This is a genomic window from Psychrobacter sp. (genome assembly GCF_041554015.1).
In the GTDB taxonomy this organism is placed as follows: Bacteria; Pseudomonadota; Gammaproteobacteria; order Pseudomonadales; family Moraxellaceae; genus Psychrobacter.
Window position 1 is genome coordinate 1 of sequence record NZ_JBFFMS010000002.1, and the last position, 115,343, is coordinate 115,343.

The 115,343-nt window shown below is 43.9% G+C and carries 102 protein-coding genes, 2 tRNA genes and 1 riboswitch (1 of these 105 running past the window's edge); of the genes, 53 read left to right on the top strand and 51 right to left on the bottom strand.

The genetic code is table 11. From position 1 onward, the window contains the following. Positions 1–439 (bottom strand): LysE family translocator (locus ABYU67_RS00990; RefSeq protein WP_372843123.1); only part of this gene is annotated, 439 nt, incomplete at its 3' end. A 203-nt stretch (positions 440–642) separates the two neighbouring features. Here ABYU67_RS00990 and ABYU67_RS00995 point away from each other — a divergent pair. Then, entirely contained in the window at positions 643–1,470 is an 828-nt protein-coding gene (locus ABYU67_RS00995; protein WP_372843124.1) for a crotonase/enoyl-CoA hydratase family protein, read from the top strand. Positions 1,471–1,528: 58 nt separating this feature from the next. Continuing rightward, a complete protein-coding gene (locus tag ABYU67_RS01000) occupies positions 1,529–3,316 on the top strand; it encodes an NACHT domain-containing NTPase (RefSeq protein WP_201615116.1) in 1,788 nt (595 codons plus the stop codon). A gap of 509 nt (positions 3,317–3,825) precedes the next feature. Here ABYU67_RS01000 and ABYU67_RS01005 read toward each other — a convergent pair. Beyond that, a complete protein-coding gene (locus ABYU67_RS01005; RefSeq protein WP_372843126.1) occupies positions 3,826–4,434 on the bottom strand; it encodes a hypothetical protein in 609 nt (202 codons plus the stop codon). A 248-nt stretch (positions 4,435–4,682) separates the two neighbouring features. Between ABYU67_RS01005 and ABYU67_RS01010 the strand changes: the two genes are divergently transcribed. Then, positions 4,683–5,867, top strand: a complete 1,185-nt coding sequence (locus ABYU67_RS01010; protein WP_372843127.1) for a MalY/PatB family protein — start codon at positions 4,683–4,685, stop codon at positions 5,865–5,867. 128 nt (positions 5,868–5,995) lie between these two features. Here ABYU67_RS01010 and ABYU67_RS01015 read toward each other — a convergent pair whose 3' ends face one another. The 3 genes from ABYU67_RS01015 to ABYU67_RS01025 form a co-directional block, all read right to left on the bottom strand. Beyond that, positions 5,996–7,564 (bottom strand): FGGY-family carbohydrate kinase, encoded by a 1,569-nt coding sequence (locus ABYU67_RS01015; RefSeq protein ID WP_372843128.1) that lies wholly within the window; start codon positions 7,562–7,564, stop codon positions 5,996–5,998. Positions 7,565–7,744: 180 nt separating this feature from the next. Further along, a complete protein-coding gene (locus tag ABYU67_RS01020; protein WP_372843129.1) occupies positions 7,745–9,400 on the bottom strand; it encodes a glycerol-3-phosphate dehydrogenase/oxidase in 1,656 nt (551 codons plus the stop codon). Between the two features lie 230 nt (positions 9,401–9,630). Beyond that, positions 9,631–11,394, bottom strand: a complete 1,764-nt coding sequence (locus ABYU67_RS01025) for an FAD-binding oxidoreductase (RefSeq protein ID WP_372843131.1) — start codon at positions 11,392–11,394, stop codon at positions 9,631–9,633. Positions 11,395–11,651: 257 nt separating this feature from the next. Here ABYU67_RS01025 and guaA point away from each other — a divergent pair, with 257 nt between their 5' ends. Beyond that, positions 11,652–13,256: a glutamine-hydrolyzing GMP synthase gene (gene guaA / locus ABYU67_RS01030; protein WP_372843132.1), complete on the top strand. Its 1,605-nt coding sequence runs from the start codon at positions 11,652–11,654 to the stop codon at positions 13,254–13,256. 76 nt (positions 13,257–13,332) lie between these two features. Here guaA and ABYU67_RS01035 read toward each other — a convergent pair whose 3' ends face one another. The 3 genes from ABYU67_RS01035 to ABYU67_RS01045 all read right to left on the bottom strand — a co-directional run bounded on the left by ABYU67_RS01035 (position 13,333) and on the right by ABYU67_RS01045 (position 16,442). Next, positions 13,333–14,181: an HNH endonuclease gene (locus ABYU67_RS01035; protein WP_372843134.1), complete on the bottom strand. Its 849-nt coding sequence runs from the start codon at positions 14,179–14,181 to the stop codon at positions 13,333–13,335. Between the two features lie 192 nt (positions 14,182–14,373). After that, the gene (locus ABYU67_RS01040) at positions 14,374–15,378 is read right to left on the bottom strand and encodes a YhdH/YhfP family quinone oxidoreductase (RefSeq protein WP_372843136.1); all 1,005 of its coding nucleotides are present in this window, start codon (positions 15,376–15,378) and stop codon (positions 14,374–14,376) included. A gap of 86 nt (positions 15,379–15,464) precedes the next feature. After that, the gene (locus ABYU67_RS01045; RefSeq protein WP_372843137.1) at positions 15,465–16,442 is read right to left on the bottom strand and encodes a zinc-binding dehydrogenase; all 978 of its coding nucleotides are present in this window, start codon (positions 16,440–16,442) and stop codon (positions 15,465–15,467) included. A 578-nt stretch (positions 16,443–17,020) separates the two neighbouring features. On the opposite strand from ABYU67_RS01045, the gene ABYU67_RS01050 reads away from it, so the two are divergent. The 5 genes from ABYU67_RS01050 to oppF all read left to right on the top strand — a co-directional run bounded on the left by ABYU67_RS01050 (position 17,021) and on the right by oppF (position 22,981). Beyond that, the gene (locus ABYU67_RS01050) at positions 17,021–18,703 is read left to right on the top strand and encodes an ABC transporter substrate-binding protein (RefSeq protein ID WP_372843139.1); all 1,683 of its coding nucleotides are present in this window, start codon (positions 17,021–17,023) and stop codon (positions 18,701–18,703) included. Between the two features lie 159 nt (positions 18,704–18,862). Beyond that, positions 18,863–19,783, top strand: coding sequence for an oligopeptide ABC transporter permease OppB (gene oppB, locus ABYU67_RS01055; protein ID WP_372843141.1), 921 nt, complete (start codon positions 18,863–18,865; stop codon positions 19,781–19,783). A gap of 90 nt (positions 19,784–19,873) precedes the next feature. After that, a complete protein-coding gene (gene oppC / locus ABYU67_RS01060) occupies positions 19,874–20,779 on the top strand; it encodes an oligopeptide ABC transporter permease OppC (protein WP_372843142.1) in 906 nt (301 codons plus the stop codon). A 27-nt stretch (positions 20,780–20,806) separates the two neighbouring features. Then, complete coding sequence (oppD, locus tag ABYU67_RS01065) at positions 20,807–21,955, top strand: oligopeptide ABC transporter ATP-binding protein OppD (RefSeq protein WP_372843144.1); 1,149 nt, start codon at positions 20,807–20,809, stop codon at positions 21,953–21,955. A 3-nt stretch (positions 21,956–21,958) separates the two neighbouring features. Then, entirely contained in the window at positions 21,959–22,981 is a 1,023-nt protein-coding gene (gene oppF, locus ABYU67_RS01070; RefSeq protein ID WP_372843145.1) for a murein tripeptide/oligopeptide ABC transporter ATP binding protein OppF, read from the top strand. Here oppF and ABYU67_RS01075 read toward each other — a convergent pair. Further along, positions 22,978–23,232 (bottom strand): DUF2798 domain-containing protein, encoded by a 255-nt coding sequence (locus tag ABYU67_RS01075; protein ID WP_372843147.1) that lies wholly within the window; start codon positions 23,230–23,232, stop codon positions 22,978–22,980. The two genes, oppF and ABYU67_RS01075, sit on opposite strands and share 4 nt — an antisense overlap. A 257-nt stretch (positions 23,233–23,489) precedes the next feature. On the opposite strand from ABYU67_RS01075, the gene ABYU67_RS01080 reads away from it, so the two are divergent. Continuing rightward, the gene (locus ABYU67_RS01080) at positions 23,490–24,437 is read left to right on the top strand and encodes an alpha/beta hydrolase (RefSeq protein ID WP_372843148.1); all 948 of its coding nucleotides are present in this window, start codon (positions 23,490–23,492) and stop codon (positions 24,435–24,437) included. A 24-nt stretch (positions 24,438–24,461) separates the two neighbouring features. Here ABYU67_RS01080 and ABYU67_RS01085 read toward each other — a convergent pair whose 3' ends face one another. The 5 genes from ABYU67_RS01085 to ABYU67_RS01105 all read right to left on the bottom strand — a co-directional run bounded on the left by ABYU67_RS01085 (position 24,462) and on the right by ABYU67_RS01105 (position 28,706). Further along, positions 24,462–25,505, bottom strand: a complete 1,044-nt coding sequence (locus tag ABYU67_RS01085; RefSeq protein WP_372843149.1) for an NAD(P)H-dependent flavin oxidoreductase — start codon at positions 25,503–25,505, stop codon at positions 24,462–24,464. A 270-nt stretch (positions 25,506–25,775) separates the two neighbouring features. After that, the gene (locus tag ABYU67_RS01090; RefSeq protein WP_372843150.1) at positions 25,776–26,153 is read right to left on the bottom strand and encodes a DsrE family protein; all 378 of its coding nucleotides are present in this window, start codon (positions 26,151–26,153) and stop codon (positions 25,776–25,778) included. A gap of 176 nt (positions 26,154–26,329) precedes the next feature. Beyond that, positions 26,330–26,872, bottom strand: coding sequence for an acyl-CoA thioesterase (locus ABYU67_RS01095; protein WP_372843151.1), 543 nt, complete (start codon positions 26,870–26,872; stop codon positions 26,330–26,332). A 44-nt stretch (positions 26,873–26,916) separates the two neighbouring features. Then, positions 26,917–27,981: a YheT family hydrolase gene (locus tag ABYU67_RS01100; RefSeq protein WP_372843152.1), complete on the bottom strand. Its 1,065-nt coding sequence runs from the start codon at positions 27,979–27,981 to the stop codon at positions 26,917–26,919. 128 nt (positions 27,982–28,109) lie between these two features. After that, positions 28,110–28,706: a YigZ family protein gene (locus tag ABYU67_RS01105; protein WP_372843153.1), complete on the bottom strand. Its 597-nt coding sequence runs from the start codon at positions 28,704–28,706 to the stop codon at positions 28,110–28,112. 197 nt (positions 28,707–28,903) lie between these two features. Between ABYU67_RS01105 and ABYU67_RS01110 the strand changes: the two genes are divergently transcribed. Continuing rightward, a complete protein-coding gene (locus ABYU67_RS01110) occupies positions 28,904–29,608 on the top strand; it encodes a pseudouridine synthase (protein WP_372843155.1) in 705 nt (234 codons plus the stop codon). Positions 29,609–29,948: 340 nt separating this feature from the next. After that, a complete protein-coding gene (locus tag ABYU67_RS01115; protein ID WP_372843156.1) occupies positions 29,949–31,022 on the top strand; it encodes a disulfide isomerase DsbC N-terminal domain-containing protein in 1,074 nt (357 codons plus the stop codon). A 158-nt stretch (positions 31,023–31,180) separates the two neighbouring features. Here ABYU67_RS01115 and ABYU67_RS01120 read toward each other — a convergent pair whose 3' ends face one another. Then, positions 31,181–31,834 carry a DUF2939 domain-containing protein gene (locus tag ABYU67_RS01120; protein ID WP_372843158.1) on the bottom strand — a complete coding sequence of 218 codons (654 nt, stop codon included), beginning with the start codon at positions 31,832–31,834 and terminating at the stop codon, positions 31,181–31,183. A gap of 443 nt (positions 31,835–32,277) precedes the next feature. On the opposite strand from ABYU67_RS01120, the gene dnaJ reads away from it, so the two are divergent. The 3 genes from dnaJ to ABYU67_RS01135 all read left to right on the top strand — a co-directional run bounded on the left by dnaJ (position 32,278) and on the right by ABYU67_RS01135 (position 34,654). Then, the gene (gene dnaJ / locus ABYU67_RS01125; RefSeq protein WP_372843160.1) at positions 32,278–33,411 is read left to right on the top strand and encodes a molecular chaperone DnaJ; all 1,134 of its coding nucleotides are present in this window, start codon (positions 32,278–32,280) and stop codon (positions 33,409–33,411) included. 167 nt (positions 33,412–33,578) lie between these two features. Continuing rightward, positions 33,579–34,427 (top strand): 4-hydroxy-tetrahydrodipicolinate reductase, encoded by an 849-nt coding sequence (gene dapB, locus ABYU67_RS01130; protein ID WP_372843162.1) that lies wholly within the window; start codon positions 33,579–33,581, stop codon positions 34,425–34,427. A gap of 17 nt (positions 34,428–34,444) precedes the next feature. Further along, complete coding sequence (locus ABYU67_RS01135) at positions 34,445–34,654, top strand: hypothetical protein (RefSeq protein WP_372843164.1); 210 nt, start codon at positions 34,445–34,447, stop codon at positions 34,652–34,654. 95 nt (positions 34,655–34,749) lie between these two features. On the opposite strand, the gene ABYU67_RS01140 is transcribed toward ABYU67_RS01135, so the two are convergent. The 8 genes from ABYU67_RS01140 to erpA all read right to left on the bottom strand — a co-directional run bounded on the left by ABYU67_RS01140 (position 34,750) and on the right by erpA (position 43,221). Further along, complete coding sequence (locus ABYU67_RS01140) at positions 34,750–35,925, bottom strand: type III PLP-dependent enzyme (RefSeq protein WP_372843284.1); 1,176 nt, start codon at positions 35,923–35,925, stop codon at positions 34,750–34,752. Between the two features lie 188 nt (positions 35,926–36,113). Next, positions 36,114–36,668 carry a peptide deformylase gene (gene def, locus ABYU67_RS01145; protein ID WP_372843165.1) on the bottom strand — a complete coding sequence of 185 codons (555 nt, stop codon included), beginning with the start codon at positions 36,666–36,668 and terminating at the stop codon, positions 36,114–36,116. 291 nt (positions 36,669–36,959) lie between these two features. Then, a complete protein-coding gene (locus ABYU67_RS01150; protein WP_055125583.1) occupies positions 36,960–37,214 on the bottom strand; it encodes a GlsB/YeaQ/YmgE family stress response membrane protein in 255 nt (84 codons plus the stop codon). A gap of 378 nt (positions 37,215–37,592) precedes the next feature. Continuing rightward, positions 37,593–39,134 (bottom strand): Mur ligase domain-containing protein, encoded by a 1,542-nt coding sequence (locus ABYU67_RS01155; RefSeq protein ID WP_372843166.1) that lies wholly within the window; start codon positions 39,132–39,134, stop codon positions 37,593–37,595. A gap of 319 nt (positions 39,135–39,453) precedes the next feature. Continuing rightward, positions 39,454–40,077, bottom strand: a complete 624-nt coding sequence (locus ABYU67_RS01160; protein ID WP_372843167.1) for a copper resistance protein NlpE N-terminal domain-containing protein — start codon at positions 40,075–40,077, stop codon at positions 39,454–39,456. A gap of 194 nt (positions 40,078–40,271) precedes the next feature. Beyond that, complete coding sequence (locus ABYU67_RS01165) at positions 40,272–40,802, bottom strand: disulfide bond formation protein B (RefSeq protein ID WP_372843168.1); 531 nt, start codon at positions 40,800–40,802, stop codon at positions 40,272–40,274. A gap of 64 nt (positions 40,803–40,866) precedes the next feature. Continuing rightward, complete coding sequence (gene gshA / locus ABYU67_RS01170; RefSeq protein ID WP_372843169.1) at positions 40,867–42,441, bottom strand: glutamate--cysteine ligase; 1,575 nt, start codon at positions 42,439–42,441, stop codon at positions 40,867–40,869. Positions 42,442–42,840: 399 nt separating this feature from the next. Beyond that, the gene (gene erpA / locus ABYU67_RS01175; RefSeq protein WP_372843170.1) at positions 42,841–43,221 is read right to left on the bottom strand and encodes an iron-sulfur cluster insertion protein ErpA; all 381 of its coding nucleotides are present in this window, start codon (positions 43,219–43,221) and stop codon (positions 42,841–42,843) included. A gap of 504 nt (positions 43,222–43,725) precedes the next feature. Between erpA and ABYU67_RS01180 the strand changes: the two genes are divergently transcribed. Continuing rightward, entirely contained in the window at positions 43,726–45,732 is a 2,007-nt protein-coding gene (locus ABYU67_RS01180; RefSeq protein ID WP_372843171.1) for an ABC-F family ATP-binding cassette domain-containing protein, read from the top strand. Positions 45,733–45,834: 102 nt separating this feature from the next. On the opposite strand, the gene ABYU67_RS01185 is transcribed toward ABYU67_RS01180, so the two are convergent. Beyond that, entirely contained in the window at positions 45,835–46,197 is a 363-nt protein-coding gene (locus tag ABYU67_RS01185) for a septal ring lytic transglycosylase RlpA family protein (RefSeq protein WP_372843172.1), read from the bottom strand. A gap of 541 nt (positions 46,198–46,738) precedes the next feature. On the opposite strand from ABYU67_RS01185, the gene ABYU67_RS01190 reads away from it, so the two are divergent. After that, positions 46,739–47,749 carry a DnaJ C-terminal domain-containing protein gene (locus ABYU67_RS01190; RefSeq protein WP_372843173.1) on the top strand — a complete coding sequence of 337 codons (1,011 nt, stop codon included), beginning with the start codon at positions 46,739–46,741 and terminating at the stop codon, positions 47,747–47,749. Positions 47,750–47,834: 85 nt separating this feature from the next. Then, positions 47,835–48,158, top strand: a complete 324-nt coding sequence (locus ABYU67_RS01195; protein WP_372843174.1) for a chaperone modulator CbpM — start codon at positions 47,835–47,837, stop codon at positions 48,156–48,158. Positions 48,159–48,245: 87 nt separating this feature from the next. Here ABYU67_RS01195 and sstT read toward each other — a convergent pair whose 3' ends face one another. From sstT to ABYU67_RS01210, 3 genes are all read right to left on the bottom strand, one after another. After that, positions 48,246–49,448 carry a serine/threonine transporter SstT gene (gene sstT, locus ABYU67_RS01200; protein ID WP_372843175.1) on the bottom strand — a complete coding sequence of 401 codons (1,203 nt, stop codon included), beginning with the start codon at positions 49,446–49,448 and terminating at the stop codon, positions 48,246–48,248. Positions 49,449–49,643: 195 nt separating this feature from the next. Then, a complete protein-coding gene (locus ABYU67_RS01205; protein WP_372843176.1) occupies positions 49,644–50,099 on the bottom strand; it encodes a DNA polymerase III subunit chi in 456 nt (151 codons plus the stop codon). Between the two features lie 36 nt (positions 50,100–50,135). Beyond that, positions 50,136–51,809 (bottom strand): leucyl aminopeptidase, encoded by a 1,674-nt coding sequence (locus ABYU67_RS01210; protein WP_372843177.1) that lies wholly within the window; start codon positions 51,807–51,809, stop codon positions 50,136–50,138. Between the two features lie 406 nt (positions 51,810–52,215). On the opposite strand from ABYU67_RS01210, the gene lptF reads away from it, so the two are divergent. Further along, a complete protein-coding gene (lptF, locus tag ABYU67_RS01215) occupies positions 52,216–53,505 on the top strand; it encodes an LPS export ABC transporter permease LptF (RefSeq protein ID WP_372843178.1) in 1,290 nt (429 codons plus the stop codon). After that, positions 53,505–54,713, top strand: a complete 1,209-nt coding sequence (gene lptG / locus ABYU67_RS01220; RefSeq protein WP_372843179.1) for an LPS export ABC transporter permease LptG — start codon at positions 53,505–53,507, stop codon at positions 54,711–54,713. Before lptF ends, lptG begins: the two co-directional genes overlap by 1 nt. Before the next feature lie 77 nt (positions 54,714–54,790). Here the strand turns inward: lptG and ABYU67_RS01225 are convergent, their stop codons facing one another. Further along, on the bottom strand, positions 54,791–55,399 hold the full coding sequence (locus ABYU67_RS01225) for a class I SAM-dependent methyltransferase (RefSeq protein WP_372843180.1): 609 nt from the start codon (positions 55,397–55,399) through the stop codon (positions 54,791–54,793). A gap of 418 nt (positions 55,400–55,817) precedes the next feature. Here ABYU67_RS01225 and ABYU67_RS01230 point away from each other — a divergent pair, with 418 nt between their 5' ends. Then, complete coding sequence (locus ABYU67_RS01230; RefSeq protein WP_372843181.1) at positions 55,818–56,261, top strand: hypothetical protein; 444 nt, start codon at positions 55,818–55,820, stop codon at positions 56,259–56,261. Between the two features lie 118 nt (positions 56,262–56,379). On the opposite strand, the gene xerD is transcribed toward ABYU67_RS01230, so the two are convergent. From xerD to recN, 7 genes are all read right to left on the bottom strand, one after another. Beyond that, a complete protein-coding gene (xerD, locus tag ABYU67_RS01235) occupies positions 56,380–57,318 on the bottom strand; it encodes a site-specific tyrosine recombinase XerD (protein WP_372843182.1) in 939 nt (312 codons plus the stop codon). A gap of 110 nt (positions 57,319–57,428) precedes the next feature. Then, on the bottom strand, positions 57,429–58,643 hold the full coding sequence (locus ABYU67_RS01240; RefSeq protein ID WP_372843183.1) for a methyltransferase: 1,215 nt from the start codon (positions 58,641–58,643) through the stop codon (positions 57,429–57,431). A 70-nt stretch (positions 58,644–58,713) separates the two neighbouring features. After that, a complete protein-coding gene (tusA, locus tag ABYU67_RS01245) occupies positions 58,714–58,974 on the bottom strand; it encodes a sulfurtransferase TusA (protein WP_372843184.1) in 261 nt (86 codons plus the stop codon). Between the two features lie 63 nt (positions 58,975–59,037). Next, positions 59,038–59,562, bottom strand: coding sequence for a hypothetical protein (locus ABYU67_RS01250; protein ID WP_372843185.1), 525 nt, complete (start codon positions 59,560–59,562; stop codon positions 59,038–59,040). 56 nt (positions 59,563–59,618) lie between these two features. Next, the gene (gene ruvX, locus ABYU67_RS01255; RefSeq protein ID WP_372843186.1) at positions 59,619–60,140 is read right to left on the bottom strand and encodes a Holliday junction resolvase RuvX; all 522 of its coding nucleotides are present in this window, start codon (positions 60,138–60,140) and stop codon (positions 59,619–59,621) included. Between the two features lie 36 nt (positions 60,141–60,176). Continuing rightward, entirely contained in the window at positions 60,177–60,740 is a 564-nt protein-coding gene (locus ABYU67_RS01260; protein ID WP_372843187.1) for a YqgE/AlgH family protein, read from the bottom strand. Between the two features lie 118 nt (positions 60,741–60,858). Further along, entirely contained in the window at positions 60,859–62,538 is a 1,680-nt protein-coding gene (recN, locus tag ABYU67_RS01265; RefSeq protein ID WP_372843188.1) for a DNA repair protein RecN, read from the bottom strand. A gap of 388 nt (positions 62,539–62,926) precedes the next feature. Between recN and ABYU67_RS01270 the strand changes: the two genes are divergently transcribed. Continuing rightward, positions 62,927–63,262: a pyrimidine/purine nucleoside phosphorylase gene (locus ABYU67_RS01270; protein WP_325243084.1), complete on the top strand. Its 336-nt coding sequence runs from the start codon at positions 62,927–62,929 to the stop codon at positions 63,260–63,262. Between the two features lie 210 nt (positions 63,263–63,472). Next, positions 63,473–64,243 (top strand): 23S rRNA (guanosine(2251)-2'-O)-methyltransferase RlmB, encoded by a 771-nt coding sequence (rlmB, locus tag ABYU67_RS01275; RefSeq protein WP_372843189.1) that lies wholly within the window; start codon positions 63,473–63,475, stop codon positions 64,241–64,243. On the opposite strand, the gene coaE is transcribed toward rlmB, so the two are convergent. From coaE to pilB, 4 genes are all read right to left on the bottom strand, one after another. Continuing rightward, entirely contained in the window at positions 64,206–64,898 is a 693-nt protein-coding gene (gene coaE, locus ABYU67_RS01280; protein WP_372843190.1) for a dephospho-CoA kinase, read from the bottom strand. The two genes, rlmB and coaE, sit on opposite strands and share 38 nt — an antisense overlap. A gap of 82 nt (positions 64,899–64,980) precedes the next feature. Continuing rightward, entirely contained in the window at positions 64,981–65,880 is a 900-nt protein-coding gene (locus ABYU67_RS01285; protein ID WP_372843191.1) for an A24 family peptidase, read from the bottom strand. Between the two features lie 25 nt (positions 65,881–65,905). Continuing rightward, a complete protein-coding gene (locus tag ABYU67_RS01290; RefSeq protein WP_372843192.1) occupies positions 65,906–67,129 on the bottom strand; it encodes a type II secretion system F family protein in 1,224 nt (407 codons plus the stop codon). 222 nt (positions 67,130–67,351) lie between these two features. Continuing rightward, positions 67,352–69,064, bottom strand: coding sequence for a type IV-A pilus assembly ATPase PilB (pilB, locus tag ABYU67_RS01295; RefSeq protein WP_372843193.1), 1,713 nt, complete (start codon positions 69,062–69,064; stop codon positions 67,352–67,354). A gap of 398 nt (positions 69,065–69,462) precedes the next feature. Between pilB and tpiA the strand changes: the two genes are divergently transcribed. The 14 genes from tpiA (at position 69,463) to pnp (ending at position 83,200) form a co-directional block, all read left to right on the top strand. Continuing rightward, complete coding sequence (gene tpiA, locus ABYU67_RS01300; protein WP_372843194.1) at positions 69,463–70,263, top strand: triose-phosphate isomerase; 801 nt, start codon at positions 69,463–69,465, stop codon at positions 70,261–70,263. A gap of 237 nt (positions 70,264–70,500) precedes the next feature. Continuing rightward, entirely contained in the window at positions 70,501–70,809 is a 309-nt protein-coding gene (secG, locus tag ABYU67_RS01305; RefSeq protein WP_372843195.1) for a preprotein translocase subunit SecG, read from the top strand. 159 nt (positions 70,810–70,968) lie between these two features. Next, positions 70,969–71,053 (top strand) — tRNA-Leu (locus ABYU67_RS01310). A 123-nt stretch (positions 71,054–71,176) separates the two neighbouring features. After that, positions 71,177–71,253 (top strand) — tRNA-Met (locus ABYU67_RS01315). A gap of 459 nt (positions 71,254–71,712) precedes the next feature. Beyond that, a complete protein-coding gene (gene rimP / locus ABYU67_RS01320; RefSeq protein ID WP_372843197.1) occupies positions 71,713–72,213 on the top strand; it encodes a ribosome maturation factor RimP in 501 nt (166 codons plus the stop codon). 142 nt (positions 72,214–72,355) lie between these two features. After that, complete coding sequence (nusA, locus tag ABYU67_RS01325) at positions 72,356–73,840, top strand: transcription termination factor NusA (RefSeq protein ID WP_372843198.1); 1,485 nt, start codon at positions 72,356–72,358, stop codon at positions 73,838–73,840. Positions 73,841–73,989: 149 nt separating this feature from the next. Beyond that, positions 73,990–76,716, top strand: a complete 2,727-nt coding sequence (infB, locus tag ABYU67_RS01330) for a translation initiation factor IF-2 (RefSeq protein ID WP_372843199.1) — start codon at positions 73,990–73,992, stop codon at positions 76,714–76,716. Positions 76,717–76,962: 246 nt separating this feature from the next. Next, positions 76,963–77,367, top strand: coding sequence for a ribosome-binding factor A (locus ABYU67_RS01335; RefSeq protein WP_372843200.1), 405 nt, complete (start codon positions 76,963–76,965; stop codon positions 77,365–77,367). Positions 77,368–77,385: 18 nt separating this feature from the next. Continuing rightward, positions 77,386–78,477 (top strand): tRNA pseudouridine(55) synthase TruB, encoded by a 1,092-nt coding sequence (gene truB / locus ABYU67_RS01340; protein ID WP_372843201.1) that lies wholly within the window; start codon positions 77,386–77,388, stop codon positions 78,475–78,477. 430 nt (positions 78,478–78,907) lie between these two features. Beyond that, a complete protein-coding gene (locus ABYU67_RS01345) occupies positions 78,908–79,435 on the top strand; it encodes a type 1 glutamine amidotransferase domain-containing protein (RefSeq protein WP_372843202.1) in 528 nt (175 codons plus the stop codon). Between the two features lie 56 nt (positions 79,436–79,491). After that, positions 79,492–79,662, top strand: coding sequence for a hypothetical protein (locus ABYU67_RS01350; protein WP_372843203.1), 171 nt, complete (start codon positions 79,492–79,494; stop codon positions 79,660–79,662). 55 nt (positions 79,663–79,717) lie between these two features. Further along, complete coding sequence (locus ABYU67_RS01355) at positions 79,718–79,903, top strand: hypothetical protein (protein ID WP_372843204.1); 186 nt, start codon at positions 79,718–79,720, stop codon at positions 79,901–79,903. 318 nt (positions 79,904–80,221) lie between these two features. Next, positions 80,222–80,488, top strand: coding sequence for a 30S ribosomal protein S15 (gene rpsO, locus ABYU67_RS01360; RefSeq protein ID WP_045443035.1), 267 nt, complete (start codon positions 80,222–80,224; stop codon positions 80,486–80,488). Between the two features lie 609 nt (positions 80,489–81,097). Continuing rightward, complete coding sequence (gene pnp, locus ABYU67_RS01365) at positions 81,098–83,200, top strand: polyribonucleotide nucleotidyltransferase (RefSeq protein ID WP_372843205.1); 2,103 nt, start codon at positions 81,098–81,100, stop codon at positions 83,198–83,200. Positions 83,201–83,411: 211 nt separating this feature from the next. On the opposite strand, the gene ABYU67_RS01370 is transcribed toward pnp, so the two are convergent. The 3 genes from ABYU67_RS01370 to ABYU67_RS01380 all read right to left on the bottom strand — a co-directional run bounded on the left by ABYU67_RS01370 (position 83,412) and on the right by ABYU67_RS01380 (position 86,508). Then, positions 83,412–83,942 carry a hypothetical protein gene (locus ABYU67_RS01370; protein ID WP_372843206.1) on the bottom strand — a complete coding sequence of 177 codons (531 nt, stop codon included), beginning with the start codon at positions 83,940–83,942 and terminating at the stop codon, positions 83,412–83,414. Positions 83,943–84,054: 112 nt separating this feature from the next. Continuing rightward, positions 84,055–84,312 carry a YheV family putative metal-binding protein gene (locus ABYU67_RS01375; protein ID WP_372843207.1) on the bottom strand — a complete coding sequence of 86 codons (258 nt, stop codon included), beginning with the start codon at positions 84,310–84,312 and terminating at the stop codon, positions 84,055–84,057. Further along, complete coding sequence (locus ABYU67_RS01380) at positions 84,313–86,508, bottom strand: M3 family metallopeptidase (protein ID WP_372843208.1); 2,196 nt, start codon at positions 86,506–86,508, stop codon at positions 84,313–84,315. Between the two features lie 492 nt (positions 86,509–87,000). On the opposite strand from ABYU67_RS01380, the gene ABYU67_RS01385 reads away from it, so the two are divergent. The 3 genes from ABYU67_RS01385 (at position 87,001) to ABYU67_RS01395 (ending at position 90,140) form a co-directional block, all read left to right on the top strand. Continuing rightward, entirely contained in the window at positions 87,001–88,113 is a 1,113-nt protein-coding gene (locus ABYU67_RS01385; protein ID WP_372843209.1) for a hypothetical protein, read from the top strand. 211 nt (positions 88,114–88,324) lie between these two features. Then, positions 88,325–89,083 (top strand): endonuclease/exonuclease/phosphatase family protein, encoded by a 759-nt coding sequence (locus ABYU67_RS01390; protein WP_372843285.1) that lies wholly within the window; start codon positions 88,325–88,327, stop codon positions 89,081–89,083. Between the two features lie 61 nt (positions 89,084–89,144). Next, complete coding sequence (locus tag ABYU67_RS01395; RefSeq protein ID WP_372843211.1) at positions 89,145–90,140, top strand: NADP-dependent oxidoreductase; 996 nt, start codon at positions 89,145–89,147, stop codon at positions 90,138–90,140. Positions 90,141–90,151: 11 nt separating this feature from the next. On the opposite strand, the gene ABYU67_RS01400 is transcribed toward ABYU67_RS01395, so the two are convergent. From ABYU67_RS01400 to ABYU67_RS01410, 3 genes are read right to left on the bottom strand one after another with little or no spacing between them, the layout of a single operon-like run. Continuing rightward, on the bottom strand, positions 90,152–90,769 hold the full coding sequence (locus ABYU67_RS01400; protein ID WP_372843213.1) for an alpha-ketoglutarate-dependent dioxygenase AlkB: 618 nt from the start codon (positions 90,767–90,769) through the stop codon (positions 90,152–90,154). Positions 90,770–90,778: 9 nt separating this feature from the next. Then, positions 90,779–91,666: an alpha/beta fold hydrolase gene (locus ABYU67_RS01405; protein WP_372843214.1), complete on the bottom strand. Its 888-nt coding sequence runs from the start codon at positions 91,664–91,666 to the stop codon at positions 90,779–90,781. Positions 91,667–91,716: 50 nt separating this feature from the next. Next, on the bottom strand, positions 91,717–93,618 hold the full coding sequence (locus tag ABYU67_RS01410; protein WP_372843215.1) for an ABC transporter ATP-binding protein: 1,902 nt from the start codon (positions 93,616–93,618) through the stop codon (positions 91,717–91,719). A gap of 291 nt (positions 93,619–93,909) precedes the next feature. On the opposite strand from ABYU67_RS01410, the gene ABYU67_RS01415 reads away from it, so the two are divergent. Both ABYU67_RS01415 and ABYU67_RS01420 read left to right on the top strand, forming a co-directional pair. Beyond that, positions 93,910–94,758: an EamA/RhaT family transporter gene (locus ABYU67_RS01415; protein ID WP_372843216.1), complete on the top strand. Its 849-nt coding sequence runs from the start codon at positions 93,910–93,912 to the stop codon at positions 94,756–94,758. 190 nt (positions 94,759–94,948) lie between these two features. Further along, positions 94,949–95,851 (top strand): fructose bisphosphate aldolase, encoded by a 903-nt coding sequence (locus ABYU67_RS01420; protein WP_372843218.1) that lies wholly within the window; start codon positions 94,949–94,951, stop codon positions 95,849–95,851. Between the two features lie 118 nt (positions 95,852–95,969). On the opposite strand, the gene thiC is transcribed toward ABYU67_RS01420, so the two are convergent. From thiC to argH, 3 genes are all read right to left on the bottom strand, one after another. Beyond that, positions 95,970–97,862 (bottom strand): phosphomethylpyrimidine synthase ThiC, encoded by a 1,893-nt coding sequence (gene thiC, locus ABYU67_RS01425; RefSeq protein ID WP_372843219.1) that lies wholly within the window; start codon positions 97,860–97,862, stop codon positions 95,970–95,972. A 240-nt stretch (positions 97,863–98,102) separates the two neighbouring features. Continuing rightward, a riboswitch (TPP riboswitch) is annotated at positions 98,103–98,226 on the bottom strand. Between the two features lie 79 nt (positions 98,227–98,305). Next, on the bottom strand, positions 98,306–98,596 hold the full coding sequence (locus tag ABYU67_RS01430) for an oxidative damage protection protein (RefSeq protein WP_011512469.1): 291 nt from the start codon (positions 98,594–98,596) through the stop codon (positions 98,306–98,308). Between the two features lie 158 nt (positions 98,597–98,754). Then, positions 98,755–100,128, bottom strand: coding sequence for an argininosuccinate lyase (gene argH, locus ABYU67_RS01435; protein ID WP_372843286.1), 1,374 nt, complete (start codon positions 100,126–100,128; stop codon positions 98,755–98,757). A gap of 113 nt (positions 100,129–100,241) precedes the next feature. Between argH and ABYU67_RS01440 the strand changes: the two genes are divergently transcribed. The 6 genes from ABYU67_RS01440 to ABYU67_RS01465 all read left to right on the top strand — a co-directional run bounded on the left by ABYU67_RS01440 (position 100,242) and on the right by ABYU67_RS01465 (position 106,263). After that, on the top strand, positions 100,242–101,393 hold the full coding sequence (locus ABYU67_RS01440; protein ID WP_372843220.1) for a histidine kinase: 1,152 nt from the start codon (positions 100,242–100,244) through the stop codon (positions 101,391–101,393). Positions 101,394–101,586: 193 nt separating this feature from the next. Beyond that, complete coding sequence (locus ABYU67_RS01445) at positions 101,587–102,324, top strand: LytR/AlgR family response regulator transcription factor (RefSeq protein ID WP_372843221.1); 738 nt, start codon at positions 101,587–101,589, stop codon at positions 102,322–102,324. A gap of 182 nt (positions 102,325–102,506) precedes the next feature. Further along, the gene (hemC, locus tag ABYU67_RS01450) at positions 102,507–103,565 is read left to right on the top strand and encodes a hydroxymethylbilane synthase (RefSeq protein WP_372843223.1); all 1,059 of its coding nucleotides are present in this window, start codon (positions 102,507–102,509) and stop codon (positions 103,563–103,565) included. A gap of 109 nt (positions 103,566–103,674) precedes the next feature. Further along, the gene (locus ABYU67_RS01455; protein WP_372843224.1) at positions 103,675–104,661 is read left to right on the top strand and encodes a uroporphyrinogen-III synthase; all 987 of its coding nucleotides are present in this window, start codon (positions 103,675–103,677) and stop codon (positions 104,659–104,661) included. A gap of 51 nt (positions 104,662–104,712) precedes the next feature. After that, positions 104,713–105,687, top strand: a complete 975-nt coding sequence (locus ABYU67_RS01460) for a hypothetical protein (RefSeq protein WP_372843225.1) — start codon at positions 104,713–104,715, stop codon at positions 105,685–105,687. A 90-nt stretch (positions 105,688–105,777) separates the two neighbouring features. Further along, positions 105,778–106,263, top strand: a complete 486-nt coding sequence (locus ABYU67_RS01465) for an acyl-CoA thioesterase (protein WP_372843226.1) — start codon at positions 105,778–105,780, stop codon at positions 106,261–106,263. Between the two features lie 103 nt (positions 106,264–106,366). Here ABYU67_RS01465 and ribBA read toward each other — a convergent pair whose 3' ends face one another. Beyond that, entirely contained in the window at positions 106,367–107,479 is a 1,113-nt protein-coding gene (gene ribBA / locus ABYU67_RS01470; RefSeq protein WP_372843227.1) for a bifunctional 3,4-dihydroxy-2-butanone-4-phosphate synthase/GTP cyclohydrolase II, read from the bottom strand. Between the two features lie 308 nt (positions 107,480–107,787). Beyond that, positions 107,788–109,077, bottom strand: coding sequence for a replication-associated recombination protein A (locus ABYU67_RS01475; RefSeq protein WP_372843228.1), 1,290 nt, complete (start codon positions 109,075–109,077; stop codon positions 107,788–107,790). A gap of 293 nt (positions 109,078–109,370) precedes the next feature. Here ABYU67_RS01475 and ABYU67_RS01480 point away from each other — a divergent pair, with 293 nt between their 5' ends. Next, on the top strand, positions 109,371–109,886 hold the full coding sequence (locus ABYU67_RS01480; RefSeq protein ID WP_372843229.1) for a type IV secretion protein Rhs: 516 nt from the start codon (positions 109,371–109,373) through the stop codon (positions 109,884–109,886). Positions 109,887–109,993: 107 nt separating this feature from the next. Then, positions 109,994–110,956 (top strand): hypothetical protein, encoded by a 963-nt coding sequence (locus ABYU67_RS01485; protein WP_372843230.1) that lies wholly within the window; start codon positions 109,994–109,996, stop codon positions 110,954–110,956. Positions 110,957–111,034: 78 nt separating this feature from the next. Here the strand turns inward: ABYU67_RS01485 and gltA are convergent, their stop codons facing one another. Then, complete coding sequence (gltA, locus tag ABYU67_RS01490; RefSeq protein ID WP_372843231.1) at positions 111,035–112,315, bottom strand: citrate synthase; 1,281 nt, start codon at positions 112,313–112,315, stop codon at positions 111,035–111,037. Between the two features lie 1,072 nt (positions 112,316–113,387). Here gltA and sdhC point away from each other — a divergent pair. The 3 genes from sdhC to sdhA form a co-directional block, all read left to right on the top strand. Next, positions 113,388–113,774, top strand: coding sequence for a succinate dehydrogenase, cytochrome b556 subunit (gene sdhC, locus ABYU67_RS01495; protein WP_011512482.1), 387 nt, complete (start codon positions 113,388–113,390; stop codon positions 113,772–113,774). A 17-nt stretch (positions 113,775–113,791) separates the two neighbouring features. Beyond that, the gene (gene sdhD, locus ABYU67_RS01500; RefSeq protein ID WP_372843287.1) at positions 113,792–114,178 is read left to right on the top strand and encodes a succinate dehydrogenase, hydrophobic membrane anchor protein; all 387 of its coding nucleotides are present in this window, start codon (positions 113,792–113,794) and stop codon (positions 114,176–114,178) included. A gap of 168 nt (positions 114,179–114,346) precedes the next feature. Next, positions 114,347–115,343: the 5' portion of a succinate dehydrogenase flavoprotein subunit gene (sdhA, locus tag ABYU67_RS01505; protein ID WP_372843232.1), read on the top strand. The gene runs 854 nt beyond the window's last position; the window shows 997 of its 1,851 coding nt (coding positions 1–997); it begins with the start codon at positions 114,347–114,349; its stop codon lies off the right edge, out of view.

A 115,343-nucleotide genomic window follows, 5' to 3' on the forward strand; every position in this document is an offset into this window, starting at 1 on the left:
CTGTATCAGTAGGCGGTTTTTTGGTAGAAATAGCTTTATCAAAAAGCTCTGTGTGAGTGCTAAGCGTCATTTGCTTAGCAAGAGCACTTGGTGAAATGTGCGCACCTAAATCTGTTGGTTCTGCGGAAAAGGCTAAATTTACTGGCTTTTTAGCTTTGGCTTGAATACCTTGCCAGCCTAGATAAATAAGATAGCTACCGCCCAGCCATTTAATAGCAGTGAGTAGTGGCTGCGAATGGGCAATGACCGTTGCCAGTCCAAGTACCGAATAGATAATGTGTACGGCAAGACCCAAGGTAATACCAAGGCTACAAATCAAACCCGTGCGCCGACCTTTTGCCAAGGTTTGCTGCGAAACCAAAACAAAATCAGGACCAGGGGAGGCGGCAGCGAGTAGATGGACGCTGGTGATAAGCAAAAAACCGTGCCAAAATTCCATAAAATGCTCTGAGTCATGTCTTGAGTTGGATAATAGTTGCACTTATCGTAAATGAGGTCAACTGATATTGATATCGCCACTGATATGATGCTTGCGTTGCACCGAACGTATGTCTATATTGAAAGAAAGGTCTATAGGCTGTAGTAATATCAATTTAGTGTAATTTGTACTCTATAAATGAATGCTTTAAAAAGGATAAGACCATGACTAAGGAAAGCCACAATAGCAATAATGCTGGAAATAACATTGGCAATGACACTCGTATTACCTATGACGTCCAAGATTACATCTGTCTGATTGGACTCAATCGCGCCGATAAACGCAATGCCTTTGATAGCCATATGATTAAGCAGCTCTCTGACGCTCTCACTCAATACGAAAATGACGCCAATCTACGCTGCGCGTTAATATTCGCTCACGGTGAGCATTTTACCGCAGGGCTTGATTTGATGGAGCTACAAGATAAATGGGATAAAGGCGCGTTTGAATTCAATGACGATGAGATCGACCCATGGGGAATCGGTGGCAAACTGCGCACTAAACCAGTCGTCGTCGCGGTACAAGGCACGTGTTTCACCGCTGGGATTGAGCTGATGTTAAATAGTGATGTTGTTATAGCAAGTGATAACTGCAACTTTGCACAAATGGAAGTCCAGCGCGGCATCATGCCGTTTGGTGGCGCAACGGTACGTTTCGTCGCGGCAGCTGGTTGGCAAAAAGCCATGCCGTATCTATTAACGGGTAAAAACTTTGATGCACAAATGGCTGATAGGCTAAATCTCGTGAGTGAAGTGGTCAAAAATGGACAAGAATATGAGCGCGCACTAACTATCGCTAAAGAGATTTGCAACGCTGCACCGCTTGGCGTACAAGGATTACTATCTTCAGCACAAGATGCCAGTCGTAATGGTGCAAAAGCAGCACTTGCCAATATTCATGGCTATCTGCCGCACTTGTTTCATTCAGAAGATGCGAAAGAGGGCGCGATGGCGATGGTTGAGAGAAGGGCAGCTGAGTTTAAGGGGCGTTAGTAAGGTAAAATATAGCCAGCTTTTGGTAATAAAACTAAAATTGGATAAGTTGATTATTATGGGTATAGAAACTACAGGAAGCGTCAAAGAGATTAGAGATGTTGTAGTAGAAGTCGGTCAGTTTGTTACTAATTTTTTTGGTAAAGACTATCAAAAGTTTGCTACCAAATACAACTTTGCTTTGAGTGACTACTTAAAAGCTAAGTTGGTCAATCTCTCTAAAGTGAAAATGGCATTTTTCTCTTCGCAAGTTGTTGAGCTTAATGATATTTATGTTGCACAATATATTTCATTAGGCAATAAGTTGTACTCACAGGAAAGTTTCTTTGAATCACTTTTACAACATAAGAAAATGGTAGTTAGTGCCACAGCAGGTTCAGGAAAGTCCTGTCTTTTAAAGAGTATGTTTATAAGTGTAATAAAAGACAGAAGTGATCTACTACCTCTATTTCTAGAACTTAGAAAAGTGAATGAGACTAATGATTCTATTTTCGAAACACTTAGGACTGATATAGCGATATACAACGAAAAATTTGATAAAGTCAATTTAAATTACTTACTTGATAGAGAGGGAACGATAGTTTTCTTAGATGGTTTTGATGAAGTAAACCATGATTTAAAAGACAGGTTCACTAAAGAAATTAATAGTCTAGCAGATAAATATCCAAACCTTATTATCGTGGTTTCGTCAAGACCAGAATACAATTTATTCTCTGATTGGTCGCTGTATAACGTCGCTCGTATTCAACCTCTGATTTTATCTCAAGCAGTAGATGTAATAAAGAAATTAGATTACGATAGCGAGGTAAGAGCGAGGTTCATACTAGCATTAGAGACTACACTTTTTAGTAAGCATGAAAGTTTTTCTAGTAATCCTTTGCTACTCACAATTATGTTAGTGACATATGAGCAGTTTGGCGATATACCTGACAGAGTCTATATATTTTATGATCTTGCTTATCACGCACTATTTAATAAGCATGACGTCTCGAAGCAGGGTTTTCTAAGAAAAAGTTCAACCAATCTGGATATGTACGAGTTAAGAGATATATTTGCTCTGTTTAGTTTATTTACATACAGTAAACAGATGTTCGAGATGACAGAAGATGAAATCCACACATTTTTGAAAAAATGCTTAGTACATTCAAAATCTGAGGTTATAGACAAGGATCTAAAGTTAGAGCTATTAAATAATGTACCTTTATTAATGAGAGATGGCTTAAATTATTGCTTTACTCATCGTTCATTTCAAGAATATTTTACTGCATATTACATAGTAAATCATGCAGTTAAAGAACAAGTTTTTGAACGTGTATGTGGACGATATTATTCAGATAATGTTGTTGATATGGCATTTTCTATGAACAAGGAAGTAGTAGAGGACAAATGGATACTTCCAAAAATAAGTAAAATTCTAGATTTAAAACCAGTAGATAATTCAACTATAAATCGCAAAATAACGTTGATATCAGTGTTCTTTAATCGAATTGAAGAGATCAAAGAGAGAGGAGAAAGGGAAATAGGCTTCACACACAATGAAAATTCTAATTTTCTCTACTATTTAATCAAAAAATATGATTGTCATAGTCAAATTATTTATTTGAATAACAAATATCACTCTCATGATTTTACTTATGAAGAAACAGATTTTTTTGAGTTAGTTTTAAACGATAAGCAAACTATAATACTTGAAGAGTTGAACGATTTTGAGAAAAATTTAGTCTGTCGTATGGGTAGCTCACGTTATGGAGAGTGGAGTTTTGAGTTAATTGAATATATTAAGAACTTAATTCTGACTAATAGAAACAACTCTCTAGATGATATTGAAAATTTTATTTTTGATTAAATATAACCTTAGTTGTTCTGTAGAAGTTTTGCGAAGACAAGTTTTAGCCCTGACATGAGAGCCGTAAAAAAATTTCACTGCAATTTTAGGCTTGCAAGAGAAACCTTCTTAAATGAGGGTTTCTTAAGGCTATTTTACCTCAATAGGCATGTTGCAAAGGCTAGGTTTTGGGGCAGTATCGTGACCAAACAGGAATGACCCAAACCGTAGCCACAGAAAATCATAGATTTTCTCTTGCGTCAGGGCGAAGCAGTACTTCGCTTGATCCATCCTCACGCCTAGATAAGCAGATAATAACGGATGGCAGGATTGGCTCCCCTTATTACTGCAAAGATTTTGCCTTTTAATCCCCAGCTTCGAAACTATCTAAAGCCCCACACCAAACTACTAAAGCTAATACGGTAACCTCAAATAGCAAAAACCCCGCAATCGCGAGGTTTCGTTATCTTATCGAGTATGACCGGTTATAGCTAAGTAAATGTTAGCAGCTTGGCTCTGATTGACTACTATTATTTAGCTGATTTTTTATAGTAGTCAACCATCATCGTACCTAACGTGCCGTTGTCATCGATAGTGACGATTCTGACCGTACCTGACTGGGATGCAGTACTGGACTGTACTTGTCCAGCATTGCCTAAGACGACTTGGTTATTTTTCACCGCCATTGCTCCGTTACCGATAGCGATGCTATTCATGCCGCCAGCCATAGATTTATTGCCTAACGCTACCGAGTTTGCACCTTGTGCGGCAGCCGCTTCACCAACAGCGGTAGCACGCACGCCGCTTGCATTAGCGAGATGACCAAAAGCTTGCGCGCGCTCGGCAGTGGCTTTTGACTGCCAACCGATAGAGGTTGAGCCTAGCCCAGCAGCGTTGGCTTGACCGCCAACGGCAGTTGCTGAATTAAGTCCTGCATTGGCCATATTACCGATGGCAACGGTATCATTAGTGCCACTAGTCATGGCAGCGTTTCCAAGAGTGATGGCGGTACTATTAGTTGTATTTGTAATTTGATGGTCAGTTCCTGTTGCCATAGCCGCACATGAAGCAGTGGCAGCGACCGCTATAGTAAGGGTGCACATTTTGAGTGCTAAGTTTGATAGAGGGTCCATTTTCATCTGTTAAATCCTTTTAGGTAAGCCATCTGGCTTATAGTAGGTTTGGATACATACTGATAGATCACAATCCTTGCAATAGCAGCGCACTCTGGCATAAATAGTCTGGTTATATGTAGAGTCCGCAATATGAATGTAACACTAATTTTCAACCATTATTCAAATAATGCTGTTGTTATATCTTTAAATATCATTTAAGCCGACGAATGAGATGAATGCATAGTTATAATATAAAGCAATCGTAAAGGAGAATGCTGTTGCAATACAACTTTGATGAAATAATAGATAGACGAAATACAGGGTCGTTCAAATGGCATTATAGCGATGACACGATTCCATTATGGGTCGCGGATATGGACTTTAAGACCGCCCAGCCTATCCTAAATGCGATTGACCAAGTCACGCAGCATGGTATATTGGGTTACACCGTGCCGACCGAGCCGTTGTATCATGCGATTATCGACTGGCATGGCAGTCGTTATGACTTGTGGCTAAATCAGCAGGATATCCTGTTTTCTCCGGGTGTCGTGCCAAGTTTGGTGCTGATGATGAAAGTGTTTACCGAGATAGGGGATACGGTACTCATCAATGATCCTATCTATACGCCTTTTATGAGCAAGGTTTTGGACAATGATCGTAAGCTGGTGACTTCTGCATTAAAAGAAGTTGAAGGGAAGTATATTCTAGATTTAGAAGATATCGAAGCCAAAATTATTGAGCATAAAGTAAAGCTTTATTTGCTCTGTAATCCGCATAATCCGGGCGGACGCGTATGGACGGCGGATGAACTTGAAGCGCTACTTTTCATTTGCAAAAAGCACGATGTGGCCATTGTCAGTGATGAGATTCATCAAGACCTAACTTTGAGTGGGCATACATTTACGCCTTTTTTAACCTTAGCAACAGGCTATGAGCACAAAGTCGTCAGCCTGACCTCAATGACCAAAACCTTTAATATTGCTGGTATCAAAGGCTCGATGATATTTGCTAAAGACAGCGCATTACTGAGTAAGATTAACCAGCAGCAGCGCTTAAGTGACGAGCATGAGCTGAACTTATTTGCTTATACGGCGATGCGTAGTGCTTATGAGCAAGGGGGTGAGTGGTTGGCGCAGGCACTGACTTATATCGAAGCCAATATTGATTTAACGCTACAGCTTTTAGCAGAGCATTTACCTAACATTAAGGTGATGCGCCCAGAAGCTTCGTATTTGATTTGGCTAGATTGTTCGGCATATGCTGAGGACAATCAAATGCTTTATGACAAATTGCGAGCCACTAAGGTTGAGCTGAGCGCAGGGATTAAATATGGTAATGAAGGACATCTTAAAATGCGCCTAAATGTAGCGTGTCCTAAAGCGCTGCTGATAGAGGGGTTAAATCGTATGTGCATTGCCTTAAATGGAGATGGTTTTAATACAGTCGATTCAATTTAAAAAGAATACAGTGCTGCTAGGATAAATTTTTCGCAGCCTCTGGAGTACGAAGCACACAGCAAGCAAGGAAAATTTATCCCATAATGACGCTATTTGTAACGTACCTGTTTTATATTAAGCGGGCTATATCATTTAGCAGGATAACCCGTAATATCTTGAATACTTTGATATAAAGGTTTTAAACGCTCATACATCTTGAGATAAACCTCATTATAAAGACGTTTATAGAGCTGAACATTGGCGTCAATGGGCACAAACTCATCACCCAAATGGGTCATCGCTTCACTTGCCGCAGCATGGTCAGGATAAACGCCGAGCCCCACCGCACAGTTGATGGCAGCGCCTAAGCCGGAAGCTTCATAAGTATGCGGTCGATAAGCGGGCATACCAAAAATATCGGCGGTCAGCTGCATCGCTGAGTCACTTTGTGAGCCGCCACCAGACACACGCAAGTGTTTAATGGTTTTACTGGTGCGTTTTTCAATGGTATCGAAGCCAAGCTTTAGCTCATAAGCCAGCCCTTCCAAAATCGCGCGGTAGACATGCGCTCGCGTATGTACATCGCCAAAACCAATAAGCGCACCTTTGCCTTCAAGGCCCGGATGACGAACACCGGGCGACCAATATGGCTGCATCATCAAACCCATACAGCCCGCTGGGATGTCTTTGACTGCCTTGTCGAGGAGTTTTTCGGTATCCATCCCCTGAGTTTTTGCCAGCTGCTCTTCATACTGAGCAAATTGCTCCTTAAACCAGCTGACCATCCAAAAGCCACGATAAATCATATATTCATGATTGTAGTAATTTGGCGCGGCGGCGGTATAGGCGGGCATGTGCTTGAGTATCTCGACATAATTGCTCGAGGTAGTATTAATAGTCGCAGTAGTGCCAAAGCTTAAGCAGGCGGTGTCTGCTGCAAGACCCGCAGAGCCCAAGGCTTCACATGCTTTATCACTGGCAGCGGCGATCATTGGCGTCCCTGTTAAAATACCGGTAGCGGCAGCAGCTTGAGCGCTGATATGACCAAGTAGCTGCCCCGGCGCAATGAGTTTAGGCAGCTGCTCAGGTCGGCAACTAAACAGTCGCCATTTAAGGTTGTTTGGCTTAAACCAAGCTTGCGCTTTGTAATCATATGGCAGGTAGCCTAAAGCATGACCGGCGGAGTCGATAAGCTCGCCTGTCAGCTGGTAGGTGAGATAGGCGGACAAATTGACATAATGAGCAGTTTTTGCCCATATTGCTGGCTCATGATGGGCAAGCCAGTTACAGCGGGCTTTTTGCTGCGCTTCGTTTACCAGCTCACCCATACCGATGACCTTGGTCAGTGGACCTAAAAAGCCTATGTCATTGCTCTCGCCGCGACGTAAATCCATCCATACAATGGCTGGATGTAGCGGTTGTTTATCCTTGTCCAAACATATCATGGTATAGCGCTGGGTGGCGAGACTGACACCGGCAATTTGCGCTGGCGTGATATTGCAGGTTTGCCACAGCTGCTGACAAGCCTCGCTTAATTTTTGCCAATAATAGTCGGCATGTTGCTCAGCAAAACTCGGCTGCGTAGAAAAATACGGCTCGATAGTAACGCGAGCTTTGGCGATTTCAGTCCCAAATTGATCAAAGATAAGCGCTCTGACGCTTTGCGTGCCATTATCAATGGCCAAGAAATAAATAGGGATATCAAAGTTGTCGGTCATAGTCATCCTTAACTATGTGGGAATATAGGTTGAAGCTAACTTAGAGTATCAAGCGGAACTTGGATAAATTTTTTGAGCCTCTGTCGGCGTAGGCACAGCAAGTAAGAAAAATCTATCCAAGTTCCGCCATATCTTTTTAACAATGAGTTTAGTATAGATAAATTAGGATATAAAAAAGCGCTAAGCTGCAGGCAGATGATAGTAGCGCTGCCATAAGGCTTGATAGCGGTCAGCCTCTTGCTGCCATTTTTGCTCACTCCAGCCCAGCTCCTGCTGACATATTTTCTTGATGCGCTGACTGATCAGCGGTCTCATCGCGCCATCGGGCAATATCAGACCTAGGCGCGTACGGCGCAATAATAAATCATCCAAATGAATGACTTGCTCATAGCGAGCAGCAAAGCGAACCTCCGCCCAAATGGTATTGCTATCGGGCACATAAGCCAAGTCGTTCTCATGGGCCAGCTCTAGCAAAGTATCGAGCTGTAACCCATAAAAACCCTTTAAGCGCTTTTGTAATGGTAGCGGCAAGGCAATAAATTTAGGGTTGGTTGAAGTTTGGTTGCTAAAAACTTGGCTACTATATGCCCCATTATCTTGAGTAGCTGATACATCGAGCTCAAGCAACTTTTGACAAACCTTTAGCACATCAAGGGCGATGAGGCGAAAGGTGGTTAATTTGCCACCGCTGACCGTAACCAGATTATTATCTAGCCAGACGCTATGATCACGTTTTTCCTTACTGGGGCTGACGCGCTTACCATCATTGCCATCAGAGATCAGTGGGCGCACGCCTGCCCATGAGCTGATGACATCCTTGCGGCTAATATCTACATCATCAAACAGATCATTGGTCGCGGTCAACAGATAATCTACCTCGACATTGGTAATGCCGACCTCTGTATCATCTAAGGGTGGGTGGTCCAAGTCAGTGGTACCAAGGACGGTGCGATTCTCCCACGGAAAGACAAAAATGGCTCTTTTATCAACAGGATGTAAAAAGGTATAGGCTTGATTGAGCGGTAGGCGCTCTTGACTGACCACCAAATGACTGCCACGCGATGGACGGATCTGCTTATGAAAGCTCTGTTCGGTTTGCTTACTGGCTTGCATCCGTAACGTATCCGCCCAAGCGCCCGTGGCACTGACCACGACTTTGGCCTGAACGTCGTAAGTATCACCACTGTCTTCAGTAGACGTGTCTTTTAGAGTAGCACCCACCACCAAACCTTGCTCATTGGTTATGAGGGATTCGGCTTTAAGATAGTTAATTGCGTGTGCCCCATCATGAATGGCTTCGTCCAATACCCGCATTACGAGCCGTGAATCGTCGGTCACGGCATCACTAAACTGACTGGCACCCAAAAACTTATCTTGTTTAATATGAGGGTTTAGGCTAAGAAAAGCATCTTTTTTAACGTATTTAAAATAGTGCTTACCCGCGAGCTTATCATAGACCCTAAGAAGGTTATTAAATATCCATGGCGGCGGAAATTTGCCTTTGTAATGGGGCATGACATAGTGCATCTCGTTGACAAGACCACTTGCTTCATTGAGCATACGTTCTCGCTCGCGGACGCTATGCAGTGTCGTCTTAAAATCGCCCGAGGCTATGTAGCGTAGCCCGCCATGTACCATTTTGCTTGAGCGGCTGGAGGTGCCCCAAGCGAAGTCCTTTTGCTCAATAAGTAGTACTGCTAAGCCGCGCCTTGCGGCTTCGCGAGCAATACCAGCACCAGTGATCCCGCCACCGATGATGAGCATATCCCATGGCTCAGAACGAGATAGTGGCGCTAATGCTTGCTGACGTTGCTGATGTTGATTGGCTCGGTTCATAGACGACTCATTTTAATTGTTATTTAATTTCAACTATGTATGTTATCCAAATAATCTAATTCATAGTCGTTACTAAATAAAATAAATACACTATATTATAATGCGCGACTGGTATTAATTTTCCTTGCGTGCTGTGCCTACGCCGACAGAGGCTGCGAAAAATCAATGCCAGCCGCGCTGTAACGCTCTTAAACCAAACTAACTAGAAACAAGGTTTTTGAGTAAAGTTATTATTCGATCAAAACACCCGGATTCATACGCTGTTCAGGGTCCAAGCTTTTGAGCATATCGCGGGTGACCTGAATACCAAGCTTACCTTTTTCAGCGGCAAGGTAGGGGGCATGGTCACGGCCGACGCCATGCTGATGCGATATCGTCGCTGTACCATTGGACAGACTTGAGCTGGCAGCATGTTTGATTTTTTGCCAGCGCTTTAAGGTTATGGCGTGGTCTTTTCCCGCTTTAAAAAAGTAAGTGGTATAAAGGCTGGCACCTTGCTTATAAACGTGTGAGATATGGGTAAATGCCATGACGGCCTCATTGTCATCTACCAAAGCGTTTTGCACCGCTTCTTGCATCTGCTGCATCTGCTCGTCGATATGATTCCAGTTGGTTGCGGTCTCAAAGGTATCGACCATGATGCCTTTGTCCCATAAGGTGCCGCGCAAATAAGGGAACTTAAAGCGTCCATGCGCCCATACGCTACCCATGATATCGGTTATTTTGCCAGTGACACTGCCGTGCTGTTTTAATAGCTTATTAAACTGTGTCAGCGCCAATTTGTTCTGTGCTTTATCACCTGATACCCCGTAAGTAAGCATGACTTTTTGAGAGTCTAGCCCGCGGGCTTTTAGATAAGTGCTAATGGCTAAAAACTGGCTTGGTGAGGTGCCTAAATGTAAGTGCGCATCGGTCTCAACGGCATTGCTTAAACGTAACATAGACAGACGAATATTGCTTTGTACTGCTTGTCTGAGCACCGCTTTACCTGCTTCCCAATTAGGCAGAAATGCGACCTTAAATAACTCTTCCTCTGGCTGCGGTTGCACGCGCATTTTGACTGTCGTAAAAATACCGGCGCGACCTTCGCTACCCATCATCATCTCACGTAGATCAGGTCCTGCTGCTGACGCTGGAATATCGGCAATGTTGAGCACCCCTTGCGGCGTCACCAAGGTACCACCAGCGAACATCTGCTCGATACGCCCGTAGCCGAGCGACTGCTGACCACTAGAGCGCGCGGCAATCCAGCCACCAAGCGTTGATAGCTCCCATGACTGCGGATAATGCCCTAAGCGGTAGCCGTGTGCGTCCAATTGCGCTTCAACTGCGGGTCCTTGAGTACCAGCGCCAAAGGTAGCAATCTGACTCTCAGTATCTAAATCAATCAACTGATCCATCTTGCTCATAGCGATGGTCAATACGGGACGTGAACCCTTTTGCGGATTGATATGACCAGCGACTGAGGTACCACCGCCAAATGGGATAACAATAAGGTCGTGCTCACTTGCTAGCTTTAATAAAGTTTCGACATCAGCGGTAGATTGCGGATGCGCCACGCCATCTGGGAATACTTCAAAATCGCCGCCGTGCATCGCTATCCAGTCAGGAAAGCTCTGACCACGGGCGTGTCTGAGTCGAACTTCCTTATCGATAGAGACCATTTCAAGCTCAGTCATGGCAACAGGCAGGCGCGACGTTGGGACGGTTTTGAGTACCTGTTGCAAGCTAACGGAGGAGAGTTTTTTGGTTTTTCCGATATGCGATTTGATCAATTTTGCGCCGTGCGGTGAGACTTTTTTATTGATACTAACATTGCCCCAGCCATTCCAACGTGTCTGTTCTATAGGTGTGTTGGCAGATGTCGTAACGGCTGTCTTGATGACTGTATCGATTTTTGATAGCGACTCTAAACGGCTATTATCAATAGGAGATATCGCGGAGGTAGAGACAGTTTTAAACGTTTTGCGTACCAAGGATTTAATATTGCTCATAGTAAAGTTAACCTATCGATTTATCATAACGGTTTGAGGGTCGCTACTGTGGCTATCTATGGATCCATAATCAGGTAACGAGGGTATTTTTATTTGTCGAATTAGCATATCACAAACTCTCTGATTATTTGAAATATACTGAACATTAGTGGGATAAATTAAAAATAGTCACTAATAAACGCATATCTAACCGCCATTACATTAGCGAAACTTGTTAAAATAGCGTACCAATTTATTTATTGATGGACACTTTGTTTATGACCACTGACGCCGCCACCCCTGCAATACCTACTATCAAGCAAGATCGTATTTTAATCCTCGATTTTGGCTCACAGTACAGCCAGCTTATCGCCCGCCGTGTACGTGACTCAGGCGTATTCTGTGAGATGTTCCCTTATGATATCGACACTCAGCGTATCATCGATTTTGGCGCAAAAGGCGTCATTTTATCGGGTGGTCCTGAGAGCGTACATGCGGAAAACAGCCCACGTATCAATGATGCTGTATTTGACTTAGGCGTACCCGTGCTTGGTATCTGCTACGGTATGCAAGCGATGGCAGAGCGCTTCGGTGGCAAGGTCCATGCCAGTGATATCCATGAATTTGGCGCCGCAACCATTAACGTTAATGGTAAATCGGCTCTAACTGACGGTATCGAAGACGCCGCAGCGAAGCTGAATGTTTGGATGAGTCATGGCGATAAAGTGGTCGATGCGCCGCAAGGTTTTGATATCGTTGCTAGCACGCCAAGTTGCCCGATTGCTATTATGGCCAATGACGACAAGCAGTATTATGGTCTACAGTTCCATCCTGAAGTCACGCATACCGCTCAAGGTCAAGCATTGCTAGGACGTTTTGTTCATCAAATCTGTGACTGCGCCGGTAGCTGGACGCCTGATAACATCATCGATATGCGTATCGAGCAGCTGAAAAAGCAGATCGGTGATAAGCAAGTATTGCTCGGTTTATCAGGCGGCGTAGACAGCTCAGTCGTCGCAGCATTGTTGCATAAAGCCATTGGCGACCAATTAACCTGCGTATTTGTCGATACGGGTCTCTTGCGTCTGCATGAAGGCGACCAAGTGATGCAAATTTTTGCAGAAAACATGGGCGTAAAAGTCATCCGTGTCGATGCAGAAGAATTATTCTTAACCGCATTGGCTGGCGAGTCTGACCCTGAAGCCAAGCGTAAAATCATCGGTAAAACCTTTATCGACGTCTTTGCCAACAGTGCCCGTGAAGTCAGTGAGCAAAGCGATGGTAAGACGATTGAATTCTTAGCGCAAGGGACGATTTATCCTGACGTGATTGAATCAGCTAAGTCGCATCAAGGTAAAGCCCATGTCATTAAGAGCCATCATAATGTGGGCGGTTTGCCAGATGATTTGGCGTTTGAATTGGTTGAGCCGTTACGTGATTTGTTTAAAGATGAAGTGCGTAAATTGGGTATCACCCTTGGTCTACCAGCCAAAATGATCAACCGCCATCCGTTCCCAGGACCGGGTTTGGGCGTGCGAATCCTTGGCGAAGTGACCAAAGAGTATGCTGATATCTTGCGTTCTGCCGATGCTATCTTTATGGAAGAGCTTGAGCGTTCAGGTTGGTATGACAAGACTGCGCAAGCCTTTGCAGTATTCCAACCGATCAAATCGGTCGGCGTAGTCGGTGATGGTCGCCGTTATGCGTGGGTGATTGCGCTACGTGCGGTTGAAACCGTAGACTTTATGACGGCACGCTTTGCCCATCTGCCGTATGATTTGATTGAGACGGTATCGAACCGAATTATGAATGAAATCGCTGAAGTCTCACGCGTGACTTATGATGTGTCGAGCAAGCCACCTGCGACGATTGAGTGGGAATAATTTTTACTTAGTCTTTAGCTGAAATAAAAAAACACTCAACTTGGTTGGGTGTTTTTTTAGTTTAAAGTTAAGTGTTTCACTCATTAAGGTCTGCTTCGATAGCAGCAACTTTGTTTATTAACTGATTATTAAATTCTAAATGGTCTAAAGAGTAGTGAGCTTTTCGATGACAGGTAGGACATAACGCAATAATGTTTTGAGGTAAGTCCGCACCACCATCTGCCAACCTAGTTAGATGATGGACTTCGAGATAAGGTCCAGATTTAGTTTCAAATGGAGCGGTCTCATTACATCCCTCGCATATACCATTAGCTCTTTTTTTGGCATATAGCTTAATGGCTGTACTACGGTTTTGAATAGATTGAATTTTTTCTTTAGTGCTTGCGTGGGCTGGTGTTGAACTTAAGGCAATCTCTCGTAATTGCTGTAATGACTTACCTTTACTAGGCTTAGTGATATAAACGGCTTTAGGGGCTTCAACTACTTTAGGGGACAGAGTTTGAGCTGTATCAATATTTTTAGTATTAACTATATCTAGATGAAAAACGATAGCGTCACGAAACTCACCATTTCTATCTGGCCGTTCTTCAATATGATGAAAAACGTAATTACAATACCCTAAAAACCGTACAAAGCCTCGTGATGTTGATTCGAAAAGTAGAATTTCTTTATTGTTTTTTTGATGGTCATGAATTGCCAAATTACCTTTGGTCATTCTCATGTCGCCTTCTTGGCCTTCACCCGTATATTTAAAGGTGCCGTTAGGGTCAAAATCATCAATATAGCCATATTCGCCGCCAGCATCGCCGGTAAAAATAAATATATATGGATGCTCGGCAGGCGTTGCTATGCCACCATATTGTTGCCCTTTATATATACCATGTATATCAGAACGACGGTTATATATTTTTCCTATTTCAAACACTATGGCTTCCTTATTTTTTTATTAAGCTAATAGAGTTTACTATAGTTGATAAGTATTTTTATGGCTCTTCCATTAAATCGCAATTTTTGGAGTTTATAAAAGTCTATTATAAGATTTAAAAAAATAGCGGTGCTCTCCAAAGTGAAGAGCACCGCCACTGCTTATAAAATTTAGCTGTTAAAAACCTAAGCTTTAACCCCGCACATTCACCACATAACGACCAACCGTCTTGCTCGCCATAAAGCGATCTAAGTATTCGGGTGTTTGCTCAAGCGTAATCTCTTCGCAGTAATTCTCTAAATTAGGCAATTTCATATCAGTGGCGACACGCTGCCAAATAGCCTTTTTATCCGCCAGTGGAATATAGACCGAATCGATACCGAGTAGGGACACCGCACGGGTGATAAACGGTAATACCGTCATCGAAAACTTAGCACCGCCCGCCAAGCCGCAAGAGGTGACCGCGCCGCCTGCTTTGGTTTGTTTAAGCAAGTTTGCTAGATAATCACCACCGATGGTATCAATGGCATTTGTCCACAGCTCGCGACCGACAGGTTTATCGCCGATTTCATTGATGGTATCGCGATGACGGACTTCATTTGCACCGAGCTCTTTTAGATAGTCACTTTGCTCAGGTTTGCCAGAGAAGGCGATGACGTCATAACCGAGCTGACTTAATATGGCGATACTGATACTACCGACGCCGCCCGTTGCGCCAGTGACGGCGACAGGTCCGTCACTTGGTTTTGCACCCATTTTCTCAAGCTTTTGGATACTTAATGCTGCCGTTAAGCCGCCAGTACCATATATCATCGCTTCTTTTAGCGTCAATGACGATGGACATTCGACCGCCCAATCGGCTGGGATAGAGATCATTTGACTTAAGCCGCCGTCGGTATCCATGCCCAAATCATAACCAAAGACCACGACTTCTTGCCCTGCTTTAAAAGTGCCAGACTTGTCGCTGACCACCACGCCTGCTGCATCGATACCAGGCGTATGTGGGTATTGCTTAGTGATTCTTTTATTGCCCGATGCTGACATCGCATCTTTAAAGTTTAATGATGAGTAATGTACTTCGATTAACAAGTCATTGTCAGGTAAGTCACTGATATTGCGCTGTTGAATGCTTTTTTTGAATTCACCGTCGCTAGTTTCTTCGACGACTAAGGCTTTAAACGTTGTGTGGTCAGACATAAGAAGATTCCTAATAGGCTTTTTTAATATAGATAGGCATTGATGAATAGAGAAAATGTTCGAAAAACTAAGAGATTAAATAACCCTCAAGGCTTTAACAGCACCTTACCGCTTTTTTCTGACTGCATTTTTCCATCGACCGCTTTTAAGATATCAGCCAAGTCAAACGTCGCTTCCGTTGGCAGTTTCAACTGACCATTGACGGCGCGATCAATCAGCTCATCAACCAAACGCTGTTTATTCTCAACGCTCATCTCTTGGCTAAGTTTACTGCCCCAAAAGCCTTTTAGTACCGCTTGCTTAAAAATCATATCCGTCGGATTGAGCATCATTGGCTTACCTGACATTGCACCAAATACCGCAAATGTCCCGCCATGACCGAGTAATGATAATAAGGCACCACTGTCTTCACCGCCGACAGAATCAACCGCTGCGCTGATTTTTTCATCGCCAATGATAGCTTTTACCTGCTCTTTCCAGTCCTTATCGGCAGTATTGATATTATTTTTGACCCCGATAGCTTCTAGCTCTGCTACGGCATCGCTACTGCGTACCACGTTGATGGTGTTGATACCGCGCGCGGCCGCTAGCATAGCGAGTGATTTACCAACTGTGCCATTGGCAGCGTTTTGGATAACCCATTGACCAGTTTGTAATGCTAAGTACTCAAGCAACATCAAGGCGCTGAGTGGCATAGCAATCAATTGTGCTGCCATTTCATCGTCCAAGCTGTCCGGCATCGGGAATACCATATCCTCTACAGCGACGAAATACTCTGCCCACGTTGCTTGCACACTGGCTGCTGCCACGCGCTGACCGACTTTCAGATTTTTAACCTCACTACCGATAGCGTCGATGATACCGACCGCTTCACTACCGCCGATGGCAGGCATCGTGGGCTTAAAGCCATATTTGCCACGAATGGTCAGGAGGTCGTGATTATGAATAGAGGCAAGTATCGTTTTGACGCGGACCTCATTGGCTTTAGGCTCTGGAGTAGGGCGCTCACCGATGCTGAGTACTTCAGTAGGTTTGCCAAAATGATCATAAGTTGCGCTACGCATGATAAATCCTTTTTTTAATTGTTGAGTAAATAGTGAAAACACCAAGCAACAGTAACAAGCCGAATGTGTCTATCGCAATATCAATTTGGTAAAGCTAAGTTGTTAGAACTGAGTTGTTAGAGACACACAGTTATAAAGTAGTAGCATGATTTCGATTCACATAAGAGTTAGGGGAGCCAAGTAATAACTTATGATCATTTTGGAGTGATTAAATAAGCCTTGGATACAATTCATAACATCAGAGCAGTCTTTTAACGAGAGCTAGGTTTTAGATGATAAAAAAGGATAAATCTGCGAAAAAATTGAAAAATAGTAGGGTTTGAGAGGCTTTTCTCTACTGAATCTCATGATACTGAGATTTCTATGCTATACGATATATGTGTCAATGGCTCGAATGCTGTTGACATTCATAATTTTTTTTATTATTACTATTACCAATAGTTTTCTAACCTATGTCAGCTACAGGTGTGAGTCATTGCTGATTCACACCATAAACAGCATAGGTAGTAGAGAATAAATTTAAATGGACTTAATAAAAGACTCGGCAAATTGCTGTCTTTTTCTCACTAGGATGTGATATGACCCTCAACCCTACTTCCCTTCGTACGACCATATTTTTGCCCACTTCTCTTGCTGTTGCTATCTTGGCTATCTTTATGACAGGTTGTAGTGACAAGACGGCAACAGATAATAATGCCAGCTCTTCAGCCAACATCGATCCAAGTGTATTGGCAGATACTCAAGAGATGGTAATCAATAATGGTACTGAACCTGAGTCGCTTGATCCTCATAAGGTATCTGGTGTCCCTGAGTCTAATATTGGTCGTCAGTTATTTGAAGGCTTAACCAATACAGATGCAGATGGCAAAACCATTCCAGGAATCGCAACCGAATGGGAGAGTACTGATAATAAAGTATGGACCTTTAAACTGCGTGATGCCAAATGGTCAAATGGCGATCCGGTTACCGCGCAAGACTTCGTCTATAGCATGCGCCGCTTGGTCGATCCAAAGACTGCATCACCATACTCGAGCTACTTGGTTGATGCTAAGGTAGTCGGTGCCGATAAAATCGTTGAAGGCGCAGCTGGTATTGACACACTCGGCGTAAAAGCAATCAATGACAAAACACTGCAAGTGACACTATCAGAGCCAGTACCTTATTTCCCAGATATGCTGATTCACAACTCCGTCAAACCTGTACATCAAAAAACCATCGAAGCCTTTGGTGATAAATGGACAGACCCTGCCAATATCGTGGTCAATGGCCCTTATAAAGTCAGCAAATGGCAGATTAATGATGAACTGGTTTTGACGCGTAACCCTTCTTATTATGACGATGCCAATACGACCCTTGATACCATCACGATGCTGCCGATTCCTTCTAGCACGACCGATGTAGCGCGTTATCAGGCTGGCGAAGTGGATGTCACCTACAATGAGATTCCAACCGAGCAATTTGCCTCTTTAAAAGAGCAAAACGGTGATGAGCTGAGAATTTCCCCTTATCTTTGTACTTACTATTATGAGTTTAATACCGTCAAGCCGCCTTTTGATAATCCAAAGGTACGCCGTGCTTTAGCCTTGGCATTAGATCGCGATACCATCGTAGACAAGGTTATTGGCCAAGGCCAAACGGCAGCTTATCAGCTCACACCTCAGGCGACCAAGGGTCAGGTGGTCAATGCGCCAGAGTGGTCCACTTGGAACAAAGAAAAGCGTATTGCAGAGGCCAAAAAACTGCTCAATGAAGCGGGTTACAACGAGAGTAATCCACTTGCTTTTGAGCTGCTTTACAACACCAATGACAATCATAAAAAGGTAGCGGTTGCTGCCACTTCGTTATGGAAGCAAGCACTTGGTTTTGTCGATGTAACATTGACCAATAAGGAATGGAAAACTTACCTTGATACCCGCCGTAACGGTAACTACCAAATCGCTCGTGCTGGCTGGTGTGCAGATTATAACGAGCCTTCAGCCTTTCTAAATATTACCAAGTCAGACAACAGTGGAAACTATGGCAAGTACGCCAATGCCAATTTCGACAGTCTGATGGCACAGACGCTAAAAGCGGGCGTGACCGATGCGCAGCGTGCCAGCTTATATCAAAAAGCTGAAGCACAGCTAGATCAAGATATGGGGTTACTCAATATCTATCATTATGTTAGCCCTCGTTTAGTCAAGCCGTATGTGATCGGTTTTTCAGATGCAGATCCGTTAGGTAATTGGCAGGGTAAAGATATCTCTATTGCTAAGCACTAACCTATAAATCGCTATCACCCTAGTGGGCGCTATGAAGCAGAAGGATTCTGACTTATAGCGCCTGTTTGTTTGAGTGAAAAACGTAGTGACAGTTTCTTTGAAAACCAGCTCGTTAAAAATAGGCATCCTTACCACAGGAGCCTTATAAAAAGAGGCCTTATGCTAAAGCTCATCTTTCGGCGTATTTTAGAAGCCATTCCAACTATGTTTGTTTTGATAACCGTGTCTTTTTTTATGATGCGTTTAGCGCCGGGCAGTCCCTTTACGTCTGAGCGCAATTTATCACCCGCTGTATTGGCCAATATTGAAGCCAAATACAATCTTAACGATCCCATGTGGCTACAGTATGTCAATTATCTAAAACAATTGGCAATGGGTGATTTTGGGCCATCGTTTAAGTATAAAGACTATACCGTCAATGAGCTGCTGTCGCAGTCTTTTCCAGTTTCGATGGAGCTTGGGCTATATGCTTTTATATTGGCATTGGTCTTAGGTTTGATCCTTGGCATTGTCGCAGCGCTTAAGCAAAACTCATGGCTGGATTATGTATTGATGGCTTTTGCGATGACGGGTGTTGTGATTCCAAGCTTTGTTAAAGCGCCACTATTGGTACTTATCTTTGCGATTTTTTTGCAGTGGTTGCCGGCTGGTGGCTGGAATGATGGTGCCTTACAAAACCTGATACTGCCCGTCACTGCGCTCGCATTAGCCTATGTCGCGAGTATCGCACGGATCATGCGCGGCTCGATGATAGAGGTGATGAACAGCCAATATATCCGCACAGCCAAGTCTAAAGGTTTACCCATGCGTCAAATCGTTATGAAGCATGCACTTAGACCAGCGTTATTGCCAGTTATATCGTATTTAGGTCCTGCTTTTGTGGGAATTATTACCGGCTCTATCGTTATTGAAACGATCTTTGGGTTACCCGGCATCGGGCAGTTATTCGTCAATGGGGCGCTCAATCGTGATTATGGTGTGGTACTTAGTTTGACTATTTTGGTCGGGGTATTAACGATCGCCTTTAATGCGATTGTCGATATTTTATACGCGATGATTGATCCAAAGATTCAGTATTAATGGTTATCAGGCATACATTGCTGCTCAAACGCCACGGATTGCTTAAACAATGACTATCAGATTATCTATTAGATTAATAAAGGGACGACTATGAGCCTTCTCGTAGACCAGCCAATTGAGGCTATGAACCTGCCTGTTAAAGAGATTAAAGGCCGTAGCCTATGGCAAGATGCCTGGCGCCGTTTTTATCAAAACAAAGCGGCGGTGACCAGCTTTTTTATCTTATTACTCGTCGGTATGTTTGTCATCTTTGTGCCTATGCTGGCGCCTTTTGGCTACGCAGAGACTGACTGGAATTTTATGCAAGCTGCGCCGTCGATTGAAAATAAGCATTATTTTGGTACGGATTCGCTTGGTCGAGATTTGCTCGTACGCACCGCAGTCGGTGGTCGTATCTCCTTATTAGTCGGTATCGCTGGTGCAACAGTGGCAGTATTGGTTGGTACGGTATATGGCGCTACATCAGGCTATCTTGGCGGTAAAGTCGATATGATTATGATGCGCTTCTTAGAGATTCTAAGCGCCTTTCCGTTTATGTTCTTCGTGATTTTGCTCGTCACTATATTTGGTCGTAATCTTATTTTAATCTTTGTCGCTATTGGTCTGGTTTCTTGGCTTGATGTGGCCCGTATCGTCCGCGGTCAGACATTGAGCCTGAAGAGTAAAGAGTTTATTGAAGCCGCCCACGTCGGCGGGGTATCAGGCTTTAATATTATCCTGCGCCATATCGTCCCTAACGTGCTTGGAGTAGTGGTGGTTTATGCCTCTTTACTGGTACCAACAATGATTTTATTTGAATCATTTTTGAGCTTTTTAGGGCTTGGGGTACAAGAGCCAATGACCAGCTGGGGGGCGTTATTGCAAGAAGGCTCGCAAACGATGCAAGTCGCGCCGTGGCAGATTCTGATTCCTTCAGCTTTTTTGGTCATTACTTTATTCTGCTTTAACTTTATCGGCGATGGTCTACGTGATGCGTTTGACCCAAAAGACCGCTAGGTCAAATATCGCTAGGAGAGCAACATTATGACAACTCAAGACATGGAAAGCTCGTTTAATAAAATAGACACTACTGTCAGTAAAGTAGGTGCTGATTCAGTACTTAATAATCAGATTCATCAACAAAACAGCTTATTGGCAGTCAAAGATCTATCAGTGCAATTCACTACCGAAGATGGTCTAGTGACCGCGGTGAACGGTCTAAATTTTAACCTGCATCAAGGTGAGACGTTAGGCATTGTCGGTGAGTCAGGTTCTGGAAAATCGCAGACCGCGTTCGCTATCATGGGACTATTAGCAAAAAATGGTCGTACTAAAGGCTCTGTAAAATTTGAAGGTAATGAGCTGCTAGGCTTATCGCAAAAAGCATTGAATAAAATACGTGCTGAGCAAATCGCCATGATATTCCAAGATCCGATGACCTCGCTCAACCCTTATATGAAAATAGGGGATCAGCTCGCCGAAGTCTTGATCCTACATAAAGGTATGAGTAAAAAGGACGCGTGGGCAGAGTCGATACGGATGCTAGATGCGGTCAAAATTCCTGAGGCCAAAAATCGCATCGGTATGTATCCGCATGAGTTTTCTGGCGGTATGCGTCAGCGGGTGATGATTGCGATGGCGCTGCTTTGTCGCCCAAAGCTACTCATTGCTGATGAGCCAACGACTGCGCTTGATGTCACAGTACAAGCACAAGTTATGGTGCTATTAAATGAGCTAAAACGCGACTTTGGTACTACTATTATTATGATTACTCATGACTTAGGTGTCGTCGCTGGTATCTGTGATCGGATGCTCGTCATGTATGCTGGTCGAACGATGGCATATGGAGAAACAGAAGAGATTTTTTATACTCCTACTCATCCCTATACTATCGGATTATTAAAAGCAATTCCGCGTTTGGATGATGAAAAAGGTAAGCTTGAGACCATCCCTGGTAGTCCGCCAAATTTACTACATCTACCAGAGGGTTGTCCATTTTATGAGCGCTGTACACACGCTATGGATATCTGCCGTGATGTACCGCCGCCGCTTGAGTTTTTGCCTAATGAACGTCAACGTGCTTGTCATTGGCAGCCTGAGGTACGAGAAGAAAGTGACTCAAAGGACACTACACTGGCTTTTGCAGACGGTGTCGCAAGAGACATGAACCGTCTATCAAAGCTGGAGGGTTAGGTTATGACAGTAGTAAATATGGCTAAACAATACAGCCAAGCCCCGCTGTTACAAGTGCAAAATGTGCATACTACCTTTGATATTAAGCAAAAAGGCACCTACTTTTGGCAAAATCCGGACACCCTAAAAGCCGTAAACGGTGTGTCGTTTGAGCTATTTGCTGGAGAGACTTTGGGAGTGGTCGGAGAGTCTGGCTGCGGCAAATCAACGCTGGCCAGAACGATTATTGGTTTGGTACGTGCCAACTCAGGTAGTATTAAGTTCGGTGACGAAGAGATGGTTGGTGCTTCCAAAAAGATCATGAAGATAAAGCGTAAAGACATTCAAATGATCTTCCAAGATCCACTGGCCTCGCTCAATCCACGCATGACAGTAGGCGATATCATTGCAGAGCCGCTCCGCACTTATTATCCAAAAATGAAAAAGTCTGAGGTACAGGATGAAGTGCGCACCATTATGAAAAAGGTGGGGCTGCTGTCGAATCAGATTAATCGCTATCCTCATGAGTTTTCTGGCGGTCAGTGTCAACGTATCGGTATCGCGCGCGCGCTTATATTAAAGCCTAAAATCATTATTTGTGATGAGCCGGTCTCCGCCCTCGATGTCTCCATTCAAGCGCAGGTCATCAACTTATTACAAGACCTACAGCAAGAAATGGGCTTGGCGCTTATCTTTATTGCTCATGATCTATCAGTCATCAAACATATTGCCCATCGAGTCCTAGTCATGTATTTAGGACATGCTGTCGAGTTGGGCATAGGTGAAGCTGTTTATGGCAACCCAACTCACCCGTATACTCAGGCGTTGATGTCTGCGGTGCCCTTACCCGATCCTATCGCTGAGCGCAGTAAAACCATTCAGCTATTGGAGGGCGAGCTGCCAAGTCCAATCAATCCGCCATCAGGCTGTGTGTTTCGAACGCGCTGTCCAATAGCAATTAGCGAATGCGCTCAAATAGAGCCTATATTAGAAGGGACTTTAAACCATAGGGTCGCTTGCTTAAAGAATAAGGTTAAGATGGGTTAATAAAACTCAATCCGACTAAGGACGTGCTCTTGCACCAGATAAGCGCAAACGTAGGCGCTTGGCCAGGCAAAGACAAAGGCTAGTCCCCACGAGTGCATCAATTCTATAAAGAAGCCATCGACGAATCCTACTTTTACTAGCAATAGAGCGGATGAGATAATAAGGGACATCATCAGCGCCATCAGGCCGGTAAAGATAAGACGGTAATATTTGCGCCGCGCGCGTATTCTAATGCTAGGGAGGTTTGCCATAATATTGAATTGTTCCGATATGATAATAGTGACGCTCACTGAACGCTGCTGAACAGGGTCATAAAGCGCCTTTATGAGCCATGATATCGCATGCTGGCGGATGGATAAAATCGTTATTACCAATAGTAAAGTTCGTTATATTTTAATGATCGTTATTTCGCTTTTAAAAAGGAGAATGTGCTCATTATTAATAAACTAAAGCTGAATTATTGCTACGATACAGGGTATTCACAATACACACCGAGCAGGATATTTCGATGAATTTAAAACGTTTGGGTTTTGCTGTTTTGTTAAGCCTTTCAGCGGTTGGCTGTACCACAGCGCCTAATACCATGGCGGTTAATACCACGCAAAAGATTGTTCAATATGAGCGCTCAAAATCAGACCTCATCACCAAGTCATTTACGTTGTCATCAGGCGATAAAATGTTCTACGCAGAAAATAGCAATGTCAGCGGCAAGCCTTTATTACTGATTCATGGCTTTGGTGGCAATAAAGACAACTTTACCCGTATCGCTCGGCAGTTGCAGAATTATCATCTGATTATTCCTGATTTGCTCGGCTTTGGTGACTCTAGCAAGCCGATGGCAGCTGACTATCGTTCTGAGGCGCAAGCGACGCGCTTACATGAGCTACTACAAGCCAAAGGGGTGGCAGATAATATCCATATCGGCGGCAATTCGATGGGCGGCGCTATCAGTGTTGCGTATGCTGCAAAATATTCTAAAGAGGTCAAGAGCCTGTGGCTGATAGACAGCGCAGGTTTTTGGTCAGTGGGCATGCCAAAATCTTTAGAGGGCGCAACCCTTGAGCACAATCCACTGCTGATCGATAAAACCGCAGATTTTTACCAAATGTATGACTTTGTCATGTCTAAGCCGCCTTATATTCCTAAGTCTGTAAAAGCTGTATTCGCGCAAGAGCGTATTGCTAATAAAGCGCTTGAGTCTAAGATACTCGCGCAAATCGTTGAAGACAATGTTGAGCAGCGCGCTAAGGTTATCGCTGAATATAATATTCCAACGCTCGTAGTATGGGGCGAGGAAGATCAAGTGATTAAGCCTGAAACGGTAACGCTGATCAAAGAAATCATTCCGCAATCAGAAATTGTTATGATGTCAAAGATTGGTCATGTGCCGATGATAGAAGCGGTTAAGCAAACAGCTGAAGACTATAAAACGTTTCGCGCCAAGCTTGGTGAATAGTAAGAGAAGCTATGACGCCTTTAGTTATCTCTCTTTTACCAAGCGTTCTAGCAGCTCAATCGTACGCTCTTGTCTGACCAAGGCCACCCCTTGCCCTGCCCATAATGACTGATACTCTGGGTCAAGATTATCGGTCGCATGACCACGTAAAAATTTGGTCATCGCATTTAATTGTGGGTAGGGCGGTAGCTCATGCGCGCTTTCATATTGCGCAAAATCACGCAAATAATCATTCAATAAGCCACGAGCCTGCTTACCTGAAAACAGTCTCGTCAAGTGGGTCTCGCTACTGCGCTTATCTTGACTGGCATCAAGCAGCGCTTGCTTATAAATGTCATTAATATCGCATTTATCGGTGGTCAAAAACGCCGTCCCAATTTGCGCAAGCTCTGCACCCGCTGTTTGTACCGCTTTAATATCTTGCCCCGTCATGATGCCACCTGCTGCAATCAACGGAATATCGGTACAGGCGCGCGTTTGACCAATCAGCGTCAATAATTCCAATGGATCAGTTTCACTTTGCGCAAGCCAGCCACCGCGATGCCCGCCAGCTTCGATCCCTTGTATACATACCGCATCAGCACCAATATCGCTCCATGCTTTTGCTTCTAATGGATGATTTGCCGTACCGATGACGCGCGTACCTAAAGCTTGCAAATACTGCACTTGCTCGGCGCTGATAATACCAAAGGTAAAGCTAGCGACAGGAACAGGATTGTCATAGAGCACTTGTAGCTGATCCGCAAAGCTTAGCGCTGGGCGTTCAGGTCGCGCAAATTCGATATGGTTTTCTTGATAGTACTGACTTAGCCAAACAGGGATTTTGGCATCAAAGGTGCTCGATTCATACTCAGACAATACCATTAGGTTAATCATAAAAGGGCGATCGGTGAGCGATTTTAAGATATCAATATGGCTATGCAAAACCGCTGGCGGCGTCATGCCCGATCCCAATGAACCCAGTCCACCAAAATTACTCACCGTCGCTGCCAGCTCAGGGGTGGTTGCCCCTGCCATCGGCGCTTGCACGATAGGGTGGGTCAGATTAAGGGTATTCAGTAAGGTCATGACGAGCTTCCTTTTTATGTTATTAGGATTTTTATCTCACTTACTTTAACAGAACAGGACAAAGAGTATGTTGGATAGTGCTTATTTAGTTGCTGAATATGCAGATGGGTTTTGATTATGAAATTGTGGTTAGCATTCATTACTAAAGATCAAAATAAGATTTGAAGGTCAGGATGTAGCATGATGTCACATAAAAAAGGTCAGCTCTTACATCATCAAGAAGATGAATAAGAAAACTGACCCATTTTTATTAACTAGATGCTTAGATATTTAGGTCAACTGCAACGACCCTTTCGCATTCATCAGCAGCTCAACCACATCATCACCACTGATAATCGTGAATCGCTTGTCGATGGCGGATTCGTCCACGCCATTGTGCTGCATACAGGCGCTGCATACCAGCACTTGACCACCTTTTTCGATAAAGGCTTCTAGTAACTCGCCCGCAGGTTTAAATGGTGCACCAATATCGACATTGTCTAAAGCGTTGGGCAGTGCCAACTGTACCGCTTCCACCATCAATATCACTGAGGCAGAATGACCTTTTTTGAGCGCCACGCCAGCCATAGTAAAAGCTAAAGTGATTTTGCTTGGATTTGATTCACCAGTATCAAATAACGTACCGACATAATCCGTCGTATTAACCATATTATTCTCCTTATAAGACTGTTTTTAGTTTGCTGTTCATTAAATACTATGCAGTTGAGTATCAAACTCACTACTATCCTAGCATTTATTATATGTATTTATATAATGTATTGTTGGGAAATAGTAGCCATAAGGTTGCTAGGTTGTGACTTATCAATAAGGTGAGATAATAAGTTCTAAGTTTGCGGCGGCCACGGACGATCAGCATCACTGACGATCCATTCTGCGACATAACCGCTCGGTGGCAACTGCCAATCTGCTTGCCCTAATGAGGCGAGTACACGTGCTGTTTCTATCACCCTCCCTTTTTCAGTCACGCCCGTCCGCAGCAGCGCAGAGGAGCAAGGCTTACCCTTAACCCACATCGACTGCTCGATATATATCCAGCGCTCATCGAAGCCAGCGATTTTGGTTTTCATAGTGACTATATCAAAGGCGCGAATACGTTTGCGATATTGAATAGTACTGCCAGCGACCACCAAGCCCCAACGCTGCTTGAGCAGTTGACGACCAAGCCCGCTACGCACCGCAAAGTCAGTACGCCCTAGATCAAACAGGGTCAGCACGCGACCATTATTCATCTCCAAGAAATTATCAATATCCGTCAGACGACAGCGAAAGCTAATCTCGCTGGTATCCTTAAACGTTAAGGTCTTGCCTTTTTTGACTTGTAGCGCGGCGTGGGCGATGGTGCTGGCATAACGGATAAATGGGTACATAGCGCATTCTCAAAAGGTTAAAAAGTAAAGTGAGTCTTGTTATGTTAGGACTTATTGGATACGACGCCGATATGAGTAAAATAAGCACTGACAGTTTCAGGTATCCAATTGATATCAAATCTGGATTTTTTATAAAGTTGAGAGGATTTTTCTTTGTCCGAGCGATAACGAATAAAGCCCACATGCCCGCCATGCTCGGTATCTAAGATAGTGACACTATCGGATACATCGTTTGCGGTAGCGGTAAAACCAAGGAAGGGGTCGTCTTTGGCGCTAATAAGTAACAAAGGTTTCGTTACTTTTATTAAATAAGGCAGGGCTGATGAGGCATGGTAATAGTGATTATTAGAGCGATAGCCATGGCGCGGGGCGGTAAAGATATCATCAAAGTCACTGATGCGATTGACCGCTTTGATTGAGTCGATCTCCTCTTTACTGATGTCATTGGCTAAGGCTTTTTTGATAATGGGGTTGAGCAAATAAGGGGTATAAATCCGATGGCTCAAAAAGCTGTGCATACTAAGCGCCGCCGATGACATATCGACGGGGGCGGAGATGACAGCCGCGCCTTGGCAGATTGCATCGTCACCATATTCGCCCATGTATTTTGCCAAGGCATTACCGCCCAGTGACACCCCAACCGCATAAATATTGGCGTACTGTTGACGTAAGTTTTGTAGCGCATGATGTACTTCATCGGTATCACCGGCATTATAAAAAACTCTACCATTAGCAGGAATGCCGCCACAACTGCGAAAGTGAGCGACCACAAAATGCCAACCTTGTGCGTGCATCTGATGCGCCAAAGCCCGTGCATAGTGACTGTCGCTACTGCCTTCCATACCGTGGAATAGGACGATTAAAGGTGTTTCTTCACGCTCGCCATTTTCTGCTGCATTGATAGTATGAGCATCATAAAAGTCATAAGCGATATCACTTTCATCCAACGAGTCTTTTTCGACCACGCGGCGATAAGTGGGCGCTTTAGGGGCAAAAAACTTAGGCAAGATGCTTTGTAGATGTGGATTGGTCAGCCAAAAGGGCGGTTTAAACGGCGCGGGAGAAAAAGGCTTACTTAGTTTTGAAGTTAGTGATTTCGTGGTTGGCATAAAGGTGTCTTATTTGGTGGGCGTTAAAATCATCTTTAACAATCAGTGCTTTATCATACCCATGACAGTTATCAAAACCAATAAGATTTAGTGAATGCTCAGTGAACGTATGGTTACTCATATATTTTTTATGATTTGTCTAATACGCGCCCATCCATAGCAAGGCGCTCCTTTAAATGCTCGATATCTGCCTCAGCAATCGTCACAGTCAATGTCACTTGCTTACTATAAGCGACATCATCGATACTGCCATTTAAACTGTCGACCACATAGCGGCACTGCGCCTCGGTGGCAAACTCTGCCAATATCTGTACTTGTATCATGGGCACATAGGGCAGCAATATCATCTCATCGACCGCTGCTTGCGCTGCGCCTGCATAAGCACGGGTTAAACCGCCTGCGCCAAGTTTGATACCACCAAAATACCGTACTACGATAATAATGACATTGCCGATAGATTTGTGCTGCAAGACATTTAATATCGGTCGACCTGCCGTACCATTTGGCTCGCCATCATCATCAAAGCCAGCACTGGTAGTATTATTAGGGTCACCAATGATATATGCCCAGCAGTGGTGGCGCGCATCGGCATACTGCTCGCGTAATTGTTCCACGTGAAACATTGCCTGTTCACGCGAGGTTACAGGATAAGCGTGGGCGATAAACTCGGATTTTTTAATATCTAAGCGCGCAGTGACAGTACGTTTTAGTGTTTGATAGCTCATATTTCATCAGGTCTAGGTTGGATATGGTAAACTGGTCTAACTTTCACTGTCGTCCGTATTTGGCGCAGTGTTCATTTAATTTTTTATTATAGTACCACTTCTGACCCATGAAGATAGCAGGCAAGCTCAGTGCGAATGCTGATGTCGTTAGCTGCTAAGGTAAAGTAGGTATCATAAAACGGATGGTAGTAAATAGTATGCGTCTAGATAAATTTATCAGTAAGGCCACTGAGTTGTCTCGTAAAGAGTCCAAAAAAATCATGCATGCCGGTGAGATCATGGTCAACGAGCAGATCGTCAAAGATCCAGGTTTGCATGTCGATATCGTCAATGATGAGGTTATGTGGGGTGGCGAGCCACTATCGGTCGCGACGGGCAATCGCTATATTTTATTGCATAAGCCTGAAGGCTTTGAGTGTACGCTAAAAGCCAAAGAGTACCCCATCGTCACTGAGCTGATAGCCGTCCCAGAGCTTGGTAGCTTGCGTATCGCTGGACGACTTGATGTCGATACCACGGGCGCTTTGCTTATCAGTGACGATGGCGGTTGGCTACACCGCGTGACCAGTCCTAAACATGAACATGCGAAGGTTTATGAGCTAACTTTAGCAGAGGCGATGGATAGCGATGCTCAGGCGAACGCGGTCAAAGAAGTGGCAAACGGCATTCTTTTAGAAGGTGATCACGAAGAAACCAAGCCTGCAACCCTTGAATTCATCGATGAGACGCATGCGCGTCTGACCTTGGAGCAAGGTAAATATCATCAAGTCAAACGCATGATGGGTTATTTTGGTAATCGCGTTATCGAGCTGCATCGCGCCAGTATCGGTCATATTAATTTGGACGGTTTAGAAAAAGGCGACAGTCGCTTTTTAACCCCTGAAGAAGTGGCTAAATTCTAGGCTGTTATTTTAAAAACCCCATAAACAGCTCTTTAAAATCAGCAGCCACGTCACGTGCGCTGCTTTTTTTGTCCGTAGTTTTTACCTGCTATGGTTAGCAGGTTATGTCTTGTGTCCGTACTGTGTTGCCTATCTCTTAAAGCTCAGTAGCAGTTTTGCAAAATTGAGCCGTTAAACCTTGGCAAAAGTCTACCTTATGCTAAGGTTAGCCTATCTTTTTTAATCTATTTTTTTACATAATATCGTTATCATCGGTTCAATATAAGCTATCAAAACTAAAAGCGACTAACACTCCCTTTATCAAACGTGATTTTTGTTAAAACCAGATAGGACTGTCTCTGTGAACGCATCTTTATTAAAACCTGCCAGTTTCATTAGTTTCATTGGCGCCATGTTATTGGCAACCACCGCCTGTGCTCAGCCTAGTGACATGGCTGCTACCAGCCAAAAAGTCAGCCAAAGCGTGAAAAATACAAAAGCTGCTGGCACTGTCAGCCCATCCGTTGACAGACGTTTACGCCAGTTGCTAACTCAGGCAGGGATCAAAACACAAATCAGCTCTATCGTGCCGTCCAACTTACCCAATATGTATCAAGTTAATTTGGTAGGGCAGTTGCCATTACATATTACGGAAGATGGTAATTATGTCATTCAGGGCGAGCTACAAAAGAATCCAAGCAAGCGGGTGGTTACCAAGACGCCAGCGCGTAGCACTATAGCGCAGGTAGGCAAGCCTGTTAGTGCAAGTGTTAAAGCAGATATATTGGCCAATATGGGTGCACTAAAAAATATGAGTGCCAAAACACCGTTCTTTTATACGGCTGTGCCCGGTGTGATTTGGGGCGCGACCTTAGAGGGCGTACCGTTCTTGTTATCAGATGATGCGCAGTATATTACTGATGGCGAGATCTCTGTCATCAAAAACGGTCAATTTATCGGACTTGACGAGCAGTTTGAAAAGCGTAAAAATCAGTCGGTGTTTGCGACTTTAGATGCAAACCAACTGATTACTTATCCAGCGACTAGTGCTGAAAAAGCCGTCATTTATGTGGCAACAGATGTGAACTGCCCTTATTGCCGCAGACTACATCATCAGATGCCGATGCTGAATGCTAAAGGCGTGACAGTCAAAACCATTGGTTATCCGATTTATGATGCGTCACCTGAGCAGATGCGCGGTATTTGGTGCCAAGGTACTGAGGACAGTCGCCGTAAAGCCCTTGATAAAGCAATGCTGCAAGGTAAGATGACATCTGCACCAGCAAGTTGTAAAGCTGATCCTGTGACGCCCAATCGTGAAAAAGCAGCAGGGCTTGCTGTTATGGCAACGCCTGCTATCTATCGTGAAGATGGCGTGCTGTTTCAAGCAAGCTTTGAGAGTCCGGAGTTTTTAGAGTTTTTAGGTGTGCAGTAGCTGATATAGATATGTGATGTCTAATGTCTAATGCTTAATCAAGTTATGAATAAAAAACGTGTTAAGAAATGATATTCCTTAATATGGACAAAAAAGCCGCCACATAAGCTATTTATGTGGCGGCTTTTTGTTATATCTAAAAGTTATTGATAGTAAGTTTATTGTGGCAATATGATATCAACGATTTTCCAATCAACCAGACCGTTACGCTGCATCTCGATGATGAGTGGATAGCCTTTTACCTGACCGCTAATGTTAAAACAATGAATACCGCAATAGCCCAGTGTTGGCTTATCACTGTCAGACCCTTGCGCTGCTTGCTTCTCCAGTTCAGCGGCTTGTTTTTCCATGATCTGCTGCATTTGGTTTTTGACCACCGCATCCACATCTCCACGCTGCAGGATAAGATTTTGAATCAAATTTTTGAGATCGACTTGATTACTGGCGATTGCCCATGCGGCGGCAAGCTCCTTAGTCGCAGTATTGGCCTGACCTTGGGTATTGATGACTTTTTCGATGTTTTGCGGTGTTATGGCACCATCGACCGCCTGCGTGATAAAGCTATTGGCGGCTTGGGTCAGTGCTTCGCCGCCTAGCTCAGCGACCAATGGATAGTTGGTCATAGTCGCCGTAAACTGACTGGCGAGTTGGTTTTGAATGCTGGGTCGCACTTGCTCATAGTCGATCGCAGCTGCGATAGTCGCGCCGTCTTTGGCATCGTAGGCATTTTTAAGCTGATAGGCGCTGTAATAGGGCGAGCCTACATAGACAGCGACTGCAATGATGACTAATAAAACAATCAGCTTCTTCATAAAAATCAAACCTTTATTGCGAAATCAAAAACTTAAGGATGGGCAAATTTAATAATAGAAAATATAAATCTAAAGCCCTGAGAATATAGCGATAAATATTAGCATGGACGAGCCTTTTTAAGGTATGAAAACCTTTGTTCATTCCTTAATAAAACCTTTTTATATAGCTAGGCGCACTATAGTGGATACTTTCCCCATTTAAGCGCTTGATAAATGACTACAGCATCTCCATAAATAGCGCAAACTTTTAATAATTGATTTGGCTAAGCAGCATCCCGCCGTATCCGCTTGAAATATTCATCGCAGTATCATCTCTTTTCTCTCACTATTTATAGTGTTTCATGTGAAACCTTTGCGTGTCATAGTGAGATATATGGAGGGGTGGATGCGCTAGAGCGACTGAATCGACCGGTCGGTGGACTGTAAAGACGATAGGAGAGCCCATGAGTAAGCGCGATTTTTATGAAGTATTAGGTGTGAGCAAGACCGCTGAAAGCAAAGAAATTAAGCGAGCTTACCGTAAGCTGGCCATGAAGTATCACCCTGATCGCAACTCAGATGACCCTGATGCCGAAGAGAAGTTTAAAGAAGCGTCGATGGCTTATGAAGTATTAAGCAGCGAAGAAAAACGCTCAGCTTATGATCGCATGGGTCATGCTGCTTTTGAAAATGGTATGGGCGGTGGTGGTTTTGGCGGCGGTGGTAGCGGCAACTTCCAAGATATTTTTGGCGACATTTTCGGTAATTTCGGCGACATTTTCGGTCAGTCACGTGGCGGCGGTGGGCGTTCGCGCCGTGGTTCAGATTTGCGCTACGTGATTGAGCTTACATTAGAAGAAGCGGTACGTGGCTGTAAAAAAGAAATCAGTTTCACAGCGCCTGCGCCGTGCGACACCTGCGATGGTAAAGGGGCAAAAAATGCCTCTGACATCGTGACTTGTCAGACTTGTCATGGGCAAGGACAAGTACGTATGCAGCAAGGTTTCTTTGCTGTACAGCAGGCTTGCCCCCATTGCGGCGGCACTGGTAAACAAATCAAAAATCCGTGCTCTGACTGTCACGGTAATGGCGTTAAAGACAAATCACGTACGCTTGAAGTGTCTATCCCAGCGGGCGTCGATGATGGTGACCGTGTTCGTCTCGCGGGCGAAGGTGAAGCGGGCGGTGCGGGTGTCCAAAACGGTGACTTATACGTCGAAGTACGGGTAAAAGCGCACAATGTCTTTACCCGTCAAGGTGCGGATCTGTATATGGATGTACCTGTGAGCATCACCGATGCAGCACTGGGTAAAGAAGTCGAAATTCCAACGCTAGATGGTAAAGTAAAAATCAAGGTTGCAGAGGGCACGCAAAGTGGTAAGTTGCTACGTGTGCGCGGTAAAGGCGTGACGCCAGTACGCACCACCATGAAAGGTGATTTGATTTGCCGTGTGGTTATCGAAACCCCAGTGAATCTAACGCGCGAGCAAAAAGAGCTGTTACGCCAGTTCCAAGATACGCTCGATGGCGATAGCAAACATCAGCAGTCGCCACATAAGAAGTCCTTCTTTAAAAAGATTGGCGATTTGTTTGATTGATAGCTAAGCTCGACCATTTGAGTCATCTTAAGGCCCATTGTTTCACGTGAAACAATGGGCCTTTTTATTGTCGTTATAAAAAACCATTCAGTCAATGATATTTGCTAAACTTAGCCTCATAACAGTCAAAACCTTTCTTACTAATATAGAGCTTTTAGGGTAAAAATATGAGCCAACAGATAACAGCGCAAGAAAATACAAATAAACAAGTTACCAAAGTCGGGGTCATTGGTGCTGGTGGTCGTATGGGGCGTATGCTCATAGAAGCAGTACAAGACAATCCGCAAACGATGTTAAATGCGGCGATAGAGCGTCAGGGTTCAAGTCTTATCGGCGCAGATGCTGGTGAAGTCGCCGCTATCGGTCGTTTAGATGTACAGATTGTCGATGATTTAAAAGCTGTTATTAATGACATCGATGTACTGATTGACTTTAGCTTGCCTGATGCTACTGAGCAAAACATGCAGATTTGCGCCGCAAACAATGTGTCGATGGTCATTGGTACGACAGGTTTTAATGAGCAGCAAGAGCAAGCACTGGCAAAAGCCTGCGAGAAAATAGCGATTGTCTATGCTGGTAATTACTCAACAGGCGTTAATCTGTCATTAAAGTTACTCGGCATGGCAGCAAAAGCCTTTGGCGAGGATGCTGATGTAGAAGTCATCGAAGCGCATCATAAGCATAAAATCGATGCGCCATCAGGCACTGCATATATGATGGCAGAAGCTGTGGCAGAAGCGCGCGGACAGAATCTAAAAGACGTGGCTGTTTATGGACGTGAAGGACAAACGGGCGAGCGTAAAGCAGGTACTATTGGTATTCATGCTATTCGCGGCGGTGAAATCATCGGTGATCATACTGTGATGTTTATTGCTGATGGTGAAGTGGTTGAAATCACGCATCGTGCGCGCGCACGTATGACCTTTGCTGCGGGTGCCGTACGTGCTGCAACGTGGGTTATTGAGCAGCCAACGGGTCAATATAATATGCAGGATGTATTGGGTTTAAATGACTAAGGTTTTTTTCTTATGGTTTGGTAGCTGCTAATTTTCAAAAAAACAGTAATTATGTTATTCAAGCTCAGCGATTAGACACAACCATTATTATCCCACGTGGACAATGGGTGACTGTCGGACAAGTCTCTCAGAGTAGTCAAAGTAATCAAAATCAACGCTCAAGTTATGGTAGCAATCATGGCATGAATAGCATTCAGGACATACCAATTTGGATAATGGCGCAGTAGCCTTATAAGTGATTAGCATTTATCTATGGCATAAAAAATCGCGATACGGTGATGAGCAGTATCGCGCGTTTTTATTGACCATGATTCATCGCAGATTAGTCAACGTAAATGACGTCTAACGGCGGAAAACCATTGAATTCAATAGACGAGTACGAGTTCGTATAGGCACCCGTGGTCAGCCAAAAGATTTTATCACCAATCTCAAGCTCTTCTGGTAGCTGATAACCCGCTTCTTCATACATGATATCGGTCGAATCGCAAGTGGGACCTGCCAGTACCACAGTGCCTTCGCTGGTTGAGGTTTCCATCTTAGGCGTGTACACAGGGTATTTGATGGCCTCTCCTAATGTCTCGATTAAGCCTTGGAATAAGCCCACGTCAGTATAGACCCAGCGCGTCAAATCCGTATCCGATTTACGCGAGATAAGCACCACATCACTGACCAATACACCTGAGCCGCCAACCAATGAACGACCTGGCTCAAGGATAATCTCAGGCATATCCTCTTCACTATAATCGTCTGTCAAATAACGATTAATCTCTTCAGCGTAGACTTTTATAGGGTTCACTTCACTGATATAGTTGGCTGGAAAGCCGCCGCCCAAATTGATCATTTGTAGCTTGATACCTTCTTCGTTTTTCATCCAATCAAACATATATTTAACCTTGGCTAACGCATCATCCCAAGCAGCGACGTCTTTTTGCTGACTACCGACATGGAATGAGATGCCATAAGGCACAAGACCTAAGTCGCGAGCTTGAATCAAAAGATCAATCGCCATATTGGGATGACAACCAAACTTACGAGACAACGGCCATTCGGCGGTTTCTGAGCCTTGTACTAAAATACGTACAAAAATCTTTGAGCCAGGGGCGTGCTTGGCGATATTTTTTAAATCAGCCTCTGAGTCGGTCGCATACAAATCAATCCCTTTTTCAAAGGCATATTTGACATGCTCTGCTTTTTTGATGGTATTACCATAAGAGATACGTGATGGCTCAACGCCGCAGTCGAGCACGCGGTCAAGCTCATAAATAGAGGCACAATCAAAGTTTGAACCAAGATCTGCAAGCAAGTTAATCACTTCAACAGCAGGACTGGCCTTCATGGCATAATGGATTTTTGCATTAGGAAAAAATCCGACCATTTCATGATATTTGATCTTGATACGGTTTAGGTCCACGACCAAAAATGGTGTCTCGCGACCTTCAGCAGCTTGGGTGAATTTCTGCCAGCCGGCAGGGTCAAAATATTGGTCAATTTTGATCATGGTCATGGTAGGGAACCTTTAATAAAGACAGTCGGTGTTAAAGAGTAAATGCTTGCATCATGTTGGTGTCATCTCATATTATTGTCATCACGCATTTTATAGGTCATAAAACCTTGTGTTGATGCTAATGAGACATTGAAACGTTGCAACAATGAAACAACGTAAAAGCAGCTTAAGTGATGAGTGGATTAAGAATGGGTAGGCTGTGGCTGTTTATCTACCATTTGTTCGCTCTGTTTTTCACGTATTTTAACGACTTTACGCACCTTATCGCGCGCACGAGTCTGCTTAAGACGTGATAAATAATCAACGAATATGACCCCATTTAAGTGATCCATTTCATGTTGGATGCATACCGCAAGTAAGCCTTCTACTTCTTCATCAATCTTTTGACCATTCTCATCTAAGGCTTCAATACGCACCTTGCTTGGACGCTCCACACTATCATAGACCTCAGGTACAGACAAACACCCTTCTTCATAAGGCTGTTTTTCTTCTACCAGTGGTGTCACCTTTGGATTGATGAAAACTCTAGGGCTATTTTTATCTTCAGATAAATCCATGACGATAAGCTGAATGTGGCGATCCACTTGGCTCGCTGCTAGACCGATCCCTTGTGCATCATACATCGTCTCAATCATATCGGCGATTAAGGTTTTGATTTCAGCAGTCACTTCCTTAACAGGCGTAGCAATGGAACGCAGGCGCGGGTCTGGGTAATTTAAAATAGGGAGTAAAGCCATAACGCTCACCTCAATGATAACGATAAAATAGGGTTGGTATTATAAGTTAAATGGGGACAAAAGTAATGCTTATCAATACTTTCGAGCAATTATTGCTTTTTATTATTATAAAAAAAGCAGGCGCTCATTTTTATTTTAGGCATAAAAAAGCCTTGTAATGTACAAGGCTTTTTTAGATATTTAAGCTAGTTTATTGTTAATCTCATATGCGTCAGTAGGAGCGCTTTTGAGTAATTCTTAAGTAAATAAAAACACTTTCTGCAACCAAAACATCTGAGCAAAAGGCCAAAGTTATACGCCACGCTTACTCATGATCATCTCATAGATAAATAGGAGGATGATTGCACCAATTACTGAGAATATTAGACCCGTAAAGCCACCATCAGCATTGATACCGATAAGACCAGCTAAGAAACCACCCAACAACGCCCCAACGATACCCAATACAATGGTCATGATCCAGCCCATAGGGTCACTACCTGGCTTAATAGCTCGTGCCAATAAACCTGCAACCAGACCCACAATGATCATCCAAATAAAGCTCATGTTCTTCTCCTAATTTATTATCATTTATAATAGTTAACTTATTTTGTTAAGCTCATTGTAATCACTGCATAGGCGTAAAGGTAAGCGCAAAATGTTACCTGTGTATGAGCTGTGTGAGGAAAATCATAGATTTGCTAATATGCAGGGAGAATAGGTAAATGAAAGGTTACAAAGGTAGTAAAGTCGAAAACGCCGTTTAGTTATTACAGTGTTTTAAATATTAACGCCGCCAAATAACGCTCCTTACTACAGATAAGTGACCCTAAATAAAAAACTTAATTATAAAAAAACGCCGCTTATCTATAATAAGCAGCGCTCTTATTCAAAACTAGATCTAGACCAGCTAGATTATTTGTTGCGTAGTTTTATTAAGTGGCTTTATTGCGTAGCTTTATTACGTAACGCAGTTAATAAGCGTTGATGAATACCTTCAAAACCACCATTTGACATAATCACAATGGCGTCACCTGCTTTTGCCTGCGTATCGATGTGCTCGATGATGGCATCGACACTAGAAAGTACTTGTTGATCACCCATGTTAGGATTTGCGCTATTGGCATTTTCAATGACTTCTTTTAAACCCCACTCAAGGCCTGTCGGCTCATACCATAGGGTATGATCAGCGAGAGCAGCGGACTCAGCCAAGCTGTCCTGATGAATACCCATTTTCATGGTGTTACTACGGGGTTCAATAATCGCCCAAATCCGTCTGTCTGCCAGTTTTTTCTTGGCACCATCTAACGTCGTGGTAATGGCGGTTGGATGATGGGCGAAATCATCAAAGACTAAGATGTCATTGACATCGCCGATTAGCTCCATCCGACGCTTAATACCCGCAAAGGCTGATAGCGCGGCGCAAGCTGTTTTCACGCTGACACCGACATTATAAGCTGCTGCGACAGCAACCAAGGCGTTGTTCACATTGTGAATACCGCTCATCGACCAATCGACGACGCCAGTGGCTTCTTTATCAACAGCATCAGCCACAAAACTAATAGCAAATTGACCACCATCGGCGCTGATAAGTTCTGCTTGCCACTCACTGCTATCTTTTAAATGCTTATCTTTTGCGTGCTTATCAATGGCATGGGTATGATCTGTTGCATGGTTGGTATGCGTCGCTGAGCCCAGTACTGCGGTCCGCCAAACGGGTGTCCAAACCCCTTTTACTAAGGTCTCCTCCAAGCTAGCGGTCGCTGTTGGCATAATAATTTTGCCTGTGCTTGGAATCATGCGCACCATATGATGAAATTGGGTCTGAATCGCATCAAGATCGACAAAAATATCTGCATGATCAAATTCAAGGTTATTTAAGATAGCGGTACGCGGACGGTAATGGACAAACTTTGAACGCTTATCAAAAAACGCTGAATCGTATTCATCTGCTTCAATAACGAAATAGCCGGTAGCTGCCGAATCATTGTGCTCGATTTTGTTAGTACCCAAATAACTGCTATGAGCGAAAACCTGCTGTAGATGCTTATCCGTGGTATCGACAAGTGGCACACCACCGATTAAAAACCCAGTATCGATACCTGCATACTGTAGTATCCACGCAAGCATAGTTGTCGTCGTGGTTTTACCGTGCGTACCGGCAACGGCAATGACATGGCGCGACTGCAATACCTGCTCAGATAAAAACTGTGGTCCTGATGTATAGCGTAGACCTGTGTCCAGCATATATTCGATGACATCCATACCGCGCTTCATGGCATTACCAACGACGACCAAATCTGGTGCTGGTTGCAAATGCTCTACCAGATAGCCTTGCTCAATGGTCACGCCAGCGTTTTCAAGTTGGGTGGACATCGGCGGATAAACATTGGCATCTGAGCCGGTGACCGTATGTCCAAGCTCGCGTGCCAATAAAGCCAATGAGCCCATAAAAGTACCACAAATACCAAGAATATGAATATGCATAGACGTTCCGTACGAGCTTGAATAAGAGGGATGAAAATCTGATGTGAGCCAATAAAAGAGAATGCTATATTTTGGCGGAGCTAACAGCTCGCTTAGCAAATTGCTATTTAAGTCAGTACTCTTTTATGCTGAGCCAATAATCGTGGTACAGCAGGCAAGCGCTCATTGTAAAGTAATCATGGTTCGTTGACCAATAAAAAACGCCCAGTAAATAGGCGTTATCAAAATTATAAAACGGTTGGGTTTAGCATTCACTCAAAGAAGCTGTATGGCATTACTGTTAATAACTGTTAATAACTGTTCATCACTATTTATGCGTTTATTGACGTGCTAAGGCGTAGTCTTCATTCGGGTTTTTATACTCATCCATCATAATCAAGTGGTTGCCTTGAATTTGATAAGTCTCGATGTTTTTTTTCTCATAAACAATAGTGATGACGTCATCGTCTTGGCGATAGACACCAGACTCTACCAAAGGCGACTGCGGCGTTTCAGTTTGATTAAAGACACTGGATTTTAATACCGAACCATCGGCGAATAAGTTTAGCGTGATATCAATACTGCCGCAAGACGCACAGGGGACGACGCCACCATAGTCGCCCATTAAGGTTGCTTGCAACATGCTGTCGCTATTTGCAGCTGAAATCATCGGTGAACGTGTTGAGCTATCATCTGAATTTGCTGCTGCAATGCGTGTCGATCCTTGTTGATCGCTGTCTTCATCAGCAGATGCTTTGGCATTATTCTCTGGTAAGGCAGATTCATCATGATTTAACGTATTACTTTGGTGGCTGTTAGTCGGCGCACCTTGGGTATTTTTATTTGTTGAAGAAGAAGCGCTGTCACAGCTCACCAAAGCAAAACAGACCGGCACGGCTAATAGTAGACGTAGACCACGTTTGTTAAGCAAGAAAGCAGAAAATACAGGCGAAAAATTTATCATAGTATTACCACAGAGCAGATTTTTAAACAATTTTGCTAATCACAACTGACATTATTTTGGCTCTAAAACCAGCGTAAAAACCACATAGAGCGAAAACGACTAGAGTAACGACAATAAGCCCGCGTTGCGAGCTTGATTTCGTTAAATTATGTGATAAAGATGGGGAAAGCTATAAAGGGTATGCCATTCGTGGTTTATCGAGCACTAGGCTTAGCAGTGATAGGGCGTATGATACGCCATAAGATTAGCAAATGGGTCAGTATAAGAATACTAAATAAAATCAGAGATTGTTCAGGGATGCTTAAGCCCAAAAACGTCCATTCAATAGAGGCGCACTCACCGGAACCGGCAAATACTTCTTTTAATACCTGCTGCATAGGTAAGGTATCAATCCAGTAATCCAAACCCGGTCCACAGGAGGGTACTTGATCGGCTGGCAAATGCTGTAGCCAAACATGACGCCCTGCAATTATGGTAGCCCAACCGATACCTGCTAGGCTACCTAGCCATAATATCAATCGTAGCGCCATTGACTTAGGATTCAGCAGCGCCGCGATGAGGGCAAAACCGCCCATGATCATAAGCCCAATGCGCTGAAAAATACAAAGCGGGCACGGTGAGAAACCCATATAACGCTGTAAGAAAAATAGAGCAAAGCTCATGCCTATCGCGGTCATTATGACTAAAAATATTTGCAGATTGCGGTAAGTGGTCAGCTGTAGCATGGGGCAGATACTCTTATAAGGTATGGATTAAACATCGAAAATAGTAACAGCCAGTAAAAAAATCCTAACGATATTGCTGCAAGAAATCCATAAAGTCTTCTGTTTCAGCTGCTTCCATCTCTGCTTGTTGTAAGATGGACTTTTCCGCTAGTACCTCATATTTTGCTTGGGTATTTGGACTGAGGGTTTGCTGTAATAACGAGTCGCGGTGCTGCTGTGCTAAGGTAAAGACAAGCTGCCATAAACTACCCAAGCGCTTACTGTCAGAATTTACTTGCGCTGAAATGGTTGACTCAGAGTGACCTGCTTTACCTTGCATCAAGGCAACGGCGGCACGATAATCGTTGCCGCCATGATGGGCATCAAGTAAGGCGGCAAGTGGCTGCATACGGTTTAAATGCATCAGCATCCAGCTCTCTAATGATTGCTCAGCCCCATTATTTAGGATTTGTAGGTTTTCACGGCGACCTTCATTAACGACGCGCTCAAGATTGATGGCAAGCGCCTCTTCTTCTTCAGGCAGTAATTCAGGGGAGTCACTCAGCAGACAATAAAGCGCCATCACTTCTAAAAAGCAGGCACTAGATAAGCGAATACCGATATCACTATAAGGGTCTAAATCAATCGCACGAAACTCAACGTAAGCAATACCACGGCGCTCAAGCGCTTCGGTTGGACTCTCACCACTCATGGCTATTTGCTTAGGACGAATAGGGCTGTAGTATTCATTTTCTATCTGTAGGATATGATCATTGATTTGAATAGGATTGCCATTCTCATCGTCTAAGCCCAGTTTCTCAAAGCTTTCGTGCGGGGTTTGAATCGCTCGGCGTAGCCCTTTGACGTACTCTGGTAAGTTGTTATAACGGATATCAAGGTGCTCTTGCACGCTATTGGTATAGCCAAGTTTGCCCATACGCAGACTGGTAGCAGTCGGTTTGTAATAGGTTGAATCATTGAACAGCTCAAGATCGTGCTCAATGCCTGAAACAAAGCAAGGGCAGACACTAGGACTTGCGCCCAATAAATACAGCACCAAGCTGGTCAGACGCTTAAAGTTACGGATCAGACCGAGATATTTATCGTTTTTAAACTCTGTTAGGGTCAAAGATTGCGCAGTAGGCGTTTGCCCCTGCCACGCGCCAAACAACTCATCACCAAATGACAAGTTATAATGCAAACCTGCAATCGTCTGCATCCGGCGACCATAACGAACGCCAAGTCCACTACGGTATAGAGTCTTCAATTTACCTGTGTTAGAGCTACCGTAGTCTGCAAGCGGAATATCTTCATCCTTTGATGACAGCATACAAGGCATAGATAGCGGCCACATCAGCTCATCTTCAGGCATGCCTTTATATACCAACAGATGCAGCTGGCGCAGCATGTTTAAGGTCTCTTTTGGAGAAGACTTGGGGTCGGTGATCAGCTCAAGTAAGCTTTCTGAATAGTCGGTTGTGATATAGGGATGAGTCAGCTTGGAGCCGAGTTTGGTAGGATGAGGCGTTTGTGCCAAAAACCCATCAGGCGTAACGCGCAATCCCTCTTTTTCGATCCCACGTAGCATGCCTGATAAGTGCTCGCTGGCAAACCAGTTTGGAATATCAAAATCGACAAAGCTACTCGCAAAATTACTCATAAGGATCATCTGTTGTTATTGGTTATTATGGATTAAAAACCATCAATGTTAATCGAAAAAAAAGGCATAGTGGTCTAAGTTTAGCCCAAAGACTGGCTAAAAACCACGCTCGATTACAAATACTGTCAGTTTTACTAAAGCTAAGTTTTGCTCTGCTTGACAAGCTATCTCACCCTAGCATAACAATACAATCTTAAGAGAATCGCAGCTTTAATAAAGCATTTGCTCTTTGTTCTTGGAAGTCTTTATGGAGGACAATTCCATATTTATCAATAGCCACTGTAGCCAAATTTTTATGGGAACCTATCTGAAATAAAAAGCACCTACCAATTAGGTAAGTGCCATAGCAAAGCGTTTTTTGTCTCATCAGTGGATATTAAGATATACCAAAGCGAGGATCTAGATTGAAAATGACGAGCCGCAGCCACATGTGGTGGTGGCATTGGGGTTGGTCACGATAAAGCGCGCCCCTTCCAAGCCCTCGGTATAGTCAACGGTAGAGCCTTGCAGATATTGATAGCTTAATGAATCAACAACTAGGGTCACATCATCATTGTCAAAGTTGGCATCATCTTCATTGAGCTCATTGGCGAAATTAAAGCCATAAGAGAAGCCTGAGCAGCCGCCGCCGGTCACATAGACGCGCAGCATCAGATTACTATCACCTTCTTCTTCACGCAGACGGCGTACTTTTTGTGCCGCACTGTCAGTCAGGTTCAATACAGTTGGATCGACAGGCTGGCTTGAGCTTGGATTAAATTGGTTGGCTGGTTGGTTCATATCTACCTCAATTGCTAAAATCAGATGTTATTATTTTTTACGTATGCGAGGTCGTCTATTGATACAGGCTAAGATGACTTGCCAGTAGCTTTTAGCAGCGGCTATGGATAACTAACAAGTAACGGCATTATTCTATAGTCAAGATAGCGCTGATATTGGGCAACTACTGCGATATAGGCAGCTTAGTCACTAGAATCAAACTGAGAATATCAGCACTTAACTGCCTGATGTCAATAGTGTTTTACTAGTATAACATAGTTGGGCTAATGTTTGATTTGTCAAGAGTGACAATGACGTTTGCTATTATAACGTAGTTATCTATGCCCTTTGTTGTTTGTTAATATAAGGGAATTGGTAGCAGTATAAAGGGTTGAATTTAAAATACTTATTTAATTGTTTGCCTATCGGTTAGGCGTTTGAAATAATAGCCGCCAGTAAACACGCCAGATAAGTGTTTTTCCTATTGCCTTAAGTTTTATATTACCGCTGAGATGAAGAAATTATATGATCGAATTTAAAGACGTTGGTGTTCGCCGTGATGGTCGAGAGTTGTTTGCAGGGGCAAGCTTCCAGCTACATCCGGGCCATAAAGTTGGCTTAACGGGCAATAACGGAACCGGAAAATCGACCTTATTTGCCTTATTGTTGACCCAAATGGGTACCGGTGACACCGAAGTGACGCTTGATAGGGGTGAGGTGAGTATCCCCGATAGCTGGCACGTAGCGCACATGGCGCAGGAAGTTGGCGCGAGTAAGCAGACGGCGATTGATTATGTGTTAAGTGGTGATGAGCAGTGGTATGAGATCAATGCGTCACTAAATGACTTAAGCAGCGTCAGTGATGAGCAGATTGGCGTACTACATCAGCAGTTTGATGAAATCGATGGCTACCGTACGCCGACCAAAGCGGCGCAAATCATGGCGGGTCTGGGTTTTAATACTAGCCAGCATGAGCTGCCAGTAGAAGGGTTTTCGGGCGGCTGGCGCATGCGCTTAAACCTTGCTAAGACCTTGATGAGCCGCGCAGACTTGATGCTACTCGATGAGCCAACCAACCATTTGGATTTGGATGCTATCTTGTGGCTTGAGACGTGGATTAATGCCTTTACTGGTCTGGTCATCGTCATCTCGCATGATCAAACGTTTTTAGATAACACCGTTGGGCACATCTTGCACGTTGAGCAGCAAAAAATCACCCTTTATACCGGTAACTACCAACAGTTTATTCGTACCCGTCACGAGCGTATGGCGCAGCAGCAGCAAGCGTTTGAGAAGCAAGAAGCGACTAAAGCACATTTGGATGATTTTATCCGTCGTTTTCGCGCAAAGGCCAGTAAGGCAAAACAAGCACAGAGCCGTATCAAGCAGCTTGAGCGTATGGCGGAGCTGTCACCAATGATGGCGGACAATCCGTTCTCGTTCCGCTTTTATGAGCCGGCTAATATGAGCTCGCCGTTAATTGAGCTGACCGATGCTGATATTGGCTATAGCGACACGCCGCTACTTTATAATGCCAATGTGCAAGTCACTCCTGATACTCGTATTGGTCTGCTTGGAATGAATGGCGCGGGTAAGTCGACCTTGATTAAAGCCTTGGTCGGTGAGCTTGGTGTATTAAAGGGCAGTTATAATGTCTCAGATACCCTAAAGCTTGGCTATTTTAATCAGCATCAAATGGATATCCTTGATCCAAAGGCGACCCCGATCGAGATGCTGCGCCGCTTAGCAGGCAAAACCTCTGATGCGATCCTACGCTCATTTTTGGGTAGCTTTGATTTTCGTGGCGACCGTATCGATACCATCAGTGAGTTATTCTCAGGTGGTGAGCGTGCGCGCTTAACGTTAGCGTTGATTGTTTGGCAACGTCCAAACGTGCTGGTACTCGATGAGCCAACCAACCATTTAGACCTACAAATGCGTCAAGCACTGACCATTGCTTTGCAAGGTTTTGAAGGGGCTGTGGTACTGGTCTCGCATGACCGTGAACTGATTGCTAATGTCTGTGACGAGCTATTTTTGGTACATGATGGTCAAATCGATGAGTTCGATGGCGATATCAGCGACTATGGTAAATGGCTTGCTGAAAAGCGTAAGCAAGAAAATTCGCAAGATAAAAACACCACTAAAAAGAAAAGCAAAAAAGAGAGTAAACAGTTTGTTTCACGTGAAACAGCTAAGGGTCAAGTTAATAAGCAAGTGGGCAATAACGAGTCTCAACCTGCGCTTAGTAAAGATGCGCAGCGTAAGCTGGCGGCTGAACAACGCAAATTAACCGCGCCTATTCGCCGCGAGATTGAAACGACAGAAAAGACTTTAGCGACCATTGCTGAGAAGCTACTGGTTTTAGAAGACAAGCTTGCCGATACCGATCTTTATGAGGACAGCCGTAAAGCTGATTTGATGACATTATTAAATGAGCAGACCACGCTACAGCAGCAGCATAGTCAACATGAAGAAAAGCTGCTATTGGCAATGACCACCTTAGAAGAAATGGAAGCCAGCATCGGCTAACACCATAAAGGTATTGCTTGGTTTGTAATCGAAACCGAATGATAAAATTCAGTCATTAAAAAAGGGAAGGCTTACGCCTTCCCTTTTTTTTACTTTATTGCCTTATTCCCTACGATAGCGACCATCGCCATAAGATAGGATTTTCATCGTAGTGGTACAAAGCTGACAGTTTATTTGACCAGCAGCGGCTTTTGATAAATCAAGAATGCGACCTCTTATAAAAGGTCCTCTATCGGTGATTTTTACAATCACGCTCTGCTTTGTCTTTTTGTTGGTCACTTGTACCTTTGTACCAAACGGCAGCGTTCTATGTGCAGCGGTCAAAGAGTTCATATTAAAGATACTCCCGCTTGCTGTACGCTTACCATGGAACTTACTACCGTAGTAGCTAGTATTACCAGCAAAAGCGGTGGCGCTTAATAGTAGAGATAAAGTGATGACTAAAGACTTGATTAAATAAGACATTTAAAACCTGTGTTCTATTGATGAAGTAGACAGATATTCTTGCCTAGGTTATCCATACTCCCTGTGAGTACAAATAATAGAAAATATCTTACAAGAAGTAACTTGTCCTATTATTACAGCTCTGTAAAAGAACTATTAAGGTCAAAATTTGTTTTTTAACAAGCAGTTAGCTTATATATGCATATTTTACTATATTTATACAAAGGTGATGATGAATAGCAGTTATATCGATTTTAGGCTTATAGATAGCGTCAAAAATAAGATGCCATGAGATTAAATATGGTTTTATCGAAAGGATTTTGCTTGGTATGCGAGTGGCTGCAAGACATCAGTCATTAAGATTGATATTAGTCAGTGTCAGCATGGTTAAATAGGATTGCCTTCACTGGTAATATTTTTATAACGGTATTTGGTTTTATTAGCGCTATTATGGTTATTAGGCTAAGTTCATAACCTGTTAGATCAAGCCTTGGTTTTATGGTTGAATGTTTACACTTGGCAGTCCATTATTATTGACAGGTCTTATTTTGAGGAACACAAGATGGCAGATAAAAACTACTATGATATTTTAGGGGTCAAAAAAAACGCCTCAGACGCCGATATAAAAAAAAGATACCGCAAGCTTGTCCGTCAATATCATCCGGATGTCAGCGACGATCCAGATGCCGATAGTAAGATTGCCGAGATTAATAATGCCTACGAGACCATTAGAGACAAGGACAAGCGTGCTGAATATGATGCGATGTTAGATAACCCCTTTGCTGGGCAAGGCGGTGCTGGTGGCTTCGGCGGTTTTGATGGTCAATCAGCTGGTGGCGGGCAAGGCGGCTTTCGCTGGGAAGATATCAAAGATCAGTTTGGTGAAGGCGAAGCCTACGGCGATGGCGGTTTTCGCTTTGATGATATTTTTTCAGCATTTGGGCGTGGTGCACGCGGTCAAGGTAGTGGATCGGCTGGTGGTCAGTCGCAATATGGCGGCTTTGGTACCCAAGATAGTAAGGGTCAAGACCAACATGCCGAGATTACCGTTGATTTGGCATCTGTTTATCAGGGCGATGACTACAGTATTAAGTTGAATGTACCTGTCCGCAAGCCGAATGGCAGTGTGGATTATGAGAATAAAACCCTTAAGATAAAAATCCCAAAAGGTATCACCGATGGCAAGCAAATTCGCTTGGCAGGTCAAGGGGCTGCTGGTATCGGGAGTGGTAAAAACGGCGATTTATTTTTAAAGGTTAAAATCAGTCATGCCGCTAATATCCGTATCGAAGGCGCTGACGTTTATCAAACTGTAAATATCAGCCCATGGGAGGCGGCGTTGGGTGAAAAAATACATGTCAGCACGCCTGCGGGTACCTTGGGTGTGACGATACCTAAAAACACCAAATCGGGCAGTCATTTACGACTAAAAGGTAAAGGCATCCCTGCTAAACAAGCAGGCGATTTATACTTAACCTTAAATATTGTCAATCCAGATATCAATAGTGAAGCGGCAACCGATGCTTATGAAGCCCTAAAACAAGCCTTTGCTAACACCACGATAGAACGATAAATAAAGCGCTTTATCAAAAATTTTCAACACCCTAATAGAGATATAGACGATAACGATAAAATAAAGAAAAACGAGGATGATCGCTATGAAACACTCGCCTGAATTTAATGACATTATCATGAGCTTAGATGAGCTGATATCTGCCTGTGGTCAAGAGCGCCAGTGGGTGATTGAGCTGATTGAAGAAAACATCATCGAATATGATGTACCAGAGCGCGAACAGTTTACCGGCTATCAGCTGACCACTGTGCGCCGGGCGTCACGTTTGAGCCGCGACTTTGAAGCTAGCGTACCTGCTATTGGTTTGATACTTGAATTGTTGGATGAAATCGAGCAACTGCGCCAAATAAAACGCCAGTTTGATATGCAAGCGCCCGTTATTGAAGTCACGATTGATCCTTCAAAATAGTTCAATAAAATCTAAGCAGTCGACATAAAAAAGAGCCCAATCAGTAATTGGGCTCTTTAGCAGTTAACCATACGATGTTATCGCCAATTAACGGGCGTATTTGGGATCCGCAGCCGCGGTAAATAGGACGTCTGTTGATGAGTTTAGCGCCGTTTCTGCCGAGTCTTGTATCACACCGATAATAAAACCTATGGCAACCACTTGCATCGCAATGTCATTTGGAATACTAAACAGGCTAGCTGCTAATGGAATGAGTAGCAATGAACCACCAGCAACACCAGAGGCACCGCAAGCACTAATCGTTGCAACCAAGCTTAATAGTAGCGCTGAGGCAAAGGTAACTTCAATGCCCAGAGTATGCGCCGCTGCAAGCGTTAGGACGTTAATGGTGATTGCAGCACCTGCCATATTGATGGTAGCACCCAGTGGAATGGTCACTGAATAGGTGTCTTCATGGAGACCCAGTTTACGGGCAAGGTTCATGTTAACGGGGATGTTTGCCGCTGATGAGCGGGTAAAGAAGGCAGTGATACCAGACTCACGTAAGCAGATAAACACAAGCGGATACGGGTTCTTTCCTGTCTTCACTAAAATAATAAGCGGATTAACCACCAGCGCGATAAAGAGCATACAACCGACCAGTACCATCAAGATGCGGGCATAGCCAGCTAAGGCTTCAAAGCCTGTTTCAGCGATGGTATTGGCAACCAAACCCAAGATACCGAAAGGCGCTAAGGCAATAACCCATTTTACCACTTGTGAGATGGCATCGGAAAAATCACTGACCACGGTACGCGCCGTATCGCTGGCTTGACGTAGAGCAAAACCAATGATGATTGCCCATGCCAAAATACCAATATAGTTGGCGTCAGCGATAGCTTGTACAGGGTTAGCAACCAAGTTCATCAATAAATTGGTCAGCACTTCTTGTAAATTTGCTGGTGGTACTTGCTCAATGACCGCATTGACTAAGACCAGCTCGGTTGGAAATAAAAAGCTTGCGCCCACAGCCGTCAGCGCGGCTAAAAAGGTGCCAAACATATACATGATCAGCACAGGCTTGACATAGACCTCGTTGCCGCTACGATGTTGACTAATCGCTGCCATGACCAAAACAAATACCAGTATCGGTGCAACGGCTTTTAGTGCCCCCACAAATAAAGTACCGAGTAACCCTAGCGCAATACCAACGTTTGGTGCCAACCAACCTATTAATACCCCTAATACTAAACCGATAATAATAAGTGGTACCAGTCCTATACGCTGGTACATCGCAATCAATGAACGCATGTATACACCCTCAACTTTGTCAATAAATAAGCTATTTATAGCGAAAACAGAAAAATAATCGGAGGATGGTAGCATTTTTTTAGGATAAGCGCCTACCTTTCACCCGCATCGGTTCGAGATGTTTGGGCAAGAGAAAAGGCGTTATATGTGAAAAACAGAATGATTGTATCGTAACAGACAAGCAGGAGAGGTGGCTTAGACGTTAAAATGAGTCAGCTCATAGCCAAGCTTTTGATAGCTTTTATATTTATGACGACCTTCTCGCACACTGCTGACGTCCGGTTTTATCAGCTCAAGGACGCGAGTCGGTTGCGCGTTAAGAGTGGCTGCCATAAAAGTATTGACCGGACGGATAGTGGTATTAAGCACCATGCCTTTAAAATTGGCAGGCATATAACTGCTAAGAAGCACAGGTGCGAGTACTTTATGCTGGATATCAGTATTAGCGTCCGATAAACATTGATGGGGGATAAAGCTGGTAGGCTCTTGCTCCCATAATGCTGTATCGAGCGTCGTTAACAGCTCATTATCGTCGATAAGAATCAACAATGACTGCTTGCTTTTATTAAGGGCAGTTTGGGTCAGCTGACAAACAAAGCCCAAGATATCTTGGGCTTTATTCTCACTTAACACATAAAAACTAATTTTCATAAACTCATTTTCATAGATTGGTCTTTCATCAATGGATTATGCCATATTTGCACTGTTTTTTAAGTATTGCATAAATAATGGCACGGGACGACCCGTTGCAGCTTTATCTTGACCTGAAATCCATGCTGTACCAGCGATGTCTAAATGCGCCCATGCTTGACCTTCTTCTATAAAGCGCGACAAGAAACAGGCGGCAGTCACAGCGCCAGCGCCTTTACCACCAATATTTTGAATATCAGCGATAGGTGAGTCGATCTGCGTTTGATACTCGTCATCCATTGGCATATGCCAGATAAGATCACCTGATAAATGACTGGCGTTTTCTAATTCAAATAACACGTCTTCGTCATTACTAAAGACCGCTGAACGCACGTGACCCAATGCAACCACACAAGCACCGGTCAAGGTTGCAACATCGATGATGGCTTTTGGCTGATAATACTTTTGTACGTAGCATAAGGTATCGCACAAGACTAAACGACCCTCAGCGTCGGTATTTAGGATTTCAACCGACTTACCGTTCATGGCTCTGATGATATCACCAGGACGCGTCGCCTCACCTGATGGCATATTTTCAGCACAAGCCAGCGCACCAACAACATTGATCGGCAGGCGCGCCTCACATAATGCTTTTAGGGTACCAAGGACCGCAGCGGAGCCGCCCATATCAAATTTCATCTCATCCATCGCCGCACCCGGCTTGATTGAAATACCACCTGAATCAAAGGTGACGCCTTTTCCGACCAGTACGATAGGTGCATCATTGTTTGTACTTTGGGCATTGTCTTCGTTATTTGGGTCAGAATTTTTAGCAGCTTTTTTACTAGCAGCTTTAGTTGGCAGTTTATCAGCCAATGCTTTTAGACCGCCAGCTACTTTTGCGCTGTTGGTAGTAGCTTTGCTTGTATCTGCCAACACATTAAAATTAGACTGACCACGGTATTCCATGAGCACCAGCTTACCTTCTTTAGTAGAACCTTGTGCCACCGATAAAAAGCAGTTCATACCCAATGCTGACATCTCTTTTTCACCCAATACGGTGACTTTTAATAGGTCAGGATAGGTGGCTGCCAATTGCTGTGCTTGCTCGGCCATATACGCTGGGAAACAGATATTACCCGGTTCATTGGCGACGTCACGGGTCAAGCTTTGACCGCTAAAGACGGCTTGTGCAAAGTCTAACGAACCTGCTAAAGCTGGCTCTGCCAGTAAGTAGATATCGGTTAAAACGGGCGTTTGCTGCTCAGATTTGTATTTATCAAAACGATAGCTTGCTGCCAGTAGACTTAAGGCAAATTGACCAAACTGAGGCTCTTCTAAGCTATCCCCTAATGCCACAGTAATAGAGTCGACACGTTTTTGAGTGCTCTTATAAATGGTATTGGCAATTTTTTCTAGGACACTAGGGCGCAATTTATCAAGATTGCCCACACCGACTAATAATAGCTGTACGGGATTTTCTTTGGTGGTTTTTTTATCACCAGCCAATGCATAGTCAGCGACGGTTTCGCATGCTTTACCGTTAAAGTGAGAGACCTCAATCAATTGCTCGATACGGGTTTGATAATCGTTCAATACCGACTCAGCTAAGATGTTTTTCTTATCGTCGACTAAAACGACAAGACAGGCTGCGTCTTTACTTTTGGCTTCTTTTTTGAGGATTTTTTGTGTATGGGTCTTTGGTAAGCGCTGCGTTAATTGAATATTCATATAATTATCCTTATTAGAATGATGACAATACAGGGTCTGTCAAAACAGTTTATCCTGCTAAATCAGTGAGCTTATCGTGTTATTAGAGCTGTGGCAGTAGTGTAGCATATCGTTTGACACCTGAGCAGTGAGCAAGGTATAGGTAATGTTTTCAAACACATTTCACCGTCATTTTTTACCAAAATATGCTAGCATTATCGGTTATAGTAAACACGGCTTGTTGCCTAAGCGCGCTCGGTCTTTATTACGTTTTATATAGGATTGACAGGGGGATTTATGTCAGTCTTTTTATCTTGATTTTGTCTTTATACAGTCAACTTTTACTGACTCAAATTCTTTATAAGAATGCGATAACTCGCATCCATGCTAACCGCTAAGAGTGCCTATTGTGATATTACGCCGCTATATGACCCAACAAGTTGCCTCAACGACCGCATTGGTCTTGGGGTTTTTAGTGGTGATGATGCTCGGCGGTCGCTTGATCCGCTATTTTGGTATCGCAGCTGAAGGCAACTTGGACATCGGACTGCTGTTTACCATCATTGGCTATAACTTGCCTTATTTCTTAGAGCTTATTCTGCCATTGGCATTTTTTATCGCTCTTATGCTGGTGTTTGGTCGCCTATATGTTGACCAAGAAATGGCGGTCATTAATGCCAGTGGTGTGTCGCGAGGTCGGCTTGGGCGCTTGATGACGCCATTAATTTTGGCATTGTTCGTTGGAGAGGCGGCGTTATCTATCGTCGGTAAACCATGGGGGGTGCGTTCGTCCGAAAGTGTTTGGCAGCAGCAAGCATTGACCAGCGCCTTTGATTTGATTCGCCCCAATCAGTTTATCAGCAGTGGCAATTATCATCTGTATGTGGGCAGTTTGAGTGATGATAAACGACAATTGCAAGATGTGATACTGATCCAAAGTGAGCCTGAAAAAAAGGGCGGCGTAGCGAGCAATAATACTGCTAACAGTAGTGCTATGAATGTTGAAAATAACATCGATGCTAAAACTGCTGAGCAGCTTAATATTCCAGAATTGCCCGTAGCCTTGGCCAATAACACCGATATTAGTAAAGACACCATCACGCTTGCCAAACGTGCTGAACAAGTAGATACCGGCAATAGCGGCGTCACGCAATTGGATTTATTCCAAGGTCGCCGTTATGAAGTCGGGGCTGGCAGCTTAAAATACAATCAAGTGGGTTTTGATCGTTACCGTATTACGTTGACCGAATCCTCTAAAGAGGTCATTACTGAAGACAATATCGAGACGCAAGCGATTGGACCATTGTGGCAAGCGGCGACTGGCAATACGCAAGTGGGCAGCAATAACGCCATGCGTGCGGCGCAGGGCGAGCTTGGTTATCGTTTAGCGCTACCTTGGCTGATGATTATCGCGCCGATGCTCGCCGTACCACTGGCGCAAGTACGTCCGCGTCAAGGTCGCTGGCTGCGTCTGTTTCCTTCTATTTTATTGTTTGTCAGCTGCGCGCTCGGTATCATCTCACTCAAAAATGCGGTTGCTAAAGGCAGCGTTAGTGTCTGGGCATACGCATGGCTGATTTTAGGGTTTATGGCATTGGCACTGTATATGAATTGGGGCAGCCGCGTGCAGCATCGATTGCGTTTTCGCAAGCCAGAGCAGGAGTCCTTAACGGCTGCTGACCGTCAAAACAGCGGCTCACAAGGAGGGCAGTTCTAATGCGCTCTTTATTTAAAAAATCTCCAGCGAGCGATAATTTGGCTGCAAAACCGACTAACCTTAAAGTACTCAGTCGCTACGTTAAGATAAATGCGTTATTAGCGATTATCGCCGCCGTCATAGGATTGTGGGCATTACAGCTGATATTCTCTTATTTATCCGAGCTTGATTCGCTAGATGATAGTTATACGATGGGGGAGGCAATCCGATATATCTTTTATCGCTCACCCTATTTCTTAGAGCAATTTGTTCCGACGGGTGCCTTATTGGGTGCGGTCGTCGGTTTAGGATTACTGGCCAATAATAGCGAGCTGGTCGTCATGCGCGCATCCGGTATCAGTGTTTATCGAATCGTCAGCTGGGTATTGCAGCCCGCCATGATTTTTGTAGTATTGGCACTATTCATTAATCAGTTTGTATTGCCGCATTCCAATCAATTGGCAAATGAGATTAATAGTGAGGATAACAGCTCATTGGTGACCTCGGTACGCGGCTATTGGACAGTGCAGCCGCGCTTTGATGTGACAACAGACGGCAAGACAACCGCGGATGGCAGTGATATCTTGTATATCGATTATGCTGACGTCAAAGGTAATATCGGTCAGGTAAAGCGTTGGCACTTGGACAATAAAGGTAATCTGCAAACGGCGATTCATGCTGAGGGCGGTAAATACATCGGGCGTGAGGCGCTTGCGACCGCCAGTAGCAAGCCAAGTGAGCAATATCGCTATGAGTGGCAGCTGAACAATATGACCAAGCTTATGATTGGTCAGGGCTTTGAAAGTAGTCAGGCCATATCGCCGACAGACACTTTGAGTTTACCGTTTGCCCCTGAGTCTGTGTATCTGCTTACGCGTCAAGCTGAGGATTTATCGCTTACCCAGCTATATGAACACCGTTTATTTATGCGGCAACAAGGCACTCGCTCTTTGAGTCACGAGCTGGCATTTTGGCAAAAGCTATTATCACCCTTGTCTATCTTGTCATTAGTGATTGTCGCCTGCTCGTTTGTCTTTGGCTCATTGCGTACGCACAGTCTCGGCTTACGTATCGTCGTGGCATTATTGTTTGGGCTGCTATTTAGTTATGTGCAGGATTTGGTTGGTTTTGTCTCGCTGGCGACGGGCTTTTCGCCACTACTGATGGTGATATTACCAATCATTGCCAGTGCAGCTTTGGGTGGCTATTTACTGAAACGGCAAATGTAAATGACAATGTTTGGGCATAAAAAAGCACGCTAAATCATCAAGGTTTAGCGTGCTTTTTATTTATCTGATTCTAGGCATTAATCTTTGGTCGCCATAGTAATGGTATAGGTTTTACCTTGTTTTACTTTTTCGCTATTACCAAAGACTTCGGTAAATGAGCGTTTCATAAATTGACGTAAACCATTAATCGTCACCACGTAAAAGCGGCCACCTTGACGCATACGCGCATGAGCGTCAAGGAAATACAGGTAATGCTGCTCTTTGCCTACCTTAGCTGGCAAGTTCGACATCACAAGGCTAAAGTCTTTATCCTTTGCCACATGATTAAAACCATTTGATAAATGCACATCGACATTGTTTAGAGCGTTTTTCTCACAGTTACGGCGTGCATATTCTACTGCCATAAAGTCTTTATCAATCAAAGTATGCTGACCATTAGGACATTCGCGCGCTGCTGCCATACCGAGTACGCCGTAGCCACAGCCTAAATCGATCGAGTCATCATCATTTTGGAAATCCACATAATCGAGCAGCATCAAGCTACCGTCATCGAGCTTTTGCGGTGAAAAAATACCCCACGTGGTCGCAAAATCAAACGGCTTGCCAAGTATGTCCTCCGTAAAATGAATATCTTCGCGCCAGTATTTGGCTTTTTCTAACAGATCGCTAGGGGGTCTATGGCTCATGGCATTCTCAGATTATGGATAAGTAAAGGTTAGTAGGCTATCGGACAAAACAGCGCCTACATTATGATGAGTATTGTAACGAGAAAAGAGGCGGTTTGCAGCTATGTATTACGAGAAATTGTGCGTGAGATAGAAGAAGAATGCGTTAAAAACAGCCGCTGTTCTATATTTGCTTGGTTAATTCATTTACGCATTTATATCGTAAACGCTATAGCTTACTTATCGAAGCTATGAAATACTAATAAAGTTAACCAAATGGTCAACTATTTATCATGATGCTTTTTTGATATGAATCAATATGGCTATGCTAGACGCTGAGCCAGCTCACTCAGTGTAAATCCACCAAGTTTTACCGAACAAGCTGTACCGAACGAACTGTACTTAACACGCTTTACTTAATTAGAAAGGATGCTTAAATATGAAGTCTAAAATCAAAACGAAAATAAACCCAGCACAAGAAACATTTATTCATATCGTGCACAGCCAGCGTATTAAGCCACTTAAGAAACAACCGGGGGTCAAATGTGTGGAAGCAGTAAAAACCATCGATAAAGCTTATCTGGCTGAGCTATCTGGTTGTGATGAATATGTGTCGATTGCTTTTTGTTATAAAAACTATAATGAAGAGACCAAGCCTCGGCTTAGCGAAAATGAGAGCTGTGCGGTGATTAGTGTGGCTAAAGCTAAAGAGCTATTGAATACCACAGAATTGGCAGAAGAAGCACTATCTGCTGTCAGTATTATTCTATTTAGCGCTGTATCACAGACGTTTGGTGGCTTCTTAACAGATGGGGAAACCAGTAAGCGTTATGTGCTATCAAAAGGGACAGAGTATGCAGGCTTGTCCTCATTATCATTGTAAAAATATCACTAAGATGACGTCTCTATTAAGCAAAAAAACGGCAGTATTATTATATTGCCGTTTTTTTGCTTGAATTGATAAGTGTTATATTGGTAATCATATCTCGCCTACCAGTAAGCTAACCTCGTGGATGATGCTCGGCATGGAGCTTTTGCAATCTCGCCGTCGCCACATGGGTATATATCTGCGTCGTCGATAAATCACTATGCCCTAATAACAACTGTACGCTTCGTAAATCGGCACCGTGATTGAGTAAATGGGTAGCAAAGGCATGGCGTAAGGTATGGGGTGACAGCTCTTTGTCAATACTGGCCACCTTGGCATATTTCTTGAGTAAATACCAAAAGTTCTGCCGGGTCATATAGCCGCCTTGAGCGGTTAAAAACACCGCTTGGCAATTCCCTGCTTTTAAATGCGCGATCAAATCACCACGCCCATGCGTCAAGTAATCTTCAAGCGCATCTGCTGCATATTCCCCTAAAGGTACTAAACGGGTTTTATTGCCTTTCCCTGTGATTTGTAGCCAGCCTGAGTTTAGATTTACTTGCTCAAGAGACAAGTTTACCAGTTCACTGACGCGCAAACCGCAAGCGTAGAGAACCTCTAACATGGCTTTATCACGTAAGCCAAGCGCCGTACCCGTATCAGGTGCCGCCAGTAAATTATCAATATCCGTCTCGCTCAAATCTTTTGGCAGTGGACGACCAAGTTTTGGGCTTTTAATGCGCTCACAAGGGTTGTCTTCACGCAGGTTACTGGCAATCATCCACAGATAAAACTGCCGCAAACTTGAAAGCATGCGTGCTTGCGTACGTGGCGTTTTGCCATCTTGAGTAAGTATAGATAGGCAGTGCAGCACATCATCAGGCTGCCAACGCGTTAAGGCGGCGTGATTGGTTAATTCGCAGGCGCGCAAATCACGCACATAGGCGTTACGCGTCCGCGTTGCCAAACCGCGAGCGAGCATTGCTTGACGAAATTCTGTCATATAAGCCGGTTCATTATCTACGGCCAGTGCTTTTGGTTGGCGCTGCTGTACGGCACGGTCGCGGCTCATAAGAATACTCGCTAAGGGTATAAGAAAGTCCAAATTGATATAGACGATTTTTTATATAAAGCTGACCAATAAGGGATAAAATTTTGCCTGTGCAAAGGCACCTTTACCCTTTAAGGATTGATAAGTACTAAACACCATAGCGAGGTGATCTCAGCATTGCGCGCCGCAAATAGGGGGTCAGTATCGTCTTGGCTACGACCATGTTTAGGTTGGGTATCGAGTCGATATTTGACTGCTAAACCAGCATCATTAATCCAGCCTAATAATTCATCGCGGCTGCGCAGCTGCAAATGCTCCGCCAAATCCGACAGAATCAACCACACTTCCCCTTGCTCCGCTAAATGCTGCTTTGCACCTTGCAAAAACCCACGTAGCATCGCGCTATTGGCATCATATACGGCAAACTCTAATGGCGAGGTTGGCTTGGCGGGCAACCAAGGTGGATTACAGACCAGTAGATTCGCCAGTGGCGCATCAGTTGGATACAAGTCCGCTTGCTGTAATTGTATGGTATCTAGCTCGTGACGCATAAAGTTGTCGCTTGCGCAGGCGAGCGCTCGCGGATTTAGGTCCGTTGCAATCACTTGCTTTACACCGCGCTGCGCTAAGATAATTGCCAGTAAACCGGTACCAGTGCCAATATCAAAGGCAACGTCATAAACGGCTGGCAACGGTGCATCGAGCAACAGCTGCACATACTCATGACGGGTTGGTGCAAAAACACCATAATGCGGAAAAATTGATAGACCCAAATTTTCGATTGCCACGCCTTTTACACGCCACCCTGCGGCACCTAAGGCACCTTGGAGGTCACGAAATGAGAGTAAGCATGACTCATTTAGCTCACCAAACGCGGCGGTACAAGCAGCACTGACATCAGGGGCGCGGCGTAACTGGCTGACGTAACCCGCATCCAGCTCCAATAATAAACGACTGAGTAAGCGTGAACGCTGAGATTGGACTTGGCGCTGCTGATGAAACAAATTAGGGATAGCTTTAGAGGACGCCAAAGTTTCATCGTTAGATTTGGCAGGCTTAGCAGATTTATTAGCGGCTGTATTAATTTTACGCTGCTCAGAGCGCTCATTGGCACGGTCAATGCGCCGCGTGATGGCTTGCAGTAGTTGCTTTGCATTATTAAAATCACCGCGCCATAGCATCGAGGTGCCAGCACAAGCCAAGCGATAAGCCTCATCGGCTGTCGTTTTGTCATCGACCACAACAATACGCGCAGGCGGCGCATGATTGCTTTGCGACAACCAGCGAGCTTGATGTGTCGTTTCGTTCTCAAACCACTGCACGTACTGTATTTCTGTTGCTAACACGCGACCTGCCTTTTAAATATGAATAATGTATGTTCTATCATGCAGAAATATTGTTGCATGATGTGCTGCGCTAGGCGCTCTTTTTCTTAACTAAATAACGATAGGTGGGCACATCGTTTAGCGTTTCTTGATAAATAAGGGTATGCCCCAAATGGCGGCAGAAATTGGGAATATCACGGGTAGTAGCAGGGTCAGTGGCTAATACCTCAATCACCTCGCCGCCATCGGCTTTACGAATCGTCTTATGTAGCATCATAACTGGCTCGGGACAAATAAGTCCTTGAGTATCCAGGTGATGATTAATATGTGTGTCTAATATTGAAGTCGTCATATTGTATTTTATAAACCTAATAGATAAGTTTGATAGCTAAATGTTGGTTTGTAACTGATTTTATCAAGGCGTATCAGTTGTATCATCGTTCTCATTAATTTCAGCGTTGTAAGCGTTTTTATTATGCTCAGGTAAGTCAGCTAGGTCCAAAAAATTAAAGAAGCGTTTAAAACTGACTTTAAATAAAAATGCCACACCGAGCCACGATGCCAATCCTAACCAAGCCGTATCGGCAAATAACAGCCCGCCGAGCAGAATAATACTTGAGACACCAATGGTCATGATCACCATCGAGGTTTGATTGAGACGATAGCGGTAGATGATAAAAGCATTATATAGCGTCAGTGGGATGGTCAGCGCCACCAAAGCATAAGGCAAGTTATAAAATAGCTGATACAGTATTTGATTGTCATGAAAGGCTTTGATACTGGCAATGGTGCCAAAAACCATAAAAGCGATGATAGCGGCATAGATGAGATAGACGGCTATTTGATTGACACGTTGAGCGCCTTTGATACGCGCAATAGCAAGCGGTGCAAAACCATGTCGCGAGCTAGTTTGCAAAGAGTGGTTTGAGACAGTGGTCATAATAAGCGGTCATATATTGGTTTAAAGTGATGCTATAGCAAAAATCAGCAGCGTTTTTAATCTTCTCTGATGGCGTCGATGGCAACACTGCTATTAGGATCAGCAAAATAGGTCGACATAAGAATACAAGCAGAGATGTCATCAATCGGATCGCGCTCATGTTGGATCCAACCGTTTTCCCATGCGATCTCACGCGCGGCGACCGATGTTAGGCGCTCATCACATAAAGATACGATAACTGGTAAATGCTGCTCCATGATTCTATGTGCTAGACGACGGGCAAATTTATGTGCGCGTTTTGACAGCATGGAGCTGCTACCGTCCATATTTAGCGGCAGTCCGACCACTACCTTTGCCACGCCCCAGACTTTGATAATGCCGAGTAAGTTATCCCAATCAGGTTGTCCATTATTCATCGCCAAGATATCAAAGGCACGCGCCGTTTCTGTCAAGCTATTACCGAGTGCCATACCCATTTTTTTAACCCCATAATCTAAGGCTAAGATAAGATGCGGCTTAAGTGTAGGTTCAGCAGCGCTAGTATCGGTACTATCTTCTATAAAAGTGCTATCTACCATAATAAGGGGGATTTCCTGTTTTTATTGCTGTATGCGCTAAGCATGACCAATATCGCTGCTTAAATAATCAAAATTAACCCCAATCTTATCGGCGGCCATTTGCCAACGATTCTCAAATGGCGTATCAAACAATAAGTTCAAATCAGCAGGGCAGACCAGCCAGTCGCCGTTAGCAAGCTCACGATCAAGCTGCTTTTTACCCCAGCTGGCATGACCCAAACAGAGCTGATAATGACCAACGCCTTGACCGGCTGCAATACGTTTGAGGATATCTTGGCTGGTGGTGATGCAGACATTTTCTGAGATGGCAAAAGACGATGCCCATTCTGGCTGACCTGTATGCAGCACAAAACCGACTTCAGGGTACATAGGCCCACCCTCTAGTGCCAGATCTTCCATCACTTGTGCGTCTGTGACCTCAATATCCAGATCTTCGAGTAACTTGCCCACTCGAGATTGCTCCAAAGGGCGATTAACCATGAGACCAAGGGCGCCATGTTTATCATGACGACAGATATAAATCAGCGCCTGCTCAAACCGTGGGTCTGACAGCTCAGGCGCCGCGATCAAAAAATGGTGGGTCAAATTGGCTTTGGACATAGAGACAAACGCAACCTGCTAATAAGGGTGGGAGACCACTATATGGCGATAATGAATAAAAAATCAACTAAAGCAAGGATTTAGTCATGAAGAGGTATGTATGGCGATCAATCAAGAATCATCTCACATCACTCAATAAACTGCGAGCATGCTCACGGGTGACGTCGGTGATGATCACACCACCAGACATACGTGCCAGCTCATCTACTTGCGCGCTATCGGTCAAGATCACAAGCTCACTCTCAGTCTGCTCGTCATGGTGTTTTTGTACCAAGATATGCTGATGCGCTTGCGCTGCGACTTGGGCTTGATGCGTAATGGCGAGCAATTGCTGCGTTTGACCAAGGGCGCGCAACAACTCACCGACCACTTGAGCGGTGCCGCCACTGATACCAACATCGACTTCGTCAAAGACCAGCATCGGTTTTGCCGCATTATTATCGGCATTGGTCGCTTGCAAGACCTGCATCACCAGCGCCATCCGTGATAGCTCACCACCTGAGGCAATTTTATGCAGCGGCTGCATCGGCATACCGACGTTGGCGCTAAATAATAAATCGATATCATAACAGCCTTGCCCATTATATTGGCTGATATCCGTCTTTTTAGTAAAAACGAATTCACAGCGTGCATTCGGTAGGGCAAGCGGCTGTAGTTGCTCAATCAGCTGTTTACTGACAATAGGCGCAGCCTTGTTACGGGCTTTATTAAGCTCATTGGCAAGCTTAAGATATTCTTGCCATGCTTGCTCAATTTGCGCCGCCATGGCATCACTGCTTGGCTCGTTTGCTAATTGTTCTAATTGTGCTTCCCAGATTTTTGCTTCTTCAATCAAATCATTGGCGGGCAAGCTATGTTTGCGTGATAAGCGATGACCTAAACTGATTAAGCTGTCTAATGACTGCAAACGCTCAGGGTCAGGCAGTTGCTGCTCAGCATAATCCGATAGTAAGCCTGTCACTTCAGTAATTTGCTGCTGCGCCAAATGCAGCTGCTCTGAGGCTTGCTCAAAGGTTTGGCTGACGCTCATCTGATTATCACACAGCTTAATTGCTTGCCCAAGCAAGGTCATTACATCCGGCTCATCCGTATCATTGTCAAGCAAATGCAGACCATGACTGGCCTCAATCATTAGCGCTTCAATATTGGACAGCTCTTCATGCTCCGCTTCAACTTCGGCATAATCAACGCCTAATAATGGTGCGATATCGGCAAGTTGGCTTTGCAACAGTTGGATGCGATCTTGGCGCTGCGCTTCACGACTTGCCAAATCATCAGCGCGGCGTTTAAGCTGCTGATAATGTTGATAGCTAGTTGCCGTTTGGGCCGCCAGTGGCGTTATTTGTGCCATAGCATCTAACCATTGCACCACAAATTGCGGCTTTAATAACGCCTGCTGCGCATGCTGGCTATGGATATTGACCAGTAATGCGCCCAAACTCTTAAGCTCTGCCAAGCTGACAGGTGTGCCATTTAACCACGCCTTTGAGCGTCCTGTATTACTAAGCTGGCGGCGAATCAATACTTCTGGCTCTTCTAACGCCCGCTCATTTTTGGCAAACCACTCAGCGATGACGGGATTGTTTTCTACATCAAATTGCGCGTAGATATCGGCCTGCACCGCGCCATGTCTGACCATTGCACTGTCTGCGCGCTCACCGACACATAAAGACAGCGCATCAAGCAATAGTGACTTGCCAGCCCCCGTCTCCCCAGTAATGACATTGAAGCCTTCAGCCATACTTAGCTCGTGCTGAGCGATCAATGCAAACTGATGTAAAGTTAATGATACTAGCATCAACGCCTCTCATGACAGACAACAACCCTTAAAAACGATGTAATATCGTACAATAAGATTATCTCTACAATAGATTAAATAAAGGAATAAATCGGTTCAGTTCATACCGCAGCATCGTAAATGCAGTTGGCAAATAGTATGGTGGCAAATCGCCTTAAATACAAATCTTAAAGGTAATCAATGACATCAAGCAATGCCCATCACAATAAGCGGAACTTTCATGGCGCTGTAACAAACTTTATAGATATAATGTGGTAGCATAATCTCACATAATGATAAACTCTTACCACCAGATTTTGATAGATAGTAGGATAACTGTCATCTATACAGTTGCTTAATTTTAATTTGGTTTTTTAGTTGGCAATAATTATTTGATAAGGAAGCCACTATGACAGCGGCGCAATTTACTAACGTAACAGTCAATGCTCAAGCGACGATATCTTATGATGGTCGTTGCTCAAGCCATACCATTATGTTTGAGGACGGTCGTCATAAAACATTAGGTATCATCTTGCCTTGTGACAATTTGGTTGAGCACTATCACTTTAGTACCAATACCTCTGAACGTATTGAGATTACTAGCGGTGAGTGCGAAGTCAAAATAAACGGTGAAGAAGAATTCAGCTACTACCGTGCAGGACAGTCATTTGTGGTCGAAGGGAATAGTGGCTTTAACTTGCGCACAGAAGAGATCGTCCAGTATATCTGCCACTTAGAAGGCTAATATGCCTTAAAGTGCGATTAGATAATTGATATTGATAACGCCAAACAGCTAATGTTTCAAAAGAGATAAATCTTAACAGATTTATTTCTTTTTTTTGCTGACATTATTTAGATGAAGCAGAGCATTAATTGCTACAATTACAGACCTCTATTTTTATCGCGGGTTTTTTATCAACAGTGCGATACTCACTCTATAATCAATAGGCCTATTATGGCAAAACCTACCTACTTTTATGGCATTCATGCGATTGATGCCTTACTCGAATACCGTCCTTTAGACGGTCTTAGCTTATTTGTACAACAAGGACGCGAGACTGATAGCCATGTGCAAGCGATCATGGCACAAGCACGTGATAATGGTATTAGTATTCAACCAACTCAAAAAGACAAGCTTACTCAGCTATGTGGTAGCCCGCAGCATCAAGGTGTGGTGCTAAATGCCCGTCCGTTGGGCTTTACTGATGAAGGTTTGTTAGAGACCCTTGCTGGGCGAGAGGATTGTTTGCTACTGGTATTGGATCAAATTACGGACGCCCATAACTTTGGCGCCTGTTTACGTACCGCAGTCGCCATGGGTGTAGATGCGGTTATTTGTCCAAAGCATCATGCGGCAAGTTTGACACCAACGGTGGCCAAAGTCTCTGTGGGCGCAGCTGAGATGATGCCAATAGTGAGCGTCACCAATCTGGCGCGGACATTGACAAAAATTAAAAACGCCGGTGTATTTGTTTTCGGTACGGCTCTCAATGAGGACGCTAAGCCAATCCATAGTGCAGATATGACGGGTAAGACTGCTATTATCATGGGTTCAGAGGGCGAGGGGATGCGTCGCCTGACTACAGAGAGCTGTGATGAGCTGGTTTATATTCCGATGTCAGGCAACGAGCATGGCAATTTACAAAGCTTAAATGTCAGTGTCGCGACTGGTATGGCTTTATATGAGATTAATCGCCAGCGAACTTTAGCTGCTGGGCAAGCTTAAGGTATTCTTGATGGAGCGGCTCTAGTTGTACATATAGCGCCGCAAGATCACTCTCATTTAATACCACATCATCTGCATGACGATTGCGCTCATCACGGCTCAATTGATTGACCATGATGGCTTTGATTTTTTGCACACTGAGTGCATCACGTTGGCTGGCACGTGCAAGCTGGGTTTCTTCTGTCGCATCCATCACCAAAATACGCTGGCATAGATTGGCAAGCCCTGCTTCTGCAGCTTCAATCAATAGCGGCGCCGACAATACCACATACGATGAGGTGCTCTCTGCCAATTGCTTCTTTGCAGCTTCACGTATCGCAGGATGGGTAATGGCTTCAAGCTCAATGAGCGCATCGGGATAAGTAAATACATGGGTTCGTACCGCGGCGCGATCCATGTCGCCATTGTCATTTAGTACCCAGTCACCAAATTTCCTTTTGATTTTACGTAGCGTTGAGCTGCCTTTGACCACCACCTCATGGGCAATGACATCAGCATCAATAATATCGATGCCTTGCTGTGCAAACCAGTCGCTGGCGGCTGACTTGCCGCTGCCGATACCACCCGTTAAACCCACGACCAATTTTTTAGTTTTATGCTCAGGCGTTTGCGGCTGATGCGAATAAGGCGAAGGTGCTGCTGCGTATTTTGACATAATGGTGACTTATCTGACTGATAGAAGAATGACGACAGTAATCAACACAAGGTTAAGATCACTGATTGAGAAATGCTAGTGCTTAAGTATACATGCCTAAATACCAATTAACGATATCTGAGCCGTATAACAACGCCACAATACCAGCAATAGCAATATAAGGACCAAAGGCAAAGGGCTTGCTCTCACCTTGTTTTTTCATCAAGATAATTCCAACGATGGAGCCAAGTAAAGATGACAAGAGAATAATCAATGGCAACATCATAGGTCCAAGCCAAGCACCCAGTACTGCCAATAACTTAAAGTCGCCTTGCCCCATACCATGCTTTTTGGTGATCAAATAAAATACTTTTACCACTATCCATAACGATAAAAAGCCCAATAATAAGCCCCATATCGACTGCGTGGGGGAGACAAACCAACCTTGCGAGTTTACCGCCAGTCCTAACCCTGCTAAGGGAAAAGTTAAACGGTCAGGTAGCAGCTGCGTATCAAAATCGATACCAGTTAAGGCGATGAGAGTCCAGACTAACACCAATGCCGACAGCCCGACCATGTTGACGCCAAACTGATAAATGATGCATGCAGATAGCAGCGCAGTGACCAATTCAACGATAGGATAGCGCAGCCCGATAGCAGCTTTGCAATCTGAACAACGTCCGCGTAGTAGCAGCCAGCTGATCAAAGGGAGGTTTTCATACCATTTAATTTTGTGGGCACAGTGTGGGCAGCGTGAAGCAGGATGGCTTAAGCTAATAGGTGTATCAGTACTGATAATATTGACCAGTGGCGTCGTATGCTCACGCGGCATATCCGCTTGCTCATACATAAACTGGCTACATTCTTGTCGCCAAGCTGATACCATCATCAGCGGAGTACGATGAATCACCACATTTAAGAAGCTACCAACGCAAAGTCCGAGTAAGGTGAAAAAGACTAACGCCAAAGTCATATTATCTTGTAATAACTGTATAAATTGCATGAACAAGCTGTCCTTTAATTAGCGTTTAGCCTACTACCGAGCCCATCTGGAAGATTGGCAAGTACATAGCAATGACTAGGCCACCAACTAATACACCTAAGACCGCCATAATCATCGGCTCCATTAAGCTGGTCAAGCCATCAACAGCGTTATCAACTTCATTTTCATAATAGACTGCCACTTTATCGAGCATCTCTTCTAAGCTACCAGATTCTTCGCCGATACCAACCATTTGAATCACAAGGCTTGGGAACAAATTGGTTGAGCGTATCGAAAACTGCAATTGTTGTCCGGTAGAAACGTCATTTTTGATTTGTTGAATAGCGTTATAAAACACCACGTTATTTGCCGCGCCGGCAGTTGAATCAAGCGCATCAATGAGGGGTACGCCGGCAGCAAAAGTGGTAGACAACGTACGAGCAAACCGCGCAATCACCGCTTGGTAGGCGATATTGCCAAATATTGGGGCTTTTAATACCGCACGGTCTAAAGCATCACGAAATTTCTTTGAGCGCTTTTTGGTTTCTGAAAAGCCAATAATAGCGCCGCCAATAAATACAATGAGGATGAACCACCATGCTTGCATCCACTCAGACATCCCGACGACCATTTGAGTGAAAGCAGGCAACTCTGCACCAAAGGAGCTAAATAAATCAGCAAACACGGGAACGACTTTTACAAGCAAAATGATAGTCACAATAATAGCAACCACAATGACTGCGATAGGATATTTCATGGCTTTTTTGATTTTAGCCTTGAGCAGCTCGCTCTTTTCTTTATAAGTTGCAACCCGCTCCAGCATGGTTTCTAACGCCCCTGACTGCTCACCAGAATCAACAAGCGAGCAAAAAAGGTCATCAAAATAGCGTGGATGGCGACGTAATGCCGATGCAAAAGTACCACCCGCTTCGATATCTCCTTTGATTTGTAACACCAAATCTTTCATACTTGGATTATCAAGAGAGTCAGCGACAATCTCAAAGGATTGGGTTAGTGGCACACCTGCTTTCATCATGGTTGCCAGCTGCCGCGCAAAAATAGCAATATCAATGGGCTTAATAGACTTTTTAAAGGTGTATAAGGGTTTTGGCTTTTTCTTGATACCTTTAACCGTAATACCTTGTTTGCGCAACGTGGCTTTGGCAAGCTCTAAGCTACGACTGGTCGTCTCACCTTTTACCTTTTGCCCGCGCCGGTTTACCCCATCATAGACAAAGTCTGACAGCATGTCGGTCTTAGCTTTTGCCATGTCCTTTCCTTCAAAAATGGTCCAATATAGATAATGCCTGCCATAAAACACAGTTAACCCATTGTTTTAAGCGGATATACTTTATTTTAGCGCAAAAAACCAGTGCCTATCTGTTTTATTTTTCCTACTACTTATTATTTGCTAGTAACTAAATATTAAATACTACAGACAATATGACATTTACTCAAAGTACGCTCTATAGCAACGCTTTTAAAAACGATATTATTCAGAGGTCACGCGCATCATTTCTTGGATACTGGTAACGCCTTGTAAAACCTTTAAGATGCCAGAACGACGTAAGTCTCTAAAACCATTTTTTAGCGCTGTATCTTTGATATCTATCGCGTTACCATCTTCCATGATGATTCGTGAGATATCTGGAGTGACTTTCATCACCTCATAAATGCCGACACGCCCTTTGTAGCCTTCACGGCAATCATTGCAACCGACTGGCTCGTAAATGATATTGTTTGTATCGTCTAAGTCAGCATCAGTAAAGCCAATCTCAAGCAGACTTTGACGCGGGATACTAATAGGCTTTTTACAGTTTTTGCATAAGCGCCGTGCCAATCGTTGGGCAATGACCAAATTCACAGAAGTGGCAATATTAAAGGAGGCGACCCCCATATTGCGTAATCGCGTCAACGTTTCGGGCGCTGAATTGGTATGTAAGGTTGAAAGCACCATATGCCCCGTTTGTGCAGCTTTAATGGCAATTTCAGCGGTTTCAAGGTCACGAATCTCACCAACCATCACAATATCAGGATCTTGACGTAAAAACGACTTAAGAGCGGTGGAGAAATTCAAACCCACTTTTGGATTGACATTGACTTGATTGATGCCTTCAAGGTTAATCTCAACGGGATCTTCAGCGGTTGAAATGTTAGTACTACCCGTATTTAAAATATTGATACCGGTGTAAAGCGAAACCGTTTTACCCGAACCAGTAGGACCGGTAATGAGCAACATGCCTTGCGGTTTATGTAGCGCTTCTAAAAACATCTCTTGTTGGTCAGGCTCATAGCCCAATGCCTCAATACCAAGCATAGCAGATGAAGGATCTAAGATACGCAAAACCAGCTTTTCGCCAAACAAGGTTGGCAGACAGCTTACCCGAAAATCAATGGCCTTATCTTTGGATATTTTAAGCTTAATACGTCCATCTTGAGGGACACGGCGCTCTGAGATATCCATTTGTGACATTACCTTTAGACGTGCGGCAATTTTCCCTGCCAGCTGCACGGGCGGATTGGCCATCTTTTGCATCACACCGTCGACTCGAAAGCGTACTCGATAGCTTTTTTCATAGGGCTCAAAATGTAAGTCGGATGCACCCATACGAATAGCATCAACCAGCATTTTATTGACAAATTTGACGACAGGGGCTTCTTCGACACCATCAGAGAGTTTGGTCTCACCGTCATCTTCTTCCTGATTCTCATCAAAGCCAATATTCAAATCACTATTAGAGAAGCTATCAAAATGCTGCATGCTATCGGCATAAAAGCTTTCGATACGCCTTTTAAGCTTGTCTTCTTCGACCACAACGGTTTCAATCGACAAGCGCGAGTTAAAGGCAATCGCATCGATTGCATCGATACGGGTCGGATCACTGAGTGCCACAAACAAGCGTTGCCCACGCTTAAACATGGGCAAGGCATTAAACTTACGCACGATTTTTTCATCGACCAAGTCTTTTGGGATAACGTCTGAGCTTAGGGCATCAAGATCGAATAAAGGATCACCAAACGCTTGTGATAGCATTTGCGCCAATTGATAGGCATTGGCAAGCTTATGCTCTACCAGATAAGAGACCAGTCCTATTTGCTGCTGCTGCGAATCCGTCTGCGCCGCTTTCATATGCGCCTCACTGACGATACCTTCGCTAATCAGCTGCTGTGCTAATCCACCGTATGCATTGGTTGTGATAGACATTAAGATTTCTCCTTGCTCGATATCTGGTAGGCGATATATTTACCTAAAATGTGGGCTTTTGATCATGCCCTTATTATCACCATTTTATCGTTGGTAGTTAAGCGAATGGTTAAAATGGTCATTTTAAATACAGGTTTGCGTTGTAGAAAAATTGATTGTTTGCACTGTATCCTATATTGAAAGAATCATATAGAGATTTACGTGAGCGCAAAGGTTTTATAGAGAGTCAGGCTATAGAGGCTTATCAAAATAAATATTTGGCGATCGTTATTAAAGCAACGGATGAACAGTCGGCTTTGATTTGGAACGGACGATACTATAGCACTTGTGAAATATTTGTTATACTTGCGCGCATATTAGCCATATTGGCAGCCATATATAAGATAAGGTAGAGAAGAATGCAAGCTTGGGTAATTGGAAATTGGAAGCAGAATCCAGCAACGAGCCATGAGGTTGATGTCCTACTTGATGATTTATGCGCTGCTATGAATACAGCCAAGCAGATTAGCCACGATAATTTCGCGCATTGTCAAATAATGGTAGCACCAAGCTTGATACATTTGGCAGCCGTGCAAGCTCGCCTAAAAGATACGCCAATCCTGTGTGCCGCTCAAGATATTAGCGCCCATAGTGCCAGTACAGGTGCCTATACAGGCGAATGTTCAGCGCAGCAGATTGCTGATGTTGGCGCAACTTGGACCATTCTTGGTCACTCAGAGCGCCGTCAGTATCATCAAGAATCTAACGATATCTTATTGCAAAAAATGACGCATGCATTGTCGCAAAAGTTAGGCGTGGTATTTTGCATCGGTGAAACCCAAGCACAATATGATGCCAAGCAAACACTGACAGTCCTCGATAACCAGTTAACGGTGGTCAAAGCCCTTATCGACCAGCAACCAGAACTGCTTGATACGCTATCGACTCGTCTTATTATTGCTTATGAGCCCGTATGGGCAATCGGCACGGGTAAGGTGCCAACTGTGTCAGAAGTCAGCGCCACTCATAAGCATATCAAACAAACGCTAGCAGAATTTGCCGATTCGCAAGCTAACATGACAGTTCTATATGGTGGTAGTGTTAACGCCGATAATGCCGATAGCTTTGCTGCTGATCCTATGATTGATGGTGCTTTGGTTGGCGGTGCTTCATTAAAGGCCGAGAGCTTTCTAACGATTGCCAGCGCTTTTGATAAATGAAGCAACTAATAGGCTCGTGGCAGATAAAATAAAGACGTGAGTCTATATTGTGATTGTCCTGCAAAAAATGTCTTTATCAGTTGGTAAAAGTGGGTTTAACAGTGCCCTTGCAATCATGTACAATACGCCCTATTTATATCATCAGTTTGGCGTCATTTGCCATTCAGTTTTATCACTATTAAACCACACGATTTATTTTTCGTTATCAGTCGTCATTACACGGCAAAAGAGGCCACCATGTTTACGTTTATATTAGCCCTGCATATTATTGTGGCGATTGCCATGATTGGCTTGATTTTGATACAGCATGGTAAAGGGGCAGATGCAGGGGCTTCTTTTGGTGCTGGCTCATCGGGTACAGTATTTGGTGCCGCGGGCACGGCCAACTTCTTAACGCGCGCGACAGCGGTATTGACCGCAATCTTTTTTATCACCAGTATGACCCTTGCAGTCCATGCGCGTAAGCAGGCAGAAGATCAGTTCCGTCTAGATGCACCAGTGTCAGCACCACAAGCACCGCGTCCGTTGACACAAAATCCTCAGTAGTTGCTGTTACGCTGTTTTTTTAGGTAGGCAGCCCTTGCTATTTGAAAGCGTTACATTTACAATGCTTTCTCTGTTTTTACAAGTCTTAGACCTTTGATGCTTACCTTACGCATCTATTATAATGGGTTTTAAGACTATAGATAGAACAGTTAGCATAATGCGATTGTGGTGGAATTGGTAGACACGCCATCTTGAGGGGGTGGTGGCGCAAGCTGTGGGGGTTCAAGTCCCCCCAATCGCACCAAGTTTTAAAGCTGTACCGTATTAAGTGCGTCGTTCATAAGTAGTTAAGGTTTTAATTTAAATTTATTTTAAATAAAGATTGACACTACTATAAAACCTCCCTATAATACGCGTTCTAGATTGATGCGGGGTGGAGCAGTCTGGTAGCTCGTCGGGCTCATAACCCGAAGGTCGTTGGTTCAAATCCAGCCCCCGCTACCACTTTTTATACTGATGTTTTGCACGACTAAATTTGTCAGTAACGATTAGCCCACCATTATGCTTGTGGGTTTTTTTGTATCTGGCGGTCGCTGTAATCGCGATATCTATCCTACTTATGCTAAGCTCTATGTCTATAGAGTGCGGTACCATTTATAGAAGCTTGTCATCACCTGTCATGCAGGGTGCGATGATACTTAAGCAAACTATCTTTTATTCCTCACTCTTTTATCGATAGTACTGCTTTATAAGTAATAAAAGCATGGTTCGGCTGAGCTTGATATTTGTAAAGCTTACCCTGATATAAATACCCAGTAGATATCATTTGTGTTTATACTTTAGGCATAAGACCATCACTGCGGCTTAAATGACGATAGGTTCTTATTAAATCATCATGAAGAAAAACTTCAGTAGGATTTATTAAGTAAGATAGATAAGTAAATAGGAAAAGATAAACAGATTATGAAGCTTTCTACTAAAGTTACAGAATTGACCAATATTATCGCTCCTGCTGTCGCAGCTTGCGATGTGGCACTATGGGGTATAGAGTTTACCCCGCAGGGCAATCGCTCTTTGTTGCGCATCTATATTGAGGCATTACCAGAAGATCAAGCCCAAGATAAGCAAGTAACGATTGAGAACTGCGCTGCAGTAAATCATCAAGTGAGCGGTATTCTTGAGGTTCATGATCCGATCGCTGGTGAATTTATTTTAGAAGTATCGTCACCTGGTTTTGACCGTGCGTTCTTTTCAGATGAGCAAATGCATGGCTATGTTGGTCAAACCGTCAGTTTGCGCTTGATACAGGCGATCGGTGACGGTGACAAAAAACGCCGTAAAGCGACGGGTAGGTTAGATAGTATCGACGCCACCTCTTTAAGGCTGACCGCCACTGATGGTGAGCAGTTTGAGATAGCATTAAGCAATATCGATAAAGCCAACCTAATTTATGAAGATGCTTAATCTTTTGGTTATTAGACTGAGTTGTGTATAAGCATAGTTGGTCTAATGGCTGTTAATTAAGTTGATGGCTGATGGTGAAAATATAGAGTAAGTTAAAAATTATAAAATTTAAGTCAATTAAAAATGATAGGACAGGTATAGCATGAGTCGTGAAATCTTAACGGTAGTAGAAACTGTCAGTAACGAGAAGGGCTTAAATCCTGAAGATATCTTTGAAGCAATCGAAGATGCTTTGGTCGTCTCAACTAAGAAAAAAGTATATACCGATCAGCCGGAAGTAGAAGTGCGGGTGTCAATTGACCGTGCAACCGGCGATTATGATACTTATCGTTACTGGACAGTGGTTGCAGATGAAGACCATGAAATGCCTGCGTGTCAGCTTGCGATTACTGACCTTGACCAAGACGAATGGTCAATCGGTGATATTAAAGAAGAGCAGATCGAGTCGATTGAGTTTGGCCGTATTGCCGCAACGCAAGCCAAACAAGTTATCATCCAAAAGATTCGTGAAGCGGAGCGCAATCTAGTAGCAGATGCGTTTGAGCCACGTGTTGGCGAGATGATGTATGGCGAAGTCAAAAAACAAACCCGTGATGGTTATATCATTGATTTGGGTGACAACGCTGAAGGCTATCTGTCACGTGATCAGATGTTGCCACGTGAGCAGCTGCGTGCAAAGTCGCGTATCAATGCTATTTTATATCATGTAAATCGTGAAAATCGCGGTGCACAGTTATTGTTGTCACGTACTCATCCTGAGATGCTCTCAGCATTGATGCAAAAAGAAGTACCTGAGATTGCAGAACAAATTATCGAAATTCGTAACGTCGCTCGCTTACCGGGTACACGTGCTAAAATAGCGGTTAAGACCAACGATCATCGTATCGATCCGGTTGGCGCTTGTATCGGTATGCGTGGTACACGTATCCAAGCAGTACAGCAAGAGCTTGATGGCGAGCGTATTGATGTGGTGGTTTGGTCTGATGATCCTGCCCAGTTTATCATCAGCGCTTTAGAGCCAGCTGACGTAAGCAGTATCATTTTAGATGAAGATACGCAAACGGCTGATATTATCTTTAGCACCAATGATCAGTTGGCGCGTGCGATTGGCTCACAAGGTCAAAACGTGCGTTTGGCTTCTGAGCTGACCGGCTATAAGCTAAATATGATGCTAGAAGAAGAGTATCAGCAGCGTCAAGCAAACGAATCTAAAGCATTCATCGAATTATTTTATGAGCGCTTAGAAGTCGATAAAGACTTAGCACAAGCGCTTGTTGATATCGGTTTTACCAGTATTGAAGAAGTGGCTTATGTGCCAGTTGAGACTTTCTATGATATCGAAGGTTTAGACGACGAAGCGATTGATATGATTCAAGAGCGTGCCAAAGAAGTTGTCATCGCAGATGAGCTGGTCAAACAACAGAACATGAAAGAGCCAAGTCAAGAATTACAAGATCTTGAAGGAATGACGGTCAGTTGGGCTTATAAAATGGCACAAAAGGACATCATTACGGTTGATGACTTGGCAGAACAAGCCGTCTTTGATTTAGAAGATATCGAAGACTTAGATGCCGAAACCGCAGGAAAACTCATCATGAAAGCTCGGGAATCTTGGTTCAATGAATAAGCGGTAACTGCATATCGCTGTCTTTTGGTGATATGCTATCGATAATAAAGTGCTGATATAAGCAGCATCTATATCAGCCTTACCCCAATCATTTGTAGCCAACAACTGAATTGAACATATAGCAAATAATAGACAGTAGGTGATAATAAATGGCAGATAAGACCGTCAAAGAACTGGCAGATATGGTAAGCAAAACCCCAAGTGCTGTACAACAGCAACTGGTAGATGCTGGACTACCTGCGCGCGCAGAGGGTGACCTAGTCACCGAGCTTGAGCAGGAAAAGTTGGTGACGTATTTAAAACAAAGTCATGGTCAAGAAGAAAAGCGTCGTATTAGTCTGAAGTCTAAGACAACTAGCACCGCGCGTGTGACCGGATCTTCTGGCAAATCTAAAAGCGTGAATGTTGAAGTGCGCAAAAAGAAAGTATTTGAGAAGCCTGATCCACAAAAGATGGCTGAAGAATTGGCTGCTCGTGAGCAGGCGATGATTGAATCGCAAGCGCGTGCTGCCAAAGATGCCGAAGAACGTGCTGCTACCAAGAAAAAATCTGAAGAGCGTCAAGCGGCTACCTTAGCTGCGATGCGTGCAAGCCTTGGCTCTAGTAAAAAGTCAGACGACAAGAATGACGATATTTCAACCTCAGTGGTTGTGAAAAAAGGCGGCAAAACGACGACTGAAGTCAAGCCAAAAGAGCAGCCTAAAAAGAAAGTAACAGCGACAAAACCAAAAGTTGAGACGGCAGTTGAGCGTAAAGCTCGCGAAGCGCGTGAAAAAGAAGAAGCGCGTCTACGTGAGATCGAAACTGAAACACGCCGTACCCAAGCTGAAGAAGCGCAAAAGCGCACGCTTGAGCAAATGCGTAAAATGGCCGGTCAATATACGGATCAGCCAGTGACTGAAGTTCGTAAGGATGAGCCACTCGCAGAAGGTCTAGTCGGTGACGCATTGGAAGAGTCGTTTGAAAAAGAACGTCGTGAGATCAAGCGCGGTACCAGTACCACTAGTGCCCGTGGCCGTGGTCGTCGTAAAAACCAAGACGAGCGTGAAATTAAGAGCCGCAAAAATGGCTTACGTTCAAGCCAGTCTTCACAGCATAAATTTGAAAAGCCTGTTGAAAAAATTGTTTATGATGTAGAAATCAGTGAGCAAATCACGGTTTCTGATCTTGCCCAGCGCATGGCAGTGAAAGCTCGTGAAGTGACTAAGTTACTGATGAAAATGGGCGAAATTGCTCGCGAATCAGACAGTATTGATCAAGCGACAGCCAGTCTTATCGTTGAAGAGATGGGTCATAATCCAGTACCTGTCAGTGATACTAAAGTTGAAGATGATCTACAAGATGCGGTTGATGAGCGCAGCAGTAACGTACAAACGCGTCCGCCCGTAGTGACTATTATGGGTCACGTTGACCATGGTAAGACATCACTGTTAGATAAAATCCGTGAGACTAAAGTGGCCACTGGCGAAGCCGGCGGTATCACTCAGCATATCGGTGCTTATCATGTGAAAACAGCACGTGGTGTGATTACCTTCCTTGATACTCCAGGTCACGCAGCGTTTAGCGCCATGCGTTCACGTGGTGCTCAAGCGACGGATATCGTGGTACTGGTTGTCGCAGCTGACGATGGTATGATGCCGCAAACTGAAGAAGCGATTGATCATGCTCGTGCTGCTGGTACGCCATTGATTGTTGCTATCAACAAAATGGATAAGCCAAGTGCTGATCCTGATCGTGTTCTTAACGAGTTGACGGCAAAAGAGGTAGTATCAGAAGATTGGGGCGGTGATACTCCGATGGCTCGTATCTCAGCCAAAACTGGCGATGGTATCGATGAGCTGCTAGAGCTGATTAGCTTACAAGCTGAGCTAATGGAGCTAGAAGCGCCGTTAGATGGTGCTGCTCAAGGTGTGGTCATTGAGTCAAGACTTGAAAAGGGTCGTGGTCCTGTTGTGAGTGTCCTTGTTAAAAAAGGTACATTGAAACAAGGCGACTTAGTATTAGCGGGTGAGCATTATGGTAAAGTTCGTGCGATGACCGATGAGCATGGTCAGCGTATCAAGTCAGCTGGACCGTCTATCCCTGTAGAGATCCTAGGTTTACCTGAAACGCCAGCGGCTGGTAGCGAGTTCTTAGTCTTAACAGATGAGAAAAAAGCTCGTGAAGTTGCAGACTTCAGAAGCAATCGTGAGCGCGAGCGTCAGCTTGAGCGTCAAAACTCGATGCGCCTAGAAAGTATGTTCGATCAGATGGAACAGGGTAATGTATCGTTCTTAAACATCGTTCTAAAAACGGACGTACGTGGTTCACTTGAAGCCTTACTTGCTGCCTTGAATGAGTTATCGACTGATGAAGTTAAAGTTCGTGTCATCAGCTCAGGCGTTGGTCCTATCTCTGAATCAGATGTCACGCTTGCAGAATCTAGTGAAGCGGTATTGTTAGGTTTCAACGTCCGTGCAGATGCTACCGCACGCCGTAAAGCAGATACAGCCAATATGGATATTCGCTATTATAGTGTTATCTATGGTTTGATTGATGATGTAAAAGCGGCCATGAGCGGTATGCTTGCGCCTGAACATCGTGAGAAAATCTTGGGTGTTGCAGATGTCCGTGAAGTATTCCGCTCTAGTAAGTTTGGTGCAGCTGCCGGTTGTATGGTGGTTGAAGGTACCATTTATCGCAACAAGCCTATCCGTGTATTGCGTAATGACCAAGTTATCTTTACGGGTCAATTACAGTCATTACGTCGCTATAAAGAGGACGTTAATGAAGTACGTACCGGTATGGAATGTGGTCTAGCGGTTCGCGGCTATGATGTAGAAGCTGGTGATAAAATTGAAGTCTTTGAAATTCAAGAGTTCGCACGTACTATCTAGAGTTACTGCTAGCATTAGAATGAAGCTAGCTAATCCTATTATCCGCTCTATCAATTTAGCATCGATACGGCATGGCAAGATAGGTTAGCTAACTTATAAATATTCAGCTGTACTTAGGCCTAACAGGTACATCCTGCTAGGCCTTTTTTAACAATTCTAGTCTATAAGAATATCAGTCGTTAAACTTATTGATAAATGACGGTATCGATTTATAAAAATAAACCAGATTAACAACAAGGTAATAACATGAACCAACGTTTACAACGTTTAGCTGATCAAATTCAGCGTGAGCTTGCTGTCCTTATCCGCGATGCGGTCAATGATCCACGTCTGACGGGCTTTGTTACGGTATCTAGCGTCAAAGTCAGCCCAGATTTGGGTTACGCTGATGTGTATGTGACCATTATGGAGCCTGAGCTCAATGATGCTATGACCCTATCCAATCACGAGGAAAGTATCAAGGTGCTTAATAAAGCAGCAGGCTTCTTACGTACTGAGCTTAGCCATAGCTTGAAAACTCGCACCACACCGCGTCTGCGCTTTCACTATGATGAAGTGACTGCTCGTGGTAATTACATGATGGATTTAATCAGTAAAGCAGTTGTCAAAACTGAAGAAAATGCGTCTGATGAGCAAGAAAACGAAGAGTAGAAGGGTAAAATAGCCATTATGTCGATAGTCTCTAGAGAAGCATCTACGCAAACGGATAAAAAGCCTAATCATCGCCCTAACAAGATTAAAGTCTCAGGGGTTATTTTAGTTGATAAACCTCAAGGTATGACTTCTCAGCAAGTGGTCTCAAAGGTGAAATATTTATTTAAATCGCCTAACCATGACAGCAAAAAAGCTGGGCATACTGGCACACTCGATCCCATGGCAACCGGGCTATTGCCTATTTGTTTGGGTGAAGCGACCAAGTTTAGTCACTATCAACTTGATGCGGATAAATCCTATCAAGCGACTATTCTACTGGGTAGTCAAACTGATACTGGTGATGCTGATGGACAAGTTACTGCTGAGGCGCCGATTCCATTATTTGATGAGGTACTATTAGACAAAGTTGCGCAGCAGTTTTTAGGGGCGCAGCAGCAGATACCACCGATGTATTCTGCCTTAAAAAAAGATGGCAAAAAACTCTATGAATATGCTCGTGCTGGTATAGAAGTAGAGCGTCCGCCAAGAGACATTGTGCTAAAAGCCATCGATTTACAAGCCATTGATGAGCAGCAAATTCAGTTAACAGTTACTTGCTCAAAAGGTACCTATGTACGCGTATTGGCAGAAGATATTGCCAAAACCATTGGTACCCTTGGACATTTAACCGCTCTGCGCCGGCTACAAGTGGGTGATTTTAAAATCGATGAGGCAATTGCGCTTGCCGATTTAGAAGCTTTGCCACTAGAACAACGTCAGATCTATTTATTGCCAGTAGATGCGTGTGTTGATATCGGTATCGAGCTGATACTATCATCAGAGCAGTGCGAGCGCGTACAAATGGGTCAGCGCTTAAACGTTATTGAGCAGTTAACTGATAAGATAAAGAGTTATATAAGCGCAGTTATCAAACAGACTTTAGCTACTGATGGAAAAAATACTGTTTCTGATCAAGAGGTTGAAAGCGCTAGTGATGATACTGAGCAGGTATTGGTCCATGAGATACCGGTTGATATTCGTCTTATTGATGAACAAGGCACGTTTATAGGTTTAGGGTCAGTGAGTCTAAATGGGCGATTACAACCTAAAAAGTTGATCCAGTTGTAGTGTTAACAGATGGGTTTATCACTCAAAAGCTGTAAAACTTACTAAGAGTTCACACAAATCACATATCGTCACATTTTATTGCAGGTTTCATCTATAGTGAAACCTGCTTTTTTTGTATCTTGATTAGGTCAGCTAGGGAAAGCATGACAGGGATAAAAAGCATTATCATAATAAGACATAATAAAAAAGGCATAATAAGAAGGTATATTATAAAAATTACCCTATAGAAGAATAATAAATATAATAATACAAAATGGATTTACGATAACTTTCGTTTAAAAAGAATGGAAAATAATAAGAATAATAAGTTTTGGGAAAGAGAAACTAATAAAAATAACAAGACTTCAATTAATATAAAACCAACTTAATTATTACGATTATAAAAACGTTATCTAATTAGATCCACAATCTATAAATGATAGGAAGTACTATGAAAACGATTGCTTTTTTACTGCACAATAACTTTGAGCAAGCAGAATATGAAGAGGTTAATAACCAGCTAATAGCTAAAGGTTACAATACGCTACTCATAACGACTGATAAGCAAAAAGAAGTCCAAGGTATGCAGCAAGACGTCAATAAAGGCGCTACTTTTACTGCTGATATTTTTGCAAAAGAGGCAAAACCTGATGAGTATGATGCTTTGGTTTTACCAGGTGGGACGGTAAACGCAGACACCCTACGTGGTAATGAAGAAGCCCATAAGATTATTCGTGCAATTTATGAGGCAGGAAAGCCACTTGCTGTTATTTGCCATGCGCCTTGGGTACTGATCAATACGGGCATCGCTAAAGACAAAACTTTAACGGCTTATCATACTTTGCAGCTTGATTTAGAAAATGCTGGGGCAAAATTTGTAGATGAAAGTGTGCAGATAGATGGCAATCTAATTACTTCACGTAACCCAGATGATATCGATAATTTTGTCGCAGCGATTGACAAAGCTTTAACATACTGACATAAACGTCAATCGTCTTAATTTAGAATACTTTTTATTTATAAGGATATAACACCATGACACAGCCTAATCCAAACGATACCAAATTTGAACAACAACGCTCTGACTCTGCAAAAGCAGCACTAAAAAGTCAGACTGAAGACAATCATAGCAAAGACACTGAAGCTGCCGCAGAGCGTATTGCTGATAATTTAAAAAATCAACAAAGCAAACAAGAAGATAAATAGTTAACCGCTCAACCTATGAATGTGTTTAGAAAAATAACGGTCAATAGGAGTGAATATGAAAGATTCAGTAAAAAGTTTGGATAATGATGAACAAGGGGTTGATCAACTTGTAGACGATATTAATTTTCGTGCTGATCATTCTCCTGATAGTTTAGCAGAAGCTACTACCGCCCCTTTAGCAGACGATGCGCTCGGCGGTACAGCCAGTGAAGACGATGTTAACAATAAAAGCCGCGAATAAGAGGCATTATAGGTCTGGATTTCTTACAGATATTCTTGGATATTCATGAAAGATTAAACCGATAAACCATAACAAAAAACTGCTGTTAGCTCAGCAGTTTTTTGTTATAATTGGCGCCATCTTTAAATATGGTTTAGAGTATTCTAAACGATTTTAGATGACAGTTATGACTCATGAGCTTGTCGTACACTAGGTCAACTCTAGTAATGCAGGGTTGTCCTGAATGACGTACAGGCTATTTTATTGATTACTCTATTGCTCCATGATACTTAAGTTTTTAAGATTGTCTTGGCGCTCTTAGCATTGCCGGAGAGATTTATGCTAACTAACACCGATCGCGAACAAATCATTGCTCAATACCAACGTGGCGAAAACGATACAGGTTCACCAGAAGTTCAAGTAGCTTTATTAAGTGCTCGTATCAACGATCTACAGAACCATTTTAAAGCACACAAAGCGGATCATCATAGCCGTCGCGGTCTTATCCGTATGGTTAACACTCGTCGTAAATTGCTTGATTACCTAAAAGGTAAAGATCTTGGTCGCTATACCACCCTTATTAGCCAGTTAGGTCTACGTCGTTAATTTGACGACAGTAGTACGAATGGCTGCCAAAATAAGATATGCCTGCATTGGTAAGTATCTTGAAATTTCTGTGCAGCTATTTGGAACTTGCTTGTTGATATCGATAAAATAGATTTTTCTAAAAACGGTGTGGAATAGTTTCACGCCGTTTTTTTATGCTTATCAGTAAGGTATGAGCTAAAGTATATAAGTTTGAGCTTATATTTAACTGATCAATAAGTATCATTAAGAAACAGGCAGCACTGCATTTGATTGGTCAATGACCATAAATCACTGTAAAATAATGCCTTAGTCGTTTTTTTGCACTTTTTATAATAGATAAATATGCATGATTACAGTAGCTAAAAGGCTCTGTAAATAGAGTAGCTCTCATGCTATAAAACTTAAATGAGCGTTATAGCAAACCGAATATCAGTAGCACTAAAGATGCGGGCTGCGCGGTTTATACCAGCCCATTGCATGATATAAATATTTGATAATGATGGTTTTTATAGACAGCTTTATAGCTATAAAGGCAGTCGATTAGAAGCTATATATAAAGAATTTTAATGACAGATATCAGGGTTTTTGAGCTGATATTATGTCGTCAGTCAATATTAGGAAAATTATATGACAATGTTTAATACCATTAAGCGTGAATTCCAATATGGTAACCAGCAGGTTATCATTGAAACTGGACGTATTGCACGTCAAGCAAACTCTATTTTGGTCCATATGGGCGGCGTCACGGTATTGGTAGCCGCTGTAGTAAAGTCTGATGCCAAAGAAGGTCAAAACTTCTTTCCATTGACTGTAAACTACCAAGAAAAAATGTACGCAGCTGGCAAAATACCAGGTGCTTATGGCAAACGTGAAGGTCGTGCGAGCGAGTCTGAAACATTAACCTCACGCCTGATTGACCGTCCAATCCGTCCGCTATTCCCTGAAGGCTATGTCAACGAGATTCAAATCACAGCGACGGTTGTATCTTCTGACAAAACTCAATCAGCAGATATCGCAGCTCTAATTGGTGCTTCAGCAGCGCTAGCTATCTCTGATGCGCCATTTAATGGTCCTGTTGCTGCAGCCCGTGTTGGTTTTATCAATGGTGAATACGTACTAAACCCGACCCTTGAAGAGCTAAAAGAAAGTGATCTTGACTTGGTCGTTGCTGGTACTAAATCTGCGGTATTGATGGTTGAATCTGAAGCGGCAGAGCTATCAGAAGATCAAATGCTAGGCGCGGTTTTATACGGTCATCAGCAGCAACAAATCGTTATTGATAACATTGCTTCAATGGCTGCTGAGGTCGGTACGGCTAAGCAGCAATTTACCGCTCCTGCACGCGATCAAGCGTTAGAGACCAGCATGAAAGAGCAGTTTGGCGCGCAAGTGTCTGACGCTTATACCATTACTGACAAGCAAGCTCGTTATGCAAAACTTGACGAGATTAAAGACGCCGCTATCGCAGCGCTTGCTGGTGATGCTGAGTCAGAGAGCTATGCTGATACCGTATCTGAGTTAAAAGAAATTTATAACGATCTAAAATATCGTACTGTTCGTGACAACATCTTATCTGGTAAGCCACGTATTGATGGTCGTGATTTAGAGACGGTTCGTGCCCTTGACGTACAGGTAGGTGTATTACCATTTACTCATGGTTCAGCACTATTTACCCGTGGTGAAACCCAAGCATTAGTAACGACTACCCTTGGTAATACTCGCGACGTTAATATGATTGACTCACTAGCGGGCACGATTCGTGATCATTTCATGTTGCATTATAACTTCCCGCATTTCTCAGTTGGTGAGACCGGTCGTGAAGGTATCCCTAAGCGTCGTGAAATCGGTCATGGTCGTCTTGCACGCCGCGGTGTACAAGCGATGCTGCCTGATAGCGAACGCTTCCCGTATGTTATCCGTGTGGTATCTGAGATCACTGAATCAAACGGCTCATCGTCAATGGCTTCTGTTTGCGGCGCAAGCTTGGCATTGATGGACGCTGGTGTACCAATCAAAGCACCAGTTGCTGGTATCGCTATGGGTCTTGTCAAAGAAGGCGAGCGCTTTGCTGTATTGTCTGACATCCTAGGTGATGAAGATCATCTTGGTGATATGGACTTTAAAGTCGCTGGCTCTAAAGACGGTATCACTGCCCTGCAAATGGATATTAAAATCGAAGGTATCACCCCAGATATCATGGAGCAAGCGCTTAAGCAAGCCCATGCTGGTCGTATCCATATCTTAGATGCGATGAATAAAGTATTGCCTACCAGCCGCACTGAAATCAATGCTCATGCGCCGAACTATGCAGTGATTGAAATCAATCCGGACAAAATCCGTGACGTTATTGGTAAAGGCGGCGCGACGATTCGTCAGCTAACGGAAGAAACAGGCGCGGTTATCGATATCGATGATGCTGGTACTATCCGTATCTTTGGTGAAAACAAAGCGGCAACCAAAGCGGCGATTGCTAAGATTGAAGCAATCACGGCGGAAGTTGAAGTGGGTAAAACGTACCAAGGTACGGTCGCTCGTATCGTTGACTTCGGTGCATTTGTTAACGTATTACCAAACACTGATGGTCTCGTCCATATCTCGCAAATCTCTGATGAGCGCGTAGAAAACGTTTCTGACTATCTGACTGAGGGTCAAATCGTTAAAGTATTGGTACAAGATGTTGATAACCGTGGTCGTATCAAGTTGACCATGAAAGGTATTGAGCAGAGCTAATGCTTAGTATTTAGTATGGGTTAATATCTAAAAACCGCTTTGGGTCACTGATGATCAGTGCTCAAGGCGGTTTTTTTATGGGCGTAAATATGATTGAGATAAAAAAGCGATAGGATTATATTTTTAGGTAGGTGAAGAGCGATATACAGTTAAGTCATATAGAGACTTTATCAACCCCTAAATAAAAGTAGGTATTATTTGGCGATAATTATTAGTTAACCTTATCTTTAGCCGCTGTATCAGCCTCTAATTGGGCAATTTGTTGCTCAAGTAGGGCGATTTCTTGCGCTTTAAGTTCCGTTAATTGTTTGGTCATGGCAATCTGCTCAGCAGCGAGCTTTTCTTGTTCAGCCAAGCGTTTACGCTCATCTTCTAGACGATCAATCTCTTCTTTGGCTAAGCTGTCTGTTTCTGGTAAGGGGGCTTCTAAGATCGCTTTAGGATCTGGAATGACAGAGTCTGTCAGGTCAGCCCTATCTTGGTTTTCATCATTAAAATTATTATTAGCATTATCGTCTAAGGCTACAGAAGCGCTCTGTGTAGGCTCATCTTGTTTCGGAGACAGTGGCAAATTTTCAGCAGTGCTCTGATGAGAGTACGGTGCCATGCCTTGCCACACAAAATAACCGATTAACAGCACGATTAATAAAATACCAAGCCACCATTTTTGACGTGGTTTAGTAGAGTGGACAGACTGTTTAGAGAGTTTACGAGCGAAAGGACGTATTTTTTTGTTTTTCATACTACGTTCAATTTAGGCTAAAGATATTCTGCCATACTATAGCAAACTCGACATAAAAAAGCCCATCTATTGCTAGATAGGCTAGTATGGATTAAAACTTGACACTTAACAGTTAGGGTTTGAATTTAACGGTACCACTGGTTCCGGTATTCATGGCATCACGATACATTTGGTCTTCAGCATGGTTTTTGGCACTGATATCGTCAGGATCAGGGCGATGTTCTGTATGTCCACATTGGGTGCATTCGATGTACTCATCTGGCTCAGGTTCAACAATGTTGATTTGCACTACCGCATCCATGACCTGACATTTTGGGCAGCGTACCCCTGCTAAAAACCGACGCTTGGTGGTTGACGATTGATAGCGCATTTAGATAACCTCGCGTGTCAGTTGGGCATTGGTTTGAGCGCTACTTTCAGTGCTGTTTTTAGCATCAACAAAGCCGCTATGACGTAGCAATGCATCAATATTGGCGCTGCGACCACGAAAGTTTTCAAAGTTGGTCTTAGCTGGGAAACTGCCACCGACCGAAAGAATAGTCTCACGAAATGATTTACCAGTCATTGGGTTAAAAATACCGTCTTCTTCAAACTTACTAAAGGCATCTGCTGATAACAGCTCTGCCCATTTATACGAGTAATAACCTGCCGCATAACCGCCTGCAAAAATATGACTAAAGCCATTGGCAAAGCGGTTATAGTCAGGCGTCTGCATGATAGCAATATCATCGCGCACTGCATTTAAGGTTGCAAGGATACCGTCGTAATCAAGCGCTGGCGTCTGCGCATGAATCAATAAGTCAAACAGCGCAAATTCGATCTGACGTAGGGTTTGCATGCCACTTTGGAAATTCTTCACCGCCAATAACGCTGCAAGTTTGTCTTTTGGTAAAGGCGCGCCTGTTTCGACATGACTGCTAATCAGGGCAATACCCTCGGCATCCCATGCCCAATTTTCCATAAATTGACTGGGCAGCTCGACTGCATCCCACTCGACGCCATTGACCCCAGCGACATCACCGACCGTCACTTGGGTTAATAAATGATGCAGACCATGACCGAACTCATGGAATAGCGTCAATACCTCATCGTGAGTCAATAAGCTTGGTTTGCCATCGAGAGCAGGGGTAAAGTTGCCGACCATAAAGCAGACGGGCAATTGCTGATGATTTTTTTCATCGTAACTATAACGCGACTGAAAACCACTCATCCACGCGCCGCCACGTTTACCACTACGAGCAAATAAGTCAAAGTAAAAACCACCAAGCAAGTTATCATCAGCATCAAACAACTGATAAAAACTGACATCATCGTGCCAGCGTGATACGGATGCCGTTTGCTCTTGGACTTTGATACCGTATAGACGCTCAACGATGGCAAATAACCCGCCAATCACTTTTGGCAGTGGAAAATATGGGCGTATTTCTTCTTGCGATAAACTAAACTCACTTTGCTTTACTTTTTCGGCGATATAAGCACTGTCCCACGCCTGTAACTCCTCAATACCATAATCCTGTGCATACTGTCGTAATTGTGCCAAATCTTGCTTAGCTGCTGGGGTTGCTTGCGTGGCCAAACTCCGTAAAAAGGTTTCTACTTCTGCTACGTTATCTGCCATTTTCGTCGATAGTGAGACCTCTGCATAATTATCAAAACCTAAGAGCTTGGCTTTTTGCTCACGTAATTGCAGAATTTGACTCATGATCTCAGCGTTGTTGAGCGACTCACCTTTGGCGTTGGTATGCGCATCAAACTCAGAGGCGCGGGTAACATAAGCGCGATATAGGGTCTCGCGCAGATTGCGATCATCGCCGTGGGTCATAATAGCAAGGTAAACAGGGATGTTTAGACTTGCAACATAATAAGGATTTGGTAACGCATCGATTTCTGCTTGCGTGAGCGTACCACGGGCAAGCTCGCGGGCTTTATATTGTTCGCCAGCATCTGCAAGTAGCGCCAACCCACTTTCGGTTAGACCTGCTAGTTGTTCGGGTTTAAGCGGTAAGGCATAGGCTTGGGTCGCATCCAATATGTTGTCTGAAAAAGTCGCTGATAAAGTAGATAACTTGCTCTGAATAGCCGCAAACTTTTCTTGGTCGTCTTTTGGTAATGCGACACCTGATAGCTCAAAACTGCGTAGCGCAAGCTCGATAGCCCGCGCGCGTGCAGGATCAAGGGTTGCAAAGTATGCCTCATCTTTAACGATCGTTTGATAGCAGCTAAATAGCGGCTGATGCTGTCCAACCCGCGTACCATAAGCGGACAGCTTAGGTAGCAGCTCGTGATGGACATGACGTATGTCATCATTGCTCATCACGCTATTAAGATGCGACAAAATACCCCAACTGCAATCTAAAGCTAGGTTGATATGGTCAAAGTCTTTTATATGGGTTAGCGCCTGCTCAGCATTTATAACGACCGATGCCTCATTGTTAGCTGTCATCACCGCCAATTCATCTAAAAATCTGTTGGCCGCGTCAATGGCACTGACTACTTGCTGTTGTAAGGTGCTTGGTGCAGTATCTGCAAAATCAATAAGGTGTAACGCTGGAGAAAGAGAAGTCATAAAGGGTTCCGTTATAAATAAACTGCTTTAATGGGATGTGATTATTTTAAGCGTTAAAGGGCAGTGTCAGTAAAATTAATCAGTATAAAACTCAGTGCCTCGATGCAAGGCCAATCGTTATGGTGTATTTGATAAAAATTTATAGGGTATTAGGTAAATGATGGGTCTTCATTGATGAAAATACAAGGCGAGAATTTGAGCGTTAAAAGACGGATATTCAGGTTACTGTTATTAAAATTGTTATAGCAGCGGTTGATACTATTTACAAAGCATCATCATTTGCTTGCAAATTAACCCTATCGCTTGCCTGGTCATGTTGGTAGGGTTATAGAATAGCTGGCGTTAATAGTGTTGTAGTATGAATAGCGTATTAAGCATGCTATGTTAATAAGAGTACGTCGTTGCTTGAGTGCAAAAATCTAAAATAAATAACAGGCACGGCATACCAAAGGTAATACTGGAAATTCATAGTCATAAAACAAGGAGCAATAAATGAAAGCAACTCTCAAAAGCTTACGCGAGACAAAGGCGAATCCTGCAGTCAGTATTTTTGTCAAAACGCACCGCGAACACCCTGCCAATGACAAAGACCCTATTGCCCTAAAAAACCAATTAAAAGTTGTCGAAGAGCGTCTAACCAATGAATACGACAAGCGTACAGCGACCACTATCTTAGAAAATATCCATGCTAAGACCAAAGAGCTGAATCATAATCTCAATCTAGATACCTTAGCTATCTTTGCAAGTACGGATGATGTACAAGTCATTCGTATGCCTATTGATACCACTGAACGCGTGGTCATCTCACACCGCTTTGCCACTCGTGACTTGGTGCGTGATATGGCAAGCGCTGTGCATTATTATACTTTGGTACTGACCCGTGATAAGGCGCGTTTAATTGAAGCCTCTAATGATCGCGTGGTACGAGAATTTGAAGTAGAGGATATTGCCCAAAATAATATGGAAAATATCCCATTTCCTATCGATAATAATGGACTTCATACGACAAGCGATGGTGGCTCAGATCGCTCAGCGAATAATGAGAGCAGTGCTTTAAAAGAGTTCTTTAACCAAGTAGATAAAAGCGTGCAAGAGCTGTGGGGCGAGCATAAAATGCCGTTGGTTGTCGTCGGCGACACCAAAAATATTGGTTACTATAAAGATGTTTGTGACCGTCCAGACAATATCATTGCTACGGTATCAAACGCCACCAATCTAGATGAGGGTGGGGCCCAGCATATTATTAACAGTGTCCAAGAAGCCGTAGAAGGCTATCGTACCTCGCTACATCAAGCGGCACTGGGCGAGATTGATAAAGCGCGCGGGGCAAATAAACTACAAACGGACTTGCAAGAGGTCTATCGCAGTGCTTTTCAGGGCGTCGGCGATACGTTGTATGTCCGCCGCGGTTATATCCAACCAGCCAAAATCGATGAAAAAGCGCAAACGCTTAGTCCTGCTGAGGATTCAAGCGCAGAAGGTATAACGGATGATGCTATTGGTGAAATCATTGAACATGTCATTCATAATGGCGGCAAAGCGGTCTTTATGCCACAAGATATCATGAGTGCAGACCAACCGATTGCTCTTGTCACCCGCTATTAAGAGATAAGTTAGGCTCAGTAACGAATTAGCCATTGGTCATTGATAGCACATAGGTATAGTATGAGAGCATTGGTTCAGGTTGAGCCAATGCTCTTTTTACATATAGGGTTTTATAGCGCCTCAACTCTATTGCAATCGATGATTTTGTTATTTTAAGCCGACCATATTTACTACCTACTCGCTAAGTACTGAGTTTATGACTACTACCATGATGACTAATACCACCTCTTTTGTACTCACAAGCTATAACATCCATAAAGGCATGTCGCCGATGAATCGCCAAGTCAAGGTTCAGGGTATCGCCCAAGCGCTTGATATTATTGGCTCGGACATACTTTGCCTCCAAGAAGTACAAGGGCAAAACCTCAAGCGCAATATTCAATATAATGAATACCCTGATCAGTCTCAGCACGAATGGTTTGGTGAATATCTGCAATTAGAAAACAGCTATGGCAAAAACTCAGAATATGATAATGGTCATCATGGCAATGCGGTATTGAGCCGATTTCCACTTGATCCCAAGCACAATGTCAATATTACGGTCAATAAGCTTGAGCAGCGCGGGGTGTTGCACTGTGAAGTGCAGCCGCTCGGTTGGGATGTGCCAGTGGTGGTTTTATGTGCCCATCTAAATCTATTTGAGCGCGACCGTATCAAGCAATATGAGGCGATTTCGAACTATGTCCGAGATGAGATTGCCCCTGACCGTCCCCTGATTTTGGCAGGTGATTTTAATGATTGGAAAAAAATGTCTTGTGACAGATTGGCATCAAGTTTGGGTATGACGGAGGCGTTTAAACATTGTCACGGTAAACTGCTGCCGACCTTTCCAGCAAAGCTGCCTGTATTGAGCTTAGACCGTATCTATGTCCGTAATTTGAGAATAAAGGATGCTTGGGTACATACGGGCAAACCTTGGTCAACCCTTTCTGATCATCTGCCTTTAAGTGCCGAGCTGGCATTGCTATAAAGTAAAAATGATTCATGGAATAAATAACGCATAACCTTAAAATAAAAAAGGATGATAAATTATGTCTGATAACATTATACCAACGACCCAGCATGCCGTCACCATACGTGAGTTTGGTGAACCTGATGTCATGACGTATCAAGCTGATGTCGCCATACCTGAGCTCACAGATGAGCAGGTACTAGTAAAAATTGCTTACGCCGGTATCAATCCTGTTGATTATAAAACTCGCCAAGGAAAAGGCTGGGGCGCTACCAATATTCAAAAAGACAAGTTTGACCACAATCAGCCGGCGATTTTGGGTTTTGATATGTCAGGTACAGTGGTCAAAAGCAAAAGTACAAACTTTGCTGTTGGTGATCAGGTTGCAGCATTGACCTTTAACGGTGGATGCTACGCAGAATATGTCGCTGTCGATGCCAAAATGCTGGCACACGTACCTGAAACGGTTAGCTTAGAGCAAGCAGGCGCATTACCTTGTATCGGACAAACGGCACTACAATTTGCTGAGTTCGCTGATATCAAAGAGGGCGAGCATGTGGTGATGAATGCTCCAGCAGGTGGTGTTGGTCATTTATTAATTCAGCTGTTAATGGATAAAGTTGCCAAAAACAATATCAAAGTCACGCTTATTTGTTCAGCAGAGAAGTATGAAAAACTGCATAGCTTGATAGATACCAGCCAGCTTGCAGGCTGGATTGATTACACGAAGGACGATGCGTTCCCTGAGCTACAAGCCGATGTCTTATTAGATTTGGTCGGTGATGAAGCAGGCGTACGGGCACTAAATGTCGTCAAAGAGTCTGGACGGGTCTACGTGCTGCCAACGATTTGGGTCGATAAACTCAAGGCAGCAGGCAGTCAAAAGAATCTAAGCGTTGAAGGTTACGCGGCTCAGCGTAATGGTGAAGATATGGCGCGAGTGCTACAAATGGTGGCCGTTGGTCAGCTAACGCTACGATTGCAAAAGACGTATCCATTATCAGAGGTTGTGAGCGCCCATCATGAACTGCAAAAAGGCGATGCATTTGGCAAGCTTGTATTACAAGTTAGCTAAATGTGATTTATCTAAGCGCTTAACGTTTGCCGAAAGGTTAGGCTAATCCGCCCTGTCGCTACCGTTTTAGTTTTGGTAATGCTATGCTTCCAAAAGCGCTGGGTATCACCATGCATGACAATAAGCTGACCTGACTCAAGATAAAGCTCGACTTTATCTTGAGTTTTTTTATGTTTAAAGACAAATTTGCGTGTAGCGCCAAGGGATAAAGACGCGATAATTGGCTGTTCACCCAGCTCTTTTTCATCATCGGCATGATACCCCATACCCTCATCGCCAGACGGATAGTAGTTAAGTAAGCAAGAGTTAAAATCCACCTGCATACCAAGTGCTAATAATTGCTGCTCGATATGATGTTTCACATGAAACACTGTATCGCTCCAAGGGATGGCTTGACGCCTATGACCAGCATATTGATAGTCAATATCGCCATCACCCATCCAAACGATTTGACGAGTCGTGACATGGGTCTTGCCAAATAACGTCACGATGTCCGCTTGCCAAGGTAGCTCAGTTACTAGGCTATAAAATAGGGGACTAGAGTAATCAATTACAATCCCTAAATCATTTACCTGACCATCATAAGGCAGTAGATTGTCAGTTGGTGCTGGGGCAAAAAGATCAGTCATATAGTAAGCCTATGTTCTGCGCTGATAATGCTCATTGATAACTTGGGCGCACAATTCAGGCGCTTCCATGGGCAGAAGATGACCGTAATCTAGTAAAGAAATCATGCTGCCATCAGGGACAAACTTTTGCCATTGTTGGCGAACTTTTGGATTGATAAACAAAGTTGGCTTACCAGTGATAAGCATATAAGGACAGCTTAGTTTTTTAAGGGCGGCATCAATATGAGGGGCGCCAAAATAATTGGCCAGCTCTTGCTCTGGTGAAAATAGCAGAGTATAGCTACCGTCATCATTTGTGCTCAGACTTTGTTCAGCAAAAATTTTTAAGTGACTATCACTGATACGATGATACGCCCGCTGTATCCGCAAGTGCTCATAATATTCTTGAGCACTTGCCCACATGGTTTGTTTGGTTAAAGTGCTTTTAAAGGGCTCGCGACTCAATAAAAACTGACGCGGCAACAGGTTATATAGGGTTGCTTGTTTTTTGGTAAAGGTGACAGGCTCGATAAGATAAAGCTCTGAAAAAAGCTCTGGGCGCTGCGCGGCAGCCATGGCGGTCGCAGTCGCACCTTGAGAATGTCCGATACCGACGATGGGCTTATCTTGGGTTTTTTCCAAAAACTCAATCAGTAGCTCAGCATCTTGCTCACGCGTTAGGCGGCGTGCTTGCGGTTTATCGTACCAATAGCCGCGTAATGCCAATGAGCTTAGACTAAAGCTGGCTGACAGCTGCTTTAATAACGGCGCATAGGTACCGACAGTAAAACTATTGCCACCATAAAAATGGGCAGATGGGCGTTTATGGTTTGTGTCAGCATTTGAATTAAATTGCTGTAAATCATAATAGCGCGCCTGCTTGCCTGCAAGATTAATGCGATGTGTATAGGCTTCCATAAAATAACCACGTCCTTGTGAGGAATTTTGTAATAGTAAAACGCTGCCAATTAACTGTCTTCACCTAAGAAGCCGCCGCTTTGGCGATGCCACAAGCGGGCATAAACACCATGTAGATTTAACAGCTCCTCATGGCTACCTTGTTCGATGATTTGCCCTTTATCCATCACTACCAGTCTATCAAGCGCGGCAATGGTTGATAAGCGATGGGCGATAGCAATAACTGTCTTACCAGTCATAATATCATTCAAGCTTTCGGTAATGGCAAATTCAATCTCAGAGTCAAGAGCGCTAGTGGCTTCATCCAATAGCAAGATAGGCGCATTTTTGAGCATCACGCGTGAGATGGCAATACGTTGACGCTGGCCGCCAGAGAGCTTGACCCCGCGCTCACCGACTTGAGTATCAAGCCCTGTATTGCCCTTATCATCATATAAGTCTTTGATAAAGTCCCATGCTTGCGCTTGCTTGGCAGCTGTAATAATCTGCTCATCGCTAGCATCTGGGCGACCATAAGCGATGTTTTCGCGTACGGTACGATGCAATAAAGAGGTATCTTGGGTCACCATGCCGATTTGTTGACGTAACGACTCTTGAGTAACTTCATCAATTGCTTGGCCATCGATAAGGATTTTGCCGCTATCGACATCAAAGAAGCGCAGTAGTAGATTAACCAAGGTTGATTTACCAGCACCTGAGCGCCCAACCAAGCCTATCTTTTCACCGGGTTTGATGTCCAGATAAAAGTTATCAAGCAACTTGGTAGTCGTCGTTGCTGAGGTTTTTACTTCATCTGAGGTATCGGCTTCGACAGCGACATTATCATTCTCATAACTAAAATCAACATGATCGAAAACGATACGACTTTCGGTGACTTTTAAAACGGATGCATTAGGCTTATCAACGATTTTTTGCGGCGCTGATAAAGTACGCATGCCATCTTGCACGGTTCCAATACTTTCAAACAGACTTGCCGTCTGCCACATAATCCAGCGCGTCAGACCATTTAAGCGTAGTGCCATGGCTGTCGCGGCAGCAATAGCCCCAACGCCAACCGCACCTTGTTGCCATAGATACAAGCCGATACCGGCAGTGCTACTGACCAAAATCACACTAATCAGATGCGTTGAAAACTCAAGATAACTGACCCAGCGCATTTGGGCATGGACCGTACCCAAGAACTGCCCCATGGCATTTTTGGCATAGCTGAGCTCACGGCGCGAGTGACTGAACAGCTTAACGGTCATAATATTGGCATAAGCATCAGTAATACGCCCGGTCATCAAGGCGCGCGCATCTGCTTGTACGATAGCTGTCTGTTTAAGTTTAGGAATAAAATACCACATCGCAAGCCAAACTAAAACAAACCAGGCGATAAAGGGAATCAGTAGCAAGCTATCAAGATTGAAAAGGATAATACCTGAAGTAATAAAATAGACGGCGACATACATAAACATGTCGGTCACGGTCATGACGGTATCACGTACAGCTAGCGCTGTTTGCATCACCTTAGCTGAGACGCGACCTGAAAACTCATCTTGATAAAACTGCATCGATTGACCAAGCATGCGCTGATGGAAACGCCAGCGCATCTGCATCGGGAATACCCCTTGCAAGGTCTGAAAATGAATAAATGAGGACAAAGCAATCCACAAGGGGCTGATGATCATTACCGCCAGCATGAGCAGCAGCATATCGCCTTTTTCTAGCCATAGGTTTTGCGGGGTATAAATTCCAAGCCAGTCAACGATATTACCAATCCAAGCAAAGAGCATGGCCTCGTAAATACCGATACCGGCTGATAAAATCATAAACAATAGTAGCCAGCCACGTAGACCATTGGTACAGGCCCACAAAAACTTTAGCATACCATCACGAGGTGAGGGCAGCGGCATCGGGGTTTCAGGGAAGGCAGGTAGGCGATTTTCAAAAAAGCGAAACAGAGCATTCATAGGCAATAGCAATACGTCAAGATAAGCAGGGTAAAATGCTATCTTGAGTCATTATAGGGTGAGTAAGTAGACGTCTATTTTAGCAAATCTTGACCAATACGCTTACAGACTAATTGTAATTTGAACGCAGCAGACACTAATTCTCATATCGTCTGACTCATAAAGATAAATAACTTGCTGCTTAAGAAATATATTGTTACATTCTATGGTTTTCTTTGATTTTAAAAATTATATTGATATAAACCCATACTCAATATAATGGATGACTAAAGCAATAGTAAGGCAAAATCTATGATGTATTTAACGATAGCAGTGCTGTGTAGCGTTGCCGTCTCTGTGCTCCTTAAAGTATTGCGTCAGCGCCATATTGATATCCGCCAAACCATCGTTGCAGGTTATCCGGTCGCTTTTTTACTGACGTGGTTTTTACTCAAGCCAGATGTCAGTGGCATGAGCACTCTTGGCGGTGCATGGGCGGTTATTATTGCTCTTGGTGTGCTACTGCCAGCGGTGTTTATCATTCTTGGGCGTGCGATTGAAGCGGTGGGTATGGTAGCGACCGATGCCGCTCAGCGATTGTCATTGATTATTCCTATTGTCGCCGCTTTTTTGTTATTTGGTGAAGTGCTCACGGGCACACGTATTTTTGGCTTAGTGCTTGGATTTTTGGCACTTGGGGCGCTGATTTACCGTCCGCAGCAGGGGCAGATTGGCAAACAAGCCAAGCAGACACCGCTATGGTTGTTTGGCGTCTGGGCAGGCTACGGCGTTATTGATATTTTATTCAAACAAGTCGCTAAGCAAGGTGCGGCTTTTCCACTGACACTATTTGTCAGCTTTGGTCTGGCAGGTCTATTATTATTGATTTACTTGCTCGTCACGCGCGTACGCTGGCAAGGTAAGGCGCTCGCAGCAGGGATATTACTTGGTGCGCTAAACATGGGCAATATTTATGCTTATATTCGTGCCCATCAAGTGCTGTCCGAGTCGCCAAGTATCGTCTTTACTGGGATGAATGTTGGAGTGATTGCTGTCGCTACGCTTATCGGCGTTGGCCTATTTAAAGAATCACTTAACCGTATCAATATATTAGGCTTATTATTGGCAATTTGCTGTGTGGCAGTGCTGTTTTTGGCTTAATGACTTGTGGCTTAAAATATTTGGCATAAAAGAGAAGCGGAACCCAGCATTTTGTTAAATCTTCAACGTAACAGATATAGGCACATATAGCGTCCTATGGTAAGGTTATAGTCGAACAATCAAACTAATATCAGCTAAAAATATCATTTGTGGCACTTGACCTCAATACATAAAATAGGACGCTCTTTCCATGGAATATCACAACCAATATAACAAACAGCTACAACGTATCAAAAATGGTTCAGGATTTATCGCGGCACTCGACCAAAGTGGGGGCAGCACGCCAAAAGCGCTAGAGAATTATGGGGTCATGGGCGATGCCTATGACAATGACGAAGCCATGTTTGACCAAGTGCATGAGATGCGCGCACGTATTATGACCTGCGACTGCTTTGATAATGAGCGTGTACTTGGCGCGATTTTGTTCGAAGATACTATGGAGCGCGCGGTTAATGGTAAGCCAACCGCCGATTATCTATGGGAAGATAAGCAAATCGTACCGTTCTTAAAGGTTGATAAAGGCTTAGCAGAACGTATGGATGGCGTACAGGTCATGCGCCCGATGCAAAATCTAGATTTATTACTAGACAAAGCAAAGCACTATCCCGTATTTGGCACAAAAATGCGTTCGGTGATTTATGAGCCAAGTGTCGATGGTATTGAGCTTGTGGTGCAGCAGCAATTTGATGTGGCAAAGCAAATTTTATCAAAGGGTTTAATGCCTATCGTTGAGCCAGAAGTGGATATTAATAGTGAGAAGAAGCATGAGTGTGAGGTCATTCTTAAAACCAGTATTTTAAACAACCTTGAGCGTTTAAATGATGAGCAGCAAGTGATGCTCAAATTGACCTTGCCTGAAGAAGCCGGATTTTATCAAGAGCTGATTGACCATCCAAAAGTATTAAAAGTGGTGGCACTATCAGGTGGCTATAGCCGTGCCGATGCCTGTGCAAAATTAAAGCAAAATCCAGGTATGATTGCTAGCTTCTCACGCGCCTTCACCGAAGGCTTGAGCAAGCAACAAAGCGATCAAGAATTCGCTGATACGATTAATGCGTCAATTGATGAGATTTATCAGGCGTCAAAAGTATAGTTCTTAAGCATTAATCTTAAAAAACCCCTATTAAATAAGTATGTGTTACTTAAATAATAGGGGTTTTTGTTATGCAACAAAAGGCAGTGTTCACGAACCTAAGTGCTGTCTATAAAACCTATGCTTCTTTACTCTTTAGCCCTTTCGCGTAATCGCGCACGTTTTGAGTAATTTTCATCGAGCAAAATTTGGGACCACACATGGAGCAAAAGTGCGCTGACTTATGCGCATCTTTAGGCAAAGTTTCATCATGAAACTCGCGCGCGGTATCAGGGTCGAGCGCCAGATTAAATTGATCATCCCAGCGGAATTCAAAACGCGCTTTTGATAAGGCGTTATCACGAGCTTGTGCGCCCGGATGACCTTTGGCAAGGTCGGCGGCATGAGCGGCAATTTTATAGGTGATGATGCCGTCTTTAACATCCTTTTTATTGGGCAAGCCTAAATGCTCTTTTGGGGTCACATAGCAAAGCATCGCTGTGCCAAACCAGCCAATCATAGCAGCGCCAATGGCACTGGTGATATGGTCATAACCGGGTGCGATATCAGTGGTTAAGGGACCTAAGGTATAAAATGGTGCATCAGCACAAACTTCAAGCTGCAAATCCATATTTTCTTTAATACGGTTCATCGCGACATGTCCCGGTCCTTCAATCATGACCTGTACATCATGCTTCCAAGCGATTTGAGTCAGCTCGCCAAGGGTGCGCAGCTCACCAAATTGCGCCTCATCATTGGCATCTTGCAAGCAGCCGGGGCGTAAGCCATCGCCTAAGCTAAATGCCACATCATACTGTTTCATAATCTCGCAGATGTCTTCAAAATGGGTATATAAAAAGCTTTCTTTATTATGAAACATGCACCACTGTGCCATGATCGAGCCACCACGCGAGACGATACCAGTCAAGCGTCCAGCAGTCAGCGGTACGTATTCAAGCAATACGCCAGCGTGAATAGTAAAGTAATCAACGCCTTGCTCAGCTTGCTCTATCAAGGTATCGCGGAAAATCTCCCACGTTAAATCTTCGGCCACGCCATCGACTTTTTCTAGCGCTTGATAAATCGGCACCGTACCAATGGGAACTGGTGAATTACGGATCAGCCATTCACGGGTTTCATGAATATGGTTACCGGTGGATAAATCCATGATGTTATCTGCGCCCCAGCGCGTCGCCCATGTCATCTTTGACACTTCTTCATCGATAGAAGAGCCTAGTGCTGAGTTACCGATATTGGCATTAATCTTTACCAAAAAGTTACGCCCGATAATCATCGGCTCAGATTCAGGGTGATTGATGTTATTTGGGATAATGGCGCGCCCAGCAGCCACTTCACTGCGGACAAATTCAGGAGTTATGACTTTTGGCGTATGGGCGCCAAAAGTCTCGCCTTCGTGCTGGCGCATATCAGTCAAGGCGTGTTGTTTTTGGGTTTCGCGAATAGCAATGTATTCCATCTCAGGCGTGATAATACCGCGGCGTGCATAGTGCAGCTGAGTGACGTTACCTGCCTTGCCATCAACCGCTTTAGCACGGCGCGGCTTGTCGATATTAGCAAAGCGTAGGTTTGCAGTACTGATATCACGCGCGCGCGCCTGCCCATATGAGCTTGATAAACCAGCGAGCTGTTCGGTATCGCCGCGCTCAGCTATCCACCCTTCGCGTAATTTTGGCAGACCTTTGGTCAAATCAATAGTGGCATTCGGGTCGGTATAGACGCCTGAGGTATCATAGACATAAAACGGTGGATTTTGCTCCCATTCGGACTCAGCGACGCCTTGGATGGGGGTTGGGTCAAGGGTAATCTCGCGCATCGGTACTTGAATATCAGGGCGTGAGCCTTCGATATAGACTTTGCGCGAAGCAGGTAAGATGCGATGTAAATCGCGCGCGTCTTCCTCGAAGCGAGCATCGGTTTCGCTACGATGGGCAGGAGTTTTTAGCGCGTCTGCTTTGCTTGATTTTACAGGGGTATATGCGGTGGCTTGCGAGCCAATAGTTGAGAGAGTCATATGCTGTCCTAGCGTGTTGGTTTTTGAATAAAAGCAACACCGCCAGTAGCTGCGGGGCAAGTCTATCTCGTACCGACAAATTCAATCGCAAGATAATACCTTATCAAAATAAATCTCGATAAGGTATTTACAAAGGATTGGTAGGCATCATCTTTATTAAAACAACATTTAGCCGTAAAAAGCTCTACGCAATGTTGGCAATAATAAAAAAGGCATTTCTGCACGCCCTTTGTACGATACAACATAGGCTTAAGACTTCCCTGCGTCGGTACTAACCGCATCAGGTTCGGCGGGTGGTTTCTCAGCGACCATAGCTCAACTGCATATTAAGCAGTCAATATATGTCGCACCCCGAGTCTGTCAGTGTTGTGAATCTTCTTAATACTATCAAACTTCGACGATAAGTCCTAGTCATTTGGCAATTTGTTAGTATCATTTGGCTATCAGCTTTCTGGTGTCCAGCCCTGAGCACGCTCGTAATCTTCATTATCCAAAAATTTATCACGTTGCTCAGTCAAAAACTGCTTCGCTTTAGGATCTAGCATACTCAGATGGTTTTCGTTAATCAGCATCGTTTGCTGCTCAAGCCACTCTTTCCAAGCCTTTTCAGACACAGTTTCTTGCAGTTCTTGACCTTTTTTATTGGGAAAAGGCGGATGCGGCATTTTTGGTAACTCTTGCTGATATTTGCGGCAAAAAACGGTATTGGCTTGAGGGTTAAAAGTTTCGGTCATGAATGATTCCTATTTATAATGGTTTGTTCAATAGCTTTTTTTAATGAGGTTAATAATAAATGATAGTGCCTCATACTGTACCTGATTCTACTCAAAAAAACACCCGCAACGAAGGCGGGCATTTTTAATAATAAAGTACTGTTATCTTTACATCGCTATTAAGCAAAGATGGCTAAACGTTCACGACCACGCGCCACCGCTTGTTTTACCTGATTCGGCGCCGTACCACCCAAATGATCACGGGCAGCAAGTGAACCTTCCAAGGTTAAATACTCAAACACGTCCTCACCAATCGCATCGCTAAACTGCTGTAATTGCGCTAATGATAAATCGCTTAAATCTACACCCTCTTTAATGCCTAAAGCAACGGCATTGCCGACCACTTCATGGGCATCGCGGAATGCTACGCCGCGGCGCACTAAGTAATCTGCCAAATCGGTAGCAGTTGCATAACCCTTCATAGTAGCAGCGCGCATATTTTCTTTATTTGGCGTGATATTTGGTAACATATCAGCAAAGGCGAGTAGCGAGCCGGTCAAGGTATCAACGCAATCAAATAGCGGTTCTTTGTCTTCTTGATTGTCTTTATTATAAGCAAGCGGCTGACTTTTCATGAGGCTAAGTAGCGTCATCAATTGCCCAAACACACGCGCTGCTTTACCGCGTACTAGCTCTGGTACGTCAGGGTTTTTCTTTTGCGGCATGATCGATGAGCCGGTACAAAAGCGATCAGGAATCTGCACAAAGTTAAATTGCGCCGACATCCAAAGGATAATCTCTTCGCTCATGCGTGACATATGCATCATCAGAATAGATGCCGCTGAGGTAAACTCAATAGCAAAGTCACGATCTGATACCGCATCCAGTGAGTTTTGGCAAATACCTTCAAACCCTAACAGCTCAGCGGTGATGGTACGGTCAATCGGGAAGGTGGTGCCAGCAAGGGCAGCACTACCAAGCGGCATCTGATTGATGCGGCGACGCGCATCAACTAGACGCTCAGTATCACGATATAGCATCTCAAACCAGGCCATGACATGATGACCAAAGCTGACAGGCTGCGCGGTTTGCAAATGGGTAAAGCCCGGCATGATGGTATCGGTATGCTGTTCAGCCAAATCTAATAAGCCACTTTGTAAACGCACGAGAAGCGTGACGATATTGTCAACCTCTTCACGTAACCATAGGCGAATATCGGTTGCCACTTGGTCATTACGGCTACGACCAGTATGCAGCTTTTTGCCAACCGCGCCGACGATATCAGTTAGGCGTGATTCGACGTTCATGTGCACGTCTTCAAGCGCGATAGACCAGTTAAACTCACCAGCTTCAATCTCGCGTAGCACTTGCTGCAGACCATCGATGATGGTTGCAACCTCACTGGCCTCTAAGATTTTGCACTCTTTGAGCATGGTCGCATGAGCGATAGAGCCTTGAATATCGTGGCGCGCAAAGCGTTGGTCAAAGCCAACCGATGCAGTAAAGGCGGCAACAAAGCTGTCAGTCGCTTCACTAAAACGACCGCCCCACATTTGCTGACCCTGACTGCTAGTAGGGCTATTGTGCGCGGCAGCGTTTGTTATAGAAGCATCTGTGCTAAACTCAGAAGCAGATGAATTTTTATTTGAATCGGGATTACTAAGGTTTGAAGAATTGGCGTTCATATCAGTCTAAGACAAGTCAAGAGAATAAGAACTCAAGTATAGCAAATGATGAGGTTGCCTTACTAGCGGAGCGCTTAGAGTTTTTTATACCCAAGCTCATGGAAATCATGAAACCTTGGCAATGGCTGCTGACAATCTTTTTTTGGACGCTCTTTTTGGCGATTGTCGATCGCCATAGTGTGACCAATGAGACCCAGTTTATTATAAAAATCACCGCAAGATTTATCCAGACCACCTTAACATTGCTGCCTTCTTTTTATCTCATAGACTATTTGCGCCCTGTTTTTAAACGCATGCGCACACTAAAAGTCAGCCTATATGTTTTACTTATTATCAGTGTAAATTCAGTCATCACACTGACACTTGTGCTGTTACTGATGATGAATACCGGGGCGTTTACTTATACACTTTATGATTTTATCTCAACCATCGTCTTTAATACTCTGATTGTTGCAGGGTTTGCCATCGCAGGATTGCTTATCTCTTTACGTCGTTACCGTGAAATGACAGCACTAAAGCAGTCGTTTGAGAAAAAACTCGCCGCACAAAACGATGTATTAAAAGCCCGTTTGGCACCGCATTTCTTCTTTAATACCATCAATACCTTGACATCACTGATTGAGACCAACCCCGCGCGCGCCGCCGATTTATTGCAACACGTTTCCGTATTATTTCGTGCCAGCTTTAATGGCGCGCGTGAGATTGGGTTTGAAGAAGAAGTGGCGCTTTGTGAGCATTATTTGGCCATTGAAACGATTCGATTGGCAGACAAACTGGTAATAAGTTGGCAGCTGCCTGATGAAAATATCATGTATGACATGGTGATCACCGCTTTGAGTTTGCAGAGCGTGATTGAAAAAATGCTGCTAAACGTGGTTGAGAGGAGCACCGAAACCGTATATATCGACATTACGGTCACCTGGCGACAACACCGTGTGACGATTATTATCAATGTACAACTGCCTAAGAATAGTTTAATGATCCACCACGATTTACGTCAGCATATGGATTTTTATATTCAAGCGCAGCGCTTACAAGCCTACTTCGGTCAGAGTGCAGATATCCAAAGTAAAGTCACCAACAAACAGATTACGACCATCATTGACTATCCACTACAGGATGTAAGCGCATAGTAATATTAACTGTGGCATATTTATTGCAGTATTTATTATAGTACGAATAGTAAGTACGGTTGATAAGTCCAGCTAAACCAAATTGATTATCAAAAGCCGTTCTTTCCCTATACTCAATGATAGGGGATAAGTGCTAATATGTTATTGATATTCTTAAATAGATATTTAAAGTATGCCCTTGGAAGGAGCTTGCATGCGGATCGTAGTTTGTGATGATGAACCATTAGCTCGTGAGCGTTTGGTTAGGATTGTAAAAGAATCCGGTCATGAGGTAGTTGCTCAAGCAAAAACGGGAACTGAAGCCATTGTCGCCGTAAAATCACAGCAGCCAGACATCATATTGTTAGATATTCGTATGCCTGAGATGGATGGCGTACAGTGTGCGCAAGAGCTCGCTAAGCTAAAGCATCCACCCGCCATCATCTTTGTAACGGCTTATGATCACTACGCCATTGCCGCTTTAAAAGCCAATGCCATTGGTTATTTACTAAAACCTGCTAATAAAGATGAGTTGCTCGAAGCTCTGCAAAAAGCCACCAATCTCAATGCTGCCCAGTTAAACGAGATTCGTAAGCTTGAAAATCCAACGTCGCGTCCAGTGCGCGAACATATTGCAGCGCGTACCCATCGCGGTGTTGAGCTGATAAAACTCAAAGACATCTACTATTTTACGGCAGATCAGAAGTACGTCAAAGTACGGCACAAGGATGGCATCGTGCTGATTGATGACACCTTAAAAGAGCTTGAGCAGGAGTTTGAGGACAAACTGTTTCGGGTACATCGTAATGCTATCATCAATATCCAATATCTGGACTTTTTAGAAACCTTAGATGCAGGTCAATATCAGCTACATTTTAAAGGAATTGATGAGACTTTAGCAGTGAGCCGCCGCCATTTACCTGGGCTGCGCGAAAAAATTCAAAACATCTGAGTATTGCTCGCTTTGTCTTCTAAAATCACTGTGCCATATCATCAAACCCTTATTTATGCTTAAATAGGGGTATTTTTTTGCATTATTATCGTTATAAAACCTTTTCAAGCCCCATCTTGGGCGAAAAACTTGCATTGTCATCAAGCAATGACCGTTTAGTATTAAAATTATTGAGGCCTTTTATGAGCACCATGCAACCATCTGCTTTGACTACCATAAATATCGCTACGCGCCAGAGCCCGTTGGCACTATGGCAAGCGGAACATATTCGTGACCGGCTCCTAGCATTGTATCCTGAGATGACAATTAACCTCCTAAAAATCGTCACTAAAGGTGACAAGATTTTGGATACGCCACTGGCAAAAATTGGCGGTAAAGGGTTATTCGTCAAAGAGCTTGAGCAGGCGCTGTATGACAAGCAAGCGGACATCGCGGTGCACTCACTCAAAGACGTGCCAATGGATTTGCCCGAAGGATTGACGTTGGGTGTCTATTGTAAGCGTGCCTCACCAACAGATGCTTTTGTCTCTAATACTTATTCTATTATCGATGAGCTGCCACAGGGCGCAGTAGTTGGGACTGCCAGTTTGCGTCGTCAGTGCCAAATCAAAGCCTATCGTCCCGATTTGCAAATTAAAACCCTACGCGGCAACGTCGGTACGCGCCTGAGCAAATTAGATGCAGGCGAGTTTGATGCCATTATTTTGGCAACCAGTGGTCTACAGCGTATTGAGCTTGATGAGCGCATTCGTAGTGAGCTGGATATCGATATTTGCTTGCCGGCGGTTGGACAGGGCGCGTTAGCGATTGAATGCCGCGCCGATGATGCTGAGGTGCTAAAGCTGTTAGCGCCGCTAAATGATGACAAAGCTCGTATCCGCCTCATCGCTGAGCGCGCGCTCAATCGCCATCTGCAAGGTGGTTGCCAAGTGCCTATCGCCGCTTATGCTGTACTGCAAAAAGCAGATGCCTTGTCTACTGATAATGCCGACAGCGTCAATGGTAGTAACGACGATAGTAACGATAATGGTAATAACGATGCTGGCGATACCCTGTGGCTGCGTGGCCGCGTTGGTCAAGAAGATGGTAGTAAGCTGCTTAAGGTAGACAAGCACCAGACGTTAACAGGCAGTCAAGCTGAGCAAGAAGCTCAGGCAAACCAGCTGGGTATTGAGGTTGCCAAAAAGCTATTACAAGCTGGTGCTGGTGAGATTTTATCAGCGATTTACCATCCTAAATAATAGCTAAACTGTATAGCTTTGAAGCATTACCAACTTAATCATAGAGTTATCAGGGTTTAGATGACTCTATAATTGTGCTAACTCTACTTGATTTTTTCACGGTATATTTATGTCTTGGTCATCATCTACGTCCACGGATTCAAATCAACCAATGAATACGCCACTATCGCTGCCGCAAATAGTTATAAATACGCGCCCAGTTGAGCGCGCCGAACCGCTGACGCAATATTTGCAAGCGGCAGGTCTAACGGTCGTTGATATGCCGATGTTGACTCTGCAACCGCGTTTGACCACGGATAACGATATGATGCTGATGCGTCAGTGGCTAGCAGGCGCGTATCAGGCACTGGTCATCGTAAGCCCGACAGCGGCAGCCTCAGGGTTGGCTATATGGCAGTTGCTTGAGCAGGAGCGCCAAGCTAATGATGGGCATGATAAAGAAATAGAGGGTACAGAAGGTAGCTCTGAGACTTTTGAGACTTTAGCAGCGCCAAGTCATCTGATTGCAGTTGGTGAAGCAACGGCTGCGGTATTAAATGAGGCAAAATTGCCATTTGCTAGCTATCAAGTGCTGCAGCCTGTTATTGCTAATAACGAAGGTATGCTGGCAATGCCTGAGATTGAAAGCTTGCAAAGAGGGGATAAGCTGCTTGTATGGCGGGGTCTTGGTGGACGGCGATTATTGGTCGATACGTTGCAGGCGCGCGGTGTGCATATCGATAGCATCGCTTGGTACGAGCGTAAAATGCCTATCGATGCTATGGTCCAGTATCAACAATGGCTACAAGGTTTCAATAGTGGAGATGCGACATCTGGCATAACCGCATCAAAGCAAGCAAAACCCATTGTCATCGTAAGTAGTGGTACCGCATTTGAGCACTGGCAAAGTATTGTTCAAGCGACCGAATTGCTCAATGTAGCAGCAGGACAACTAGCAATGCCAGTCAATGTACCACTGACACTATCAGACTTTGCTTATGTGGTATTGGGCGAGCGCCTAGCCAATATGGTTGCTGAGCAGCATTTAAGTTATTGGCGCGTGGAAGATTTGGCGCCAGAAACCATTCTTGCTGCTATTAATACTCCGTGCTTATAATAGTTAAAAATGTAAAAAGCTTAATCTTATCAATCATGAACGGTGTGGCCTATGCCAATGAACTCTGAATCGTTATCGAAAGATCCTTCTGCTCTTCAGCAGCGCCGGCAAGCAAATATGTTCTTGTTACGCTTGCAATGGGTGGTTATTTTATTGTTAATAGGCGTCTTACTGTGGCTATATATCAGTCAGCAGCGTTTTCAGCATACGGTCAATGAGCGCTTGCAAAGCAATGAGCAAGTGGTCAGCCGTTTAAATGAGATGGACGACCGCATATTTGCGATGAGTCAACAAACGCTGCCAGCGACTAGGGCAGCGGTCAATAGCCAAGCTCAAAACCAGCTAGATCTATTGCGTATCCAGATACAAGCTGTTGAGAGACTGCTGGCAGACAGTAATAGCAGCGCGGCGATTGGTTTGTTACAAGGGCTACATTGGCAGCTTTCGCAAAAAAATAACGAGATTGCACCTGCATTAACGGTGGTCATTAAACAAAGCTTGGTTAAAGATATTGAGCGTTTACAGGCAAAAAGTGCGCAGCCAAGCTCTTGGCAGCTGCAGAATCTGGCGATTCAAAATATCCAAGATTTTTTATATCGCTATGAGGGTACTACTAGTTCAGATGCCAATCTCAACAATGCACAACAGCAAAGTACAGTACCGAGCCTGTCTACTGAAAATAGCCGTTTAACGCATCGGCAACTGAAGATTCATGAAGCCATCATGACTTTAAATCTAGCCAGTCAGGCCAGCAACATGCATGATCGTGACCAGTTGGTTATGTATTTAAATCAGGCCCGCAAACAGCTGCAAACACTCATACCTAAGCAAACCCAGCAAGTCAAACCAACAGAGTCACAGGTTTCTATCGACAACAAGCAACAGTCAGACAAAAACGACTTGCAGCTCAGATCTTCTCATAAGAATATGCCAGAAGTGATAGAGAGTTTGGATAGACTGATTGCAAATGCACCAAAAACATCGCCTTTATTGACCTCGCAGATTTTAAATAAGCCGCAACGTTAATGCATGACTGATTTATGCGATAGTTTTATAGGCGATAGTTTTAAAGGGTTATCGTTTTAAAGAACAATAAAAAGTAAGAGAGCAGCTGTTATGAAGCATTTGAATCATACCTCTATCGTGACTCATCTAGATGATACTCGTCCTGATGAGCTGGCGCATTATCCTGTTATTTATCAGCAGCCAATCCATTGGGGTGAAATGGATGCCTTTAATCACCTAAACAATGTGGTGTACTATCGTTACGCTGAGTCTGCGCGTATTGGTTACTTGCAGGCACTGGGTATGTTTGATGGCAATATGGTGACGGTATTGGCGCAATCTAGTTGCCAGTATCTACGCCCAGTAACCTATCCTGATACCTTGTTATTAGGCGTGCGTTGTCAGCGTTTGGGCACGACCAGCATTGTGATGGAATACAGCTATTATAGTCTGGCACAAGCTGTTATCGTTGCAACCGCTGAGGCAGTGATCGTGCGCTTAGATAGTAAAGCTCAAGATAAACAACCATGGACGCATGAAGAGCGTGAGCGCTTGCTAGCACTAGAGGCAACGTTTGGTCATACCCCACAACTCTAAGTAGAATGCTTTGTGATTAAGCTTTGAGCAAACAGTAAAAAGGCGCATCAATCTAAGCTCATGCGCCTTTTTATTAATCATAAGTTTCTATTGATTAAGCCTATTAATCTTGCTTTGGTGCATGGACAAAATCAACCACATTTAAATCAAAACCAGATAAGGCATAGAACTTCATCGGTGATGATAATAGACGCATATCACGTACCCCTAAATGACGTAAAATCTGCGCGCCAACACCAATACTGCGATAAGGCTGCTGTGTGATGGTAGACAAGGCTTCATTTAATGCCGCTTTATCCAAGGCATCACCCAAGTCAGTTGGTTCATGATTGCCAATCCAAACCAAGACGCCGCGCTCTGAGGCGCTGATTTCTTCTAGTGCTGAGCGTACGCTCCAGCCGCTACGACCAGTGGTGTCATTTTTGGCAGCAAACAAGTCACGTAATGGATGAAAACCATGGACGCGAACGGTGCTAACACCTTGGCTTACATCGCCTTTAACCAAGGCCAAATGGGTTTCAGTCGCACCAAACTCACGGAAACGATGTAAGGTAAAGGTGCCATATTCGGTCTCAAACGGATGCGAGGCGATCTCTTCGACAGTTTGCTCATTGGCAATACGGTAGTTGATCAAATCAGCAATGGTACCAATTTTTAGATCATGTTCCTTGGCAAATATCTCAAGGTCATCACGGCGTGCCATGGTGCCATCGGCATTGATAATCTCTACAATCACGGCTGCTGGCTCAAGTCCAGCAAGACGTGCTAAGTCACAGCCCGCCTCGGTATGTCCGGCGCGATGTAGCACGCCGCCATTTTGTGCCATGATTGGGAAAATATGCCCAGGCTGAACGATGTCTTCAGGCTTTGCGGCAGAGGAAACAGCGGCTTGGATGGTACGCGCGCGATCAGCGGCTGAAATGCCCGTAGTCACGCCTTCAGCTGCTTCAATAGAAACTGTAAAGTTGGTGCTAAATTTTGCCTCATTACGATCAGACATAAGCGGCAGAGCCAACTGCTGACAACGTGCTTGTGACAAGGTCAAACACACCAAGCCACGTGCATGAGTGATCATAAAGTTGATGTCTTCAGGGCGCACATGGGTCGCTGCCATGATAATATCGCCTTCGTTTTCGCGGTCCTCATCATCCATCAAGATGACCATTTTACCGGCACGAATGTCTTCGATAATCTCAGGAATCGTATTTAAACTCATAGGATGTCTCAATATTTTATTATATAAATGTCAATATGGGATATAAAGCGTTGTCTGCCTATTGTAGCAGTAGCTGCGACAAAGCGCTGTTGCAGCTAAGCAAAATGCATCGGACCAAATCGATCGACTGTAGACACAGTCTAATCATTGCTTATCTATCATTATGAGGACATTTTAACGCTTTTCACCCCACTGTGCTGCCTCATCTCGAAACTATATAGGCCAGTCTGTCTAAAAAAGTGATGAGTATCAGTAAGGCTTACGACAATTGCTGGATGATCGTCTATAGTCCGTCGTATTTTGAGTGGTTAGTCATTACTCGCTGCTTGGCTTTTGAGCCAGTCCATAAATTGCTTGCTATGCTGCTCACGCTGATTGTCTGCAAACTCATAAAAGCGCGTACCGATTAAATTATCTGGTAAGTAGCTTTGCACATAATAGTGATTGGGATAATCGTGCGGATAGATATAATCTTGCCCATAACCTTGATTGCGCATCAATTTGGTGACGCCATTACGCAAATGGAGCGGCACAGGGGAGGCGTCCTTTTCTGCCAAGCGCATTGCGGCATTGATGGCATTGTAAGTACTGTTACTCTTAGCACTGGTTGCCAGATAGACCACCACTTGTCCCAGGATAATACGCGCCTCTGGCATACCAATAGATTGCACACTGCGCAAAGCCGCATCAGCAAGGAGTAGGGCGTTGGGATTGGCATTACCGATATCTTCACTGGCTAAAATCACCAAGCGCCGTGCAATAAAATCAGCTGGCTCACCGCCCACTAGCATACGCGCCATCCAATAAAGCGCTGCATCTGGGTCTGAGCCGCGCACTGACTTTATCATGGCTGAGACCATATCATAGTGCTGCTCGCCATCTTTATCATAACGTACGAGCGCCGTCTGAGCGACACGAGCGACCAAAGCATCATCGATAATGAGTGGTGATTGCGTGGTATCAGCCGTTTGAATCGCAAGCTCTAATAGGTTAAGGGCTTTTCTGGCATCACCATGCGCCAGTTGGCTAATCGTATCTTGCGCCTGCAAATCGACCGATAGGTTTTTTAGCGCCTTATCTTCTAAAAGCGCGCGCTGGAGTACGGCGCTGATTTGCTCAGGCGTGAGCGGCTCTAAACGATAGACTTGGCAACGTGATAATAGGGCGTTGTTAACACTAAAAGAAGGGTTTTCAGTGGTTGCGCCAATCAAGGTAATATCACCTGCCTCAACCGCACCGAGTAAGGCGTCTTGTTGGGCTTTATTAAAACGATGAATCTCATCGATAAACACCACAGGTGATTCAAAACTTAAAGAATCCTTACTGTCTAATACTTCGCGCAGCTGCTTAACCCCAGTATTTAAAGCAGATAGTGCATGGAAGGGGCGTCCAACAGCATCTGCCAAGAGCATAGCAATGGTTGTTTTGCCAATACCTGCTTCCCCATGCAAAATGATAGAGGGTAGATGTCCTTGCTCTACCAAGCGTCGTAACGGCGCACCCACTGCTAACAAGTGCTCTTGACCAATAATAGCGTCAAGTGTAGCAGGGCGCATGCGCTGGGCGAGGGGGGTGTCAGCATGAAAATTGGGTGGCATAAAATTCTCTATCTCTTCTGTTATTCAAGGATTTTTATTGTAGTATTGAACATTTGTTTTTATGTTATAAAGTCAGTCTACTGTTTTGTATATCTATCTTTATAGCTTTATAACATTGTCATGATGTCGTACCTAGCAGTATAAAGGTTAGGCTAACGCAGAATTACGTTAATAAAAGTCAGCTAAATGTACAGCTTATGTCTTTAATGCTTTATTTATAGCTATATTAACCCTATTAAGGTGTTAACTAACTTATAAAAGTGGTAGATCACAGATGAAGGGTAAGGGTAGTCATGTTGCAGTCAATTTTTAGGCGTCTATCAAGACAGCCAAAACCGCCAAATCAGCGTTTGGCATCTACTTATTTAGGTGCTAACAAACGACAAGCAAGGTTTCTGACTGAAGGTGAAATCAGTCTTGCACGTTCGGTTTTTGCTGACAGCATCAAGCTTGATGAGGTACAACTAAAGACAGCATGGTGGGTACTAAAGCATTATGCCGTGAGTCCTAATGGTCACATTTATTTTCATCCAGCAGATTGGGTTGATGATTTTAGTCAAGCGCCACTTGGGAAGCAAAGTTGGTTGATACATGAGCTCACACATGTGTGGCAGCTGCAACAGGGTATGAAGGTGGTACGCGGTGCGCTTATCGATCGCCGCTATAAATATGTACTAAAAATGGGTAAGCCTTTTTTTAAATATGGTATTGAGCAACAGGCACGTATGGTGCAAGACTATTTTGTCCGTCGTCAGCGCGGACAAGACTGTCAGGATCTGGCAAACTGCATTCCATTTTTAGCCGTTTAATCAACGGACAGTCTTGCTCATAGCAGCTCATACTGTCATTGACTCTTAAATATAAGTTTTATATAGCTATGTGATATTTTCGTTTTTAACACAGGAAATAAATTCAGATGTTTACATTATTGCCAAAAAAGCCTCATAGTGAAGATGGTTATCACTTTGCTAACAAGGGGTTTGGGCGTTCACAGCAGTCAAAGCCCTTACTGGCGGCGTCTTTGGCTGGCATGCTATTGCTAAGCGCTTGTCAGCCACAAGCTGTAGAAGACGAGGTCGCCGATAAGCCTAAAACCAGTGAGCAAATAACTGAGGAAGACAGTCAACCAATGGCGCAAAGTGACTCTGCTGCTGCCCGTATTGAGCAGTTTAAGCCTTTATATGTTACCCAGTTTCAAGGATTACAGGGGCGGTTGCAAGCGGAGTATGAGTCGCTACAAGCTGCGGACATTGCAGACAGTGAAAACGCCTTGTTAGTTGATGAGCCTATCGATAGCAATGAGGCGAGCAATAATCAGCCAGCTAATGGTAATCAAGGCGCTGCTACGCCACAACTTGTAGAGAGCCCAGTAACAGCGACACAAGAGGGAGCAAATAGCGACTCTGCGTCAGCTACTCAGATGAATGATGAGGTTAATACCAATACTGAAGTCGGCAAGCGTGACTTAACGGTGTTAAAGCGCATTAGCTTAGAGCCGCGTAAGCCTATTATATTAACTGAAGAGCAGATTATAGAGCGCTATGAACAAGCGATGGACGCCCTTTATCAGCCAGTGACGACGCCACTAACTGCTCAAGATATCGACACCCTGATCAATATCGCAACTTTGGTGCCACAGCTTTTTGAAGATGCAGAAATTGCTGGCAGAGTGAGCGCCAAAAGTCCTGCTTTGGCGCGTTTGATTATCCAGCATCAGGTATGGGAGCAAATAGAAGCTCAGCAAGTACTGGATATGCAGAAAATGAAACAAACCCAGCAGCAGGAATTTGAGATTCTGATGGCAAAATTTAATGAAACCATCAAAGGTTATGATGAACAAATCGCCAAGTACGAGCAGACGCTAAAAGAGTTTCAATAATCTATTAAATTTAAACATAAAAAATCTCGCACATGGCGAGATTTTTTATGGTTTTTTATTTTTACAAATGCTTAATAACTACTTACGGTCTTCAACTTTAACGAATTCGCGTTGTTTCTCACCAGTATATAACTGACGTGGGCGACCGATTTTGAACGGTGCGCTGTGCATCTCAAGCCAATGGCTGATCCAGCCAGAGGTACGAGCTAGTGAGAAGATAACAGTAAACATTGACGTTGGGATACCAATGGCTTTTAAGATAATGCCAGAATAAAAGTCAACGTTTGGATACAGGTTACGCTCAATGAAGAACGGGTCTTCTAAAGCGATTTTCTCAAGCTCCATAGCAAGCTTAAGCTTAGGATCATCGATACCAAGCGCCTGTAATACCTCGTCACACGTCTTTTTCAGTACTTGTGCGCGTGGGTCGAAGTTTTTGTAGACACGGTGACCAAAGCCCATCAGCTTTACTTCACGGCTTTTTACTTTTTCCATGAATTCAGGCACGTTTTCTACCGAACCGATTTCATCTAGCATCTCAAGTACGGCTTCGTTAGCGCCGCCGTGTGATGGACCCCAAAGGGCGGCGATACCAGCAGCGATACAAGCATAAGGATTTGCGCCAGTAGAACCCGCTAAACGTACGGTAGACGTTGAAGCATTTTGCTCATGATCAGCATGCAAGGTAAAGATTTTGTCCATGGCACGGGTGATGACGTCATTGGTTTTGTAATCAACATCAGCAGGCGTTGCAAACATCATGTATAAGAAGTTTTCCGCATAATTGAAGTCATTACGTGGATACATGAACGGTTCGCCTTGTGAGTATTTATAACTCATTGCTGCAAGCGTTGGCATCTTAGCGATCAGGCGAATCGCAGTAATTTCACGATGTTCTTCATTGCTGACATCTAGGTTTTCATGATAGAACGCTGACAGAGCACCAACGACACCAACCATAATGGCCATCGGGTGAGCGTCACGGCGGAAACCTTCAAAGAATTTACGCAATTGATCATGAACACCAGTATGCTTACGAATTTTCTCAAAGAAATCGGCTTTTTGCTCAGCGTTAGGCAAATCACCATGAATCAGTGCATAAGCCACTTCTAGATATTCTGCATTGTTTGCTAACTGGTCAATAGGATAGCCGCGATGCAATAGCTCGCCTTTACCACCATCAATGAAGGTAATTTTTGATTCGACAGGAGCGGTTGCCATAAAGCCTGGATCATAGGTCCAGTAGCCAGCTTGTTGGAAAGCAGCAACTTCGATAACTGATGGTCCTAAAGTGCCCTCAGTAATAGGAAGTTGGTAGTCCTTACCATCTACGGTCAATGTGGCTTGATTATCAGCCATAATTTAATCTCCATTGTTTTAACTTGTTAGAACAAAAATAATAGTGACGCACACCCTCGCGTCATAAACAGTCAAATGGTCAAAAAGAATATGACCTATTTAATATGCAGGCTATATTAGCAGCTATTACTTAAGTTTTGAAAAGACTTTTACTCGCAAAACTACCAATAGGCGTGCGCTAATAGTGCTTATCGGCTGTAAACTTTGTATCAAAATATGTCTCGTGAGTAATTTGACTGTAAACCAGCCTATTTGGCGTAGGGTAATGATTATTATTACGTAACCTACAAAAAAGCTATTTTAGCCAAATCTTATGTCGAGATACTTTCTTATAGCTTCTATTTATAGTTACGATAATAAGAGCTATAACAAGACAGGGCATCATCAGTCGATACATTCATCTATCTGTCTAAACTTATAAAGTAAGTGTCTAAGACTGAGTAATATTAATGAATTCATCTTGCAAATAGCCAGTTTTTTGTTAATAAATCTCTAATAACCACTATTTAGGGGATAAATTTGTAATTAGAGCCCAGTCATTTTATAATTAGAGGGATTTAACTGGCACTAGCTTTGCGCAAATTGATGGCTTGTCCTGATAAAGTAGGTACTGGGCGTTGCTCTACTCATACTTTGTTACGATTGAATGATCATTTTGCAGACCAAGACCGAGCTTATCGCTTGAATGTTCTTGTTAACTGTTCTATTTTTAAATAGCCTACAGTGAAGTTTACCTTAACAAAAAATGATAACATAGAGATGACTCCATGGCGTTGTCTTTTTTTTGTGAATGGGAATGGGTAAAAATAGAATAGTTAATCGATTTATTCCATGCTTTATTTTATGGTCTGTTAATATGTAGAGAGCTTGTTGTTGAAAGAGTGTACTGGCTCATTACCTGATGATTACATTGCCATAATGACCCTAGTACGCCTTGTATGCTTGCAGATTTAGCGCAAATTAAATGACGTCAGCTAGCCCTTCCTTACTTTATTCGTCTTGTGTAGAGCTCAGTGTATTTGGCAGCCGATTGCTAAAGCATAAGTAACTACCAGATATAACCGCAAAAAGGATGCCCGCTGTGAAAAGCAACCGACCTATTGATCTGCCCCTCAGCCAAGTGATTAGTGTTAATCGATCACCGATTGCGATTGCTTCAATTCTGCATCGTATCTCTGGCATCATTTTATTTTTACTTATTCCAGTCATGCTGTGGTTATTGCAGAATTCTTTGGCATCGCCTGAGAGTTTTGAGACCGTGTTTGACAATGTTTTAGTGCGCTTTTTGGCGTGGATTTTCGTTGCTGCCATTGCTTATCACTTTGTGATGGGTATGAAGCATTTATTTGCTGATATGGGTATGAACGAAGAGCTGAAATCCGGCCGTGCCGCCTCTATGATCAGCTTTGTAATTGCAGCGATCTTAATTGTCGCGTCATTTGTATGGGTGATGTTCTAATGAAAAATGATTCAGGTATCAAAAGCGCAACCAGTCTAACCGGCTCAGGCTCACGTGATTGGATTATTCAGCGTATCAGTGCTGTGGTATTGGCAGTATATAGTGTGGTGCTATTGGGCTTCTTTTTGACCCACGGCGATGTCACTTATGCTGAGTGGTCAAGTTTTATGACCAGCTTACCGATGCGTCTATTTAGCTTGGTGGCGGTTCTAGCCCTTGCAGGTCACGCATGGATTGGTATGTGGACGGTGTTTACTGATTATATCACTACAGGCAAATTGGGCGCGAGCGCAGCGGGTCTACGTCTGGTATTGCAGACCTTAATGATTATTGCCGTATTAGTATTTTTATTCTGGGGCATCATGATTTTTTGGGGTAACGGCTTCGGTGTCGTTGCTGTTTAATTCTCAGATAGATATGCACATTTTAGTAAGTGGTTGAAGACAGCTTATATATCCAATTTTATCAGTCATATCCATGCTTTGAGTCGATGATTCAGCTTGGAGTGCATGACTGGTTGAGCGGTCTTTGTATTTACTTCGCAAGTATTAACAGGCATTAGGAAAACCGTAATGGCAACTAGACAAGACAATACCATTAGCAATATCAAAACTCTAAACTATGACGCGGTCATCGTTGGTGGTGGCGGTTCAGGTATGCGTGCATCATTGCACCTAGCTGAAGCCGGCATGAAGGTTGCAGTCTTAACCAAAGTATTCCCAACGCGCTCGCACACGGTTGCAGCTCAAGGCGGTATTGGTGCAAGTCTCGGTAACATGAGCAACGATAACTGGCATTTCCACTTTTATGACACCGTTAAAGGGTCAGATTGGTTGGGTGATCAAGACGCCATTGAGTACATGTGCCGTGAAGCGCCAAAAGTCGTTTATGAGCTTGAGCACATGGGCATGCCGTTTGACCGTAACGAAGATGGCACGATTTATCAGCGCCCATTCGGTGGTCATACCTCAAACTATGGCGAAAAAGCTGTACAACGTGCGTGTGCTGCTGCTGACCGTACTGGTCATGCACTATTACATACGCTTTATCAAAAAAATCTACAGCAAGGTACTGAGTTCTTTATCGAGTGGATTGCGCTTGATTTGATCAAAGATGAAGCTGGTAATATCAATGGCGTTATCGCGATTGAGCAAGAAACGGGTACGGTTGCCGTATTCCAGTCACCGATTACTGTCCTAGCGACAGGTGGTGCAGGTCGTATCTTTGCGGCATCTACCAACGCTTATATTAATACTGGCGACGGTATTGGTATGGCCGTTCGTGCGGGTATTCCATTACAAGATATGGAGTTCTGGCAGTTCCACCCAACGGGCGTTCATGGTGCAGGCGTACTATTGACCGAAGGTTGCCGCGGTGAAGGCGCAATCTTACGTAATAAAGATGGCGAAGCCTTTATGGAGCGTTATGCGCCAACGGTTAAAGACTTGGCACCACGTGACCTAGTTTCTCGTTCTATGGACCAAGAAATCAAAGAAGGTCGTGGTTGTGGTCCAAATGCCGACCATATCGTGATGGATATGACCCATTTGGGTGTTGAAACCATCATGA

Bases quoted from the DNA above. Each gene is read 5' to 3' on its own strand.
- ABYU67_RS00995 (WP_372843124.1), top strand. From the start codon at position 643: ATGACTAAGGAAAGCCACAATAGCAATAATGCTGGAAATAACATTGGC.
- ABYU67_RS01000 (WP_201615116.1), top strand. From the start codon at position 1,529: ATGGGTATAGAAACTACAGGAAGCGTCAAAGAGATTAGAGATGTTGTA.
- ABYU67_RS01005 (WP_372843126.1), bottom strand. From the start codon at position 4,434: ATGAAAATGGACCCTCTATCAAACTTAGCACTCAAAATGTGCACCCTT.
- ABYU67_RS01010 (WP_372843127.1), top strand. From the start codon at position 4,683: ATGCTGTTGCAATACAACTTTGATGAAATAATAGATAGACGAAATACA.
- ABYU67_RS01015 (WP_372843128.1), bottom strand. From the start codon at position 7,564: ATGACCGACAACTTTGATATCCCTATTTATTTCTTGGCCATTGATAAT.
- ABYU67_RS01020 (WP_372843129.1), bottom strand. From the start codon at position 9,400: ATGAACCGAGCCAATCAACATCAGCAACGTCAGCAAGCATTAGCGCCA.
- ABYU67_RS01025 (WP_372843131.1), bottom strand. From the start codon at position 11,394: ATGAGCAATATTAAATCCTTGGTACGCAAAACGTTTAAAACTGTCTCT.
- guaA (WP_372843132.1), top strand. From the start codon at position 11,652: ATGACCACTGACGCCGCCACCCCTGCAATACCTACTATCAAGCAAGAT.
- ABYU67_RS01040 (WP_372843136.1), bottom strand. From the start codon at position 15,378: ATGTCTGACCACACAACGTTTAAAGCCTTAGTCGTCGAAGAAACTAGC.
- ABYU67_RS01045 (WP_372843137.1), bottom strand. From the start codon at position 16,442: ATGCGTAGCGCAACTTATGATCATTTTGGCAAACCTACTGAAGTACTC.
- ABYU67_RS01050 (WP_372843139.1), top strand. From the start codon at position 17,021: ATGACCCTCAACCCTACTTCCCTTCGTACGACCATATTTTTGCCCACT.
- oppB (WP_372843141.1), top strand. From the start codon at position 18,863: ATGCTAAAGCTCATCTTTCGGCGTATTTTAGAAGCCATTCCAACTATG.
- oppC (WP_372843142.1), top strand. From the start codon at position 19,874: ATGAGCCTTCTCGTAGACCAGCCAATTGAGGCTATGAACCTGCCTGTT.
- oppD (WP_372843144.1), top strand. From the start codon at position 20,807: ATGACAACTCAAGACATGGAAAGCTCGTTTAATAAAATAGACACTACT.
- oppF (WP_372843145.1), top strand. From the start codon at position 21,959: ATGACAGTAGTAAATATGGCTAAACAATACAGCCAAGCCCCGCTGTTA.
- ABYU67_RS01075 (WP_372843147.1), bottom strand. From the start codon at position 23,232: ATGGCAAACCTCCCTAGCATTAGAATACGCGCGCGGCGCAAATATTAC.
- ABYU67_RS01080 (WP_372843148.1), top strand. From the start codon at position 23,490: ATGAATTTAAAACGTTTGGGTTTTGCTGTTTTGTTAAGCCTTTCAGCG.
- ABYU67_RS01085 (WP_372843149.1), bottom strand. From the start codon at position 25,505: ATGACCTTACTGAATACCCTTAATCTGACCCACCCTATCGTGCAAGCG.
- ABYU67_RS01090 (WP_372843150.1), bottom strand. From the start codon at position 26,153: ATGGTTAATACGACGGATTATGTCGGTACGTTATTTGATACTGGTGAA.
- ABYU67_RS01095 (WP_372843151.1), bottom strand. From the start codon at position 26,872: ATGTACCCATTTATCCGTTATGCCAGCACCATCGCCCACGCCGCGCTA.
- ABYU67_RS01100 (WP_372843152.1), bottom strand. From the start codon at position 27,981: ATGCCAACCACGAAATCACTAACTTCAAAACTAAGTAAGCCTTTTTCT.
- ABYU67_RS01105 (WP_372843153.1), bottom strand. From the start codon at position 28,706: ATGAGCTATCAAACACTAAAACGTACTGTCACTGCGCGCTTAGATATT.
- ABYU67_RS01110 (WP_372843155.1), top strand. From the start codon at position 28,904: ATGCGTCTAGATAAATTTATCAGTAAGGCCACTGAGTTGTCTCGTAAA.
- ABYU67_RS01120 (WP_372843158.1), bottom strand. From the start codon at position 31,834: ATGAAGAAGCTGATTGTTTTATTAGTCATCATTGCAGTCGCTGTCTAT.
- dnaJ (WP_372843160.1), top strand. From the start codon at position 32,278: ATGAGTAAGCGCGATTTTTATGAAGTATTAGGTGTGAGCAAGACCGCT.
- dapB (WP_372843162.1), top strand. From the start codon at position 33,579: ATGAGCCAACAGATAACAGCGCAAGAAAATACAAATAAACAAGTTACC.
- ABYU67_RS01140 (WP_372843284.1), bottom strand. From the start codon at position 35,925: ATGATCAAAATTGACCAATATTTTGACCCTGCCGGCTGGCAGAAATTC.
- def (WP_372843165.1), bottom strand. From the start codon at position 36,668: ATGGCTTTACTCCCTATTTTAAATTACCCAGACCCGCGCCTGCGTTCC.
- ABYU67_RS01150 (WP_055125583.1), bottom strand. From the start codon at position 37,214: ATGAGCTTTATTTGGATGATCATTGTGGGTCTGGTTGCAGGTTTATTG.
- ABYU67_RS01155 (WP_372843166.1), bottom strand. From the start codon at position 39,134: ATGCATATTCATATTCTTGGTATTTGTGGTACTTTTATGGGCTCATTG.
- ABYU67_RS01160 (WP_372843167.1), bottom strand. From the start codon at position 40,077: ATGATAAATTTTTCGCCTGTATTTTCTGCTTTCTTGCTTAACAAACGT.
- ABYU67_RS01165 (WP_372843168.1), bottom strand. From the start codon at position 40,802: ATGCTACAGCTGACCACTTACCGCAATCTGCAAATATTTTTAGTCATA.
- gshA (WP_372843169.1), bottom strand. From the start codon at position 42,441: ATGAGTAATTTTGCGAGTAGCTTTGTCGATTTTGATATTCCAAACTGG.
- erpA (WP_372843170.1), bottom strand. From the start codon at position 43,221: ATGAACCAACCAGCCAACCAATTTAATCCAAGCTCAAGCCAGCCTGTC.
- ABYU67_RS01180 (WP_372843171.1), top strand. From the start codon at position 43,726: ATGATCGAATTTAAAGACGTTGGTGTTCGCCGTGATGGTCGAGAGTTG.
- ABYU67_RS01185 (WP_372843172.1), bottom strand. From the start codon at position 46,197: ATGTCTTATTTAATCAAGTCTTTAGTCATCACTTTATCTCTACTATTA.
- ABYU67_RS01190 (WP_372843173.1), top strand. From the start codon at position 46,739: ATGGCAGATAAAAACTACTATGATATTTTAGGGGTCAAAAAAAACGCC.
- ABYU67_RS01195 (WP_372843174.1), top strand. From the start codon at position 47,835: ATGAAACACTCGCCTGAATTTAATGACATTATCATGAGCTTAGATGAG.
- sstT (WP_372843175.1), bottom strand. From the start codon at position 49,448: ATGCGTTCATTGATTGCGATGTACCAGCGTATAGGACTGGTACCACTT.
- ABYU67_RS01205 (WP_372843176.1), bottom strand. From the start codon at position 50,099: ATGAAAATTAGTTTTTATGTGTTAAGTGAGAATAAAGCCCAAGATATC.
- ABYU67_RS01210 (WP_372843177.1), bottom strand. From the start codon at position 51,809: ATGAATATTCAATTAACGCAGCGCTTACCAAAGACCCATACACAAAAA.
- lptF (WP_372843178.1), top strand. From the start codon at position 52,216: ATGACCCAACAAGTTGCCTCAACGACCGCATTGGTCTTGGGGTTTTTA.
- lptG (WP_372843179.1), top strand. From the start codon at position 53,505: ATGCGCTCTTTATTTAAAAAATCTCCAGCGAGCGATAATTTGGCTGCA.
- ABYU67_RS01225 (WP_372843180.1), bottom strand. From the start codon at position 55,399: ATGAGCCATAGACCCCCTAGCGATCTGTTAGAAAAAGCCAAATACTGG.
- ABYU67_RS01230 (WP_372843181.1), top strand. From the start codon at position 55,818: ATGAAGTCTAAAATCAAAACGAAAATAAACCCAGCACAAGAAACATTT.
- xerD (WP_372843182.1), bottom strand. From the start codon at position 57,318: ATGAGCCGCGACCGTGCCGTACAGCAGCGCCAACCAAAAGCACTGGCC.
- tusA (WP_372843184.1), bottom strand. From the start codon at position 58,974: ATGACGACTTCAATATTAGACACACATATTAATCATCACCTGGATACT.
- ABYU67_RS01250 (WP_372843185.1), bottom strand. From the start codon at position 59,562: ATGACCACTGTCTCAAACCACTCTTTGCAAACTAGCTCGCGACATGGT.
- ruvX (WP_372843186.1), bottom strand. From the start codon at position 60,140: ATGGTAGATAGCACTTTTATAGAAGATAGTACCGATACTAGCGCTGCT.
- ABYU67_RS01260 (WP_372843187.1), bottom strand. From the start codon at position 60,740: ATGTCCAAAGCCAATTTGACCCACCATTTTTTGATCGCGGCGCCTGAG.
- recN (WP_372843188.1), bottom strand. From the start codon at position 62,538: ATGCTAGTATCATTAACTTTACATCAGTTTGCATTGATCGCTCAGCAC.
- ABYU67_RS01270 (WP_325243084.1), top strand. From the start codon at position 62,927: ATGACAGCGGCGCAATTTACTAACGTAACAGTCAATGCTCAAGCGACG.
- rlmB (WP_372843189.1), top strand. From the start codon at position 63,473: ATGGCAAAACCTACCTACTTTTATGGCATTCATGCGATTGATGCCTTA.
- coaE (WP_372843190.1), bottom strand. From the start codon at position 64,898: ATGTCAAAATACGCAGCAGCACCTTCGCCTTATTCGCATCAGCCGCAA.
- ABYU67_RS01285 (WP_372843191.1), bottom strand. From the start codon at position 65,880: ATGCAATTTATACAGTTATTACAAGATAATATGACTTTGGCGTTAGTC.
- ABYU67_RS01290 (WP_372843192.1), bottom strand. From the start codon at position 67,129: ATGGCAAAAGCTAAGACCGACATGCTGTCAGACTTTGTCTATGATGGG.
- pilB (WP_372843193.1), bottom strand. From the start codon at position 69,064: ATGTCTATCACAACCAATGCATACGGTGGATTAGCACAGCAGCTGATT.
- tpiA (WP_372843194.1), top strand. From the start codon at position 69,463: ATGCAAGCTTGGGTAATTGGAAATTGGAAGCAGAATCCAGCAACGAGC.
- secG (WP_372843195.1), top strand. From the start codon at position 70,501: ATGTTTACGTTTATATTAGCCCTGCATATTATTGTGGCGATTGCCATG.
- rimP (WP_372843197.1), top strand. From the start codon at position 71,713: ATGAAGCTTTCTACTAAAGTTACAGAATTGACCAATATTATCGCTCCT.
- nusA (WP_372843198.1), top strand. From the start codon at position 72,356: ATGAGTCGTGAAATCTTAACGGTAGTAGAAACTGTCAGTAACGAGAAG.
- infB (WP_372843199.1), top strand. From the start codon at position 73,990: ATGGCAGATAAGACCGTCAAAGAACTGGCAGATATGGTAAGCAAAACC.
- ABYU67_RS01335 (WP_372843200.1), top strand. From the start codon at position 76,963: ATGAACCAACGTTTACAACGTTTAGCTGATCAAATTCAGCGTGAGCTT.
- truB (WP_372843201.1), top strand. From the start codon at position 77,386: ATGTCGATAGTCTCTAGAGAAGCATCTACGCAAACGGATAAAAAGCCT.
- ABYU67_RS01345 (WP_372843202.1), top strand. From the start codon at position 78,908: ATGAAAACGATTGCTTTTTTACTGCACAATAACTTTGAGCAAGCAGAA.
- ABYU67_RS01350 (WP_372843203.1), top strand. From the start codon at position 79,492: ATGACACAGCCTAATCCAAACGATACCAAATTTGAACAACAACGCTCT.
- ABYU67_RS01355 (WP_372843204.1), top strand. From the start codon at position 79,718: ATGAAAGATTCAGTAAAAAGTTTGGATAATGATGAACAAGGGGTTGAT.
- rpsO (WP_045443035.1), top strand. From the start codon at position 80,222: ATGCTAACTAACACCGATCGCGAACAAATCATTGCTCAATACCAACGT.
- pnp (WP_372843205.1), top strand. From the start codon at position 81,098: ATGACAATGTTTAATACCATTAAGCGTGAATTCCAATATGGTAACCAG.
- ABYU67_RS01370 (WP_372843206.1), bottom strand. From the start codon at position 83,942: ATGAAAAACAAAAAAATACGTCCTTTCGCTCGTAAACTCTCTAAACAG.
- ABYU67_RS01375 (WP_372843207.1), bottom strand. From the start codon at position 84,312: ATGCGCTATCAATCGTCAACCACCAAGCGTCGGTTTTTAGCAGGGGTA.
- ABYU67_RS01380 (WP_372843208.1), bottom strand. From the start codon at position 86,508: ATGACTTCTCTTTCTCCAGCGTTACACCTTATTGATTTTGCAGATACT.
- ABYU67_RS01385 (WP_372843209.1), top strand. From the start codon at position 87,001: ATGAAAGCAACTCTCAAAAGCTTACGCGAGACAAAGGCGAATCCTGCA.
- ABYU67_RS01390 (WP_372843285.1), top strand. From the start codon at position 88,325: ATGACTAATACCACCTCTTTTGTACTCACAAGCTATAACATCCATAAA.
- ABYU67_RS01395 (WP_372843211.1), top strand. From the start codon at position 89,145: ATGTCTGATAACATTATACCAACGACCCAGCATGCCGTCACCATACGT.
- ABYU67_RS01400 (WP_372843213.1), bottom strand. From the start codon at position 90,769: ATGACTGATCTTTTTGCCCCAGCACCAACTGACAATCTACTGCCTTAT.
- ABYU67_RS01405 (WP_372843214.1), bottom strand. From the start codon at position 91,666: ATGGAAGCCTATACACATCGCATTAATCTTGCAGGCAAGCAGGCGCGC.
- ABYU67_RS01410 (WP_372843215.1), bottom strand. From the start codon at position 93,618: ATGAATGCTCTGTTTCGCTTTTTTGAAAATCGCCTACCTGCCTTCCCT.
- ABYU67_RS01415 (WP_372843216.1), top strand. From the start codon at position 93,910: ATGATGTATTTAACGATAGCAGTGCTGTGTAGCGTTGCCGTCTCTGTG.
- ABYU67_RS01420 (WP_372843218.1), top strand. From the start codon at position 94,949: ATGGAATATCACAACCAATATAACAAACAGCTACAACGTATCAAAAAT.
- thiC (WP_372843219.1), bottom strand. From the start codon at position 97,862: ATGACTCTCTCAACTATTGGCTCGCAAGCCACCGCATATACCCCTGTA.
- ABYU67_RS01430 (WP_011512469.1), bottom strand. From the start codon at position 98,596: ATGACCGAAACTTTTAACCCTCAAGCCAATACCGTTTTTTGCCGCAAA.
- argH (WP_372843286.1), bottom strand. From the start codon at position 100,128: ATGTGGGGCGGTCGTTTTAGTGAAGCGACTGACAGCTTTGTTGCCGCC.
- ABYU67_RS01445 (WP_372843221.1), top strand. From the start codon at position 101,587: ATGCGGATCGTAGTTTGTGATGATGAACCATTAGCTCGTGAGCGTTTG.
- hemC (WP_372843223.1), top strand. From the start codon at position 102,507: ATGAGCACCATGCAACCATCTGCTTTGACTACCATAAATATCGCTACG.
- ABYU67_RS01455 (WP_372843224.1), top strand. From the start codon at position 103,675: ATGTCTTGGTCATCATCTACGTCCACGGATTCAAATCAACCAATGAAT.
- ABYU67_RS01460 (WP_372843225.1), top strand. From the start codon at position 104,713: ATGCCAATGAACTCTGAATCGTTATCGAAAGATCCTTCTGCTCTTCAG.
- ABYU67_RS01465 (WP_372843226.1), top strand. From the start codon at position 105,778: ATGAAGCATTTGAATCATACCTCTATCGTGACTCATCTAGATGATACT.
- ribBA (WP_372843227.1), bottom strand. From the start codon at position 107,479: ATGAGTTTAAATACGATTCCTGAGATTATCGAAGACATTCGTGCCGGT.
- ABYU67_RS01475 (WP_372843228.1), bottom strand. From the start codon at position 109,077: ATGCCACCCAATTTTCATGCTGACACCCCCCTCGCCCAGCGCATGCGC.
- ABYU67_RS01480 (WP_372843229.1), top strand. From the start codon at position 109,371: ATGTTGCAGTCAATTTTTAGGCGTCTATCAAGACAGCCAAAACCGCCA.
- ABYU67_RS01485 (WP_372843230.1), top strand. From the start codon at position 109,994: ATGTTTACATTATTGCCAAAAAAGCCTCATAGTGAAGATGGTTATCAC.
- gltA (WP_372843231.1), bottom strand. From the start codon at position 112,315: ATGGCTGATAATCAAGCCACATTGACCGTAGATGGTAAGGACTACCAA.
- sdhC (WP_011512482.1), top strand. From the start codon at position 113,388: ATGCCCGCTGTGAAAAGCAACCGACCTATTGATCTGCCCCTCAGCCAA.